At 67.6% G+C, this 112,746-nt stretch carries 99 protein-coding genes and 1 tRNA gene (2 of these 100 cut by a window edge); 45 read left to right on the plus strand and 55 right to left on the minus strand.

Features of this window, described 5'->3' with window-relative positions; all coding sequences use genetic code 11:
- Window positions 1–171 carry the 5' end (the start) of a phosphatase PAP2 family protein gene (locus V5F26_RS08635; RefSeq protein WP_394054777.1) on the minus strand. 600 nt of this gene lie to the left of the window's left edge, so only the first 171 of its 771 coding nucleotides appear in the window; its start codon is at window positions 169–171; the stop codon falls past the left edge of the window.
- Between the two features lie 184 nt (window positions 172–355).
- Here V5F26_RS08635 and V5F26_RS08640 point away from each other — a divergent pair, with 184 nt between their 5' ends.
- The 3 genes from V5F26_RS08640 to V5F26_RS08650 all read left to right on the plus strand — a co-directional run bounded on the left by V5F26_RS08640 (window position 356) and on the right by V5F26_RS08650 (window position 2,943).
- Window positions 356–970, plus strand: coding sequence for a 2-hydroxychromene-2-carboxylate isomerase (locus tag V5F26_RS08640; RefSeq protein WP_234051358.1), 615 nt, complete (start codon window positions 356–358; stop codon window positions 968–970).
- Between the two features lie 186 nt (window positions 971–1,156).
- Window positions 1,157–1,855 carry an orotate phosphoribosyltransferase gene (locus V5F26_RS08645; protein WP_394054775.1) on the plus strand — a complete coding sequence of 233 codons (699 nt, stop codon included), beginning with the start codon at window positions 1,157–1,159 and terminating at the stop codon, window positions 1,853–1,855.
- 5 nt (window positions 1,856–1,860) lie between these two features.
- Window positions 1,861–2,943 (plus strand): quinone-dependent dihydroorotate dehydrogenase, encoded by a 1,083-nt coding sequence (locus tag V5F26_RS08650; protein WP_394947483.1) that lies wholly within the window; start codon window positions 1,861–1,863, stop codon window positions 2,941–2,943.
- Window positions 2,944–2,999: 56 nt separating this feature from the next.
- Here V5F26_RS08650 and mscL read toward each other — a convergent pair whose 3' ends face one another.
- Window positions 3,000–3,443: a large conductance mechanosensitive channel protein MscL gene (gene mscL / locus V5F26_RS08655; RefSeq protein WP_234051674.1), complete on the minus strand. Its 444-nt coding sequence runs from the start codon at window positions 3,441–3,443 to the stop codon at window positions 3,000–3,002.
- A gap of 332 nt (window positions 3,444–3,775) precedes the next feature.
- Between mscL and fabA the strand changes: the two genes are divergently transcribed.
- The 5 genes from fabA to V5F26_RS08680 all read left to right on the plus strand — a co-directional run bounded on the left by fabA (window position 3,776) and on the right by V5F26_RS08680 (window position 8,830).
- Entirely contained in the window at window positions 3,776–4,306 is a 531-nt protein-coding gene (gene fabA, locus V5F26_RS08660) for a 3-hydroxyacyl-[acyl-carrier-protein] dehydratase FabA (RefSeq protein ID WP_394054772.1), read from the plus strand.
- A gap of 179 nt (window positions 4,307–4,485) precedes the next feature.
- Entirely contained in the window at window positions 4,486–5,703 is a 1,218-nt protein-coding gene (gene fabB / locus V5F26_RS08665; RefSeq protein ID WP_234051353.1) for a beta-ketoacyl-ACP synthase I, read from the plus strand.
- Between the two features lie 217 nt (window positions 5,704–5,920).
- Entirely contained in the window at window positions 5,921–6,796 is an 876-nt protein-coding gene (gene fabI / locus V5F26_RS08670; RefSeq protein WP_394947482.1) for an enoyl-ACP reductase FabI, read from the plus strand.
- Between the two features lie 238 nt (window positions 6,797–7,034).
- Window positions 7,035–7,796 (plus strand): bestrophin-like domain, encoded by a 762-nt coding sequence (locus V5F26_RS08675; RefSeq protein WP_394947481.1) that lies wholly within the window; start codon window positions 7,035–7,037, stop codon window positions 7,794–7,796.
- Window positions 7,797–7,939: 143 nt separating this feature from the next.
- Entirely contained in the window at window positions 7,940–8,830 is an 891-nt protein-coding gene (locus V5F26_RS08680; RefSeq protein ID WP_234051350.1) for a cation diffusion facilitator family transporter, read from the plus strand.
- A gap of 33 nt (window positions 8,831–8,863) precedes the next feature.
- On the opposite strand, the gene mog is transcribed toward V5F26_RS08680, so the two are convergent.
- Window positions 8,864–9,391, minus strand: coding sequence for a molybdopterin adenylyltransferase (mog, locus tag V5F26_RS08685; RefSeq protein WP_394054768.1), 528 nt, complete (start codon window positions 9,389–9,391; stop codon window positions 8,864–8,866).
- A gap of 210 nt (window positions 9,392–9,601) precedes the next feature.
- On the opposite strand from mog, the gene V5F26_RS08690 reads away from it, so the two are divergent.
- Window positions 9,602–10,492: a substrate-binding domain-containing protein gene (locus tag V5F26_RS08690; RefSeq protein ID WP_394947480.1), complete on the plus strand. Its 891-nt coding sequence runs from the start codon at window positions 9,602–9,604 to the stop codon at window positions 10,490–10,492.
- A 65-nt stretch (window positions 10,493–10,557) separates the two neighbouring features.
- Here the strand turns inward: V5F26_RS08690 and V5F26_RS08695 are convergent, their stop codons facing one another.
- From V5F26_RS08695 to V5F26_RS08710, 4 genes are all read right to left on the minus strand, one after another.
- Window positions 10,558–10,764 (minus strand): TOBE domain-containing protein, encoded by a 207-nt coding sequence (locus tag V5F26_RS08695; protein ID WP_394947479.1) that lies wholly within the window; start codon window positions 10,762–10,764, stop codon window positions 10,558–10,560.
- A 93-nt stretch (window positions 10,765–10,857) separates the two neighbouring features.
- A complete protein-coding gene (locus V5F26_RS08700; RefSeq protein ID WP_234051346.1) occupies window positions 10,858–11,064 on the minus strand; it encodes a TOBE domain-containing protein in 207 nt (68 codons plus the stop codon).
- Window positions 11,065–11,244: 180 nt separating this feature from the next.
- On the minus strand, window positions 11,245–11,451 hold the full coding sequence (locus V5F26_RS08705; protein WP_234051345.1) for a TOBE domain-containing protein: 207 nt from the start codon (window positions 11,449–11,451) through the stop codon (window positions 11,245–11,247).
- Window positions 11,452–11,758: 307 nt separating this feature from the next.
- Window positions 11,759–13,474 carry an AAA family ATPase gene (locus V5F26_RS08710; RefSeq protein ID WP_394947478.1) on the minus strand — a complete coding sequence of 572 codons (1,716 nt, stop codon included), beginning with the start codon at window positions 13,472–13,474 and terminating at the stop codon, window positions 11,759–11,761.
- Window positions 13,475–14,122: 648 nt separating this feature from the next.
- Here V5F26_RS08710 and V5F26_RS08715 point away from each other — a divergent pair.
- Window positions 14,123–16,960, plus strand: coding sequence for an EAL domain-containing protein (locus V5F26_RS08715; protein WP_394947594.1), 2,838 nt, complete (start codon window positions 14,123–14,125; stop codon window positions 16,958–16,960).
- A gap of 568 nt (window positions 16,961–17,528) precedes the next feature.
- Here V5F26_RS08715 and V5F26_RS08720 read toward each other — a convergent pair.
- Complete coding sequence (locus tag V5F26_RS08720) at window positions 17,529–18,146, minus strand: YqgE/AlgH family protein (RefSeq protein ID WP_234051342.1); 618 nt, start codon at window positions 18,144–18,146, stop codon at window positions 17,529–17,531.
- Window positions 18,147–18,361: 215 nt separating this feature from the next.
- Here V5F26_RS08720 and V5F26_RS08725 point away from each other — a divergent pair, with 215 nt between their 5' ends.
- On the plus strand, window positions 18,362–19,210 hold the full coding sequence (locus V5F26_RS08725) for a protein-disulfide reductase DsbD domain-containing protein (RefSeq protein WP_394947477.1): 849 nt from the start codon (window positions 18,362–18,364) through the stop codon (window positions 19,208–19,210).
- A 79-nt stretch (window positions 19,211–19,289) separates the two neighbouring features.
- Complete coding sequence (locus V5F26_RS08730) at window positions 19,290–19,775, plus strand: peroxiredoxin (protein ID WP_234051340.1); 486 nt, start codon at window positions 19,290–19,292, stop codon at window positions 19,773–19,775.
- A gap of 66 nt (window positions 19,776–19,841) precedes the next feature.
- Here the strand turns inward: V5F26_RS08730 and V5F26_RS08735 are convergent, their stop codons facing one another.
- Window positions 19,842–20,048: a YdcH family protein gene (locus V5F26_RS08735; RefSeq protein WP_234051339.1), complete on the minus strand. Its 207-nt coding sequence runs from the start codon at window positions 20,046–20,048 to the stop codon at window positions 19,842–19,844.
- Between the two features lie 402 nt (window positions 20,049–20,450).
- On the opposite strand from V5F26_RS08735, the gene V5F26_RS08740 reads away from it, so the two are divergent.
- Both V5F26_RS08740 and V5F26_RS08745 read left to right on the plus strand, forming a co-directional pair.
- Complete coding sequence (locus tag V5F26_RS08740) at window positions 20,451–20,630, plus strand: YdcH family protein (protein ID WP_234051337.1); 180 nt, start codon at window positions 20,451–20,453, stop codon at window positions 20,628–20,630.
- 214 nt (window positions 20,631–20,844) lie between these two features.
- Complete coding sequence (locus V5F26_RS08745) at window positions 20,845–22,674, plus strand: ABC-F family ATP-binding cassette domain-containing protein (RefSeq protein ID WP_394947476.1); 1,830 nt, start codon at window positions 20,845–20,847, stop codon at window positions 22,672–22,674.
- 616 nt (window positions 22,675–23,290) lie between these two features.
- On the opposite strand, the gene V5F26_RS08750 is transcribed toward V5F26_RS08745, so the two are convergent.
- The gene (locus V5F26_RS08750; protein ID WP_394054759.1) at window positions 23,291–24,298 is read right to left on the minus strand and encodes an NAD(P)H-quinone oxidoreductase; all 1,008 of its coding nucleotides are present in this window, start codon (window positions 24,296–24,298) and stop codon (window positions 23,291–23,293) included.
- Window positions 24,299–24,462: 164 nt separating this feature from the next.
- Here V5F26_RS08750 and V5F26_RS08755 point away from each other — a divergent pair, with 164 nt between their 5' ends.
- Both V5F26_RS08755 and V5F26_RS08760 read left to right on the plus strand, forming a co-directional pair.
- Window positions 24,463–24,645, plus strand: a complete 183-nt coding sequence (locus V5F26_RS08755; protein ID WP_234051334.1) for a DUF1192 domain-containing protein — start codon at window positions 24,463–24,465, stop codon at window positions 24,643–24,645.
- Between the two features lie 327 nt (window positions 24,646–24,972).
- Complete coding sequence (locus V5F26_RS08760; protein ID WP_394947475.1) at window positions 24,973–25,482, plus strand: hypothetical protein; 510 nt, start codon at window positions 24,973–24,975, stop codon at window positions 25,480–25,482.
- Between the two features lie 798 nt (window positions 25,483–26,280).
- Here the strand turns inward: V5F26_RS08760 and rpmE are convergent.
- On the minus strand, window positions 26,281–26,505 hold the full coding sequence (gene rpmE, locus V5F26_RS08765; protein ID WP_234051330.1) for a 50S ribosomal protein L31: 225 nt from the start codon (window positions 26,503–26,505) through the stop codon (window positions 26,281–26,283).
- A 110-nt stretch (window positions 26,506–26,615) separates the two neighbouring features.
- On the opposite strand from rpmE, the gene V5F26_RS08770 reads away from it, so the two are divergent.
- Window positions 26,616–28,430, plus strand: coding sequence for an ABC transporter transmembrane domain-containing protein (locus V5F26_RS08770; RefSeq protein ID WP_394947474.1), 1,815 nt, complete (start codon window positions 26,616–26,618; stop codon window positions 28,428–28,430).
- An 811-nt stretch (window positions 28,431–29,241) separates the two neighbouring features.
- Here V5F26_RS08770 and V5F26_RS08775 read toward each other — a convergent pair.
- The 8 genes from V5F26_RS08775 to V5F26_RS08810 form a co-directional block, all read right to left on the minus strand.
- Complete coding sequence (locus tag V5F26_RS08775; RefSeq protein ID WP_394947473.1) at window positions 29,242–29,697, minus strand: GNAT family N-acetyltransferase; 456 nt, start codon at window positions 29,695–29,697, stop codon at window positions 29,242–29,244.
- A gap of 876 nt (window positions 29,698–30,573) precedes the next feature.
- Window positions 30,574–31,047 carry an arsenate-mycothiol transferase ArsC gene (locus V5F26_RS08780; RefSeq protein WP_394054753.1) on the minus strand — a complete coding sequence of 158 codons (474 nt, stop codon included), beginning with the start codon at window positions 31,045–31,047 and terminating at the stop codon, window positions 30,574–30,576.
- Window positions 31,048–31,052: 5 nt separating this feature from the next.
- The gene (locus V5F26_RS08785) at window positions 31,053–31,535 is read right to left on the minus strand and encodes a UPF0262 family protein (RefSeq protein ID WP_234054252.1); all 483 of its coding nucleotides are present in this window, start codon (window positions 31,533–31,535) and stop codon (window positions 31,053–31,055) included.
- A gap of 4 nt (window positions 31,536–31,539) precedes the next feature.
- Window positions 31,540–32,844 (minus strand): histidinol dehydrogenase, encoded by a 1,305-nt coding sequence (gene hisD / locus V5F26_RS08790; protein ID WP_394054751.1) that lies wholly within the window; start codon window positions 32,842–32,844, stop codon window positions 31,540–31,542.
- A gap of 103 nt (window positions 32,845–32,947) precedes the next feature.
- A complete protein-coding gene (locus V5F26_RS08795; protein ID WP_394054750.1) occupies window positions 32,948–33,409 on the minus strand; it encodes a DUF2948 family protein in 462 nt (153 codons plus the stop codon).
- Between the two features lie 178 nt (window positions 33,410–33,587).
- Window positions 33,588–35,150, minus strand: a complete 1,563-nt coding sequence (locus tag V5F26_RS08800) for a putative bifunctional diguanylate cyclase/phosphodiesterase (protein WP_394947472.1) — start codon at window positions 35,148–35,150, stop codon at window positions 33,588–33,590.
- Window positions 35,151–35,335: 185 nt separating this feature from the next.
- Window positions 35,336–36,625, minus strand: a complete 1,290-nt coding sequence (murA, locus tag V5F26_RS08805) for a UDP-N-acetylglucosamine 1-carboxyvinyltransferase (RefSeq protein WP_394947471.1) — start codon at window positions 36,623–36,625, stop codon at window positions 35,336–35,338.
- A gap of 71 nt (window positions 36,626–36,696) precedes the next feature.
- Window positions 36,697–37,008, minus strand: a complete 312-nt coding sequence (locus tag V5F26_RS08810; RefSeq protein ID WP_394059697.1) for a hypothetical protein — start codon at window positions 37,006–37,008, stop codon at window positions 36,697–36,699.
- 67 nt (window positions 37,009–37,075) lie between these two features.
- On the opposite strand from V5F26_RS08810, the gene V5F26_RS08815 reads away from it, so the two are divergent.
- The 3 genes from V5F26_RS08815 (at window position 37,076) to V5F26_RS08825 (ending at window position 40,246) form a co-directional block, all read left to right on the plus strand.
- On the plus strand, window positions 37,076–38,104 hold the full coding sequence (locus V5F26_RS08815; RefSeq protein WP_394054744.1) for a flagellar motor protein MotA: 1,029 nt from the start codon (window positions 37,076–37,078) through the stop codon (window positions 38,102–38,104).
- A 3-nt stretch (window positions 38,105–38,107) separates the two neighbouring features.
- Window positions 38,108–39,127: a peptidoglycan -binding protein gene (locus V5F26_RS08820; protein WP_394054742.1), complete on the plus strand. Its 1,020-nt coding sequence runs from the start codon at window positions 38,108–38,110 to the stop codon at window positions 39,125–39,127.
- An 87-nt stretch (window positions 39,128–39,214) separates the two neighbouring features.
- Complete coding sequence (locus V5F26_RS08825) at window positions 39,215–40,246, plus strand: NUDIX domain-containing protein (protein WP_394947470.1); 1,032 nt, start codon at window positions 39,215–39,217, stop codon at window positions 40,244–40,246.
- 120 nt (window positions 40,247–40,366) lie between these two features.
- Here V5F26_RS08825 and rpoD read toward each other — a convergent pair whose 3' ends face one another.
- A complete protein-coding gene (gene rpoD / locus V5F26_RS08830) occupies window positions 40,367–42,367 on the minus strand; it encodes an RNA polymerase sigma factor RpoD (RefSeq protein WP_234054261.1) in 2,001 nt (666 codons plus the stop codon).
- 231 nt (window positions 42,368–42,598) lie between these two features.
- A complete protein-coding gene (dnaG, locus tag V5F26_RS08835) occupies window positions 42,599–44,584 on the minus strand; it encodes a DNA primase (protein WP_394054738.1) in 1,986 nt (661 codons plus the stop codon).
- 299 nt (window positions 44,585–44,883) lie between these two features.
- Here dnaG and V5F26_RS08840 point away from each other — a divergent pair, with 299 nt between their 5' ends.
- Complete coding sequence (locus V5F26_RS08840; RefSeq protein WP_394054736.1) at window positions 44,884–46,302, plus strand: alanine/glycine:cation symporter family protein; 1,419 nt, start codon at window positions 44,884–44,886, stop codon at window positions 46,300–46,302.
- Window positions 46,303–46,558: 256 nt separating this feature from the next.
- Here the strand turns inward: V5F26_RS08840 and V5F26_RS08845 are convergent, their stop codons facing one another.
- Entirely contained in the window at window positions 46,559–47,020 is a 462-nt protein-coding gene (locus tag V5F26_RS08845) for a GatB/YqeY domain-containing protein (RefSeq protein ID WP_234052641.1), read from the minus strand.
- Between the two features lie 375 nt (window positions 47,021–47,395).
- Here V5F26_RS08845 and carA point away from each other — a divergent pair, with 375 nt between their 5' ends.
- Window positions 47,396–48,634 (plus strand): glutamine-hydrolyzing carbamoyl-phosphate synthase small subunit, encoded by a 1,239-nt coding sequence (gene carA, locus V5F26_RS08850; RefSeq protein ID WP_394054734.1) that lies wholly within the window; start codon window positions 47,396–47,398, stop codon window positions 48,632–48,634.
- 391 nt (window positions 48,635–49,025) lie between these two features.
- Window positions 49,026–49,496, plus strand: coding sequence for a CBS domain-containing protein (locus V5F26_RS08855; protein ID WP_234052639.1), 471 nt, complete (start codon window positions 49,026–49,028; stop codon window positions 49,494–49,496).
- Window positions 49,497–49,510: 14 nt separating this feature from the next.
- Here the strand turns inward: V5F26_RS08855 and pgi are convergent, their stop codons facing one another.
- From pgi to ypfJ, 15 genes are all read right to left on the minus strand, one after another.
- Complete coding sequence (pgi, locus tag V5F26_RS08860; protein ID WP_394947469.1) at window positions 49,511–51,139, minus strand: glucose-6-phosphate isomerase; 1,629 nt, start codon at window positions 51,137–51,139, stop codon at window positions 49,511–49,513.
- Between the two features lie 865 nt (window positions 51,140–52,004).
- On the minus strand, window positions 52,005–52,232 hold the full coding sequence (gene rpsU, locus V5F26_RS08865) for a 30S ribosomal protein S21 (RefSeq protein ID WP_234052638.1): 228 nt from the start codon (window positions 52,230–52,232) through the stop codon (window positions 52,005–52,007).
- Window positions 52,233–52,421: 189 nt separating this feature from the next.
- Window positions 52,422–52,763 carry a hypothetical protein gene (locus tag V5F26_RS08870; protein WP_394947468.1) on the minus strand — a complete coding sequence of 114 codons (342 nt, stop codon included), beginning with the start codon at window positions 52,761–52,763 and terminating at the stop codon, window positions 52,422–52,424.
- A gap of 76 nt (window positions 52,764–52,839) precedes the next feature.
- Window positions 52,840–53,949: a 5-(carboxyamino)imidazole ribonucleotide synthase gene (locus tag V5F26_RS08875; RefSeq protein ID WP_394947467.1), complete on the minus strand. Its 1,110-nt coding sequence runs from the start codon at window positions 53,947–53,949 to the stop codon at window positions 52,840–52,842.
- 4 nt (window positions 53,950–53,953) lie between these two features.
- Window positions 53,954–54,436: a 5-(carboxyamino)imidazole ribonucleotide mutase gene (gene purE / locus V5F26_RS08880; protein ID WP_394947466.1), complete on the minus strand. Its 483-nt coding sequence runs from the start codon at window positions 54,434–54,436 to the stop codon at window positions 53,954–53,956.
- Window positions 54,437–54,540: 104 nt separating this feature from the next.
- The gene (locus V5F26_RS08885; RefSeq protein ID WP_234052634.1) at window positions 54,541–55,485 is read right to left on the minus strand and encodes a diguanylate cyclase; all 945 of its coding nucleotides are present in this window, start codon (window positions 55,483–55,485) and stop codon (window positions 54,541–54,543) included.
- Window positions 55,486–55,673: 188 nt separating this feature from the next.
- Window positions 55,674–56,597 (minus strand): lipid A biosynthesis lauroyl acyltransferase, encoded by a 924-nt coding sequence (locus tag V5F26_RS08890; protein WP_394947465.1) that lies wholly within the window; start codon window positions 56,595–56,597, stop codon window positions 55,674–55,676.
- Between the two features lie 78 nt (window positions 56,598–56,675).
- Complete coding sequence (locus tag V5F26_RS08895) at window positions 56,676–57,698, minus strand: zinc-binding dehydrogenase (RefSeq protein WP_394947464.1); 1,023 nt, start codon at window positions 57,696–57,698, stop codon at window positions 56,676–56,678.
- A gap of 21 nt (window positions 57,699–57,719) precedes the next feature.
- Window positions 57,720–58,469, minus strand: a complete 750-nt coding sequence (locus V5F26_RS08900; protein ID WP_394054724.1) for an SDR family oxidoreductase — start codon at window positions 58,467–58,469, stop codon at window positions 57,720–57,722.
- A 313-nt stretch (window positions 58,470–58,782) separates the two neighbouring features.
- Entirely contained in the window at window positions 58,783–60,066 is a 1,284-nt protein-coding gene (locus tag V5F26_RS08905) for a beta-ketoacyl-ACP synthase (RefSeq protein ID WP_394947463.1), read from the minus strand.
- 312 nt (window positions 60,067–60,378) lie between these two features.
- Window positions 60,379–61,566 carry a beta-ketoacyl-ACP synthase gene (locus V5F26_RS08910; protein WP_394947462.1) on the minus strand — a complete coding sequence of 396 codons (1,188 nt, stop codon included), beginning with the start codon at window positions 61,564–61,566 and terminating at the stop codon, window positions 60,379–60,381.
- Window positions 61,559–62,032 (minus strand): 3-hydroxyacyl-ACP dehydratase FabZ family protein, encoded by a 474-nt coding sequence (locus V5F26_RS08915; protein ID WP_394054721.1) that lies wholly within the window; start codon window positions 62,030–62,032, stop codon window positions 61,559–61,561. Before V5F26_RS08915 ends, V5F26_RS08910 begins: the two co-directional genes overlap by 8 nt.
- A gap of 41 nt (window positions 62,033–62,073) precedes the next feature.
- Window positions 62,074–62,355 (minus strand): acyl carrier protein, encoded by a 282-nt coding sequence (locus V5F26_RS08920; RefSeq protein ID WP_012113283.1) that lies wholly within the window; start codon window positions 62,353–62,355, stop codon window positions 62,074–62,076.
- A 239-nt stretch (window positions 62,356–62,594) separates the two neighbouring features.
- Window positions 62,595–64,232, minus strand: coding sequence for an acyl-CoA dehydrogenase family protein (locus tag V5F26_RS08925; protein ID WP_394947461.1), 1,638 nt, complete (start codon window positions 64,230–64,232; stop codon window positions 62,595–62,597).
- A gap of 102 nt (window positions 64,233–64,334) precedes the next feature.
- The gene (gene ypfJ, locus V5F26_RS08930) at window positions 64,335–65,240 is read right to left on the minus strand and encodes a KPN_02809 family neutral zinc metallopeptidase (RefSeq protein ID WP_394054720.1); all 906 of its coding nucleotides are present in this window, start codon (window positions 65,238–65,240) and stop codon (window positions 64,335–64,337) included.
- 228 nt (window positions 65,241–65,468) lie between these two features.
- Between ypfJ and rnhB the strand changes: the two genes are divergently transcribed.
- Both rnhB and V5F26_RS08940 read left to right on the plus strand, forming a co-directional pair.
- The gene (gene rnhB, locus V5F26_RS08935) at window positions 65,469–66,164 is read left to right on the plus strand and encodes a ribonuclease HII (protein ID WP_394947460.1); all 696 of its coding nucleotides are present in this window, start codon (window positions 65,469–65,471) and stop codon (window positions 66,162–66,164) included.
- A gap of 188 nt (window positions 66,165–66,352) precedes the next feature.
- Complete coding sequence (locus V5F26_RS08940) at window positions 66,353–67,117, plus strand: aldolase/citrate lyase family protein (protein WP_234052625.1); 765 nt, start codon at window positions 66,353–66,355, stop codon at window positions 67,115–67,117.
- Window positions 67,118–67,177: 60 nt separating this feature from the next.
- Here V5F26_RS08940 and V5F26_RS08945 read toward each other — a convergent pair whose 3' ends face one another.
- The 3 genes from V5F26_RS08945 to V5F26_RS08955 form a co-directional block, all read right to left on the minus strand.
- The gene (locus V5F26_RS08945) at window positions 67,178–68,791 is read right to left on the minus strand and encodes an AMP-binding protein (protein WP_394947459.1); all 1,614 of its coding nucleotides are present in this window, start codon (window positions 68,789–68,791) and stop codon (window positions 67,178–67,180) included.
- A gap of 260 nt (window positions 68,792–69,051) precedes the next feature.
- Entirely contained in the window at window positions 69,052–69,597 is a 546-nt protein-coding gene (locus V5F26_RS08950; protein ID WP_394947458.1) for a CAP domain-containing protein, read from the minus strand.
- Between the two features lie 88 nt (window positions 69,598–69,685).
- Window positions 69,686–72,307 carry a DUF3772 domain-containing protein gene (locus tag V5F26_RS08955; protein WP_394947457.1) on the minus strand — a complete coding sequence of 874 codons (2,622 nt, stop codon included), beginning with the start codon at window positions 72,305–72,307 and terminating at the stop codon, window positions 69,686–69,688.
- A 211-nt stretch (window positions 72,308–72,518) separates the two neighbouring features.
- Here V5F26_RS08955 and dapE point away from each other — a divergent pair, with 211 nt between their 5' ends.
- Window positions 72,519–73,706 carry a succinyl-diaminopimelate desuccinylase gene (gene dapE / locus V5F26_RS08960; RefSeq protein ID WP_394054714.1) on the plus strand — a complete coding sequence of 396 codons (1,188 nt, stop codon included), beginning with the start codon at window positions 72,519–72,521 and terminating at the stop codon, window positions 73,704–73,706.
- A gap of 96 nt (window positions 73,707–73,802) precedes the next feature.
- Complete coding sequence (locus tag V5F26_RS08965) at window positions 73,803–74,564, plus strand: alpha/beta hydrolase (protein ID WP_234052621.1); 762 nt, start codon at window positions 73,803–73,805, stop codon at window positions 74,562–74,564.
- Window positions 74,565–74,873: 309 nt separating this feature from the next.
- Here V5F26_RS08965 and V5F26_RS08970 read toward each other — a convergent pair whose 3' ends face one another.
- From V5F26_RS08970 to V5F26_RS08980, 3 genes are all read right to left on the minus strand, one after another.
- Entirely contained in the window at window positions 74,874–75,404 is a 531-nt protein-coding gene (locus tag V5F26_RS08970; RefSeq protein ID WP_234052620.1) for a queuosine precursor transporter, read from the minus strand.
- Window positions 75,405–75,466: 62 nt separating this feature from the next.
- Window positions 75,467–75,769: a 50S ribosomal protein L28 gene (gene rpmB, locus V5F26_RS08975; RefSeq protein ID WP_234052619.1), complete on the minus strand. Its 303-nt coding sequence runs from the start codon at window positions 75,767–75,769 to the stop codon at window positions 75,467–75,469.
- 351 nt (window positions 75,770–76,120) lie between these two features.
- Complete coding sequence (locus V5F26_RS08980) at window positions 76,121–78,529, minus strand: transglycosylase domain-containing protein (RefSeq protein ID WP_394054712.1); 2,409 nt, start codon at window positions 78,527–78,529, stop codon at window positions 76,121–76,123.
- Between the two features lie 266 nt (window positions 78,530–78,795).
- On the opposite strand from V5F26_RS08980, the gene V5F26_RS08985 reads away from it, so the two are divergent.
- From V5F26_RS08985 to V5F26_RS09010, 6 genes are all read left to right on the plus strand, one after another.
- On the plus strand, window positions 78,796–81,600 hold the full coding sequence (locus V5F26_RS08985; RefSeq protein WP_394947456.1) for a [protein-PII] uridylyltransferase: 2,805 nt from the start codon (window positions 78,796–78,798) through the stop codon (window positions 81,598–81,600).
- Between the two features lie 289 nt (window positions 81,601–81,889).
- Entirely contained in the window at window positions 81,890–83,062 is a 1,173-nt protein-coding gene (gene mnmA, locus V5F26_RS08990) for a tRNA 2-thiouridine(34) synthase MnmA (RefSeq protein ID WP_234052616.1), read from the plus strand.
- Between the two features lie 90 nt (window positions 83,063–83,152).
- A complete protein-coding gene (locus V5F26_RS08995; protein ID WP_394947455.1) occupies window positions 83,153–83,800 on the plus strand; it encodes a class I SAM-dependent methyltransferase in 648 nt (215 codons plus the stop codon).
- A 112-nt stretch (window positions 83,801–83,912) separates the two neighbouring features.
- A tRNA-Met gene (locus tag V5F26_RS09000) sits at window positions 83,913–83,989 on the plus strand.
- A gap of 172 nt (window positions 83,990–84,161) precedes the next feature.
- On the plus strand, window positions 84,162–85,103 hold the full coding sequence (locus V5F26_RS09005; RefSeq protein ID WP_394947454.1) for a hypothetical protein: 942 nt from the start codon (window positions 84,162–84,164) through the stop codon (window positions 85,101–85,103).
- Between the two features lie 130 nt (window positions 85,104–85,233).
- Window positions 85,234–85,683, plus strand: coding sequence for a DUF805 domain-containing protein (locus tag V5F26_RS09010; RefSeq protein WP_394054707.1), 450 nt, complete (start codon window positions 85,234–85,236; stop codon window positions 85,681–85,683).
- 84 nt (window positions 85,684–85,767) lie between these two features.
- Here V5F26_RS09010 and mmsB read toward each other — a convergent pair whose 3' ends face one another.
- The 3 genes from mmsB to V5F26_RS09025 form a co-directional block, all read right to left on the minus strand.
- Window positions 85,768–86,664, minus strand: coding sequence for a 3-hydroxyisobutyrate dehydrogenase (gene mmsB, locus V5F26_RS09015; RefSeq protein WP_394947453.1), 897 nt, complete (start codon window positions 86,662–86,664; stop codon window positions 85,768–85,770).
- Window positions 86,665–86,819: 155 nt separating this feature from the next.
- Window positions 86,820–87,953 carry an isobutyryl-CoA dehydrogenase gene (locus tag V5F26_RS09020; protein ID WP_394947452.1) on the minus strand — a complete coding sequence of 378 codons (1,134 nt, stop codon included), beginning with the start codon at window positions 87,951–87,953 and terminating at the stop codon, window positions 86,820–86,822.
- Window positions 87,954–88,068: 115 nt separating this feature from the next.
- On the minus strand, window positions 88,069–89,565 hold the full coding sequence (locus V5F26_RS09025; RefSeq protein ID WP_394947451.1) for a CoA-acylating methylmalonate-semialdehyde dehydrogenase: 1,497 nt from the start codon (window positions 89,563–89,565) through the stop codon (window positions 88,069–88,071).
- 157 nt (window positions 89,566–89,722) lie between these two features.
- On the opposite strand from V5F26_RS09025, the gene V5F26_RS09030 reads away from it, so the two are divergent.
- The 3 genes from V5F26_RS09030 (at window position 89,723) to yihA (ending at window position 93,014) form a co-directional block, all read left to right on the plus strand.
- Window positions 89,723–90,637, plus strand: a complete 915-nt coding sequence (locus V5F26_RS09030) for a LysR family transcriptional regulator (RefSeq protein WP_394947450.1) — start codon at window positions 89,723–89,725, stop codon at window positions 90,635–90,637.
- A 295-nt stretch (window positions 90,638–90,932) separates the two neighbouring features.
- Entirely contained in the window at window positions 90,933–92,219 is a 1,287-nt protein-coding gene (locus tag V5F26_RS09035) for a methyl-accepting chemotaxis protein (protein WP_234052590.1), read from the plus strand.
- 135 nt (window positions 92,220–92,354) lie between these two features.
- Entirely contained in the window at window positions 92,355–93,014 is a 660-nt protein-coding gene (gene yihA / locus V5F26_RS09040) for a ribosome biogenesis GTP-binding protein YihA/YsxC (RefSeq protein WP_234052589.1), read from the plus strand.
- A 309-nt stretch (window positions 93,015–93,323) separates the two neighbouring features.
- Here yihA and V5F26_RS09045 read toward each other — a convergent pair whose 3' ends face one another.
- Window positions 93,324–93,515 carry a hypothetical protein gene (locus tag V5F26_RS09045; RefSeq protein WP_234052588.1) on the minus strand — a complete coding sequence of 64 codons (192 nt, stop codon included), beginning with the start codon at window positions 93,513–93,515 and terminating at the stop codon, window positions 93,324–93,326.
- 408 nt (window positions 93,516–93,923) lie between these two features.
- On the minus strand, window positions 93,924–94,427 hold the full coding sequence (locus tag V5F26_RS09050) for a cold-shock protein (protein ID WP_394947449.1): 504 nt from the start codon (window positions 94,425–94,427) through the stop codon (window positions 93,924–93,926).
- Between the two features lie 1,014 nt (window positions 94,428–95,441).
- Here V5F26_RS09050 and V5F26_RS09055 point away from each other — a divergent pair.
- Window positions 95,442–95,954, plus strand: coding sequence for a nitroreductase family protein (locus tag V5F26_RS09055; RefSeq protein ID WP_394947593.1), 513 nt, complete (start codon window positions 95,442–95,444; stop codon window positions 95,952–95,954).
- A 15-nt stretch (window positions 95,955–95,969) separates the two neighbouring features.
- Here the strand turns inward: V5F26_RS09055 and V5F26_RS09060 are convergent, their stop codons facing one another.
- Window positions 95,970–96,215 carry a hypothetical protein gene (locus V5F26_RS09060; protein WP_234052586.1) on the minus strand — a complete coding sequence of 82 codons (246 nt, stop codon included), beginning with the start codon at window positions 96,213–96,215 and terminating at the stop codon, window positions 95,970–95,972.
- Between the two features lie 207 nt (window positions 96,216–96,422).
- On the opposite strand from V5F26_RS09060, the gene V5F26_RS09065 reads away from it, so the two are divergent.
- A complete protein-coding gene (locus V5F26_RS09065; protein WP_394947448.1) occupies window positions 96,423–98,030 on the plus strand; it encodes a gamma-glutamyltransferase family protein in 1,608 nt (535 codons plus the stop codon).
- A 205-nt stretch (window positions 98,031–98,235) separates the two neighbouring features.
- On the opposite strand, the gene V5F26_RS09070 is transcribed toward V5F26_RS09065, so the two are convergent.
- A complete protein-coding gene (locus V5F26_RS09070) occupies window positions 98,236–98,430 on the minus strand; it encodes a hypothetical protein (protein WP_234052584.1) in 195 nt (64 codons plus the stop codon).
- A 150-nt stretch (window positions 98,431–98,580) separates the two neighbouring features.
- The gene (locus tag V5F26_RS09075; RefSeq protein ID WP_234052583.1) at window positions 98,581–99,168 is read right to left on the minus strand and encodes a CarD family transcriptional regulator; all 588 of its coding nucleotides are present in this window, start codon (window positions 99,166–99,168) and stop codon (window positions 98,581–98,583) included.
- 573 nt (window positions 99,169–99,741) lie between these two features.
- Between V5F26_RS09075 and ahcY the strand changes: the two genes are divergently transcribed.
- Window positions 99,742–101,139, plus strand: coding sequence for an adenosylhomocysteinase (ahcY, locus tag V5F26_RS09080; RefSeq protein ID WP_234052582.1), 1,398 nt, complete (start codon window positions 99,742–99,744; stop codon window positions 101,137–101,139).
- Between the two features lie 107 nt (window positions 101,140–101,246).
- Here the strand turns inward: ahcY and rimM are convergent, their stop codons facing one another.
- A complete protein-coding gene (gene rimM / locus V5F26_RS09085) occupies window positions 101,247–101,801 on the minus strand; it encodes a ribosome maturation factor RimM (RefSeq protein ID WP_394054689.1) in 555 nt (184 codons plus the stop codon).
- Between the two features lie 197 nt (window positions 101,802–101,998).
- Here rimM and V5F26_RS09090 point away from each other — a divergent pair, with 197 nt between their 5' ends.
- Complete coding sequence (locus V5F26_RS09090; RefSeq protein ID WP_234052580.1) at window positions 101,999–103,450, plus strand: FAD-binding oxidoreductase; 1,452 nt, start codon at window positions 101,999–102,001, stop codon at window positions 103,448–103,450.
- Between the two features lie 444 nt (window positions 103,451–103,894).
- On the opposite strand, the gene V5F26_RS09095 is transcribed toward V5F26_RS09090, so the two are convergent.
- From V5F26_RS09095 to V5F26_RS09105, 3 genes are read right to left on the minus strand one after another with little or no spacing between them, the layout of a single operon-like run.
- Window positions 103,895–105,949, minus strand: a complete 2,055-nt coding sequence (locus tag V5F26_RS09095; protein ID WP_394947447.1) for a SpoIIE family protein phosphatase — start codon at window positions 105,947–105,949, stop codon at window positions 103,895–103,897.
- Window positions 105,949–106,785: a hypothetical protein gene (locus V5F26_RS09100; RefSeq protein ID WP_394054683.1), complete on the minus strand. Its 837-nt coding sequence runs from the start codon at window positions 106,783–106,785 to the stop codon at window positions 105,949–105,951. Before V5F26_RS09100 ends, V5F26_RS09095 begins: the two co-directional genes overlap by 1 nt.
- Complete coding sequence (locus tag V5F26_RS09105; protein ID WP_234052577.1) at window positions 106,775–107,521, minus strand: hypothetical protein; 747 nt, start codon at window positions 107,519–107,521, stop codon at window positions 106,775–106,777. Before V5F26_RS09105 ends, V5F26_RS09100 begins: the two co-directional genes overlap by 11 nt.
- Window positions 107,522–107,685: 164 nt before the next feature.
- On the opposite strand from V5F26_RS09105, the gene V5F26_RS09110 reads away from it, so the two are divergent.
- From V5F26_RS09110 to V5F26_RS09130, 5 genes are all read left to right on the plus strand, one after another.
- Window positions 107,686–108,450 carry a hypothetical protein gene (locus V5F26_RS09110; RefSeq protein WP_394947446.1) on the plus strand — a complete coding sequence of 255 codons (765 nt, stop codon included), beginning with the start codon at window positions 107,686–107,688 and terminating at the stop codon, window positions 108,448–108,450.
- Entirely contained in the window at window positions 108,447–110,432 is a 1,986-nt protein-coding gene (locus V5F26_RS09115; protein WP_394947445.1) for an MFS transporter, read from the plus strand. Before V5F26_RS09110 ends, V5F26_RS09115 begins: the two co-directional genes overlap by 4 nt.
- Window positions 110,432–111,442 carry an ABC transporter substrate-binding protein gene (locus V5F26_RS09120; RefSeq protein ID WP_394054677.1) on the plus strand — a complete coding sequence of 337 codons (1,011 nt, stop codon included), beginning with the start codon at window positions 110,432–110,434 and terminating at the stop codon, window positions 111,440–111,442. Before V5F26_RS09115 ends, V5F26_RS09120 begins: the two co-directional genes overlap by 1 nt.
- On the plus strand, window positions 111,439–112,125 hold the full coding sequence (locus V5F26_RS09125) for a GNAT family protein (RefSeq protein WP_394054675.1): 687 nt from the start codon (window positions 111,439–111,441) through the stop codon (window positions 112,123–112,125). The genes V5F26_RS09120 and V5F26_RS09125 overlap by 4 nt, the downstream gene beginning before the upstream one ends.
- A 276-nt stretch (window positions 112,126–112,401) precedes the next feature.
- Window positions 112,402–112,746: the 5' portion of an ATP-binding protein gene (locus tag V5F26_RS09130; protein ID WP_234052572.1), read on the plus strand. Its footprint extends 111 nt past the window's final position; the window shows 345 of its 456 coding nt (coding positions 1–345); its start codon is at window positions 112,402–112,404; its stop codon lies off the right edge, out of view.

Consider the following 112,746-nt stretch of genomic DNA (forward strand, 5'->3'; position numbering starts at 1 on the left):
ATTGCCCAACGCGCGCGCCAGCTGCGCCCAGCGCTCGCCAGCCACCGGGAAATAGCGGTGGGAGGCATCCCAGAACAGGCCGGTGATGGCCAGGTCCCATTGCGGGAACACGGTGAAGAGAATCGCCACCGCGGCGCCGATCACCAGCGCGAAGAACAGTACCCACCTCAAGGCGTCACCTTAGCTCCCATGGGCCGGCCGCCCCGCGCCGGGGCAGCTCGCAAAGGCCCGCACGGTGTTCGCTGCTTGCGCACGGCTCCGGCGGTTCGGCAATGCGGAAGTTACCGCCCTTGCGGAACTCCAAAGAGCGGTTACACACTCCCACCGCCTGCGCATCTACAGGGAGGAGGGACCGATGACCAGCGCCACGCTCGATTTCTATTATGAGTTCGCCTCTCCCTATTCCTACCTCACCGCCATGCGGATCACGGCGGCGGCGGAGAAGGCGGGCGTCCATGTGAACTGGAAGCCCTTCCTGCTCGGCCCCATCTTCGCCGACCAGGGCCTCACCACGTCGCCCTTCAACGCCTTTCCCATCAAGGGCGCGCATATGTGGGTGGACATGGACCGCCTCGCCGCCCAGCAGGGGCTGCCGCCGGTGACCCGGCCCGATCCGTTCCCGGCCCACAGCCTGCTGGCGGCGCGGGTGGCGATCTATCTCAACGACGCCGGCCGTCCCTCCTACAGCCGCGCGGTGTTCCAGGCCGAGTTCGCCGGCGGGCGGGACATTGCGGACCGCGAGACGGTGCGCCAGGTGCTGGCCGGGCTCGGCCATTTCTGCAGCGACATCATCGCCGAGGCCGAAGCCCCCGCCAACAAGGACAGGCTGCGCGCCCAGACCGAGGAGGCCAAGGCCCGCGGCGTGTTCGGCGCGCCGAGCTTCGTGACCTCCGACGGCGAGCTGTTCTGGGGCAATGACCGGCTGGAAATGGCCCTGGAGCACGCCGCAAGCCTCGCCAAGGCCGCCTGAGCGCGCCCGCGGGGGGATGCGGAGGCCGCCGCGCCATGCTGTTCCTGTGACTTTGCCGGCTCCAGTTGTCGCAGGCGGGGTGGCGTTGTGGCCGCGCTCTGATATATGGCCGCCTTTGGGCCGGCCTTCGCGCGGCCTCCGGGTTCCGGACCCGACATTCTTCCCCGACCGAAAGGCGCGCCGACCATGGCCAATGTCACAGCTTTTGCGGATCAGGCAACCATCGCCGAGCAGACGGCGCGGATGCTCCTGGAAGTGGAGGCGGTGCGCTTCTCGTCTGGCGAGCCCTTCATCTTCACCTCCGGCTGGGCGAGCCCCGTCTATATCGACTGCCGCCGGCTGATCTCCTTCCCCCGCGTGCGCCAGACGCTGGTGGATTTCGGCATTTCCACCATCTATCGCGAAGTGGGCTACGAGCAGATCGACACCGTGGCTGGCGGCGAGACGGCGGGCATTCCGTTTGCCGCCTGGGTGGCCGACCGGATGATGCTGCCCATGCAGTATGTGCGTAAGAAGCCCAAGGGTTTCGGCCGCAATGCGCAGATCGAGGGCCATCTGGCGCCCGGCCAGCGGGTGCTGCTGGTGGAGGACCTGACCACCGACGGGCGCAGCAAGGTGAATTTCGTGAACGCCCTGCGCACCGCCGGCGCCCAGTGCGACCACTGCTTCGTCTTCTTCTATTACGACATCTTCTCCGAGGCTTCTGGCATCCTGAAGGATGCGGGCCTGACCCTGCACCGCCTCGCCACCTGGTGGGACATCCTGGCGGAAGTGAAGAAGTCCAACCGGTTCGAGAGCGAGCAGGTCGCCCAGATCGAATCGTTCCTGCACGACCCCCACAGCTGGTCCAAGGCCCACGGAGGCACCGCCGTCACCGGCGAGTGATCGCCATGGATCTCTATGTCCTCGCGCGGCCGCTGCTGCGCTTCGTCTCGCCCGAGCGCGCGCACACCTGGGCCATCAAGGCCCTGCGCAAGGGGCTGGTGCCGAACTTCTCCGGGCCGGACGATCCGGTGCTGGCGACGAAGGTGTGGGGCATCGATTTCCCCAACCCCATCGGCCTCGCCGCCGGCTTCGACAAGGATGCCGAAGTGGTGGATGCGGTGCTGAAGCTGGGCTTCGGCTTCGTGGAGGCGGGCACTGTCACGCCGCGCCCGCAGCCCGGCAACCCCAAGCCGCGCCTGTTCCGGCTGGATGAGGACGAGGGTGTCATCAACCGCTTCGGCTTCAACAGCCAGGGGCTGGCGCCGTTCGTCTTCCAGCTCGGCCGGCGCCGCTCCGCCCGCGCGGAGGGCCGCGCAAGTGGCATCGTCGGCGCCAATGTGGGGAAGAACAAGGAGAGCGAGGACGCCATCGAGGATTATGCCGCGGGCGTCTCGGCCACCTGCCGGCTGGCGGACTATATCGTCTGCAACATCTCCTCGCCCAACACGCCGGGCCTGCGCTCGCTGCAGGCGCGCTCGGAAATGTCGGCCCTGCTCACCCAGGTGCTGGCCGTGCGCAACGCCTCCATTCCGGACCCGGCGGGCCGTCCGCCGCTGCTGGTGAAGGTGGCGCCCGACCTCGACGACGCCGCCCTCGCGGACGTGGCGGAGGTGGCGCTCGAAACCGGGGTGGATGGCATCATCATGGGCAACACCACCCTGTCGCGCCCCGCCTCCCTGCGCTCCGGCCACAAGGGGGAGACCGGCGGCCTTTCGGGCAAGCCGCTGATGAGCCTGTCCACGGAGCGTCTCGCGGCCCTGTCGCGGCTGGTGGAGGGGCGCCTGCCCTTGATCGGCGCCGGCGGCGTCGCCTCGGGCGCGGACGCCTATGCGAAGATCCGCGCCGGGGCGAGCCTGGTGCAGCTCTATTCCGCGCTGGTGTTCCACGGCCCGGGCCTGGTGAATCGCGTGAAGGCGGATCTGGCGGCGCGACTCAAGGCGGATGGATTTCGCAGCGTGAGCGATGCGGTGGGCGCAGACGTGCGTTGACGCCTGCGCCGTGCTGCGCCGCGCTCCGATTCGGGCGCGGCGCTCGCATGCGGCCGTCAGGCGCCCGGCGTCCGGCCGGCGCCCTCCTTCGCAGCATCCTTGGCGAGAAGATCGCGAATCTCCTGCAGCAGCAACTCGGAGCGGGTGGGGGCCACCGGTAGCTTTTCCTGCTTGCGGCGCAGGACATTGATGCCGCGCACCAGCAGGAACAGCACCGCGGCCACGATCAGGAAGTTGATGGCGATGGTGATGAAGGCGCCGTAGGCGAGCACCGCGCCCTGCTTCTTGGCATCGACCAGATTCTCGGCGGTGACCGATTTCGCCAGCGGCACGAAGTAGTTCGAGAAATCCAGGCCGCCCGTGACGGCGCCGATGACCGGCATGAAGATATCGCCCACCAGCGAGGTGACGATATTGCCGAAGGCCGCGCCGATGATCACGCCGACGGCGAGATCAACCACGTTGCCCTTCACGGCAAATTCCTGGAACTCCTTCAAGATTGCCATGCTGTGGCTCCATGGTCTGGCAATGGGAAAAGGGGACGCTGCGCGCCGCGCGCCATCTCACCCGATCGTGTTCGCAGCGGCAAGGTGCCTCAATATACCCCGCCACCTTCCGGCGTGTCGGCGTGCCTCACGCGGGGTCTTTCGACGCCGTGACGCTTTCATGACTTTGAGCGCGCCCTTGCCTATGTTAGGGAGTGCCCGCCGCCGATCTCGAAGGCTCGATTTCGGGGGCGGGCCGCAGGGCCCGGTGGAAACGACCCTCTTGAGGAAAAAGACCCTTCTCAGGGACAACACCCTCTTGGGCAGCAAGGCGATTTATCTCAGAAATGGCGGAACGGCAGACCAGCTTCGGGTATGAGGACCTCCTCGCATGTGGACGTGGCGAGCTGTTCGGGCCGGGCAATGCGCAATTGCCGCTGCCGCCCATGCTCATGTTCGACCGCATTTCTGAGATCTCCGAGACCGGTGGCGAATTCGGCAAGGGCATGGTGCGCGCCGAGCTCGATGTGAACCCGGACCTCTGGTTCTTCGGCTGCCACTTCAAGGGTGACCCGGTGATGCCGGGCTGCCTGGGCCTGGATGCCATGTGGCAGATGGTGGGCTTCTTCCTCGGCTGGCTGGGTTCGCCCGGCCGCGGGCGGGCGCTGGGCCTGGGCGAGCTGAAGTTTTCCGGCCAGGTGCTGCCTTCGGTGAAGAAGGTGGTGTATGGCGTGGACTTCAAGCGCGTGATGCGGTCCAAGCTGGTGCTCGGCATCGCCGACGGCTGGCTGGCCGCCGACGGCAACGTGATCTACCGCGCCCATGATCTCAAGGTCGGCCTGTTCCAGGCCGAACCGGCGGCCACGGCCGGCGCCTGACAAGGCGCCGCCACGATCCGCCGCCATCATGCCTTCCGCCGACGGGACCTGTGAACGGACCCCGGCGGCAGGGCGAAACCGGAGCATCGGCGAGCCCGCCTGGCCCTTGAGCTCTTCCGCTCGAGGCCGGCCAGGACAGGGGCCGAGGCCCGAACCGTGCGTTCCAATGGGGATTTGACATGCGCCGCGTCGTCGTCACCGGGATGGGCATCGTCTCGTCCATCGGCAACAACACGCAGGAGGTCCTCGCGAGCCTGCGAGAGGCCAAGAGCGGCATCACCTTTGCCGAGGATTATGCCAAGCTCGGCTTTCGCTCCCAGGTGCAGGGCGCGCCGACCCTGAACGCCGAGGAGGTCGTGGACCGCCGGGCCATGCGCTTCCACGGCGGCGGCACCGCCTGGAACCATGTGGCCATGGATCAGGCCATCCGCGATGCGGGGCTGGAGGCCAATGAGGTTTCCAACATCCGCACCGGCATTGTCATGGGCTCGGGCGGCTCGTCCACCAAGACCATCGTCGAGGCGGCCGACATCGCCCGCGAGAAGGGGCCCAAGCGCGTGGGCCCGTTCGCGGTGCCCAAGGCCATGGCTTCCACCGCCTCCGCGACGCTCTCCACCTGGTTCAAGATCAAGGGGCTGAGCTATTCCATCTCGGCCGCCTGCGCGACCACGAACATCTGCATCGGCAATGCCTACGAGCTGATCCAGTACGGCAAGCAGGACATCATTTTTGCCGGCGGCTGCGAGGATCTGCACTGGACCCTGTCCGTGCTGTTCGACGGCATGGGCGCCATGTCGTCCGCCTATAATGACCGCCCAGCCGTGGCCTCCCGTGCCTATGACAAGAATCGCGATGGCTTCGTGATTTCCGGCGGCGCCGGCGTGCTGGTGCTGGAAGAGCTGGAACATGCCAAGGCGCGCGGCGCCCGTATCTATGCGGAAATCGTCGGCTATGGCGCCACCTCCGACGGCGCCGACATGGTCGCGCCCTCCGGCGAGGGCGCCGAGCGCGCCATGAAGCTCGCCATGAGCACGGTGAAGGCGCCCATCGACTATATCAACCCGCACGCCACCTCGACCCCCATCGGTGATCTCAAGGAGATCGAGGCCATTCGCGCGGTGTTTGGGGACAAGTGCCCGCCCATCTCGGCCACCAAGTCGCTGACGGGCCATTCCCAGGGCGCCACCGGCGTGCACGAGGCCATCTATTCCATCCTGATGATGCAGAACGGCTTCATCTGCGAAAGCGCCAATATCGAGGAAATCGATCCGGCCTTCGCTGACATGCCCATCGTGCGCAAGCGTGTGGACAATGCGAAGCTCGGCCATGTGCTCTCCAACGGCTTCGGCTTCGGCGGTACCAATGCCAGCCTCGTCATCAAGCATCTGGATGCGTGAGGCGGCTCGTCCGCGTACACGCATTGTAAAGATCGGTCGGAAGAGGTGACGGCGAAGGCGTGGCGCGGCGGGGCCGCGTCTGCTATCGCCGGGTGATGTGCGATTTCGCTGCCGCTTTGCGGTGGTGCCGGGCGCGGGGGCGGACCTGAATAAGGGCCTCCGGACCGGTTTCGCGGACAGGTGCGGTCCCCTCGGGACAATGCTCTAAGGGTGGGTGATGCAGGACCTGATGAAAGGCAAGCGCGGGCTCGTGATGGGCGTCGCCAACGACCACTCCATCGCCTGGGGCATCGCCAAGGCGCTGGCGGGGCAGGGGGCGGAGCTCGCCTTCAGCTACCAGGGCGAAGGCATGGCCAAGCGCGTGCGGCCCCTGGCCGAGAGCGTCGCCTCCTCCATCCTGTTGCCGTGCGACGTTGAGGATGTGAAGAGCGTCGATGCGGTGTTCGAGACGCTGAAGGAAAAGTGGGGCACCCTGGATTTCCTGGTGCATGCGGTGGCGTTCTCCGACAAATCGGAGCTGAAGGGGCGCTATGCGGATACCAGCCGCGAGAATTTCTCGCGCACCATGGTCATTTCCTGCTTCTCCTTCACCGAGATCGCCAAGCGCGCTGCAGCGCTGATGCCCCATGGCGGTTCGCTCATCACCCTGACCTATGGCGGGTCCACCCGGGTGATGCCGAACTATAATGTGATGGGCGTGGCCAAGGCGGCCCTTGAAGCCTCCGTGCGCTATCTGGCAGCGGACTATGGTCCGGCTGGCATCCGCGTGAACGCCATCTCCGCAGGCCCGGTGCGCACCCTGGCGGGCGCCGGCATCGCCGATGCGCGGCTGATGTTCAACTATCAGAAGCGCCATGCCCCCCTGCGCCGCACCGTGACCATCGAGGAAGTGGGTGGCTCTGCGCTGTACCTGCTCTCGGACCTGTCCACGGGTGTGACAGGCGAGGTGCACTTCGTCGATTCGGGCTACAACATCATGTCCATGCCCCATCCGGACGTGCTGAAGACCCAGGAGGACGCCGAGGCCAAGCTGGCGGCCGAGGTGCCCGGCAAGGACGCCCCCTCCGACGCCTCCTCCAAAGCCGCGGAATAAGTTCAGCGGACCGCCCGGCGCGGCTGCGGCCGCGCGGGGCCTTGGCCTGCCTCCCCGAGGGGCGAATCTCGGGCGCCCGCCGGTGCCGGGTTCGCACCCGCCCGTTGTATCTTCCCGAAAATCATGATTTGAGACGCCGCTTCCTTCGGACGGGCGGCGCCCCTGTGCGCCATGCCTTCCACCTGGGGCGCGGGGAGAGGTGCAACGGCCTGGCAGGCCGGCGCCCGGGGGGAAGCGGATGCAGGCACTGCTGGTGGCGATCGTCGTCTTCGTCGGCCTCTTCGGCGGCGTGGGCCTGGGCATGTGGGGCGCCCGGCGGCTCCGGGAAGAGCACTTGTCCAAGGGAACCGAGGATGCGGTGAAGCTGGGCGTGGGCATGGTCGCGGCCATGGCCTCCCTCATTCTCGGCCTGATGACCGCATCCGTGAAAGGCAATTTCGACACCACCGAACGCGACGTTCAGCGCTTCGCCACCGATCTCATTACCCTGGACGTGGCCCTGCGGACCTATGGCCCCGGGGCCGACGGCGCCCGCGCGGCGCTCATCGCCTATACCCGGCACGCCCTTGCGGAGACCTGGCCGGAGGACGGCGGCGCGAACGCCCTGGTGCAGAGCGAGGCGTCCGAACGGTTGCTGGAGCGGGTGGGGCTGCAGATCCGGGCCCTTGAGCCGGAGACGGAGCGCGCGCGAGAGCTGCGCACGGAATCCCTGGAGGCCTACAAGACGCTCGCCGCCCTGCGCTGGACCGTCGTGGGGGAGGCGGTCGCCTCCGTGCCGCCGGTGTTCATCGGCGTCATCATCGTGTGGCTCACCCTTATTTTCATCAGCTTCGGCCTGTTCGCGCCCGTCAATGCGGTGTCGCTGGCGGCCTTCTTCCTTTGTGCCCTCTCCCTTGCGGGCGCGCTGTTCCTGATCCTGGAAATGAGCAGCCCCTTCGACGGCGTCATTCATGTGGCGAGCCAGCCCATGCGAAACGCGCTGGCGCAGATGGCGCATTGAGGCGCTGCGCCGCGCTCCGCCATGTTGCAGGGCAAGATTAGAATCGCTAAAAACTGGCCGCTCCGCACGAGCCGCCTTGCGTCCCGTGGCCCGATGCGGTTCGGATGTCCCTACACGGCGAAGGCGAGGACAGGAGGTCCCGGATGACCCGCAGAGCCCTCTGGGTGGCGGCGGCGAGCGTGCTCGTCGGCATCATTGTTCTCGGCTTGAAGACGATCGCGTGGTGGGTCACCGGCTCGGTGGCGCTGCTTTCGGATGCGCTGGAAAGCATCATCAACGTCGCGGCCTCACTTGGGGCCTTGGTGGCGCTGCACATTTCCTCGCGCCCGGCGGACGCCAACCACCAGTTCGGCCACTACAAGGCGGAATATCTCTCCGCGGTCGTGGAGGGGGTTCTGGTGACCCTGGCGGCGGTCACCATCCTGCGGGAGGCCTATAACGGCCTGCTGGATCCGCATTTGCCGGACCAGCCCTTCACCGGCATGCTCTTCAACGGTGCGGCGACGGTGCTGAACGCCGTGTGGTGCTGGGTGCTGATGCGGGTGGGCAAGGCCCATCGCTCGCCGGCCTTGATCGCCGATGCCAAGCACCTGCTTTCAGATGTGGTGACCTCCGTCGGGGTGCTGGTGGCCTTCGTCCTGGTGCCCATCACCGGCTGGCCGCAGCTCGATCCGCTCATCGCCGGCCTGGTGGCGCTCAACGTGCTGTGGATGGGCTGGGGCCTGATGCGCGAATCCGTGGCGGGCCTGATGGACGAGGCGGCGCCGCCGGACGTGGTCGCGCGCATTCGCGAGCTGGTCTCCACCCACGCCGAAGGGGCGCTGGAGGTGCATGATCTGCGCACCCGCCATGCCGGGCGCATGACCTTCGTGCAGTTCCACATGGTGGTGCCCGACCGCATGACGGTGGCCGATGCGCATGCCATCTGCGACCGCATCGAGACCGCCTTCGCGGAGGACATGAAGGACGCCATCCTCACCATCCATGTGGAGCCGGAGGCCGAGGCCAAGCACCACGGCGTGGTGGTGGTCTAAGACTGCGCCCGGGCGGCTTCCGGGCGCCCCCGCTCAGGCCCCCTTGGGGCGGAACGCGACCACCACGGCGGGGTCGGTCTCGATCCGCGCCGCGCCGATCAGGTCGAGGCAGTAGGGAATGGCGGGGAACACCGCGCCGAGGCATACGGCGATGGAGGCGGGCTTTCCCGGCAAGTTCACGATCAGCGTCTTGCCCCGCACCCCGGCTTCCTGGCGCGAGAGAATGGCGGTGGGCACCTCGTTGAGGGAAATGCGCCGCATCTGCTCGCCGAACCCGGGCAGCGGCTTGTGGATCACCGCGGCCATGGCCTCCGGGGTCAGGTCGCGTGGGGCCGGGCCGGTGCCGCCGGTGGTGCAGATGAGATCGAGCTGTTCCTGGTCGCACATCTCGATCAGCGTATCACGCACGCTCTCGAAGCCATCGGGAATGACGCGATAGTCGACCGTCCAGGACGTGGCGATGGCGTGCCGCAGCCAGGCCTCGATGGCGGGGCCGCTCTTGTCCTCATAGGCGCCCTGGCTGGCGCGGTCCGAAATGGTGACGATGCCGATGCGAGCCATGCGGTTTCCTCGATCAGGGACATGAGGGGGCAGCGCCAGCGGGCGCCCGCCGTTTCGACCATGGCTCTAGGCCGCCCGCCGGAACTGGGCAAGGCATTGCCGGCACGGCGCGGGTTTCGCTTGCGTCCCTTCCGTGACGGCGTATCTATGCGGATATAGCCTTATTCTGTTGTTCCTTCCGGGCATCTTGCGTTTTTTTCGGACTTCGCCATGTCGGAATTTCTCACCACGCGTGAGCTCGCGACCCTTTTGAGGGTGAAGGAGCGCAAGGTCTACGACCTGGTGGCGGCGGGCTCTCTTCCGTTTCGGAAGGTGACGGGCAAGCTTTTGTTTCCCCGAAAGGAAATCGAGACCTGGCTGGGCGCCGAAACCGAAGGGCGCGAGGCGGAGGAGCCCAGCGGGGCGAGCGCCGCGACGCCGCGTCCCCTGGTGTTTGCCGGCGGGCATGACCCGCTGTTGGAATGGGCGCTTCGCGAATCGCGTTCCGGCATCGCCGCCTTCTTCGATGGCACCCTCGATGGCATGGACCGGGCGGCGGCGGGCGGGTGCATCGCCGCCGGACTGCATGTGCCCGATGGGGAGGGCTGGAACGTCTCGGTGGTGGAGGAGCGCTTCGGCCAGGAACCCTGGGTGCTGCTGGAGTGGGGGCGCCGCAGCCGGGGCCTCATCTCGCGCCCGGACCTGCCGCGCGCGCCGGCGAGCCTGAAGGATGCCCGCGGCCTGCGCTTTCAGCAACGCCAGCCGGAGGCCGGAAGCGAGCTGGTGCTCGATCGCCTGCTGAAAGACGCGAAGATGCGGCGCGCGGACCTGATGATGGTGGACACCGTCGAGCGCTCGGAAACCGATCTCGCCATGGCCATTGCCAGTGGGCGGGCGGACGCGGGGCTGGGCATTGAGGCGGCGGCGCGCCAGTTCAACCTGGATTTCGTGCCGCTGGTGGAAGAGCGGTTCGACCTTCTGGTCTGGCGCAAGGCCTATTTTGATCCGCCGTTCCAGAAGTTCGTGGCCTTCTGCCACACGCCGACTTTGCAGGCGCGGGCGCAGGCCCTTGGCGGATATGATCTTTCCGGATTAGGGACCGTCCATTTCAACGGCCGCTGATCTCCTTCCGCTGTGCCGCCGAAGTGGGGCCGCCCGGCCGAGGGCAAGGCGGCCCGGATCCGTGCTCAGTCCACCGCCACGATGACTTCGGACGACTTCACGATGGCCGTGGCTTCGCCGCCCACCACCAGGCCCAGATCATCCACGGCGTCGTTGGTGATGGAGGCGGTGATCTTGAGGCCGTTCACGTCCAGCACGACGTGGGCGGTGGTGGCGCCCTTCTTGATGTCGACGATCTTGCCGGGGAAAGCGTTGCGGGCGGAAACCTTCATGATGCTCTCCTGAACCTCGAATGAGAAAGAAGCGGAAGGCCCGCCGCCGACGCGGCCCGCAATGCGGCCTGCGGCGCGGGCCCTAGGGTGGCCTCAGGCCACCGCGATGATGACGTCAGAGGATTTCACGATGGCGGTGGCGTCGCCGCCCACCTTGAGGGCGAGCTCGTCCACGGACTCGTTGGTGATGGAAGCGGTGACCTTCAGGCCGTTCACGTCAATCACCACATGGGCGGTGGTGGCGCCCTTCTTGATGTCGACGATCTTGCCGGGAAGGGCGTTGCGCGCGGAAACCTTCATTGTGTCTTCTCCCGATGCTCGCTGGAGCCAAGCGCAGCCAGACGAGAGCGCCTCCCAGTGAAGTGGAACCCCACTCGCGCCAGGGAAACGCATAAAGCCCAAGGGACCGGCGGCTTTAGTGCTGCGATGAAAATGGAAAGAGCCGAGGCGCCGGCCGTGAAATCAGATCGACCCGCCGCCTCAGGCCACGGCGATGATGACATCCGAAGACTTGATGATGGCCGTGGCTTCGCCACCCACCTTCAGGCCCAGGTCTTCCACAGCCTCATTGGTGATGGAGGCGGTGACCTTCATGCCGTTCACATCGATCACCACGTGAGAGGTGGTGGTGCCTTTCTTCAGATCGACGATCTTGCCGGAAAGAGCATTGCGCGCAGAGACCTTCATCTTCGTTCTCCTGTCTTATGCGGAGCAAGATCGCAGGCCCGTAGGGAGAGACCTTGGCGCAGACGATGGATGTCGTCCCTGGAAGGGTTAGCTAGGCGCCCGTCCGCCAAGAAACAAGTTGCGGAAAATACGCTCCTCCCCCCGCCGCGCCGCGAAACCACGGAAGGGTGGGGGAGAATGGCCTCGCGCTGCGAAGCTATGTCGCATGGGGTATAGCTTTGGTCGGTGCCCGTTGGGACGTCGGCGGGGCGGAAATGAAAAGCCCGCGCTCTGGGCGCGGGCTTTCCGGTCTTCGCGCGGGGCGAGCCTATTCGGCCGCCTCCATGGGCGGGACGTCCAGGGCGCGGAAGATGGCGCAGCGGCGGAAGATCTCGATGGACGGAGGCACCTGCTTCTGCGAGCAGAACTTGGATACCAGCTTGGCCAGGCCCTTGATGTCGCGGCCGGAGGTCTCCGGAAACTGCTGCACGAGCTGGTCGATGAGCGGGTCCGAGAGGCCGAGGCCGAACTGTTCCGCCATCACCTTCCAGATCTTGCGCCGGTCGTCAGGGCCCGGGGCGTGATACTTGATGAGGGCGATGCAGCGCGAGACGATGGCCTCGTCGATATCGTCCACCCGGTTGGTGGTGAGGAACAGAAGGCCGTTGAAATATTCGAGCACGCGCAGGAACACGCCCACCACCGCATTCATGGTGAGATTGTCCTGCCGGCGCTTGATATAGACGTCGGCCTCGTCGATCAGCATCACCGCGCCCCAGCGCTGGGCGCGGGTGAGGGCGTCCTTGAGCTGGCTCTCCATGGTGGCCACATCGAGCCCGAGCTGGCCCGAATGCACCCGGTAAAGGGGGCGCTGGATGATCTCCGAATAGACCTCGGCCGTCAGCGTCTTGCCGACGCCGGGCGGACCCGCGCACAGCACCGTGGTGCCGCCGGATTTGCCCACGACGATGTCGTCCATCAGCGTGTTCATCTCGGCGGTGAGGATGTCGATGAGGTCGGTCTGTTCCGGGGGCAGAACCAGCTTCTGCTTGAGCTCGGGGTGGTATTGGTAAGGCTTGATGTCGTCCACATGCACCCAGACATGGTGGTGCAGTTCCAGGTGGAACATCAAGATCAAGGGGTGCACGGGCATGTCCGTGAAGGCGCCCTTGGGAATGCTGTCCTTGGCCTTTTTCAGGGCCTCGTCCACGGCCATGTCGAAGCAGTTCTGCTTCTCAGCCTTCTTCACCAGCTTGTCGAGGAAGAAGCCGGAGGTTTCCAGGCCCAGCGTGCGCTCGCCCAGCAGCTCCTCGTCGTTCACCAGCCGGGTCTCGGAGCCGGAGGAGGACAGCACGATGGTGGACTTGCGGGCCCAGTCGGTGTCGCGGCGGTTGGCGGTGGGGTCCTCGGCGAAGATGCCGGTGCCGGTGGCGGAGAATTGCTGGCCATAGCGGCCGCGCCAGTCGAAATAGCGCACCATTTCGCCGTCGAAGGAGGCGAGCAGGGCCGCGTCCTCCAGCAGCCAGCCCTTGGCGGCCAGCGTGCCGGGAATGGTGAGGCCGCGCAGGTCCTTGGAGCGGATCAGCACGTTTTCCATGCTGGTGCGGCCGCGGCTGTTGGCCTTCAGCTCGATGATCACGCGCCCGGCCTCTTCCTCGCCAGCGGGGGTGTAATCGAGCCGGGTGATGAGGTAGGGCTCGGGCTTGCCGCCCGGATTCATGCGGAACAGCCAGCCGCGAATGCAATTGTCCACCAGGAACAGCGCCAGCGCGCCGGCCAGGTCCTCCAGGTCGTCGGGGCCGAATTTCGGGCCGTCATACTGGAAGACGCGCACCATGTTGGCGAGCTGCTCGTCCTGGCCGCGAATGGGGGTGCCGCCATTCTGCCGTACCAGATCGTGCAGATGGGCGATTTCGTCGGCCTTCAGCGTGTCGAGGCCGACTTCAACCCGATTGGAGAAGCGCGGCTGGGCGAGCAGGTGGGCCTGATCGGGAAAGGCGTTCACCAGGGATTCGACGACCAGACGTTCGACGACGAGCTTCATCGATCACCTCTTAGTCCCAAGTTCGTCCCAAGCCGCCTGGCGACCCGCGGACGGGAAGCCGCGGGCTGGCGGGTGGGTCCACGGACAGACACGGCGCGACGCCCTGTTGGGTTTGCGACAAACCCGACATGCGCCCGCCATTCCGGCTGGATGGGTGCATCGCAGCAAGAAGCAGGCCGGTTTTTTGATCTGGCTCAAATTGGATGCCGGGCCCTCTGCCCCTGCCTGCCGAACGCGCGAAGCTGTGAGGGGCGGGGGCGCCTGCCGTGGCGCGAGGGGATTCCCACCGGGCCGCGAGGCGGCTATAGGGATTCCTCACAGCGGGTTCGGCACCTCGTCTGGTGCCGCAAATGAGAGTTGAAAGCACTTTCCCGATTCATTGAACGGCGAAATGCTTTAGAATGGCTGCGGTCCCAAGCTGTCGATCCGGCTGCGGGAGGCTGCGGTACCGCGTTTGACCGTATAATGGTACGGTTGGGGTCGCCTTGCTCCGGCCGTATGCCGTCGTTAGTGAACAAATCGCCGCCCGACCTTAGCGGGTGCGGAGACCTGACGTTGCGTTCATTCATCGCCGCGACCATCGCCTTTGTCCTGACTGTCGCCCTGGCCGTCGCCCTCGTCTCCGTCGGCAGTGGGCCGGCGCGCGCGATGGAGCCCGTTGCGCTGCGGCTCGACGCCAAGGTGACGGACCTTGCCCCCGCCGTGACGCGGGAAACCACGGACAATGGACGCATCCAGATTTCCACCGCCCCGGATTCCGAGGGCGTGGTACGGCGGATCGAGGTGCAGAGCGCCGATGGACGCCAGCACGCGGAGTGGATCGCCTTCGCGCTCACCAACAATACCGATGAGCAGGTGGACCGCCTGCTGGTGGCGCCCCATTACCGCATGGTGGGCTCGGGCCTGTTCTGGCCGGATCTGGGCAATCGACGCATCGTCTCGCTCACGCCCAGCCAGGGCTTCAAGCCAGAGCGGCAGAACTCGCCTGACGCGGACGTTTATCTCATCACGCTCGATCCCGGCTCCACCGTCACCTTCGTGGCGGAGCTCGGCTCGTCCACCCTGCCGCAGCTCTATCTGTGGGAGCCGGATGCCTACAAGGAGCGGGTGAACGCCTTCACCCTCTACCATGGCATCGTCATTGGCATTGCCGGCCTGCTGGCGCTGTTCCTCACCATCCTGTTCGTGGTGAAGGGCTCGGTGATGTTCCCGGCGGCGGCGGCGCTGGCGTGGGCGGTGCTGGGCTATATCGGCCTCGATTTCGCTTTCTGGTCCAAGGTGTTCGGGCTGTCGCCCCTGGCTGAGCAGTTCTGGCGGGCGGCGGGCGAGGCCTTCCTCACCGCCACCTTGCTGGTGTTCCTGTTCGCCTATCTCAACCTCAATCGCTGGCACGTGCGCTATGTGCACGTGGCCGCCGGCTGGCTCACCTTCCTGGCCGCCCTGGTGGTGGTGGCGCTGCTTGACGCGCCGGTGGCGGCCGGCATCGCGCGCCTGTCGTTGCTGGCGGTGGCGGTGGCCGGGTTCGGCATCGTGCTGTGGCTGTCTCAGCACGGCTATGACCGGGCGGTGCTCATCATCCCCACCTGGTCGCTGCTGCTGGTGTGGGTGCTTATGGCGGGGCTCACGGTGGCCGGCGTCATCAGCAACGATCTCGCCTCGGCGGCCCTGTCGGGCGGCCTGGTGCTGATCGTGATGCTCATCGGCTTTACCGTGATGCAGCACGCCTTCGCCGGCATCGGCGGCATCCAGGGCTCCACCTCCGAACTGGAGCGACGCGCGCTGGCGCTGGCCGGCTCCGGTCTCATCGTGTGGGACTGGGACGTGGACACCGACCGGATCTACACCTCGCCAGAGGCGGAGGAAGCCCTGGGCCTGAAGCGCCATTCGCTGGAAACCGAGGCCGCCGGTTGGCTCGAGGTGCTACACCCCGCCGACCGCGACCGCTTCCGCGCCACCCTCGACGGCATCATCGACCAGCGCCGCGGCCGCATCGACCAGGACTTCCGCCTGAAGGCCATTGACGGCCACTACCTCACCTTCAACCTGAAGGCCCGCCCCGTGGTGGGCGCCGATGGCGAGGTGGTGCGCTGCGTGGGCACCCTGTTCGACGTGACCGGCGAGCGCATCGCCGCCGAGCGCCTGCTGCACGACGCGGTGCGCGACAACCTCACCGGCCTGCCCAATCGCGAGCTGTTCCTCGACCGGCTGGAGCAGGCCCTCGTCCTCGCTCGGCTGGATCCGAAGGTGAAGCCGACGGTGATGGTGATCGACCTGGACCGTTTCAAGCAGGTGAACGTGCAGGTGGGGATGGCGGTGGCCGATTCCATCCTGCTCACGGTCTCCCGCCGCCTGATGCGCCTGCTGCGCCCCCAGGACACGCTGGCCCGCATCTCGGGCGACCAGTTCGGCCTGATCCTAATGTCGGAGCGCGACCCCGAGCGCATCACCACCTTCGCCGACACCCTGCGCCGCTCTTTGCGCGCGCCCATCACCTTCGCCGAGAGGGAGATGTTCGTCACCGCCTCCATCGGCCTCGTGCTGTCCGGCCCGGAAGTGGGTAAGCGCGATGAGGTGATGAAGGATGCCGAGCTCGCCATGTATTACGGCAAGCGCATCGGCGGCGACCGAATCGAGGTGTTCCGCCCCGCCATGCGCCAGCAGAAGATTGATCGCGTGGTGCTGGAGGCCGAGCTGGCCGAGGCGCTGAACAATGGCGAGATCTTCGTGCGCTATCAGCCCATCGTGCGGCTTGGTGACCGCGCCATCGGCGGCTTCGAGGCCTATATGCGCTGGAACCATCCGCGCCTGGGCGAGCTCTCCGCCTCTGAATTCCTGCCGCTGGCGGAGGAAACCGGGCTCATCCTCGATCTCGGCCTCTATGTGCTGGAAAAGGCGGCGGGGCAGCTGGCCATCTGGCAGCGCATGCTGCGGGTGGACCCGCCGCTGTTCGTGCATGTGAACGTCTCCTCGCGCCAGCTGCTGCGGCACGATCTGGTGCAGGACCTGAAGTCGGTCCTCACCCGCAACCATGTGGCGCCGGGCTCGCTGAAGCTGGAAATCACCGAGACGCTGGTGATGGAAAATCCGGAATATGCCGCGGTCCTGCTGGGCCGCATGCGGGAGCTGGGCGCCGGCCTGGTGCTGGATGATTTCGGCACCGGCTATTCCTCGCTCTCCTATCTCCAGCGCTTCCCGTTCGACACCATCAAGATCGACCAGCATTTCGTGCGCGACACCGCCAAGGGCCCGGCCCGGGCGGCGCGGCCCATCATCGTCAACTCGCTGGTGGAGCTGGCGCACGAGCTGGGCATGGACGTGATCGCGGAAGGCCTGGAGCGCGAGAACGAAGCGGTCCAGATGTCCCAATATGGCTGCGAATATGCTCAGGGCGTCGTGTTCGGTGAGCCGCTGACCGCCGAGGACTGCCGCACCCTCATCGAGCCCGCCCCGGCGGATACGAAGAAGAAGCGCGCCGCCGCCGAGTGACGCGCCGGTCAGGTCCACGCGGCGCTTCCTCTATTCAGTCACGCTTTGAAGGGCTGGCGGCATAGAAGGCGTGCCCGGATGGGGTGGGCCGCGGCAGGCGCTGTGCGCGTGGACCTCGGCGCGGTCTTCGCTGACGCCATTCGCAGCCTGATCTGGTCCGGAAGCGCTGGCCATTCGCACCGCCGGCACAGGCCCCCGCCAGCACCGGCCGTCCGCCGGTATGGGCGCCGGTGCTCCAGTCTGTGCTCCAGTCGGTGCTCGATGCGCGCGGCGGCCAGCTGCCGGGCGCGTGGAGTTCTCGTGCGGGCAGTTCGCGCAAGACTGCTGCCCCGCGCGACTTTCCGAATTTGAGAGCGGTGGGGCCGCAGCTGAAAACGTCGGCTGCGCGCTGGCACGCGCGTAATCCCCTCCGGGTTACCTGCCGGGGCAGGATCAGCGGCTTCGGAGCCCATAGACGCGGGCCGAATAGGCGAGCACCGCAACAGCCGAGACCCCCAGGACCCAGTCTCAGGCGCGATCTCGACGGAGCGAGAACAAACGTCGTGGCCTTACGCTGCTGCTCGCTGCCTCAGGCGTGGCCGGCGTCGCTGGAGAGCATGCCGGGGTCGATGCCCAGCTTCTTCAGGGCAGCGTCGTAGCGGGTTTCCAGGCTGCGTCTGAAGATCAGGTCCGGGTCGGCGGGGCAGTTCAGCCAGCCATTGGCCTGGATCTCCGCTTCCAGCTGACCGGGCGCCCAGCCGGCATAGCCCAGCGCCAGCACCGCATTATGCGGACCGGTGCCGCCGGCAATGGCCTTCAGAATGTCCAGCGTCGCCGTCAGGCAGATGCCGTCATCGATGGGCAGCGTGGAATTCTCAATGAAATAATCGGCCGAATGCAGCACGAAGCCGCGGCCGGTCTCCACCGGCCCGCCTTTCAGCACCTTGATGGCGCCGGCGCTTTCGGGCAGCAGGATGCGCTGGGTTGCGGGCACCACGTCCAGCTGCACCAGCAGCTCACCGAAATCGATGTGGTTCGCGGGCTGGTTCACCACGATGCCCATGGCCCCTTCCGAGGAGTGGGCGCAGACATAGACAAGGGTGCGCGCGAACTGCTCGTCGCGCATGGTGGGCATGGCGATCAGCATCTGCCCGTCGAGGAAGCGCGCGCCGCCTTCCCGGGCGTTCGGGGTATCAGTCGCGTTCATGCTGCAAGCGTACCGCGCATCGGGTGTTTTGGGAATGAGCGGATGTGGACAGGGCATCACGTGCTCTTGTCCCCCGGCCGCAGGCGATGGTGCGCCGCGCCTGCTCACAGCCTTGTGCATGCGGGGGGCTTTGCCCCGGGGGCGCGAGAGGCTACCGCCAGCATATGACAAGCATCGCATCTGGCCGCGCGGCGCACGCCGGCTCCGATCCCGCCATGTCCACCGACCATAAGATCGCCGTGTGGGCGGGGAGGCTGGCTGTGCTCGCGGCCGTGTTGGCGTTCTGGACCAGCGCGCGGGCGGCGGAAACCGATGCGGTGAGCCTGCCTGGTGCGGAGGTGCGCCTGCTCTCGGCCGGCGGCAGCGGGGCGACGCGCGAGGCGGGCATCGAAATCCGCCTGCAGCCCCACTACAAGACCTATTGGCGCTATCCCGGCGACAGCGGCGTGCCGCCCCTGATCTCCTTCGAGGGCTCGCAGAACGTGGCTGATGTGAAGGTCGGCTGGCCGGCGCCGCGCCGCTTTTCCGATGGCAGCGATGGCTTTTCCATCGGCTACAAATCGAGCGTTCTGTTTCCGCTCACGGTGACGCTGAAGGACCCGGCGCAGCCGGCGCGGCTCGACATGGTGATGGACTTCGCCGTGTGTGAGAAGCTGTGCATGCCGGCCAATGCCCGCCTTGCCCTGGAGCTGGAGACGACGCCCGACCCGGCGGTGGCGAAGCGCATCGCCAGCGCCCGCGCCAAGGTGCCCGAGCCGGCGGAACTGGGGGCGCCGGGCGCCCCCTCCATCCTCTCCGTGCGATTGGATGAGGGTGCGACGCCGCCCCAGCTGGTGGTGGAAGCGCGGGTGGGCACGCCGATGGCCGACCTGTTCGTGGAAGGCCCCGATGCCCATTGGGCCCTGCCGCTGCCGCAAAAGACGGCCCTGCCCGATGGCCTGGCCCGCTTCACCCTGCCGCTGGAAGGCGTGCCAGCCGGAGCGGATCCCCGCGCGGCCCGGCTCACCTTCACGCTGTCCGACACGCCGCGTTCCATCACCACCCAGGCGGTGGCGCAGCCGTAATCGGGGCCCTTTCCTCCTCCGGAAAACTACGTATTGTCCGCGAGCGGCCGTTCCCGGCCGTTTTCTCGTGGAGAGTGCCATGTCCATCTCGGTTGGCGAAAGCCTGCCCTCCGCCACCTTCCGTGTGATGACCGCCGATGGTCCGGTGCAGAAGAGCACGGACGAGGTGTTCAAGGGCAAGCGGGTGGTGCTGTTCGCGGTGCCGGGCGCCTTCACGCCCACCTGCCACCGCAACCATCTTCCGGGCTTCGTGGCCAATGCCGATGCCATCAAGGCCAAGGGCATCGACACCATCGCCGTGGTGGCGGTGAATGATCCGTTCGTCATGGGGGCTTGGGAGAATGCCTCCGGCGCCGCCGGCAAGATCCTGTTCCTGGCGGATGCCGACGCGAGCTTCTCCAAGGCCCTGGGTCTCACCTTCGATGGTTCGGCCGCCGGCCTCGGCGTTCGGTCCCAGCGCTATTCCATGGTGGTGGAAGACGGCGTGGTGAAGGTGCTCAATGTCGAGGATTCGCCCGGCAAGGCCGACGTTTCCGGCGCCACTGCCCTGCTCGGCCAGCTCTGAGCCGGCGGGCGAGCCCCCGCGTCTGCGCGCGAGCGGACGCCGCCCTGGCGGCGTCCGGCCTTCGCCTCAGGCGATGATGTCGGGGAAGAGCTGATCCTCGATATGGGTGATGCGGTCCTTGAGCTGGAGCTTGCGCTTCTTCAGCCGCTGCACCTGGAGCACGTCGGAGCCCGAAACCACGGTCAGGGCTTCTATGGCGACATCGAGATCCCGATGCTCCTGCCTCAGACGCTCCAGAAGGATCTTCAGATCCCGTTCCTCGTCAATGGTCATGCACCCATCCGTCGCAACCCGCGCCCGGCCCGGTCACCCGCGGGCGACACCCCCGAAAGGGTGATGCCGTCAGGCAGGGCGGCCGATCCGCATCCCCCAAAGGACGGGTCGGTGCCCATTGGCGGCGATTGCCCGCCGCGCCGGCCGGGGCTTCCCCCGCCGCGCCCCCGAAAGGACGTTCCCCACATGGCGGCGGAGCGCCGCCATGCCCTCGATCACATCTTCGACAGAACGGGTCCCGCACCCGGTGCCCGCCGCGCGCCGCGAGCGCGCCAAACGACTATGGCATGGGCTTTTCGCACTGCAAGACATCTTCCGAGGCAAAGAGCAAGAAAGGTGGTCGACTTCACGTCAGCTCCATGACACACTCAAAAGCGTGATGCAGACAGGGAGTGGCTCAGTATGTCCATCCAGTCGCACCTTCAGGAGTTGAAGCGTCGCCACGCGGCTCTCGATCAGGAGATCGCCCGCGAGCTTGCCTCCCCCGCCAAGGACTCGGTCCGGGTTGCGGAACTCAAGCGCAGAAAGCTTGTCCTCAAGGACGAAATGAATCGCCTCGGCGAATCGTCCACAATCCATTGATGATCAACCGGTGATGTCACCGACGTGGGGCCTTGCTCTGCGGCGGCGGACGGACCGCGGTTAAGGCCGAAGGCACGCGCCTGCGGGCGGGCCCCGGGCGATGTCGTGTGCGCGGTGCCGGAAGCGGCGTCGCTCGGACGGCACCGGGCCCTCTCGGGCGCAGGCGGAGCGCATCCCCTTTGCGTTCCGCCGCCGGTGGCTTAAATCGGGCGTCATGGCCCCACCGCTGATCCTGCTCCAAGACATCCATCTGCGCTTCGGCGCCACCCCTCTCCTCGACGGGGCGGACTTGTCCGTCTCCGCCGGTGATCGAGTCTGCTTGGTCGGCCGCAACGGCTCGGGCAAGTCGACGCTGCTCAAGGTGGCGGCGGGATTGATCGCGCCCGATGACGGGACGCGCTTCTTCCAGCCCGGCGCAACCGTGCGCTATCTGCCGCAGGAGCCGGACTTCACCGGCTATGCGACCACGCTTGCCTATGTCGAGGCCGGCCTCGGCCCCGGCGACGACGCCTACCGTGCCCAATATCTCCTGGAACAGCTGGGTTTGACCGGCCAGGAGGACCCCGCCCATCTCTCTGGCGGGGAGGCGCGGCGGGCGGCGCTCGCGCGCGTCATCGCCCCCGAGCCGGACGTGCTGCTGCTGGACGAACCCACCAACCATCTCGATCTGCCCGCCATCGAGTGGCTGGAAAGCGAGCTTAGGTCGCTGAAATCCGCCATCGTGCTCATCAGCCATGACCGGCGTTTCCTGGAAAACCTGTCCCGCGTCACGGTCTGGCTCGATCGCGGCGAGACGCGGCGGCTGGAGCAGGGCTTTTCCGGCTTCGAGGCCTGGCGCGACGGCGTGCTGGAGCAGGAAGAGACGGAGCGCCACAAGCTCGACCGCAAGATTGTCGCGGAGCTGGACTGGCTGCGCTACGGCGTCACCGCGCGGCGCAAGCGGAACGTGCGGCGCCTGGGCCTCCTGCATTCCATGCGCAAGGAGCGGCGTGAGGAGCGCCGCGCCCAGGGCAATGTGAAGCTCCAGGTCAGCGAGGGCGAGACCTCCGGCAAGCTGGTCATCGAGGCCAAGGCCATCTCCAAGGCCTATGGCGAGCAGGAGGTGGTGAAGGAGTTTTCCACCCGCATCCAGCGCGGCGACCGCATCGGCATCGTCGGGCCGAACGGGGCGGGCAAGACCACGCTCATCAAGCTGCTGACAGGCGAGATCGCGCCTGATTCGGGCACGGTGAAGCTGGGCACCAACCTGGAAATCGCCTCCCTCGACCAGAAGCGTTCGGCGCTCGCCCCCACCACGACCCTGCGCGACGCCCTCACCGGCGGCGGCTCCGACACGGTGATGGTGGGCGGTACGCCCAAGCACGTCATGGGCTATCTGAAGGACTTCCTCTTCACGCCCGAGCAGGCCAATACGCCGCTTTCCGTGCTTTCGGGCGGCGAGCGGGGGCGGCTGATGCTGGCGCGGGCCCTGGCCTTGCCCTCCAACCTGCTGGTGCTGGACGAGCCCACCAACGACCTCGACCTGGAAACCCTCGATCTGCTTCAGGAAATGGTGGCCGACTATCCCGGCACCGTGATCCTGGTGAGCCATGATCGTGACTTTCTGGACCGCACCGTGACCAGCGTCATCATGGCCGAGGGCCACGGCCTGTTCCGCGAATATGCGGGCGGCTATTCGGACATGCTCACCCAGCGCGGGCGGGGCGTGGAGGCCAAGGCGAAGGCACCCGCCGGCACCGCCGCGAGCGCGCCGAAGGAGGCGGCAAAGGAGGCGGCAAAGGAGGCTGCCACGAAGGAAAAAGCGAAAAAGCGCCTCTCCTTCCACGAGCAGCACGCCTTGAAGACGCTGCCTGACACCATGGACAAGCTGCGCGCGCAGATCGCCAAGCTCGCCACGACCATGGCCGATCCCGGTCTTTACGCCCGCGACCCGGCTACCTTCGAGAAAACCTCCGCCGCCCTCGCCAGGGCCCAGGCCGAGCTGGATGCGGCGGAAGAGGAATGGCTGCGGCTGGAGATCCTCAAGGAGGAACTGGAAGGCTGAGGCGGCCCCCTTCGGTCCGCAAGGCCCCGCCGCGCGTCCCCAATTCGTGTGCCTTCTCCCGCTTGCGGGGGAGGGCGGGAAGCGGAGAGAGGCGTGGTGGCCAGATTCGTCGGCGCCTTCAGGCCTGTCGCCATTCAATGCGCGTAGCGCGGCTTCCTCTCCGGTTTTCGGGGAGGGTTGGGGGGAAAACGGCGGGAAAGTGCCCCCGGCGGCGAGGCGAATGGCACCGCCTCGAAAGTCCCAAAAGTCTCGAATCTCAAATCTTTGCACCGCTGAGGCGGTCACGGTCCAAGCGGTCCTGCGCCCTCCATCCCTCTTCCTCGCAAGCGGGAGAGGGAACGCGCCGTCGGCAAACCGCTGTTCTTGAACGTTGATCGGACCTGGAGGGCCGTCATCCGCTCAAAAGCGGCATTTCGGGCTTCAACGCGCCGGCCCTCACCCGCGTGGGAGAGGGGGCGAGGGATGCCGTGCCTGGTCGCGCGCACCGCGGGGGCGCCTCTCGTCCCCCCCGCGCTTTGACCGCCTCTCACGTTTTTTGGAAACGCTGAAGCGGTCTATCCTTTCGTTCGCATGCGTCTCCTTCGTGCGAACCGGTGCCCACTTCCCTCGGCAACGCTCAGCCGACGGTGAGCACGATCTTGCCGATATGCGCGCTGGAATCCATGCGGGCGTGGGCGGCTGCGGCGTCCTTCAGGGGGAAGGCCTGGTCCATCACCGGGCGCACGGTTCCCGCCGTCACCAGTGGCCACACCTTCTCCACCACGGCCGCGGACAGCGCCGCCTTTTCCGAGAGCGGGCGCGAGCGCAGGGTGGAGCCGGTGTGGGTGAGGCGCTTCAGCATCACGCGCATGAAGTCTACCTCGGCCTTGGACCCCTTCTGGAAGGCGATCTGCACGATGCGCCCGTCGACGGCGGCGGCCTCGTAATTCTTCTGGATGTAGGGGCCGCCGATGATATCGAGAATCACGTTGGCGCCCTTGCCGGCGGTGGCGCTCTTCACCTCGGGCACGAAGTCCTTGGTGTTGTAGTTCACCGCCACGTCGGCGCCCAGCTTCAGGCAGGCGTCGCATTTCTCGTCGGAGCCCGCGGTCACGATCACCCGCGCGCCGAAGGCCTTGGCGAGCTGGATGGCGGTGGTGCCGATGCCGCTGCTGCCGCCATGCACAAGCAGCCACTCGCCGGCCTTCAGCCCGCCGCGCTCGAACACATTGCTCCACACGGTGAAGACCGTTTCGGGCAGGGCCGCGGCCTCGGGGGCGGAAAGGCCGGTGGGGATGGGCAGGCAGGTGGCTTCCGGCGCCGTGCAATATTCCGCATAGCCGCCGCCCGAGACGAGGGCGCACAGGCGATCGCCGATCTTGAAGCGGCTCGCGCCTTCGCCCAGCGCCACCACCGTGCCGGCAATCTCCAGCCCGGGAATGTCGGAGGCGCCGGCCGGCGGCGGATAAAGGCCGCGGCGCTGCATCACGTCGGGCCGGTTCACGCCGGCCGCCTCCACCTTCAGCAGCACCTCGCCGGGGGACGGCCGGGGAACCGGGCGCTGCTCCGGCACCAGAACTTCGGGGCCGCCGGGCTTGGAAATGGCGATGGCGGTCATGGTGGCGGGCACGGCCGGCTCTGTCATGGCAAGGCTCCCAAAGGCTCAGGTGGCGCTTTGTAGCCCCGCCGCCGACGGACGCAAAGCACTGCCCCTTCAGCAGCCCCCTTCAGCAGCCCCCTTCAGCAGCCCCCTTCATGGCGGAAGGAGAGCCCGCTAGCATGCGGCGGAGCAGCGAGAGGAGGATGAGCATGGACGAGGAACGGCCGGCGCCACCGTCCGATCCCTTGGTGGGTGTGGATGTGTCGCGCCTCTCGGTGGATGAGATCAGGGAGCGCATCGAGGCGCTCAAAGGCGAGATTGTGCGCCTGGAAGCCGCCCTCGCGAAGAAGGAGGCCTCCCGTGCCGCCGCGGACGCCGCCTTCAAGTTCTAGCGCGGGAGGCGTGGCGAATCGTTTGCCGCCCGTAGATTGAGGCGACTGGACGTGGGCCGCGCCTGCCATGGGGATCGTTAACTTCGCGTTAACCCTGCGGTGTGAAACTGCGTCTGTCCGGTGCATGGAGCTTTAGCCCCGGACTTCTGGCAACTCTCCCTGTCAGACTCACGAGCCGCCGCAAGGCGGCTCCTCTTTCGAAGGGCTCCTTTCGCCCCTCTCGTGCCCGGTTTCCCCAAGGGGCGCGCCTTTCGCGGCCTTTACCTTTTGCGCGCGGCGGCGTCATGTGGCGCCGCGCGAAGGCGGATGGCGGAGAGGTGGCGGCGCGTGGGACAAAACGCGGGAACGGTGTCGGCGGCTCTGGAGCCGGTGTTCGCGGGCGGCATGGCGCTGCTGGCCGAGGCGCGCGCGCGTCTTGCCGATGACCGCGTCACCGTTGGGCTCGATGGGGCCGGACGTGGCGGCCTCTCCGTTCTCCTGCTGGATCTGTCCACCGCATTGATGCTGCTGCGCGCCGTGGCCGAAGGTGACATGGCGCCGACGCCTGCGTGCGATGAAGCCGAGCGGCTGCATCTGCCGGAGCAGGTGGCGCAGGTGCTGACGCCGGCCTTGCGCGGTGCACGGGCTCCCGCCCTTCAAGTGGTGCTGCTTCAGGTTTCCGGCCTCGCCGCCCAGGTGCTGGCGCTTTTGGAGACGCTGGCCTTCGAGACCACCGAGCTGCCCGCAGGGCTGGACGCGGTGGGGCCATGGTCCCTCAATGGAGAGGCGGACCTTGAGGAGCCATCGGCTCCAGCGCGTCCCCGGCTGCGCCTGGTGACCCCTGAGAACGACGCCTAGGGCGCTTTCAAGCAAAGCAGACGCCGGATTTCCGAAGGACCGTGCGTAAATCCGCGAAGATCGACCTTCAGCATCCGCGATGGCCTCCTGGCCGGGCACCGGGAGGCATCTTGCGCGGGGGCCGCCTCTCTCGCCCGCAGGGGAGGGCGCAGGCGTTCGGAATGCGGGCGCAGGGCGTTTCCGAGCGAAGGGGAAAGCGGTTCGCGTGAAAGAGCTGCGCAAAAACAAAAGGATAGGTTGCTTTGGCGCTTCCATGAGAAGCTGAAGCGATACGGCGGCGATGTGGGGCAACGCCTCGGAAATCTGCGGCGGCCTGCCTTTCGAACTCCGCAGCCATCGAGGCGGTCATAGCCCCTGGTCAGCTGTGGGGAGTGAGGCTCCAGCCTCCGCTTGCCTCCTGAATATCGGTTGATTCCAGAGCCTTTCCGCTTTCCCGCGACACGGCGGAAGGTGCAAAAGCCCGTGGGAGCCGCGCTCCGGCCCGTCCCGGAGCCCCCTTGGGGGCGGAAAAGCTACGCCATCAGCTGTTGCCCCACAGCACCTGGCATCCTCGCGGCGACTGGCTAAGATCGCGCGCACCGCAGGGGCGCTCAAAAGCAAAAAGCCGCGTGGGCATCCGTGGGATGCACGCGGCTTGTCGTCGGTTCCGAAAGCGCCCCTTGCGGAGGCAAGGCCCGCGAGAGCGGGCCTTTGGCCGGATCGTTGCGCTTCCTGGCGCCCTTTGGTGTTTCACACCTGCGTGAGGGAAGCTGCGGCGCGGGCGCGCAGCTCTCCCAAAGGCACGGGCGCGGTCGGGGCTCAGCCCTTGAGCAGCGCGCCGAACTTGTTCTTGAAGCGGGACACGCGGCCGCCGCGGTCCATCAGCTGCTGGGTGCCGCCGGTCCAGGCCGGATGGGTGCGCGGATCGATGTCGAGCTGGAGGGTGTCACCGTCCTTGCCGTAGGTCGACCGGGTCGTGTACTCGCTGCCGTCCGTCATCACCACCTTGATGAAGTGGTAGTCGGGATGGATATCGCTCTTCATTGTCTCAATCCTTTTGGCCTCGCCGGGCTCACGGGACGATCCCGTAAATTCCCGACGCGCTCAAATTCGTTTCCTGCCGGAAGTGGCGGGTCTATAGCTGAGAGCCACCTTTGACACAAGCCGACCTTGCCCCCGAACCCGCCGCCCAACCTGCATTTGAAGAGAATGCGCGGCCCAAGCGACGCTCCCTCGGCCCCCTGAAGGGATTGTGGCCCCATCTCGTGCGCTATCGCGGGCGATTGCTCGCGGCGCTCGGCGCCATCCTGATTGCCGCCCTCGCGACCCTGGCGCTGCCGCTCGCCGTGCGGCGGATGATCGATTTCGGCTTTGCCGCCGACCAGGCGGGGCTGGTGGATCGCTATTTCGAGGTGCTGGTGGCGGTGGTGGCCGTGCTCGCCGCTGCGTCCGCCGCCCGCTACTACCTCGTCACCACCTTGGGCGAGCGGGTGGTGTCGGACTTGCGCACGGCGGTGTTCGCCCGCCTCGTGACCCTGGACGGCGCTTTTTATGATACCGCCCGTTCCGGCGAGCTGACCTCGCGGCTGACGGCCGACACCACGCAGATCAAGGCGGCGGTGGGCGCCTCGGCCTCCACCGCTTTGCGCAATCTCGTGCTGTGCCTCGGCTCCATCATCATGATGGTGGTGACGAGCGCCCATCTCTCCGGCCTCGTGCTCATCGCGATTCCCATCATCGTGCTGCCGCTGGTGGCGGCGGGCCGTAAGGTGCGCAGCCGCTCGCGTGCCGCCCAGGACACCCTGGCGGATGCTTCCGCCTATGCGGCCGAGGCTTTGGGCGCCATGCGCTCGCTCCAGGCTTCCACCGCCGAGGGCGCGGCCCTGGCGCGCTTCGGCGGGGCGGTGGAACGGGCCTTCGGCGCGGCGCAGGAGGCAAGCCGGGCGCGGGCCATTCTCACTGCCATCGGCATCTTCCTGGTGTTCGCCTCCATCGTGGTGGTGCTGTGGGTGGGCGCCCAGTCGGTGCTCAGCGGCACCATGAGCGCCGGCGCCCTCAGCCAATTCGTCCTTTATGCGGTGCTGGCGGCGTCGTCTTTGGGCGATCTCTCCCAGACCTGGGGCGAGGCGTCCGCCGCCGCCGGCGCCGCCGAGCGCATCGCCGAGCTCCTGAAGGTGCAGCCGCAGGTGAAGGCGCCGGCGAGGCCCGCGGCGCTGCCGGCGCGCATCGCGGGGGCCATCCGGTTCGAGGAGGTGAGCTTCGCCTATCCCAGCCGGCCTGATGCCAATGCGCTGCACAATATCGCGTTCGAGATCCGCCCCGGCGAGCGGGTGGCGCTGGTGGGCCCCTCGGGGGCCGGCAAGAGCACGGTATTCCAGCTGCTGGAGCGCTTCTACGATCCGCAGGCGGGCCGCATCACCTTCGACGGTATCGACATTCATGCCTGCGATCCGGTGGCGGTGCGCCACCAGATGGCGCTGGTGCCGCAGGAGGTGGCCATTTTCGCGGACACGGTGCGCGGCAATATCCGCCTCGGCCGACCCGATGCCACCGACGCGGAGGTGGAAGCCGCCGGCCGCGCGGCCCTGGTGGACGAGTTCGTGGCGCGCCTGCCGCAGGGCTGGGACACACAGGTGGGCGAGCGGGGCGTCACCCTTTCGGGCGGCCAGCGCCAGCGCATCGTGATCGCCCGCGCCATCCTGCGCGCGGCGCCCATATTGCTGCTGGACGAGGCCACCAGCGCTCTTGATGCGGAGAGCGAGACCCTGGTGCAGACCGCCCTGGAGCGCTCCATGGAGGGGCGCACCACTCTGGTAATCGCCCACCGCCTCGCCACCGTCCTGTCCGCCGACCGCATCTTGGTGATGGAGGCAGGCCGCGTCGTGGACGAGGGCAGCCATGCCGAGCTGGTGGCCAAAGGCGGGCTTTATGCGCGCCTCGCCGCTCTGCAGTTCAACGCGGCAGGGTAGGGCGGGCCGCCGGGGTGTGCTCCTGAAGCCTGCGGCACGCGAGTGGAAGTCGTCGGCATTCATGGGCTGTTGCTCAAGCCCGCGCCGCGCTGTGGTGAACCCAGCGGGCGCCGGCCTGCAACGGGGCCGCAGGCAGCATGCGCCCCGTTATCGCCGAGGCCGGCGGCCGTTCGTCATTCAGCGTCCCTGTCGCCGCGCCCTTTCCCGCCGGCCGTGAAGGGGCTGGGGCAAAACGTTGGGCGTGGGGACCCGGCGGCGAGGCGAAGGCCCTGGGAACAGCCTCCACGCCTTGGATGCCTGTCGTTCCCCGCCGGGACTGCCCCCATACTCCGGGCGGAAGAGGGCTGGGGATCGGGCGGGCCGGCCCTGCGGTGGAAGGGATTGATGTTCGAGACCTTTCGGCTCGTCGCCGCGCGGCCCCCGCGCCGCTCGGTCCCGCTCCCCACATTTTGCCCCCCTGCCAGCGGGAGAGGGAGCGTCATGAACAACACGTTGCTGGCTGGGCAGAAGTGCATGCCGCGTGGGCTGAATGTTGGTGGGGCGTAGGGTGTATTGACATTCAGTGCCTGTGGCGCGGGTCGTGCCTCACCACCACCGTGTCGTTCATGACGCTCCCTCTCCCGCTTGGGGGACTGCGGTGGGGGCAAGACCTGGGAACTTGGCTCGGCGGCGAAAAAGTCTTGAATCCTGAGTCTCTGCGTTACGGAAGGCGGTTCTAGCCCAGGCGGTCCTGGCCCCCCTCACTCTCCCTCGCAAGAGGGAGAGGGAACGAGCTCCCGGCAAACCGTTCTTCTCAAATGTCGGTCGGACCCTAGGGCCGCCATTCCATTCGGAAGGTGCGGCGGCCGGACATGGGGTTTTCCCCCTCGCCGGTGATGGCAAGGCCCATCTTTTCGTAGAAGCGCACGGCACGCGGGTTCTCCTGGTTCACATCCAGGGCCACCAGAGTGGGGGAGATGCGCTTGGCCTCGGCCATCAGCGCTTCCGCCGCGCCCTGGCCCCAGAAAGTGGGGCCGACCGCGATCTGGTCGAGATAGCCGGTGCCGGGATGGATCACCACGAAGCCCGCCACCGCGTCCGCGCTTTCCGCCACCCGTGTGAGGGCGCCGCCGGTCGTCAGCTCATCCAGGTGCTGCTTGAGCCAGGGGCGGCGCGCCTCGAAATCGATCTCCGGCAAGGTCTTCACCCAGCTCGCAACCCATAGATCGGCCATGGCCGGCCGGTCGGCGGCGATGGCGGGGCGCAGGGTGTAGAGGGGAGCAGCCATGGCGATTTCCGGAGTGAAGGCGCGCGGCCGATCCCGGGCGAATCAGCCACTCCCGATGAAACGCCAGCACGCTGGCTGCCGGCAAGGGCGGACGAGGAGCCGCGCGTTGGCGCCCACGCCTGTTGGCTGGTCGCTCGGGATCGGCATCTCGGGATCGGTACCTCGGGATCGGTACCTCGGGATCGGCATCTCGGGATTGGCACCTCGGGATCGGTACCTGGGCATCGGTACCTGAGCATCGGTACCTGAGGCGGTATCTGGGGATTGGGCCTTTTGGGCGCCGGAACGCCCGCTGGCATTGTACGGCGGGCAAGGCCGACGGGGCGCCTCCCATCCCGCTCGTCCGGGGCGGGGCTGGCGATGGCCAGAGGGCTTAGGGTGGAGGCGCCATGGCGGTGGGAGCGGCAAGCCTCCGCCACATCTCGCGCGCCGAGCGGGGGCTATGGTGTGCGCAGACTCCGCCGGCTTCGGCCGCTCGCCTCCGGCACTTGCCCCGGTCCTCGCCGCGGGTTTTGGCCCCGGTCCTCACTCCCCCGTCGTTTCCGCATGAGCGAGCGGGAAGTGTGGGGCGGCGTGGGCGCGGCAATCTTCGTGCGGCGCGGGCGGCGGGAGGGCGCACGGTCGGGGCAGCCGCGTTTCGGGCACCGGCCGCTCGCCTCCGGCACTTGCCCCTGTCCTCGCCTCGGGTTTTGGCCTCGGTCCTCACTCCCGCGTCGTTTCCGCATGAGCGAGCGGAAGTGTGGGGCGGCGCGGGCGCTGCAATTCCCTTGCGGCGCGGGTGGCAGGAGGGAGCATGGCCGGGGCGGCCGCGTTTCGGGCGCCGGCGGCTCAGCCGGAGATGCGTCGGCCGGACCCCCTGTCCACCTCAGCGCACACTCAGGTATGCCGAAAGCGCTGGCGGATTTTCTCCTCCAGCTCGTCCCGCACGGCGCGGTAGGCGTTGAGGCGCTGTTCGCGGTTGCCGCCTTCGCGAGTGGGGTCCGGCGTCGGCCAGTATTCGACGTCGAGGGCGTTTGTGCGGGTCAGCTCCAGGGCGCGGTGATGGGCGCTGGGGCAGAGCGAGATGGCGAGGTCGAAGCCCAGCCCCTCATATTCCTCCAGCTCCTCCACGGTCTTGGGCCGGTGCTTGTGCACGTCGAGGCCGATTTCCTCCATCACCGCGATGACGAAGGGATCGGGTTCCCCGGCGATGACGCCGGCCGAGCCCACATAGATGGACTTGCCGTAGAGATGGTGCAGCAGGGCCGCCGCCATCACGGAACGCACCACGTTCTGCCCGCAGATGAACAGAACCGATTGCGGCCGCGTCGACCGCGAGCGAGGTACGTCAGGGTCCGCCACAGAGGGCATCGCCGTCAACCCTTCCAGTGCAGCGCGCAAATGAGGGTGAACAGGCGCCGGGCGGTATCGAAATCCACGTCGATCTTGCCTTTCAGCCGCTCCTGGAGCAGCTCGGAGCCCTCGTTGTGGGCGCCGCGACGGCCCATGTCGATGGCCTCGATCTGGCTCGGCGAGGCCGTGCGGATGGCCGCGTAATAGCTCTCGCAGATGAGGAAATAGTCCTTCACCACCTTGCGGAAGGGGGTGAGGGAGAGATGGTGCTGCACCACCTGCTCACCGCTCTCGCGCTTGATGTCGAGCACCAGGCGATTGTCCATCAGCGAGATGTCGAGGGTGTAGGGCCCATCCCCGGGATCACCACAGGGATGGAACGAATTGTCCTCGATGAGGTCCCATATCGCAGTGGCGCGCTCGTGCTCCACCTCCGCGCCGGCATGCCCGAGGGAGGACGTGTCGACGTTGACGGCCGCGAGCCGGGAGAGGGATTTCTCGCTCATGAGCTCATTGCCCCCCTCCGGCATTTGTGCGGATGGACACGGACCGGCCGTGGGCCTGCAGGCGCTCCACCTCGGCCAGCCGCACGGCGGCGGTGCCCACCTTTTCCAGGGCGCTGGCGTCCAGCTTCAGGATGGAGGTGCGCTTCATGAAATCGAGCACGCTGAGGCCCGAGGAGAAGCGGGCCGAGCGGGCCGTGGGCAGAACGTGGTTGGTGCCGCCCACATAATCGCCGATGGCTTCCGGCGTGTAGGCGCCGATGAAGATGGCCCCCGCATGGCGGATGCGCGCCGCCAGCCGGTCGGCGTCGGCGGCCTGGATCTCCAGGTGCTCGGGCGCGATCCGGTCGGACAAAGGCAGGGCCTCGTCCAGGCTGCGCACCTTGATGACGGCGCCGTGGTCGCGCCAGGAGGCACGGGCGATCTCGGCCCGGGGCAGGGTCTCGATCATGCCCTCGACGGCGGCCACCACGCGGGTGGCGAGGTCGTCCGAATCAGTGATGAGGATGGACTGGGCGGCGGTGTCGTGCTCCGCCTGGGCCAGAAGGTCGGCGGCGATCCAGTCCGCATTGGCGTCGGCATCGGCGATGATCAGCACCTCGGAGGGGCCGGCCACCATGTCGATGCCCACCTTGCCGAACACCTGCCGCTTGGCCTGGGCCACATAGGCGTTGCCGGGGCCCACGATCTTGTCCACCGGGGCGATGGTGTCGGTCCCGAAGGCCAGCGCCGCCACCGCCTGGGCGCCGCCCACGCGATACACCTCGTGCACGCCGGCAAGGCGCGCGGCGGCCAGCACCAGCGGGGCGATCTGCCCATCGGGTGCGGGCACCACCATGACGATGCGCGGCACGCCCGCCACCTGGGCCGGCACCGCGTTCATGAGCACGGAGGAGGGATAGGCGGCGGTGCCGCCTGGCACATAGAGGCCCACCGCATCCACGCTGGTCCAGCGATGGCCCAGAGTGACGCCGGCGGCGTCCACATAGGTCTCGTCGGTGGGGCGCTGGCGGGCATGGTGCCGCTCAATGCGGGCCTTGGCGAATTCCAGCGCCTCGCGCGTCTCGGCCGGGATGGAGGCGAGGGCGGCGTCGATCTCCGCGTCGGTCACGCGGATACCCAGGGCTTCCAGGTCCACCCGGTCGAAGGTGCGGGAGAGGTCGATCAGGGCCTTGTCGCCGCGCGCGCGCACGTCGGCGATGATGGCGGCCACCTGGTCCTGCACATCGACGGAGGCCTCCCGCTTGGAGCCGAGGAACTCGGCAAAGCGCGCGGCGAAATCGGAATCTTCGGTATCGAGACGGATAGGCATGGGGTCTTGCTAGATCAGGACGGGGGCGGAGGGAAGCCCCGCCGTCACGCTTGGCGCATTCGCGGCGCGGAAGGAGGGGCCCGCTTGCCTTGGGGCAGGGCGGTCAGGCGGCGTCGGTGCCGGATTGCCGGGCGGCCGGGCCTTCGTGGTGGGGAGTATGGGCGCAGCCCCAGGCCGGGCCCAGATCGCGCAGGCTTGCCTCGATGCATTCCACCTCGAGCCGCACCTCGGCGCCGCCGGAAAAGGTGAGCAGCACATAGCCCGAGGGCGTATCGGTGGGAATGAAGGTGACGGCCAGGAGATTGAGCACGCCGTTGCGCCGGGCGAGGTCCATGCCCCGGCATTTGGCGTCGCGCACGCGCTCGAAGTGCAGGCCCGCGCGCCGGCGCACCTTTTCATGGGTGAGCACCGCGCGGTCCCAGTCGAACCGGTTGAGCAGCAGGGCGAAGCGCTGGACCGTCGGCAGGAAACCCATGTCCGTCACCTTCACCACCGCATCCTGCAGATGGGCGGAGACGACGGCGAGGTCCTCTTCATCGAGGGCGAGCAGCTTGAGATCGGTCATGGCGGGCGCCTTCTGGCATTTTTGCGCCGTTTCCCCGGCTTTCCTGGACATAGAGAGCGCAGCGGCAGGTTTCAATGTCGCCACCCGCGCATGGCTAGGATGCTGTGGGCGCGGCCGCCCCACCCTTGCGCTTTCGCTTGCCTGTCCATGTCGTGGTGGGGGCCCCTGGGCGGGGCTGTCAGCCAGCCTGGTCGCGCACGGTGCCGAAGGCGTCGGTGGGCGGAAGCGGGCGGGCGAACAGATAGCCCTGCCCCAGGGTGCAGCCGTGGGTGCGCAGCCATTCCGCCTGCTGCGGCAGCTCCACGCCCTCGGCCACCGTGGTCAGGCCCAGGGCCTCGCTCAGGCTCAGCATGGAGGCGACGATCTTGCGGCATTGGGCGTCGCTGGAGAGGCGACTGGTGAAGGAACGGTCGATCTTGATCTTGTCGATGGGCAGCTCGTGCAGGTGGCGCAGGCTGGAATAGCCGGTGCCGAAATCGTCCAGCGACATGTGCACGCCCGCCTCGCGCAGCACCGACATGGCGCGCCGCGCGGCCTCGAAGTCCTGCAACAGGGCGGTTTCGGTGATCTCAAGCTCGATCCGGCACGGCTCCACCCCCATCTGCCGCAGCAGGTCGAGAATGGAGTCGGGCAGCTCGGGGTCCAGCAATTGCGGAGGCGAGAGATTGACCGCCACGCGCACGCCGGCCGGCCAGTGGCGGGAATCGTCGCAGACCCGGCGCAGCATGGCCTGCAGCAGGGGCCCGGCAAGGCCGGCATCCTCGATGATGGGGATGAAATCGGGCGCGCCCAGCAGCCCGCGGACCGGGTGACGCCACCGCGCCAGGGCCTCGAAGCCCACGGTGCGCTGGGTGTCGAGGTCCACCAGTGGCTGGTAGAGGGCGATGATCTCGCCCCGTTCCAGGCCCGCGCGCAGCTCCGCTTCCGTTTCCAGGCGCTCGCGCCGGCGCGCATCCAGGCTGCTGTCATAGAGCGAATAGCGGTCCTTGCCGGTCGCCTTGGCCTGGACCAGCGCCGCCTCGGCGCAGCGCAGCAGCCCGGCTTCCGCGTCCCCATCACGCGGGAATTTGGCGATGCCGATGGAGGCGGAAACCCGGAGGTTCCGGTTCGGGGCCTCGATGTCATCATGCGCCGCCTGCAGGATCCGCTCCGCGAGGCGGAACAGGGCCTCCGTGCTCTCATTGCGCATGGGGAAGAGAATGGCGAACTCGTCCGCGCCGAGGCGGGCGAGGACGTCCTCCTTGCGGACGATGCCGCGCAGGCGCCCGGCCAGGGTGGTCAGCACCGCGTCGCCCACATCATGCCCGTGCGCGTCATTCACCTGCTGGAACTCGTCGATGTCGATCACCAGCACCGCAAGGCGCGTTTCATTGGATCGGGCCTGGCTCAAGGCCCGCGAAAACTCTTCCTGGAACAGCACGCGATTGGAAATGCCGGTCAGGCTGTCATAGCGAAACGCGGTCTGCGCCAGGTCCTCGGCCTGGCGGCGCTGCGCCACCTCCCGCTGGAGCTGGCGTTCGTGCACCGCCAGCACCGCGATCGAGGCGAATGCGGCGGTCAGCAGCAGCGCGAAGAGACCATCCACAGGCCAAGACGAATACTCCTGCGCGATGGTGCTGCTATATTCCAGAACGTTAAGGTTGTATAATACCGCGAACAGCAATAGCGCAGCGACGGCGATCGTAAGGTAGACTTTCCAATACCGCCGCCGGGATTCCGCTATGATGCGCTGCGAGGACATTTTATTGCTTCGCTTCTGATCGGGGAGCGTTTCTTCCGCTGCCAGCTCAATAATAGTCCGCAGGCCGGTGCTTGAATAGCCAAGGCGGTGCACCGGGGCATTGCCATTTGGTGGCAAAATGAAACAGCCCCGCGCCAGAGGCCGGGGCTGTGATCACGGGCAATGATGGACGTTGGGCGAGTAGCTCAGCCGCTGATGCGCTCGATCTCGGCGCCACAGCGCGACAGCTTCGCCTCCAGCCTCTCGAAGCCGCGATCCAGGTGATACACGCGCTGCACCAGCGTTTCGCCTTCCGCCGCAAGGCCGGCGATCACCAGCGAGACGGAGGCGCGAAGGTCGGTGGCCATCACCGGCGCGCCGGTCAGGCGCTCCGCCCCCTCGATGGTGGCGGTGTCGCCGTCGAGATGGATCTTGGCGCCGAGCCGGGCCAGCTCCTGCACATGCATGAAGCGGTTCTCGAAGATGGTTTCGGTGATGCGCGAGCGGCCCTTCGCCTTGGTCATCAAGGCCATGAGCTGGGCCTGCAGGTCGGTGGGGAAGCCCGGATAGGGCGCCGTGCTCACTTCCACGGGCAGGATGCCCGCCCCGTTGCGACGCACGCGGATGCCTTCATTGGTGGCTTCCACCTCCACGCCCGCGGCGCGCAGGATGTCGAGCGCGCTTTCCAGAAGATCGGGCCGGGCGCCGGCCAGCAGCACGTCGCCGCCCGCCATGGCGGTGGCCATGGCATAGGTGCCCGTTTCGATGCGGTCCGGCAGCACGGAATGGCGGGCCCCGCGCAGATGCGGAACGCCCTGGACGTGAATGGTGGCGTTGCCGGCTCCGGAGATGCGCGCGCCCATCTTCACCAGGCAATCCGCCAGATCGGCCACTTCCGGTTCGCGGGCGGCATTCTCGATCACGCTCTCGCCGTCGGCGAGGGCGGCGGCCATCAGAGCGGTATGGGTGGCGCCCACCGAGACCTTGGGGAACACGATGCGCGCGCCCTTCAGCCCCTTGGGCGCCTTGGCCAGCACATAGCCGCCGTCAATGTCGATATCGGCGCCCAGCGCCCGCAGCGCATCCAGGTGGAAGTCCACCGGCCGGGTGCCGATGGCGCAGCCACCGGGCAGCGAGACCCGGGCCACGCCCATGCGCGCCACCAGCGGCGCCAGCACCCAGAACGAGGCACGCATGCGCGACACCAGATCATAAGGCGCGGTGGTGTCGACGATCACGCGGGCGTCGATCTCCAGCGTCTGGCCGGCATTGGGATCGTCCCCGGTGCGCTTGCCATTGGTGGTGATGTCCACGCCATGATTGCCCAGGATGCGCTGAAGCAGGGCCACGTCCGCGAGGCGCGGCACGTTCTCCAGCACCAGCTTCTCCTCGGTGAGGAGGCTCGCGATCATCAAGGGCAGGGCTGCGTTCTTGGCGCCGGAGATGGGGATGGTGCCGTGAAGCGCGTTGCCGCCGACGATGCGAATCTTGTCCATGCTGGTCCTGTGTCCCCGGAGGCCAAGCGGCCGGCGCCCGGTCCACCCGGGGCGCTGTTAAAAGTCAAGGTCTAGCGTGCCTTTCCGTCCGGCACAATCGCGGCCTCGCCCGGCCCATTCCCATTGCCACCATTGCGTGCGGTGTCCCGTTCCGCGCCGCCGTCCGGCGGGGAGGCTTCATCGGGGGAGCCGGCCTCGTTGCGGGCGCGGGTCTGGGCCTTGCGGCGCGCCAGATTCGCCTTGAGGGCGGCGGCCAGCCGGGCGGTCTTGTCCTGTGGCTGCGACATGCGGTCCACGTAGCCGTCCCATGTGGCCGATGCAAGGCCGCCCGCCGGCTTCGATTCATTCCAGATCGTCCGCAACGGCACGTGGCGCGGTGTCATTTGCCGCGCGCTGTGCCATAGTCCCCGCCCGAACCTGCATGCGGGAGCCAACCCCTCGGGAGCAAGCATGACGCGCGCCGTCGATCCTTTCCTGAAACTCTCGTCGCCGCGCATCTTCCTGGTGCGCATGCTGGTATTCCTGGCCCTGTGCGCGGCCCTGGCGGCGGTGCTGCATCGTCAGATCTTCGCCGCCTTCCTCAATAATCCGGGGCTCAACGGCGTCATTTTCGGCGTCCTGGCCATCGGCATCATTCTCGCCATCCGCCAGGTGGCGCGGCTTTTCCCCGAGGTGGACTGGGTGAATTCCTTCCGCCTCGCCGATCCCGGCCTTGCGGTGGCGCGCACGCCCACGCTGCTGGCCCCCATGGCGGCGCTGCTGGGCGATCGCATCGGCCGCATGGCCATTTCCCAGACCACCATGCGCTCGATCCTCGATTCCATCGGCACCCGCCTGGATGAGAGCCGCGACATGGCGCGCTATCTCACCGGCCTTCTGGTGTTCCTGGGCCTGCTCGGCACCTTCTGGGGCCTTCTGGAAACGGTGTCCTCCATCGGCCAGGTCATCAGCGCGCTGCAGGTGGGGCCGGATTCCGGTTCCGTGTTCGAGGACCTCAAGAGCGGCCTTGCCGCGCCCCTCGGCGGCATGGGGCTGGCTTTCTCGTCCTCCCTCTTCGGCCTTGCGGGCTCGCTGGTGCTGGGCTTTCTCGACCTTCAGGCCGGCCAGGCGCAGAACCGCTTTTATACGGACCTTGAGGACTGGCTCTCCACCACCGTGCGCGATCTCGATCGCCTGCCCGGCGCCGAGCGGCCGGCGGAGGGGAGCGCGCTACTGGCGCTGCCGGCCCCTTCGGCGGACATGGAGCCGCTGATCGGCGCCATCAACCGGCTGGAAAAAACCATGGCCGAGGCCGGTTCCCAGCGGGTGATCTCCGCCATGTCGCATCTGGCCGAGAGCCTCCAGGGGCTGGTGACGCATCTGCGCTCCGAGCAGGTGCTCATCAAGCAGCTCATCGACACCCATGGCCGCCAGCAGGAAGACTTGCGCCATCTGGTGGAGCGGCTCGAAAAGATCTCCGCCGACGCCGAGCAGAGGTGAGCCATGGCCCTGGGCCGACGCGGGCGCGACCGCCACATCGATTACTGGCCGGGCTTCGTCGATGCACTGTCGACGCTGCTGCTCGTCTTCATCTTCCTGCTGTCCGTGTTCATGCTCACCCAATTCTTCCTCACCCAGGAGATGACGGGCAAGGACAACGTGCTGCAGCGCCTTCAGGCGCAGATTCGCCAGCTGACTGAGCTGCTCTCGCTGGAGCGGGCGAGCGGACAGAATAACGAGACCGAGCTTGCCGCCGTGCGCGCCTCCCTGGAGGCGGCGGAGGCCGAGCGCGACAGCCTGCGCGGTCGCCTCGCCGCCACCCCTGCCGCCCCTGACACCGGTCGCGAGCAGGCGCTGGCCCGCGACCTCGACGCCCAGAAGGATGTGGCCAGCCGCGCCCTCTCGCAGATCGACCTGCTCAACCAGCAGATCGCCGCCTTGCGCCGCCAGATGGCGGCCCTTGAAGAGGCGCTGAACGCCTCCGAGCAGAAGGACAAGGAGAGCCAGGCCAAGCTTGCCGATCTCGGCCGGCGGCTGAACGTGGCCCTGGCCCAAAGGGTGCAGGAGCTGACGCGATTCCGTTCCGAATTCTTCGGCCGGCTCAGCCAGATCCTGGGCAACCGGCCCGAGATCCGCGTGGTGGGCGACCGCTTCGTGTTCCAATCCGAAATTTTCTTCGATCCCGGCTCCGCCACCCTGAAGCCCGAGGCCCAGGCGGAGCTGGACAAGCTGGCCTCCGCCATTTTGGACCTGGAGAAGGAGATTCCGGCGGACATCAGCTGGGCCCTGCGCATTGACGGCCACACCGACAACCGGCCCATCGCCACCGCGCAATTTCCCTCCAACTGGGAGCTTTCGGCGGCCCGCGCCATCGCGGTGGTGCAATATCTCATCAGCAAGGGCGTGAGCCCGCAACACCTGATCGCCGCCGGCTTCGGCGAGTTCCAGCCCCTAGACACCGGCACCTCGGACGAGGCCCACGCCCATAACCGCCGCATCGAGTTGAAGCTGACGGAACGGTAGCAGAAGGCCTGTGAGAAGGCCTATGCTGCGGTGAGGCCCCTGCATAAGCATGCGGCTGATCGGGGGGGTGCTATGAGCGCGGGTGACATGTCGACGTGGCTCGGTAATGCCGCAAATATAGTAACGATCTTGGAAAAGATCGTCCCGTATTTGTTTGTGATTATCGTTGGATGGCCTGTCTTCAGGCGAGTGCGCGAATGGTGGCGAGGCAGAAAGTGGGCCAGATCTGTTCGGGGACTCAGCGTCGGTGAAATCACTGAGCTGAACACTATCAGCAAAGATCGCTCGCATCTCTATCATGTCCGCACGAGTGGGATGCCCACTATACGCTTGGAGGGCAGCGTTTTAAGTAAGGCTGACTATCCTAAAGTTGGTTGGGATGCGGAGAATATTTCACGCGCGCTCAGTCAGTTGAGGGTCGAAAAAGATGGGTCGCATGCCCTTGCTGTGCGTAAGGAGTGGCAATCGGAGCATGCAGAGGCCGTGTCTGCCTATTCCACCGTCTATTCCCGCATCGTTGCCGCCCGCCGATGCGGTGAGAAGCCGCCTATTATCTCCTGTGGCGCGATTGTATTTGACCCTAGGCGCAGTCGTGTGCTGCTGATGCGGCGATCAGGCCTCGTTGCAACCTATAAAAACTGCTTCCATATCCTGGGCGGAAATTATGAGCCCGCAGATAATATCCATCGCCATGATGATATCAGCAAGCATCCCTTGTTGCATGCGGCGTTGCGCGAAGTGCGGGAGGAAACTTCCCTCCAATTTCAAGAAAACAATAATATGTACAAAAATGTAATCGTATCACAGGAAGTGACGACCGGGTTCATTCAATACATCATCGCGGGCATCGCCGTGAGTGAAGACGATGTCGACGATGTGCAGAGGTCGGGCGAGGGGGAGGTGGATTGGTATTCCCTGTCCGAGCTCGCCACGTTGATCACGGGTGAAAACGTGCGGTCGGCCAATGCGCGCTGGGTGCCATCCGGACTCATGATCCTGGCAGCCTGGCTTGCCATGGGGGCGCCCAATCAATACGGGCGGCGGCCCATTGCGACGGAAGCGCGGGAAACCTACAGGAAGATCAAGCCTCTTCTCTCGCAAGGCTTTGCGGAACACTGAGGCCGCAACCACTTCGCTGAAGCGTGTCCGAGGAAGTTGGATGCCGGTTCGCGTGAAGGACGCGCGTAAAACGAAAGGCTAGATTGAAGGCCCGTGAGCGGTGCGCACGGGCCTTCGGTATCAATTGTCCAGGAACGAGCGCAGCTTGCGCGAGCGGCTCGGGTGCTTGAGCTTGCGCAGGGCCTTGGCCTCGATCTGGCGGATACGCTCGCGCGTCACCGAGAATTGCTGGCCCACTTCCTCCAGCGTGTGATCGGTGTTCATGCCGATGCCGAAGCGCATGCGCAGCACGCGCTCCTCGCGGGGGGTGAGGGAGGCCAGAACCCGCGTGGTGGTTTCGCGCAGGTTGGACTGGATGGCCGCATCGATGGGCAGGATGGCGTTCTTGTCCTCGATGAAGTCGCCCAGGTGCGAATCTTCCTCATCGCCGATGGGCGTTTCGAGGGAGATCGGCTCCTTGGCGATCTTCAGCACCTTGCGCACCTTTTCCAGCGGCATGCCGAGCTTCTCGGCCAGCTCTTCCGGGGTCGGCTCGCGGCCGATCTCGTGGAGCATCTGGCGCGAGGTGCGCACGATCTTGTTGATCGTCTCGATCATGTGCACCGGAATGCGGATGGTGCGGGCCTGGTCCGCGATGGAGCGGGTGATGGCCTGCCGGATCCACCAGGTGGCATAGGTGGAGAACTTGTAGCCGCGCCGGTACTCAAACTTGTCGACCGCCTTCATGAGGCCGATATTGCCTTCCTGGATCAGATCCAGGAACTGAAGGCCGCGGTTCGTGTACTTCTTGGCGATGGAGATGACGAGGCGAAGGTTTGCCTCCACCATTTCCTTCTTGGCCTGGCGGGCTTCCTTCTCGCCCTTCTGCACCATCTGCACGATCTTGCGGAATTCCGCGATCTCCAGCCCCGTTTCGGTGGCCAGAGCGTGGATGTCGCCGCGCAGGTCCTTGATGCCGTCCTTCTCGTGGGCCACAAAGCCCTTCCAGCCCCGCGAGCCCAGCTTGGACACGCGCAGCACCCACTTGGGGTCGAGCTCGGAACCCAGATAGTTTTTCAGGAAGTCGTCACGGGTGACGCCATAGCTTTCCGCAAGGCGCAGCAGGCGGCCCTCAAGGGAAACGAGCCGCTTGTTGATCTCGTAGAGATGCTCCACCAGCGCGTCGATGCGGGCCTGGTTGAGCGACAGGCTCTTCACGTCGAGAACGAGATCTTCCTTGAGCTTCTTCGCCTTGCGCTCCTGCGCCGGCGACAGGGTCTCGTTCTTGAGCTTGGATTCGACGTTCTGATCCTGCAGGCGGCGCAGCTTCACATAGGAGCCGGCGATGCGGTCGAAGGTTTCCAGCACCTTCGGCTTGATCTCCGCTTCCATGGCCGCGAGCGACATGGAGTTTTCCATGTCGTCCTCGTCGCCCTCCGGAATGGGGGGCTCGCCCAGAATGCCGTCCTCGCCCGCCTCGGGCGCAAGGGCGGCTTCCTCGCCCAGCGCCGCCGGCGGGTTCTTGCCCTCGGGGCCGGCATAGGTGGCCTCGAGGTCAATGATGTCGCGCAGCAGAACCTTGCCTTCCACCAGCTCATCACGCCAGATGATGATGGCCTGGAAGGTGAGCGGGCTTTCGCACAAGCCGGCGATCATGGCCTCGCGGCCGGCCTCGATGCGCTTGGCGATGGCGATTTCGCCCTCGCGCGAAAGCAGTTCCACCGAGCCCATCTCGCGCAGGTACATGCGGACCGGGTCGTCGGTGCGCTCGGCCGGCTCGGACTTGGTCTCGGAACGCGCCAGCGCCCGCGGAGCGGCTTCGGTCAGCTCGCCGCCTTCGGCCTCCTCGGGCTCCTCGGGGGTTTCGCCTTCCTCGCCATTCTCCTCGGCCTCGGCCTCTTCGGCCTCGATCACGTTGATGCCCATGTCATTGAGCATGGCAAGGGTGTCCTCGATCTGCTCGGAGGTGACCTCGTCGGAGGGCATCACCTCATTGAGCTGCTCGTAGGTCACATAGCCCCGGCGCTTGGCGTTCTTGATCATCTTCCGGACGGCCGCGTCCGAGAGGTCGAGCAACGGCCCGTCGGGGGCGTCGGTCTCCTTCTCGGGCGCTTCGGTCGTCTCGGCAGATTGCTTCGCCATGGACATCTCCTGATGATCTCGCCGATCTTCAACGGCGAAATGGCGACGCAGCCCCCGGGGCTCCGCCGCCTGTCGTATTCGGCTCCGGTCGCGCTCTTTTGAACACGTTACCGTTAAGCCCGCCTGAACGGCCGCCCATCCAACTGGATGGGTCACCCAAACCGTGCGATCCCCGCCCGCCCGAAACGGGCCTTCACCCGAGACCGCCTTTCCCGGCTTCGCGCACCGCGCCTAGACCGACCGCGCGGATCTGCGGCCGGACAGCGCGCCAAAACCCTCCACCAGCGCGTCCATCCCTTCAACGGTGGACAGGCGCTCGTGGACGTCGCGCAGCCAGGCAAAATTCGCCTCGCTGGGGTCCTCCCCCAGGGATCTCTCAGCTTCCTTCAGTTCCCTAGATAGCGCGTAAGCCTTGCGATGCAAGGCCGTCCGCTGCTGCCACCAGAGTCTTGCATCCTCTTTTGCGGTATCAGGATAAGCTGGCCAGTCCATTTTCGGGTTGGAGAGGCTCTTGACCCTACGTGAGAGGTCCTCGAGGTCGGCCCGGTCGAGGCGCTCGGCCAGGGTATCCCCTTGATCCTCCGCAGCGGTCGGCCCTTCCAGGTGCGCCGCGACCAGCGCGTGCCGCAGCCGGTCCGCTTCCGGGTTGGCAAATGGCAGCTCCGACACATCCTCCGCCGCCTCGTCCAGCAGAAAGGGGTGGTTGATGAGGCAGAACAGCAACAGGGCCTCATTGCGGGGCAGTGCCGCCAGCGGCCCGCGCACCAATGCCGTTTGGGCGATCTCGCCGCCCACGGAGGCGAAGCCGATCTCGCGCGCCCCGCCGCGTCCGGCATTGCGCCCGCGGTCCCCGCCGCGCCCGCCGGAGCGGCCCGCGCTCCACCCACCGCCTGACCCGCCAGCGCCTTGCCAGCCGCCGGCCTCACGCCGGCCGCCGCGCCCGCCTGCGGGGGCCAGCAGGGCGCGCAGGCGCTCATTCATGTCCTGCCGGTAGTGCTTGCGCACGGTCTCGTCGGCGATGGTGTTCACAACCTCGTTAAGGCGTGCTTCCAGGGCGGCGCGGCGCTCCGGCGTGTCGAGTGCGGCGGCGCCGCTCTCCCGTTCCCAGAGCGCGGTGGCCAGCGGCCGGGCGCCGGCAAGAACCTGCTCCATGGCCTCGCGGCCGGAACGGCGGATGAGGTCGTCGGGGTCCTGGCCGTCGGGCAGGGTGGCGAAGGTGAGGGAGCGGCCCGCCTTGATATGGGGCAGGGCGATATCCATGGCGCGGGCGGCGGCGCGCTGGCCGGCCTTGTCGCCGTCGAACAGCAGCAGCGGCTCCTCGGACATGCGCCACAAAAGCTGCAGCTGGTCCTCGGTGAGGGCGGTGCCCAGTGGCGCCACGGCCCCGCCGAAGCCGGCCTCCACCATGGCGATCACGTCCACATAGCCTTCCACCACGATCACCCGCGCGCCCTTGTGGGCGGCGGCGCGCGCGTCGAAGCCGTTATAGAGCAGGCTGCCTTTGTGGAAGAGCGGAGTTTCCGGCGAATTCAGGTACTTGGCCGGAACATCCTTCTCCAGCGCGCGGCCGCCGAAGGCCACCACGCGGCCCTTCAGGTCGGTGATGGGGAACATCACGCGGTCGCGGAACCGGTCATAGGGAACCGGGATGTCCTCGCCGGAAATGAGAAGGCCGGCTTCCACCATGGCTTCCACCGGCACCCCCTGCTTGCCGAGCGCCTCCTTCAAGTGGAAGCGCTCGCCGGCGGCGTAGCCCAGATGGAAGCGCTGCTGGGTGGTGGGGCCCAGCTCGCGGTCGGCCAGATAGCCGCGGGCCTTGGCGCCGAGCCGGGATTGCAGGGTTTCCTCGAAATGGCGGGCGGCCAGCGCCATCACCTCATAGAGGGAGCGGCGGCGCTCCTCCCGGGCGGCGGCCTCGGGCGTCTCTTCCGGCAAAGGCAGGCCGGCCATGGAGGCCAGCCGCTCCACCGCCTCGCCAAAGGGCAGGCCCTCCGTCTCCATCAGGAAATCGAACACGTCGCCGTGCTTGCCGGACGAGAAGCAGTGATAGAAGCCCTTCTGATCGTTCACGAAAAAGGAGGGTGTCTTTTCCGCGTTGAAGGGCGAGAGGCCGGCGAACTCGCGCCCCTGCTTCTTCAGCTTGACGCGACGGCCCACCACCTCCGACACCGGCAGGCGGGCGCGGATCTCGTCAAGGAACGCGGGCGAAAAGCGCATTCGCGAATCAGTTCAGCACAGGGGACGGTGAATGGGCGGAGCGGAGGCGAAACCGCATCCTAGCTCCCATGTGTAAATGCACACCACTTGGGCTTTCTGATGATCCGCGCGGCGATTGCCCGCCCGCACCACATGCGCCCGCTATCCTCATTATCCACATGGCCGGCTCGCGGAGCGGAAAGCGCGCGGCGGGGGCGCAAAACGCGAGCTTTGCCATGGACGCTCGCCGTGGCCGAAGATAGCCTCGACCCCACAACCGCAGAGAGCGGGACCAGAGGCGTGCAGCGGGGCGCGGGGCCATGGACGCGATCATCGATTTTCTGAACACGATCTTCTGGGGCTATGTGCTCATCTACGGCCTTTTGGCGGTGGGCGTTTATTTCACGCTCCGGCTGCGTTTCATCCAGGTCGTCCATTTTCCGGAGATGCTGCGCTCCGTCTTCCGGGCCAATGCCACGGACAAATCCGGCATCACGCCGTTCCAGGCCCTGTGCACCTCGCTCGCCTCGCGGGTGGGCACCGGCAATATCGCGGGCGTGGCGGTCGCGCTCTATCTCGGCGGGCCGGGCTCCATTTTCTGGATGTGGGTGGTGGCCACCCTGGGCATGGCCACGGCCTTCGCCGAGAACACCCTGGCCCAGCTCTACAAGGTGAAGGACGATGAGGGCCGCTATCGCGGCGGCCCGGCCTTCTATATCGCCAAGGGATTGAAGGCGCCGTGGGCCGGGGCGGTCTTCTCGGTCTGCCTCATCATCTCGTTCGGCCTGGTGTTCAATGCGGTGCAGGCCAATTCCATCGCCGATGCCATGGAAGGTGCCTTCGGCCTGCCCAAGCTCGGCACCGGCGTGGTCATCGCGGCGCTCGCCGGCATCATCATCTTCGGCGGCATCGCGGCCATTGCCCGCACGGCGGAACTGGTGGTGCCGTTCATGGCGGGCGCCTACGTGCTGTTTGCCTTCTACGCGCTCATCACCAACATCACTGAAGTGCCGGCCATGCTCTATCACATCGTGGCCAGCGCCTTCGGCCTGGAGCCCGCGGCCGGCGGCGTGATGGGGGCCGTGACCGTGGCCATGATGAATGGCGTGAAGCGCGGCCTGTTCTCAAATGAAGCGGGCATGGGCAGCGCACCCAACATCGCCGCTGTGGCGACGCCCGATCCGCACCACCCGGTGAGCCAGGGCTTCGTGCAGTCGCTGGGTGTCTTCATTGACACCATCGTCATCTGCACCGCCACCGCGCTGCTGATCTTGCTGGCCGACGTGCTGGTGCCGGGCAATGGCGTCAACGGCACCCAGCTGACCCAGGCGGCGATGGAGACCTATGTCGGTTCGGCCGGGCGCTATTTCGTGGCCATCGCCATCTTCTTCTTCGCCTTCACCTCCATCATCGGCAACTATTCCTATGCTGAGAATGCGCTGGTGTTCCTGGGCCACGGCCATGTGGCGGGGGTGGCGATCCTGCGGATGGCGCTGCTTGGCATGGTGATCTGGGGCTCGCTGCAGAGTGTGGCCACCGTGTTCAACACGGCGGACGCGGCCATGGGGCTGATGGCTTCCATCAACCTCGTGGCCATCGTGCTGCTCTCCGGCCTCGTGACCAAGCTGACCAAGGATTATCTCGACAAGCGCCGGGCCGGCCTGGAACCCATGTTCCTGGCGAGCGAGATGCCCGAGCTGAAGGATCAGATCGACGCCGAGATCTGGAGCCGCCGCTAGGGTGCTTCCAGGCGAGGTGAGAGCCGGTGCGGGGGGAGCAAGCCGGGGATGGCCGAAGGACAGGCCGTCTCAGGCTTCCCTGAAGAGCCGAGGCCGCATGGCGGCTGGTCATGCGGACACACGCGGGGCTTGGGCCTGCGGCGTGGATCCGAGCAATGGCCGGGAGGCTGGGCCTTGCGGCCAGTGGACGTTGAGGCACGGGTGAGCTCCGCGAATCGCGATGCTCACCCGGTTGCTTCCGCTGCTCCGCGAAGGGTCAGCCGGCGGCGGTCAGGGCGTCCTTCACCCATTGGGAGGCCTTGCCGAAATCGATGGCGCCGGCATAGCGCTCCTTCAGGGCGGCCATGGTGCGACCCATGTCCTTGATACCCTTGGCCTCGATCTCGCCGATCACCGTCTGGATGGCGGCGCGGGTGTCGGCCTCGCACAGCTGCTGCGGGAGGAAAGGCTGGATGTAGCCGATTTCCTCGCGCTCCTGCTCGGCGAGCTCGGGGCGGCCGCCCTCCTCGTAGATCTTGGCGCTTTCCTCGCGCTGCTTCACCATCTTGGCGAGCAGCGCGCGCAATTCGTCGTCGGTGAGGGGGTCCTTGCCGTGGCCGCGCTGCTCGATGTCGCGGTCCTTCAGGGCGGCGTTGACGAGGCGCAGCGTGGACAGGCGGCGCTTGTCCTGGGCCTTCATCGCCTCTTTGAGGGCGGCGTTGATGTCGTCACGAAGCACGGATCGATTTCCTTGCAAGAAGAGCGGGGCGGGACAATCGGGCGGAAGGGCCGGGTGGGCGCGCAGGGCTTGGTGCCGACCTCGAAGCGAGATCTGATGGACCTGAGGTTGCGGCCCCCGTATTCACTTCACGGCTCACCCGTCGCGGTTCACCCATGGCTTTGGCCCGCTTGGGCTCAAATGGTCCAGTGTCGTTTGGCCGGGCCTGCAGGCGAAAGGGCCGGTTTGCGGGGGGCTTCGCGAACGCTCCCTTGGGGAACGGGGCGAGGCCATCCTGGCTGCCGGACCGGATCTTGATCGCCGGGCGACGGCGCACACGTTTTTTCGCGCGCGGACGCTGGAAACGCGGCGCGTGACGCTCTATCTAGGCGATCCATGACGAACGAACAAGACCAGACCCCCACCGAGCCGCTCTCTACCGGTTCCGGGCGCTCTGCTGCGGCCGACAGCTGGAGCGAGCCTGTCCCCACCGCCGTTCTCGTCCTTGCCGACGGTACGGTGCTCGAGGGTTTCGGCATCGGTGCCGAAACCACGCTGGCTGGCGAGGTGTGCTTCAACACCGCCATGACCGGCTATGAGGAAATCCTCACTGATCCGTCCTATTCGGGGCAGATCATCACCTTCACCTTCCCGCATATCGGCAATGTCGGCACCAATGAAGAGGACATCGAAACGGTGTCCATGGCGGCCGCGTCGGGCGTGCGGGGGGTGGTGCTGCGCACGGACATCACCGCGCCGTCCAACTACCGCGCGACGCGCGGGCTGGATGCGTGGCTGAAGGCGCGCGGCATTCCCGGCATCACCGGCATCGACACCCGGGCGCTGACGGCGCTGATCCGCGAAGCGGGCATGCCCAATGCGGTGATCGCCCATTCGCCCACCGGCATCTTCGACATTCCCGCCCTGAAGGCCGAGGCCCGCGCCTGGCCGGGCCTGGTGGGCATGGACCTGGTGCCCTCGGTCACCACCGCCCAGCGCTTCGACTGGAGCGAGACCCCGTGGCAGTGGCCCGAGGGCTATGGCCGCGAGGAGGCGCCCAGCCACCACGTGGTGGCCGTGGACTATGGCGTGAAGCGCAACATCCTGCGCCTGCTCGCCGCCGCAGGCTGCAAGGTGACCGTGGTGCCGGCCACCACCTCCGCCGAGGACATCCTGGCGCTGAAGCCCGATGGCGTGTTCCTCTCCAACGGCCCCGGTGATCCGGCGGCGACGGGGGAATATGCGGTGCCGGTCATCCGCTCGGTGATCGAGGCGGGAGTGCCCACCTTCGGCATCTGCCTTGGCCATCAGATGATCGGCCTCGCCGTGGGCGCGACCACCGTGAAGATGCACCAGGGCCACCACGGCGCGAACCACCCCGTGAAGGACCTCACCACCGGCAAGGTGGAGATCACGTCCATGAATCACGGCTTTGCCGTGGACCGGGAGAGCCTGCCGAAGAATGCGGTGGAGACCCATGTCTCCCTGTTCGACGGCTCCAATGCCGGCATTGCACTGTCGGACAAGCCGGTGTTTTCCGTGCAGTATCACCCCGAAGCGAGCCCCGGCCCGCAGGACAGCCACTATCTGTTCGACCGGTTCGTGGAACTGATCGCGAAGAACAAGGCGGCCTGAGCCGCCTTGGCGCCCCGCCGCCTGGCGGGGCGCCCCCCTTTGCCGTTGGGGGGAGGCCATAAGGCCTTGAGGTGACACGTTCTCCTGAAGCAGGCGGGGCCCCGCTCCGCGCGAGGACGCCCTCGCACCCCTCTGTCAGCCGCCCCTTTTACCTTTGATCGTAGAGGCCACGCGCCCGGGGCTTTCGCCCGGCGGAGCGTGGTTGCGCGCCTGCGCAGCTGCCCCAACGGTATTCCGCGGCTCGGAAGCGGTATCCTGAGCTAAAGTGTCGCAGTTTGTGTTGACATGGCGATTTGTCGCACCCCACCATGAGGGTGGCTGGAGGCGTCAAGCAAGCGTGTCCGGAGATCCGCCGCCGCAATCGTCGCCAGCCGGGCGAGGAGGGAACGCAGTGATCACCGTGGACGACATCCTGCGCGAGAAGCGCGACACCCGCATCATCGCCATCCGTGTCTCGGACACCGTGGCGAAGGCCGCTTTGCTGATGAAGCGGGAGAACGTGTCATCCGTCCTGGTGATGGATGAATGCCCGTCCGAGCACGGCACCGTCATCGGCGTGTTCTCGGAACGTGACGTGACCCGCGCCTTGCTGGAGAACGGCTCCGCCACGCCGAACATGGTGCTCGCCTCGTTCCTGGAACGGGAGCTGATCTGCTGCGAGCCCTCCGATTCCATCGTCACGGCCCTGCGGCTCATGAACGAGAATCAGGTGCGTCATCTGCCGGTGATGGAGGATTTTGCGCTGCTTGGCGTTATCAGCGCCACCGACCTGCTGCGCCACTTCCTGCGGGAGGCGGAGGCGCGGGGCATTGCCGATGCCTTTCTCGGCAGCACCACGCCGGAACTCGCGGTACTGCGCTGAGAAAAGGCGATCGCTCAGCGGGCGCGTGGTGAGAGGTGAGCCAGCAGGCCGAGCGTGGAGGCGGAGGCGCCGGCGGGCGCGCTTTCGCCCCGCACGGCCGGTAGCAGAGCCGTCGCCATTTCCTTGCCCAGCTCCACGCCCCACTGGTCGAAGGCGTTGATGTTCCACACCGCCGCCTCGACGAACACGCGGTGTTCATAGAGGGCGATGAGACGGCCCAGCGTGTAGGGGTCGAGCTGGCGATAGGCCAGGGTGACGGAGGGGCGGTCGCCGGGGAACACGCGATGGGGCGCGAGGGCCGCCACCTCCGCTTCGGGCAGTCCCTTGGCGCGCAGCTGCGCGGTTGCTTCCTCCAGGGTGCGGCCCCGCATCAGCGCCTCGGACTGCGCGAGGCAGCTTGCCACCAGCAGCTCATGGTGCGCGCGCAGCTGCGGCTCGTGCCCCTCGGCGGCAATGAGGAATTCCACGGGCACGATTTCGGTGCCCTGGTGCAGCAGCTGAAAAAAGGCGTGCTGGGCATTGGTGCCCGGCTCGCCCCAGACGATGGGGCCGGTGGGCTGGCCCACAGGCTGCCCATCCCGGGTCACGCTCTTGCCGTTGCTCTCCATGTCGAGCTGCTGGAGATAGGCGGGCAGGCGCGCCAAGCGCTGGTCATAGGGGATTACGGCGCGGCTGACATAGCCGCACACATCGCGGTGCCACAGGCCGATCAGGGCCAGCAGAACCGGCAGGTTGTCCTCGAACGGCGCGGTGCGGAAGTGGTGGTCCATGGCCTCCGCGCCGGCGAGCAGCTCGCGGAAGCGCTCGGGCCCGATGGCCAGCATCACCGGCAGGCCGATGGCCGACCACAGGGAATAGCGACCACCCACCCAGTCCCAAAAGGCGAAGGTGCGGGCGGCGGAGATGCCGAAGGCCTGCACCTTGTCCGTGGCGGTGGAGACAGCCGCGAAATGGGCACCGACGGCATCCTCGCCCAGCGCGCCCGCGATCCACCCGCGCGCCGTGCGGGCATTGCACATGGTCTCCACAGTGGTGAAGGTCTTGGACGCCACGATGAAGAGGGTGCGCGCGGGATCCAGCCCCTTGAGCGTGTCGGCGATGTGGGCGCCATCCACATTGGAGACGAAATGGCAGCGCGGACCATCATGATAAGGCGCGAGCGCGAGCGTGGTCATGGCCGGGCCAAGATCGGACCCTCCAATGCCGATATTGACCACATCCGTAAAGGTGTTTCCGGTGGCGCCCCTGAGGCTCCCGTCCCGGACCGCGCGGGCGAAGGCGGCAAGATGCTCCAGGCTGGCGCGAACCTCGGCCTTCACATCCACGCCGTCGAGCATGAGCGGCGCGGGCGTGCTGTCGCGCAGGGCCACATGCAGAACCGCGCGGTGCTCGGTGGCATTGATCCGCTCGCCGGCGAACATGGCATCGCGCTGGCGCGCCACGCCGGCCACCTCCGCCACCCGCAGCAGCAGCGCCAGGGCATCGGCATCCAGCTCGGTCTTGGAGAAGTCGAGCAGCAAATCTCCCAGGCTGCGCGAGAAGGACTCGAAGCGGCGCGGTTCCGCATTGAGCTCGCGCAGCGGGCGGCGGGTGGCCGCCCGGGTGGAGGAAAGCATGCGCCAGAGGGGTTGAGTCGCGGTCATGGACGAAGCGGTCCTTGGACCATCCGCCGGCCGCAGGGCAGAACCCTGCGGATCCTCGGAAGCCGGTCTCACGGGGGTTGAGGTACCGAGGCTCTTCATGCCCCCGGACGTTGACCGCAGTACGTCGCTCATGTGCCGTGACTGCCCGATTGAAGGCGATTGCGTGGTGGAGTGATGACCCAAGGGCGTCTTCGAGCGCAGTGGATCCCAGCTCGTATCAAGAAAACGCGTCAACTCAACAGGCTAAAGCATCTCTCCGATTCCGCGAAACGGGGACATGCCTGGGCGGCAGCGCAGCGTCCTGCCTGCCGTGCCCGCGCGCCGACCATGCGCCCGTGCCCCCGAAATCGCGCGGAAAGCGCATTCCCGATCCGGCTCCTATAGCACGCCCTGGTTGGGCCGCATCCGGGGGGACGAGAGAATTCACCGCAAGCGGATCTTGAGGCTTCTGGATCTTGAGGCTGCCGGCGAGAGTCGGGTGGCGAGGAGGGCAGCGATCCTTGGTGACCGAGTCCCCCCGGTGGCGCCTTGCAGCAAGGGCGGGCGCAGCTGTGCCTTGCGAGGGATGCGTCCGAAGCACACGGAGCGATGGGGCGGGAGCTTTGGGGTGAGTCGCGGCGCGAGGCCCTCGGCCCGCGGGCGGACGGTGCCGGTCCATCGCCTTAACGCCACGTCCGGCGCGGAGTCGCGGCCAGGAAAATGCGGACAGGCGGCGAGGACATCGTCGCTTTGCGGCGGGTCTGAAACTGAGGTCACGCGAAAATCCGCGCAGGTCAGCCGCGCGGATTGCAAACGTCACGAGATCGGTCCCGAATCGGAAATGTCGCCCCGCTTTGAAACGAGACGGCAGGGCCGGTCCGAAGACTCAGCGGCTGCGCGGCTTGGAGGGCAGCAGGCCCTCGCGCTGGGCGCGCTTGCGAGCCAGCTTGCGGGCGCGGCGGATGGCCTCGGCCTGCTCGCGGGCGCGCTTCTCGGACGGCTTCTCGTAATGACCACGCAGCTTCATCTCGCGGAAGATCCCTTCGCGCTGCATCTTCTTCTTGAGCGCCTTCAGGGCCTGATCAACATTGTTGTCGCGGACGAGAACTTGCACGTGTTTGCCTCTTCGAGCTGTTGCGCCGATCCGGTGCGGAAATGATCTGGAACTCCGAACCTTGGGGCAGAGCGCCATGCGGCGACCATGCGGCATGTCCGAAGGAGCCGCTCTATTATCAGACAAGCGGAAGGTTGTCCACTCGCCTGCGCGAGGGGCCTTTCACCCGCGAAGCCTTGCGCCGGCTTATTATCCCGCGCTCGCGAGCGCCTCACCGAAGGGCGGGGGGCTCTCCGGGGCGGTATCCCAGAGAAAGCGGATCACCGGCGGGCGGGGCAGGGTGGCACCGTGGAAGCGATACTTCGGGACCGGGGGTAATCCCGCCTGGGGGCGGCGGTGGCGCTGGGCGGCACGGCAGAGCGCGTCCAGTTCATCCCGCAGCTCCACATCATGGAAGAAGGCCTGCGCGATCTTCAGCCCGCGGATGAAGCGAAGCTCGATCTCGATGAGCCGCCAGCCACAGAAGCGACCCGACCGCGCCATCTGGAGGGCTGTCTGGCGGATGTCGAGCAAAGCTTCGCCGTTGGCCATTCGGGTTCCCCCGCTGCCGAAAAGAAACGCAGTGACTGATTCGCTAACGGTTGTATCACACCGTGAGTCGGGGGTGTCAGCAGCTTTTGTCGGGAATGTGGGAACAGCCGGAATCATCGGGCCAGATGCGGTTCACATGACCCATCTTGCGACCCGGCCGGGCCTCGGCCTTGCCATACAGATGCAGGTGCGCGCCGGGCTCGGCGAGCAGCTCATGCCAGGTGGAGACGTCATCCCCGATCAGGTTGGTCATCTCCACGCGGCCGATGCGACCGGTTTCACCCAGGGGCCAGCCGGCGATGGCGCGCACATGCTGTTCGAACTGGGAGGTGATGGCGCCGTCCTGGGTCCAGTGCCCGGAATTATGCACGCGGGGGGCGATCTCATTGACGATCACCCGCTCCTGGGCGCCACGGCCGACCACGAACAGCTCGACCGCGAATACGCCCACATAATCCAGGGCGCCGGCGATGGCGCAGGCGCAGGCGCGGGCCTGCCGCGCCGCGGCCGGGCTCACTTCCGCGGGCACCGTCGAGGTGTGCAGGATGTGGTTGCGATGGACGTTCTGGGTCACTTCATAAGCCGCGAAGGCGTCGTCGGAGCGCCGGGCGGCGATGATGGAGACCTCGCGCTCGAACGGCACGAACCCTTCCAGGATGGCGCTTTGCCGGCCGATGGCGTCCCAGGCGGAGGCGAGGTCGTCGCCGGGGCGCAGCGTCACCTGGCCCTTGCCGTCATAGCCGAAGCGGCGGGTCTTCAGCACTGCGGGCAGGCCGAGGGCGGCCACCGCCCGGTTCAACCCCTCCAGGTCGTCCACGGCGGCGAACGGCGCGGTCTCTATGCCAAGGCCGTTGACGAAGGTTTTTTCCTGCAGCCGGTCCTGGCTCACCGCCAGCGCGCGGGGGCCGGGCCGCAGCGGCACGCGGGCCGCGAGGAATTCGGCCGTGTCCAGGGGCACGTTCTCGAATTCATAGGTCACCGCCTGCACCATGCCGGCGAAGCGGGCGAGAGCCTCCCAATTGTCATAGGCGGCGCACACATGGGCGTCGCTGACCTGGAAGGCGGGGCTGCCCGCCTCCGGGCAGAAGATGATGCTTTTGAGGCCGAGCTGAGCGGCTGCGAGCGCGGTCATGCGACCGAGCTGGCCTCCGCCGAGGATGCCGATGGTGTCGCCGGGCTGAAGCATGGTCTCAGACGGGCTGTTCCGCGACGGCGGCCGTGCGTTCGGCCCGCCACGCCTCCAGCCGCTCGGCCAGGGCATCGTCGGACCCGGCCAGCACGGCGGCGGCGAGCAGCGCCGCATTGACGGCGCCGGCCTTGCCGATGGCGAGCGTGCCCACGGGCACGCCGGCTGGCATCTGGACGATGGAATAGAGGCTGTCGAGCCCCGACATGGCTTTTGATTCCACCGGCACGCCGAACACCGGCAGGGTGGTGAGGGCGGCCACCATTCCCGGCAGGTGCGCGGCACCGCCGGCTCCGGCGATGATCACCTTGAAGCCCTCCGCCCTGGCGCTCTTGGCGAAGGCGTACATGCGATCTGGCGTGCGATGGGCCGAGACGATCCGCGCGTCGCAGGGAACGTCGAGCGCCTGCAGCGTCTCGACGGCGTGGCGCATGGTTTCCCAATCGGACTGGCTGCCCATGATGACGGCCACCGGCCGCGATCCCATTTCGATCATCCTCAGCAAACGCAAAGCGCGCCTTTATCGGATCGTCGCGGCTCGGGCAAGGCCCGTTCGCGGATCCGAACGCATCACGATGGAATTTCCGGGCGTCAGGCGGGATGGTTCAACGGGCCGGGAGGCTCGTAGCCGGCGCCGTCGGGCAGGTGCAGCACGCTGCTGGCGTGGGCGACGGCGGTGCGGTTGCGCCCCTCGGTCTTCGCGGCATAAAGCGCGACGTCCGCAGCCTTGAGGAACTGGTCCACGGTCTCGCCGGTCCGGTATTGGGCGAGGCCGAGGGAGATGGTGACGCTGACGGGCCCGCCCGAGGGCACGGGCACCTGCATGCCCGCCACCTTTGTGCGCAGGACCTCGGCCATGGCCCAGGCCTGGGGCGCCGCGGTCGCGGGCAGGATGACGACGAACTCCTCCCCGCCGAGCCGCGCGGCCTGCCCGGGACCCTGGCGGACGAGGGCGGACACCGCGCGCAAAACACAGTCGCCGGCATCGTGGCCGCGCGAATCGTTGATTCGCTTGAAGTGGTCGATGTCGAACATCACCAGCGACACCGGTTTTTCGGCGGTTGCGGCCGAGCAGATGTTCTGGGCGCGCTCGAAAAAGGCGCGGCGGTTCAGCAGCTCGGTGAGGGGGTCCACGGTGGCGAGGCGAATCAGCTCGCGGCGGGCCTGGTTCAGGCGTTCGGCGGCGCGTAGGCGGGCGAACAGCTCGGCCGGCACGGGCGGCTTCGCCACGAAGTCGTCGGCGCCCGAATCGAGGGCCTCGATCAGCTGGTGCCCATCGGCATTGGACGACATGGCGATGACGTAGAGCGGCCGGCCTTCATTGGCGATCAGCCGCGCTTCCCAGCACAGTTCCAGCCCGGAGATATGGGGCAGCTCGAAGCTGGTCAGCAGCACGTCGAGGGGATAGCCCGAGCGCAGGTATTCTAGGGCGGTGGCGCCGTCGGAGAAGGTCACAACCTCGTGTCCAGCCTGCGCCAGCGTCTGGCTGATGAGCTTCAGCGAAACGCGACTGGAATCCACCAGAACGATTTGCATCTCAGTCGCCGTGTCTCGCCGTGTGACGCGCGGGCCGTGGCTCCCGCAGCGCGGGGGCGGCCGCCTGGGGAGCTGCAGAAGGATGAGCCGGAAGCGTGCCTGCGTACCGGCCAACCTGCAAGCCTATTTCCCGCAATACTTGCGCGCGTCAAGCGGGTCTTGAGCACAAGACCCGGCATATTTAGCCCTCATCGCCAGCGGCGATGCAGCCAGAGCCACTGTTCGGGGTGTTCGCGCACCCAGCCCTCGACGATGGAGGTGACCGCCTGCATGGCCCCGACCACGTCGATCTTGCCCTCGACATCGCGGGGCAGAGCCACTTCCTCGGTGATCTCGATGCGGAACCGGGCGCCCGGCAGACGGACGACGCGCATGCCATGCACCGGGCAGTCAAACTGGCGGGCGAGGCGTGCCAGGGTGGGATTGGTGGCGCAGGGGCGGCCGAAGAACATGACTTCCGGGCCACCGGTCCAGTACTGGTCCACCAGCATGCCGATATGCTGGCCGTCGGCGAGCATGCGCGCCATGAGGCGTCCGGCATCGCGGCCGGCGCGGATGAGGCCCGGCATGGTGCCCGAGCGCATCTCCTCGATCAGCTCGGCGGCTTTCCTGTTGTTGGGCGCCCGATAGAGCACCCCGCCGGGCACATGGAACGCAGCCCCGGCGATAGCGCACAGCTCCCAGTCGCCCGTGTGAGCGGTGAAGAACAAGGCAGGGCGGCCATCGTCGCGCAGGCGTTCGAAGATCTCGGCCCCCTTCACCTCGATGCGGCCGGTATTGGGATGCGCCGGATCATAGTCCCACAGGCGATCCTGCTGGGCGAAGTCCGCGGTGAGTCGGCCCAGATTGGCCCAGATGCCGCCCACCAGGCGCTCGATCTCCTGCTCGTTCTTCTCCGGAAAGGCGGCCTTGAGGTTGCGCCGCGCGGTGTTGCTCACCGGGAAGAAAGGGCCCACCAGCCACGCCCAGAACGCCATGCCGCCGGACGAGAGCCAGTGCGGCCAAAGGCGCAGCCACCAGATGGAGAAGCGCACATAGCCGCCCACGATCGCTTCCGCCACGGGCGTGAGGCGGGACTTGAGGCGGCGAATGAGGGTCTCAGGGCGAGGCAAGGCGCGGCACCGGCTGGCAAGAAGAAAGGCGCGGGCGCGCAGGAGCCGAGCCCCGGCCGCGCCCGTCGCGATGAGCGTTCAGAACTTCACGACAATCTTGCCGAAGACGCGGCGGCTTTCGAGCCGCTCCAGGCCTTCGTTGAAGTTCTCGAGGGGCACGACCGTGTCGATCACCGGCTTCACGCCGCGCCCCATCTTTTCCAGGCCATCGGAGACATTCTTGATGGTGGCGCCGAACGAGCCGAAAATCTTGTACTGGCGCTGGAAGAGCTGCATCAGATTCATCTGCACGCTCACACCCGAGGTGGAACCGCAGGTCACGAGCCGCGCGCCGGGCTTCATGGAGAGCAGGGAGGCGTTCCAGGTGTCCGCGCCCACATGCTCGAACACCACGTCCACGCCCACCTTCTTGGTGATCTTGCGCACCTCGTGCTCGAACCGGTCCTTGCGGTAATTGATGACGTGATCGGCACCCAGCGCCTTGGCCTTCTCGGCCTTCTCGTCGTCGCCCACGGTGGTGATGACCATGGCGCCCACATCCTTGGCGAGGCGGATGGCCGCCGAGCCGATGCCCGAGCCGCCGGCGTGCACGAGCACGGTTTCGCCCTCCACCAGCTTGGCATTGTCGAACAGCATGTGCTCGACGGTGGAGAAGGTGATGCCCGCGCAGGCGGCATCCTCGAAGGAGATGCCGTCGGGAGCGGGGATCACCAGGCGCTCGGGCATGTTGATGATGTCGCGGGCGAAGCCGTCAATGTGAAAGCCCAGCACGCCGCCCACGTTTTCACACAGGTTGTCGCGCCCGGCGAGGCAGTTCTTGCAGTGGCCGCAGGTCATGGCGCCGTACATGGCTACCGTCTGGCCCACCTTCAGGCCGCGCACATCGGCGCCCAGGGCCACGATCTCGCCGGCGGCCTCGGCGCCGACCACGAGCGGCATCTTGCGCTTGGCGAAGGCCATGCCGCGCCAGCCCCACACGTCGATATGGTTGAGCGCCAGCGCCTTCACGCGGATCTGCACCTCACCGGCGCCGGGCGCCTCGGGTTCGGGCAGGGTCACGATTTCGAGCTTGCGGTCGGAGACGAGCTGGAGGCCACGCATGTTGTTCTCTGTTGTTTCGGGTCAGCGGTGGGCGGGCAGGGCGGCGGAAAGCCCTCCATCCACCGGCAGGACGGCACCGGTCATATAGCCCGCGCCGGGGGAGAAGAGGAAGGCCGCCACCTGCGCCACGTCGTCGGGGGTGGCGAAGCGGCCGGCCGGAATCTGCGCCTCCATCCTGGCACGATAGTCCGCATACTTTTCCAGCATGGCGGTATCGATGAAGCCGGGGGCGATATAGTTCGCCGTCACCCCGCGCCGCGCGGTCTCGATAGCAAGGCCGCGCACATGGGCGAGCAGGGCGGCCTTGGAGGCCGCATAGGCCACATTGCCCGGATTGGCCTGCAGCGCCGCCACCGAGCCGATGGCCACGATGCGCCCTTCGCGCGCCCGCGTCATCGGCCGCACCAAGGCGCGGGCGATGCGCGCGAAGGCGAAGTGGTTCACCTGCATCACGCCTTCCGCCTTGTCCTGGTCCATCATGGCGGCCAGCGTGTCATAGGAGGCGCCGGCATTGTGGCAGAAGCCATACCAGGTCTCGCCTTCCTCCAGCGCCTGGGCGAAGGCGTCCACCGCCGCACGGTCCGCGAGATCGAGGGCGATCGCGGAGAGCTGCGCCTCAGGGTGCGCGGCGCGGATCTCCGCCATGAGGGCTTCCGCCTCCGAGATGGCCGAGCGGTAGGTGAAGGTGACGGCATAGCCCGCGGCCACCAGCTGGCGCACGATAGCGGCGCCGAGGCCCCGGCCGCCGCCGGTGACGAGGATGGGTTTCATCTGGGGCACCATGCGTTCACCGCCCACGCCGGGACGGGGGCGTCAGGGAAGGGGCGGATGGGGTATCGCACGGCGCGGGACCGCAGGGCAGGGAATTGCCGCTGTCCGCGCAGGCCGGCCTGGCATTGTGCTGGCACAAGCACAGTTCCGCGAGCCGGCACGGTCGGGCGGATGTGGCGCTTCCCCGCCATCGTCCGCCCCCGCAAATGGGAGAGGGGGCGGGTTGCCCCTGAATGGCCGCTGCACGAATGCATGGCGCGCGGGCAGGAGGCGTTCAGGCCGGATGCGTCGCGGGCGCGCGGTCGCGGTCGGCTCACGCCGGCTCGCCCGCCAGCACCAGACACACATTTTGGCCGCCGAAGCCGAACGAGTTGGAAATTACCCGCTTCACCACGGCATCGCGCGCCACGTTGGGCACCACGTCCAGCGGAATGGCCGGATCGGGGATGTTGTAATTGATGGTGGGCGGAATGCGGCCATTGGCGATGGTGAGCAGCGACACCGCCGCCTCGATGGCCCCCGCCGCAGTCAACGTATGGCCGATCATGGACTTGTTGGAGGAGATGGGGGTCTTGGCCAGCTTCTCCTCGCTGAACACGCCCTTCAGGCCCACATATTCCATGCGGTCGTTCTCGGGGGTCGAGGTGCCGTGGGCGTTGATATAGTCCACGTCGTCGGCGGTGATGCCCGCATCGGCGAAGGCATTGCGCATGCAGCCGATGATGGGGCGCCCATCGGGATTGGAGCGGGTGCGGTGGAAATTGTCCGCCATCTCGCCGCAGCCTTCCAGCACGCCGAGAATCTTGGCGCCACGCGCCACGGCATGCTCATAGCTCTCCAGCACCAAAGCGGCGGCGCCTTCCGCCATCACGAAGCCGTCGCGGCTCTTGGCGAAGGGGCGGGAGGCCTCCCCGGGCTTGTCGTTGGCGGTGGTCAGGGCCGAAAGCAGTGAGAAGCGGATCAGCGCTTCCGGGTGCACGGAGCCGTCGGTGCCGAGGGAGAGCGCCACGTCCGTGTCGCCCCGGCGGATGGCTTCCACGCCCAGCTGGATCGCGGTGGCTCCCGACGCGCAGGCGGTGGACAGGGAAATGGGCTGGCCGCGGGTGCCGAAGCGGTCGGCCAGGCGGTCAGCCACGGAGCCGAACAGGAAGCGCTCGTGCCAGGGGCGGAACTTGCCCGAATCGGCGGCGGCGAGAAGGTCATGATAGACAATGGGGTAACGGCCCACCGCATCGGCGATCTGCCGGCGCTCGGGCCATTCCAGCTCCACCGGCGGAACAGCGGCGAAGAGGGGGCCGGGGAAGTCACCCGCCGTGCCGATGGCGGCTTCCGCAATGGCTTCCTCCACCGCCAGGGTGGCGAGCTTCTCGGAAAGATCAGGCGCGGGCACGCGGCCTTCGAACAGGAAGTCGACGGTGCCGGCGATGGTGGTGCGCATGCCCTCGATGGGGAAGCGGGTGATGGTGTGAATGCCCGATTCGCCCGCCGTCAGGCGCCGCCAATTGTCTTCCTTGCCCTGGCCGAGCGAGGTGACGAGCCCGATGCCGGTGACCACCACGATGGGCCGACCGAATTTGTCCAGATGCGCCTGCGTCATGTCGCGGCTCCCCCAATTCGAGCTGCGCCCGCCCGAGGCGCCCGTGAATGGCTGGATCGGCCCGGCGCGCATCCGCATCGCGCGCGGCCGGTGGCCGATCTCGCCGGAAAATAAGCTGAAGCCGCCCACAAGGTAAATGAGCGGTTTACCAACCGTCCGCCTTTCGCGAAGCCGCATCTTCGCAAAAGGTACTGAAATGGCGAAACGCCCGGATCGGCCGAGGTGCTCGGCCGATCCGGGCGCGTGTCGCTCACTCTTCCGCGCGGAAGGGCATGCCCCGGGCCACGCGGAACATGAAGGCGCCGCGCGCCCTCAGATCTTTTCCACCACGCCGGCGCCTTCGCCGCGCCAATGACCGACCGAGGTGACCACCACGCGGTCCACCCCATCTGCCGCCTTCTCCAAAGGGTCCCCCGGGAGGGCCGGATAGAGCGCGCCCTTGGACACGCACAGGGCGGCGAGGGCGAGGCCGGCGATAAACTGGGCCTCAAAGCCATGGCCCATGCGATTGGCCACGGCTCGCACCGGCAGGCCGGTGGTGGCGATGGCTTCCGCCTCGGGCGCCGTGGCGGCCCGTGCGCCGGTGGCGCAGGAGATGATGGCGCTGGCGCCGTCGGTCCCCGCAGTGGTGAGCAGCGCGCGCACCTTGTCGCGCACCGCGCCGTCCAGCTGCCGCCGCGCCCGCTCGGACCAGACGCCGGAGAGCTTGGCGATGGGCGTGGCGCCGCGCGCGGTTGCATGCTCCGGCGATTCGAGCACCAGGAAGGCGCCCATGGAGCCTGCCGCGATGCCCGGTTCCGGGCTGGAGAAGACCGGACGGAACTCGCCCTTCAGGCAGAAATCGTCCAGGTCGTTGAGGAGCATGGTGTCCTCGCGCTCGGCATTGTAGGCGCCGCCCACGAGGCCGATCTCGCTCTGGCCCGCGGCGATGCGGGCATAGGCGATGCGCACCGCGTCCACACCCGCGCTCTCCTCGCCCATGAAGGTGCGGGACGAGCCCGTGACCCCGTGCACGATGGAGATGTTGCCGGCGAGCAGGTTGGAGAGCTGCGCCAGCGACAGGGTTGGCCGCAGGTCCGAGAGCAGTCGCTCATTGAGCAGCCGGCCGGGATCGTTGGAGGTGGACAGGTCGTTGAGGATGGCGGCATCCACGGCGAAGTCACGCTCGCCGCCGCCCGCCGCCACGATCATGTCGGTCTTGGACAGGATCTCGGTGTTCTTGGCGATGCCGGCCGCGTCCAGCGCGAGGCCGGCCGCATAGGTGCCGATGCGCTGCCACGGCTCCATCTGCCGCTGATCACCCCTTTTGGGGATCTGCGTGTCGAAGTTCACCTTGACCAGGGGGTGCACCACATACGGCGCGAACGTGGTCGCGTCGGTGACGGGTGCCTGGCCGTTGGTCAGAGCGTCCCAGTGGGCCTCGAGGCCCTCACCCAGTGAGGAGACGAGCCCGACGCCCGTAATCCACACCTCACGCCGCGTGGCGCGCGCATCAGGCATCAGCAAAGTCCGTCAGGGGAAAGTTAACGTGCTCGGCCACCTTCATGACCACCGCCTTCATCTTGCCTTCCGGCCAGGGCAGCACGCGGAAGGTGAGCTCGGCGGAGCACACCAGCTTGCCTTCGAGCAGGCCCTGGGTGCGGGCCACCACAAAGCCGGAGCCCTCGTGCAGGATCTCGGAATGAAGGTCGAGATTCTGCCCGGGCACCACGAAGGTGCGCAGCTTGCCTTCCTTCACCGTGGCGAGGAAAGGCATCTTCTCAAAGCGGTTGCGCGCCAGGATGAGCCATCCGGTGGTCTGCGCCATGGCTTCGATGAGGAGCACACCGGGCATGATCGGGTGACCGGGGAAATGCCCCTCGAAGATGGAGCTTTCCTGCGGCACCAGGCCCTGGCAATGGATTTTATTGAGCGACGGGTCGATGGAAACGACCCGGTCGATCATCTTGAAGACTTCAGGACGCATGGGCTCCGTCCGGTCTCGCGCGGTTTAGATTCAAGTCGAACTCAAGCCGCCTTGGCGGCCACCAGCTCGTCGATGCGCGCGCACAGGTTCTTGAGCACGAAATACTGCTCGGTGGTGGCCTTGCCGTCGTTCACTTCCTGGGTCCACTGCTCCAGCGGCAGCTTGATGCCGAACGCCTTGTCGATGGCGAAGGCGATGTCCAGGAAGTCGAGGCTGTCGATGCCCAGATCGTCGATGGCGTGGCTGTCCGGCGTGATGGTGTCCCGCGGGATATCGCACGTTTCCGCGATGATGTTGGCCACCGTGTCGAACGTGGAAGACATGGACTGACGCCTCTCGTGTACTGGCCGTTCCCCGCCGCACCCGCGTCTTGCGGGCGGCGCGCTGCCGACGGCCACGGCCGAAGGTGCGGCCGGATGGCCCTAGGATGAGTTGACGGCCCCTATAGCGAACGCTTGCCGAGGTTTCAATGGCCCCGCCTTGCAGGTGCCCGCGCGACCTTACGTCAACTGATCCCGCCGCGTGGACTTGTCATCGCACGTCGCACCGCGCCCCGCAAGCGTCAGGCGGCGAACGCGCGCTCGATCAGAAGGTCGCAGATGCTGGAAATTTCGTTGGTACCGAACAATCCGCGCGGCTGGGCGAGACGGGTGGCGGCGAAGTGCTCCGCAACCTCAGCCGGGGCGGTGCGGGCGAGCGCGGCCGTAGCGGAAAGATTGGCGAGGGTCTGGGCCGCGCGCCGGGCATGGGCCTCGGAAGGGGTGTAGGGGCCGATGAGTCGGGTCAGCTCCTCGGCGGCGGCGTGCACGCCCGGCAGGCCGGCGGCCTCGCTCTTCAGCTCGGTGAGGAGGGTCTGGAGGGCGTCGGGCTCGCGCGTGGCCGCGCGCAACAGGTCGAGGGCCACCACGTTACCGGAGCCCTCCCAGATGGCGTTCACGGGCGCTTCCCGGTAGAGGCGGGGCATCAGGCCCTCCTCGACGTAGCCATTGCCGCCCAGCGCCTCCATGGTCTCGAAAATGAAGCCGGGCGCGGCCTTGCAGATGGCGAACTTCACCGCCGGAGTCAGCAGCCGCGCGCGTGCCGCCTCCATGCTGTTCAGGCCGCCATTGCCGGCGCCGGCCTCGAAGCTCTCGGCCAGGCGCATGGCCAGGGCGGTGCTCGCCTCCGCCTCCAGGGCGAGGTCGGCGAGCACCATGCCCATGGCGGGCTGATCCACCAGGCTGCGCCCAAAGGCGCGGCGGTGGTGCGCATGGTGTAGGGCGAGGGTGAGCGCCAGCCGCATCAGGCCGGCGGAGGACACCGCGCAATCCAGCCGCGTCAGCTGCACCATCTGGAGGATGGTGCGCACGCCGCGTCCTTCCTCCCCCACCCGCCAGGCGAAGGCCCGGTCGAACTCCACCTCGGACGAGGCATTGGAGCAGTTGCCAAGCTTGCGCTTCAGCCGCATCAGCCGCAGCCCATTGATGGCGCCATCGGGCCGGAAGCGGGGAATGAGGAAGCAGGTGAGGCCCGCCGGCGCCTGGGCGAGCACCAGGAAGGCGTCGCTCATGGGGGCGGAGAAGAACCATTTATGGCCGGTGATCTCATATTCGTCGGCGGTCACCGGCACGGCGCGGCTGACATTGGCGCGCACGTCGCTGCCGCCCTGCTTTTCCGTCATGCCCATGCCGATGGTGACGCCGGCCTTCTCCCAGAAGGGCAGGAAGCGGCTATCGTAGCAGCGAGAGCGGATGCGCGGCAGCCAGGCGCGCAGTAGATGCGGCGCCGCAGCCAGGGCCGCTGGGGCGGCATGGGTCATGGTGAGCGGGCAGACGTGGCCCGCCTCCACTTGGCTGACCACATAGAGCAGGGCCGCGCGGCGGCGGTGCAGGGGGCGCCCGGCCACATCCCAGCTGGAACAATGCAGGCCGGCGGACATGCTGGCCGCCATCAGCGTGTGGTAGGCGGGGTGGAACTCCACCATGTCGCAGCGCCGGCCTTGGGGGTCGTGGCTGTGCAGCAGTGGCGGGTTCTCGTTGGCGAGGCGCCCCAGCGCCAGCCGGTCGATGCTGCCCCACTCGGCCCCGAAGGCGCACAGCGCCTCCGCGTGGCCGGCCGCCTCGACGCTGTCCATCAGTGGCGTGTCGAGGGTGGCGAGATTCAGGTCGCCGAAGGGCGGCGCCTGATTGAACACCTCATCGGTGAAGCGCGGCTGATCCATGGCATTCCCCCACTTGGTCGCTTGTGCCGCGCCCTTGCGGAAAGGATGCGGGCAGCAGGGGGAGAGTGCAAGGAGTTATTATGGTCCTCTTCCGGTTGTACCTCAGATCGGTCCGTTGAAGGTATTGCACTGCTGCATGGAGCCGCTCTTGAGGCCGCGCGTGAACCAGGAGACCCGCTGGCGGGAGGTGCCGTGGGTAAAACTGTCCGGCACGGCATAGCCCTGGGAGCGCTTTTGCAGCTTGTCGTCACCGATGGCGCTGGCGGCGTTGAGCGCCTCTTCCACGTCGCCTTCCTCCAGGATCCGGTAACGGGCATTGGCGTGGTAGGCCCACACCCCGGCGAGGCAGTCGGCCATCAGCTCCACGCGCACGGAAAGGGCGTTGGCCTCGGCGCGGGAGCCGGCGCGGGCCTGGGCCTGCTGCACCTTGGGCAGGATGCCGACGAGGTTCTCCACATGGTGGCCGACCTCGTGGGCGATCACATAGGCGGCGGCGAAGTCACCGGGCGCGTTGAAGCGGCTCTTCATCTCCTGGAAGAAGGAGAGATCGAGATAAACCTTCTGGTCCAGCGGGCAGTAGAACGGCCCCATGGCCGCCTGCGCGCCGCCGCAGGCCGAGCGGGTGGAGCCGGAGAACAGCACCAGCTTGGGGTCCTGATAGGCCTTGCCGTCGGCGCGGAAGATCTCGGTCCACACATCCTCGGTCTGGGCGAGAACGGCCGCGGCGAAGCGGCCCAGCTGGTCCTTGGGTGCGCCTTGGCTGGCGCTCTGCTGGCCCTGTTGGCGCTGCGGCAGGGTTTGCTGCTGCTGGCCGCCCATGCCGTTGATGGCCTCGAGCCCGCCGATGAGCACCGCCGGGTTGATGCCCAGCGCCCAGCCGATCAGGCCGACGATGATGATGGTGCCGATGCCGAGGCCGCCGCGCCCGCCCGGCATCTGGAAGCCGCCGCCGCCCTGGCCGCGCCGGTCCTCCACATTGTCGCTGGAGCGATAGTCCTCCCAACGCATCGGCTGTTCTCCTGCACGCGTCGCGCTGGCCGCACCGCGACGTCTCGTCCGTCCGGGGGCGGCTATCCGGCGCCGTGGAGGCTCCGGGCGCCACCGGGCTCCACGCTGCGTTCTGTGTTACACCGCGCGCCGCGCGCTCACCACCCTTGCGACATCGCTCAAGGGGCAGGGCCTGTTCCCGGCGGGGCGATCGGGCGCGCGATGGCGCAGGCGAGAAGGGGGCGAGGGATGCCCAGGGGACGGGGGACCACGGGTGGGCAGACGAGGCTCGGCCCGCTGATCGATGGCTTCACGCCGCTCGATTTCAGCCGCGAGCGGGCGCACATGGCCGCCGGCCTGCTGCCGGTGGCGGGCGCCGACGAGGTGGGGCGCGGGCCGCTGGCCGGTCCGGTGGTGGCTGCGGCGGTGATCCTCGATCCCGAACGCGTGCCGCAGGGCCTCAACGATTCGAAGAAGCTTTCCGCGGCACGGCGGGAGAAGCTCTATGCGGAGATCTGCGCCACGGCCGAAGTGGCGGTGAGCCTGGCCCCGCCCGCGCGCATCGATCGCGACAATATCCGCCAGGCCACCTTGTGGGCGCTGGCCCAGGCGGCGGCGGGGCTGCCCCGCCATCCTGCGCTGCTGCTGGTGGACGGCAATGATCCGCCGCCGGCGGCCTGCGCGGTGGAAGCCATCGTGGGCGGGGATGCCTGCGTCGCCTCCATCGCCGCCGCCTCCATCGTCGCCAAGGTGGTGCGCGACCGGCTGATGGTGCAGCTCGGCATGGCCTTTCCGGCCTATCATTTCGAGAGCCACAAGGGCTACGGCAGCAAAGCCCATTTGCAGGCACTGAAGGCGCATGGCCCCTGCCCGCACCATCGCTTTTCGTTCGCCCCCGTCCGCGAGCAGCAACTGCGGCTGTTCGGGGCCGACGGGGAGGAGTAAGGCGGCTTCCAGCGGGGTGGACACCGGTTCGCCTCAGGGCCGGGCGCCGTCCGAACAGCCTTGAGCCTGCCCCGGTTCCGCGCGACGGGGAGCGGCCCTGGCGGCGCGGCCTGCGCACGGCGCCGCGATGGTGATATGACGAGCCGGAACCGGTGGACGAGCCCCGGCCGCCGGCGATGGAGAAGCCCATGCACCGCCCTGACAACCACTTCAAGCGCGCGCTCCATGCCGGGCGCCAGCAGCTCGGCCTGTGGTGCTCCATTCCCAGTCCCATCACGGCGGAGGCGGTGGGCGCCTCCGGTTTCGACTGGCTGCTGATCGATGCCGAGCACGCGCCCAACGACGTGCCGAGCATCCTTGCGCTGCTGCAGGCCACGTCGCGTGGCACCGCCCACCCGGTGGTGCGGGTGCCGTGGAATGATCCGGTGATGATCAAGCGGGTGCTGGACCTGGGCGCCGACACCATCCTCGTGCCCATGGTGCAGAATGCCGAGGAGGCGCGCGCGGCGGTGGCCGCCACGCGCTATCCGCCCAATGGCGTTCGCGGCTTTGCCAGCAATGTGCGGGCCACCGCTTTCGGGCGCATGGGCGACTACTTCACCCGCCACGAGCAGGAAATGTGCGTGCTGGTGCAGGTGGAGACCATGGAGGCGCTGGAGCAGGTGGAGGAGATCGCCGCCGTCGAGGGCGTGGACGGCGTCTTCATCGGGCCCGGGGACCTCTCCGCGTCCATGGGCTACCTGAACCAGACCAGCCACCCGAAGGTGGTGGCGGAGATCGAATCCGCCATGCTGCGCATTCTCAGCGCCGGCAATCGGCCGGGCATCCTCACCAGCACGCCCGATCTCGCCCGCCGCTACATGGCCGCTGGCGCTGTGTTCACGGCGGTGGGCATCGACGTGATGTTGCTGGTGCGCGCCGCCGATGAGCTGGTGCGCAGCTATCGGGAATAGCGGCGGCCGCGTCCCCACGGCAGAGTGTCCCGCCGGTCCGATCCTGGCGGGGGCCTGTCCTCAGCCCCGCAGGGCGCGGCGGATGACCTTGCCGGTGGTGGTGAGCGGCAGCTCGTCCGCGAACACGATCTCACGCGGATATTCATAGGCGGCGAGGCGCGTGCGGACGAAATCCTGGATCTCCGCCACCAGGCTGTCGGAGGCGCTGTAGCCCGGTGTCAGCACCAGCACCGCCTTCACGATCTCGGTGCGCAGCGGGTCCGGCTTGCCCACCGCCGCCGCCAGCGCCACCGCCGGATGGCGCAGCAGGGTGTCCTCGATCTCCGCCGGGCCGATGCGGTAGCCGGCGGAGGTGATGATGTCGTCATCACGGCCCAGGAAGTGGAAATAGCCGTCCTCGTCCCGGCGGGCGAGATCGCCAGTGAGGAACCAGCCGTCCCGGTCGTCGGCCTCGGTGTATTTCGCGGCGGTGGCCTCGGGCCGGTTCCAGTAGGAGAGGAACATCACCGGGTCGCCGGCGCGCACCGCGATCTGCCCCATCTCGCCCGCCGCGGCGGGCTGGCCGTCCTCCTTCAGCACCGCCACCTCGTGGCCGGGGAGGGCCTTGCCGGTGGCCCCGGCGCGCGAGACGCCCAGCGCCGCGTTCGAGCCGATGACGTAGTTGCACTCCGTCTGGCCGTAGAACTCGTTCACCTGCACCCCCAGCGCCTCCCGGCTCCAGGAGAAGGTTTCCGCCCCCAGCGCCTCGCCGGCCGAGCCCACCGTGCGCAGGTCGAAGCCGAAGCGGGCCTGGGGCGAGGGCACGGCGCGCATCATCTTGAGCGCGGTGGGGGGAATGAAGGCGTTGCGCACGCCCGCCGCCGCAATGAGGGCGAAGGCCGCTTCCGGATCAAACTTGCCCTTGGGCTGCACCACCACCGGAACGCCCAGCGCCAGCGCCGGCAGCACCGTGTTGAGCAGTCCGCCGGCCCAGGCCCAGTCCGAGGGGGTCCACATGCGGTCGCCGGGATGGGGCAGGAAATCGTGGGTGAAGCGCACCCCGCTCACATGGGGCAGCAGTACGCGGTGGCCATGCAGGGCCCCCTTGGGCTGGCCCGTGGTGCCGGAGGTGTAGATCATCAGCGCCGGCGTGTCGGGCGTGGTGACGAGGCCCATGGGGCGGTCGGCTCCCGCCGCCACCAGATCCGCGAACGACAGCACGCCGTCGCGCGCGCCGTCCACGTTCACGATGAGGTCGAGCGCTTCGGGGCGGTTGGCGATCTTGGCGAGGCCGGCATCGTCGGTGACGAGGGCGCGCGCCCCGGAATCCTCGAGCCTGTAGGCGAGGGCCTCCACCCCAAAGGCGCCCGCCAGCGGCACGGCGATGGCGCCCAGCTTGTAGACGGCGAAATGGGTGGCCAGAACCTCCACCGATTGCGGCAGCAGGATGCCCACCCGATCCCCGGCCGCAACGCCCTTGGCGCGCAGCGCCTGGGCGAGGCGATTGGAGAGGGAGGAAAGGGCGCCATAGGAGAAAGGCGCGAAGCCGCCATCGGCGGGAAGGTACAAAGCGGGCCGGCCCGGCTCCTGGGCGGCCCACTGGTCGCAGGCGTGGGCGGCCATGTTGTAGGTGGCGGGCAGCGCCCAGCGGAAGGCGCGGATCAGCCCGTCATAATCGCAGATATCCGGCAACATCCGTGGAAGTCCCTGCCTCGCCGTTCAAAACGGGCGGGGACGCTAACGGCTCAAAGGCCGCGGGTCCACGAAGATTTGCCGCGACGCAAAATGCGCCTTCGCGATGCACACGCGGTGGTAGCGGCCTTCCGGAACGTGGGGTCTTGCGCAGGGCATGGGGCCAGCGGCCTTCCGGGAGCGCACCCGGCAGAAGGCGCGACAGCCGATCGGCCCCAGCGCGCCTGACCGGCGAACCGGCTCCCGCTACGCTCGGAGACCGCCTAGTCCGGCTGGGCGAGGACGAGGGCCCAGTAGACCTTGTACTTGGAATTGGGCGCGTTGGCGGTGGCGATGCCCATGCGGGTCACGCCCGGCGTCAGCATGTTCTTGTTGTGTGGGGGAGAATCCCGCCAGCCGGAAAAGGCCTCGGCCAGGGTGTGGTAGCCGGCACCCACATTCTCCACCGCCATCCTGGAAGGGTAGCCGGAGGCCTTCATGCGCTGGATGAAGGTGCGCCCGCCCACCTCGTGGGAGAGGCTGTCGGCCTTGGCCATGGCGTTGGCCTGGTTCTGGGCGATCTGGTTCAACGCCGGGTCGATGGTGACGGGCGAGAGACCGCGCGCGGTGCGGTAGTCGGAGATCATGGAGGCGGCGGCCTCCGCGTCCACCGGCTTCCCGGTCTTGGCGAGGTTGGTATAGAAGGCCGGCTGCTCGGTCACAGTCTCGGTGGTGCCGCAGCCCGCGAGCATCAGGGCCAGCACGAGGCCGACCCCGGCGCGGCGGTTGCTCCAGCGGGAATGCGAGGGAGCGGTGAGAAGGGCGCGCATGGCGGCTCCAGCAGACAAGGCGAAAGGGGCGCCCCATCGGGCGCCGGTACGGCCCGGACCTTGTGCGCCCGGGCCGGTATAGGGGGCGTTAATCCCCCTGGGTGAGATCGGCGGGCCCGCTGCTGCCGGGCGCCGGGCGCGGCACCAGATCGGCCGGCGCGCGCGCCAGCGAGGCCCACGGCTGCGACACCATGCCGACCCCCGCCACGCGGAAGCGCGACAGGATCTGGAAGTGCAGATCGCTCTTCACGGTCAGCGAATAGTCGACATTGGCCACCACGCACCGCAGCTCGAACACCATGCCCATCTCGGTGAACTTGGTGAGGAACACGCGCGGCGGCGGCGATTGCAGCACCTGCGGATGGGCGCAGGCGCAGCCCACCAGAATGTCGCGCACCTCCTCCGCGTCCGCGTCATAGGGGGTGTTGACGGTGATGATGATGCGGCCGGTGGTGTTGGCGTGGGTCCAGTTCTTCACCATGCCGGTGATGAGGTCCGAATTGGGCACGATCACCGAGGCGCGGTCGAAGGTTTCGATCTCCGTGGAGCGCACCGAGATGCGTCGCACATAGCCTTCCTCGCCCTTCACATTGATGGTGTCGCCCACCCGGATCGGCCGTTCCGCCAGCAGGATCAGGCCCGACACGAAGTTCGACACGATGGACTGCAGGCCGAAACCGATACCCACCGAGAGGGCGCCGGCCACCAATGCGAGGTTTTCCAGGTTCAGCCCCAGCTCGCTCATGGCGCCCATCAGGACGACGATGAACCCCACATAGCCGACGATGGTGGCGATGGAGGATTGCAGCGAGGGTTCGAGCCCCGTGCGTGGCAGCAGGGCGGTGGCGATCCACCGTTGCAGGCCGCGCGCCACCACGATGCCCACCACCAGGAAGATGGCGGCATAGAGCACGCTCGACAGCGTGATGTTGATGTTGCCGATATGGATGCCGAAGGAGATGCGCTCCACCGTATCCATCACGTCGGCGGAGGACGCCCCCCAGCTGCCCACGATGAGCACCGCCGCCACAACGAACAGCAGCACCTTCAGCAGGCCGGACACGACCACCCCGATCAGCTCCAGGCTGGTGGGCTTCAGGCCCAGCGCCTTGGAAAGGTGCCGCGAGCGCGGCGTGTCGGCCGCAAGGCCGGTGCCGAAGAAGGAGTCGATGAGGCCGTACAGAACGTAGAGCACGCCGAGGATGGCGCTGGCCACCACCACGCGGCTGGCGATGAAGGCGGCGAAGCTCACATAGCCCACCACCAGCGCTCCGATCACCAGAGCCACCACCAGCCACACCAAAAGGCGCACCCAGTGGCGCCCCTCGATGGGGTGGGAGCCGCTCTTCTCGCCGCCGTCCTGGGCGGCGGAATCCTCGTCATCCTCCTCGGAGCGCGCGAGGTGGAGCAGGAAGCGGGCGATGAAGACGGCGATGAGCAAGGCCATCACCGCGCTGGTCACCACCGTGAGGCCCAGGGGAGCGAACAGCACCCGGTGCAGGGCGTTCAGCACCGCCGCCACCGCCAGAGTCCACACCGCCCATGAGAAGTAGCGGAAGGTGATCATGGCGGCGCGGTCGGAGATCGGCGGCATCCGCCGCCAGGGTTCTCCCGGTGCCAGCATGGCGCGCGCTGCGGCCGTGCCGATGGCCTTGATGATGATCGCGACAGCGATGCCGTGCACCAGCTCATCCGCGCGCGGCGGGATAATCTCGAACGTATCGATGAGGGAGACGCCGAGGATGGTGGCCACCGGCGCCACCGTGGCTTCCAGCAGCAACACCTTCAGCGCCTCGCGCGCGGCGCGCAGGCGGGTGAAGCTCTCGCCCTCCGGCGGCGGCGGGGTGCGCAGGCGCCGGCGCAGCCAGCGGCCGGCGAACACCACCAGCGCCACCACGGCGAACGTGCCCGCCAGGATGCCCGTCAGCGCCAGCGGCCCCTGCCGGTGGCTGGCATAGGCGCTCCAGTCGGTGATGAGGAGCTGGGTGGAGTGCAGCTCGGCGCCGGTCGCCGTCAGGGCGGCGGCCCACAGGCCGGGGTCGAGGATGGAATCGCTGCGCTCGAACAGCTGGTTCGTGAACAGGGCGCGGCGGCGGGCGCTGATGCGGTCTGTGGCTTGGGCGGCGCGGTCCGAAAGGGTGCGCACGGGCCCCAGTACCGCGTCGAGGTCGGCGGTGGTCTTCTGCAGCCGCTCGCGGTCGGCGGTCACGCCGGGGTCCTCGGCGGGCGCTCCCTCGCCGGGCTTGGCGGGAATGGATTTGAGGCGCGCCCTCGCGTCGGCCAGGCGGGGGCCGATCTCATCAGCCAGCTGCTGCAGCTCGCGGCGTACGGGGTCGAGGCGCGCGCGCAGGTCGTCGAGGTCGCTGGCGCGCAGCCCATCCACGGAAAGGCCGGCCTCCAGCGCGTCGAGGGCGGTCCGGTTGGACTCGATCTTCTCGCGCGCGGCGGTCACCACCGGGTCGGGGGGAAGGGGGGCCTTCGGGGCCGGCGCGGCTTCCGTCGCGGGGGCTGCCGCAGGCGCGTCAGCGGCCGGCGCGCCCGCTGCGGGGGCTTCGGGCTTCGCGGTCTCAGCCGCCTTGGTCGCGTTGCCGCTGGCGGGCTCGGCCGCGCTGGCCGGTGCCGGTGCGACGACGCCCCCGACGCTCGCGCCCAGCACGCCCGCCCACAGTGCGAGCGCCGCGATCAGCTCCTTCGACTTCGGAAAACGCATTCCTCACCTCCGAGCCGGCGTTCCTGTCGCGTGAACGCGGCGGACTCATGGCAATGGCTTCTGGCAGCAGATTCACGCGGCGGATCTGCCCGGCCCCGCCTGCCGCAGGGGAGGCTCCGCGACGAAATCTCTGGCGTGGTTATGGCAGTTCCCGCTAATTCGGGGTGCACCGGGCCCGCCCCCACGCCCGGCGCGTCAGAAGGTTTCCTTGATGACCTCCATCGATCCCGTCAAGCCCGCCGTTTCTTCGTCCGCCAATGTTCACGATCCGGTGGCCCTGGCCACAGCCCTCATCCGGGCGCCCTCCGTGACGCCGGAGGCGAAGGCCGCCCTCGACCTGGTGGCCGAGCTGCTGGCTGGCGCGGGCTACAAGGTGGAGCGGCTGACCTTCGACACCTCGGGCGTGCCCATCGTCAATCTCTACGCCCGCATCGGTGAGGATGGCCCGAACCTGTGCTTCGCCGGCCATGTGGACGTGGTGCCGGTGGGCGATGCGGCGCGCTGGAGCCATGGCCCCTTCTCGGGCGAGATCGCGGACGGCCGCCTGTTCGGGCGCGGCGCGGTGGACATGAAGGGGGCGGTGGCCGCCTTCCTCGCCGCGGCCCTGCATTATGGGCGGCCGGAAAAGGGCTCGCTCTCCTTCCTCATCACCGGCGACGAGGAGGGGCCCGCCCTCGACGGCACCGTGAAGGTGGTGGAATGGCTGAAGGCCAAGGGCGAGACCATCGACCATTGCGTGGTGGGCGAGCCCACCAATCCCGCGACATTGGGCGACGCCTTCAAGATTGGCCGGCGCGGCAGCCTCTCGGGCGTGGTCACCGTGCGTGGCGTGCAGGGGCACGTGGCCTATCCCCATCTGGCGGACAATCCGGTGCCGCGCCTGGTGCGGCTGCTCTCCGGCCTGATCGCGGCGCCGCTCGACGCCGGCTCGGACTTCTTCCCGCCGTCCAACCTGGAAGTGGTCTCGGTGGATGTGGGCAATACGGCCTTCAACGTCATTCCGGCCGAGGCGACCGCGCGTTTCAATGTGCGCTTCAACGACCATTTCTCGCTCGCCACCCTGAAGGACGAGATTCGCCGCCGGCTCGATGCGGCCGGCGAGCCGTACGACATCGCCTTCCCGCCGGGTGCCAGCGAGAGCTTCATCACCGCGCCCGGGCCGTTCGTGGACATCGTCGCCGGAGCGGTGGAGGCGGTGACCGGCCGCCGGCCGGAGGCCTCCACCTCCGGCGGCACGTCCGATGCGCGCTTTATCAAGGATTTGTGCCCGGTGGTGGAATTCGGCCTGGTGGGCCAGACCATGCACAAGGTGGACGAGGCGACCAGCGTGCGCGATCTTGAGGACCTCACCGCCATTTATTCGCAGATCATCACGCGATATTTCGCGCATTTCGCGTAGAGTCTTTCGCAATTGGCGCGCTGTCCTGGCGCGCTGTCCTGGCGCGATCCGGATTCACCTCTGGCGCGATGCCCCAACACCCTGGAGACCTGACGCATGAGTCATGACGAAACCGCCTATCGCCTCGACGTGGCCGGCCGCGACATCGCGGTCCGTGCAATCCCCGGTGACGCGCCGGGGGTGTTCTGGCTGGGCGGCTTCAAGTCGGACATGACCGGCACCAAGGCCGAGCGCCTCGCCGCCCTCGCCGCGGAGCGGAGCCACGCTTATGTGCGGTTCGACTATTCGGGCCACGGCGCTTCCGGCGGCGCGTTCGAGGAGGGCACCATCTCGCGCTGGCTCGAAGAGGCGCTGGCGGTGTTCGATGGGGCCACCGCGGGCGAGCAGGTGGTGGTGGGCTCGTCCATGGGCGGCTGGCTGGCGCTGCTGCTGGCGCGCGCGCTGGCCGCAAGGGGCGAGACGCGCCTGAAGGCGCTGGTCCTGGTGGCGCCCGCGCCGGACTTCACGGAAACGCTGATGTGGTCGCGGTTCCCGGCCGAGGTGCAGAGCGAGATCACCGTCAACGGCCGCTTTCTCAAGCCCACGCCTTATGGCGACGAGCCGTATGTCATCACCCGTACCCTGATCGAGGACGGGCGCAGCCACCTTATTTTGGGCGCGCCCTTCGCGGTGGGCTGCCCGGTGCGCATCCTCCAGGGCGCGAAGGACGAGGACGTGCCGTGGGAGCACGCCATGCGGCTCGTGACCTGTCTGGCCGAGGACGATGTGGTGTTCTCGCTCATCAAGGACGGCGACCACCGCCTGTCGCGGCCCGAGGATCTGGAGCGGTTGGCCCAGGTGGTGTCCGAATTCCTGTGATGGCTGATGCCGGCGCCCCAATGGGTGCCGGCGCGAGCCCGTGGGCCTCGTGCGGTCTTTGGACCCGGCCGCGCGCGGAGCCGCTCAGAGATTGGAGCGTTTTCGAGCGCAGGGGTAGGCGTGCAGGAACGCGCTAAGGCAAAAGCATGGACTGCTTGGATGTTGCCATGACATCGCGACCCGACCGGGCACGTGGCCCTCACACATCCGGGAGCGATTTCGACCGAAAGGGCCGGGCGGCTCGCTTATGGGGCTGAGGTTGCGGAAATGCCGAAGGCCCATGAGCCGGGCTCACGGGCCTCCGGGAAATCAGGCTTCCGCGGGCGCTGCGTCTTCGGGCTGCTGGGTCCAGCTGGACATGCGGCCGATGAGGTAGCGGTAGGGCGCCAGGAACAGCGCCACCATGGCCAGCTTCACCAGATAATCCGCCACCGCCCAATTGGTCCACGGCAGGTCCGTGCCGGAGAAGGCCAGGGTGAAGAACACGGCGGTGTCGATGGCGGAGGAGATGCCGCCCGACAGCGCCGGCGGCAGCCACCAGGCCTTCTGCCGCAGGGCATTGAACACTGTGGCATCAAGCAGCTGCGCGACGATGAAGGCGGTGCCCGAGGCCAGCGCGATGCGCGGCGTGGCCAGCAGCGCGGAGAGCGCCAGGGCCAGCGCGAAGCCCGCATAGATCACCTGCCGCGTGCGCACGATCCCCAGCCGGCGATTGGTGAGGTCGTTCACGAGAAAGGTGAGCGGATAGGTGAAGGCGCCGTAGGTCAGGTAGTCCTGAAGGCCGAACGGCGTGAAGGGGAACTGCACCAGCACGTTGGCGGCCAGAACCGCCCCGCACATGGCAAAAACCGCGAGCGTAAACGCCCGCGGTTCAGACCCACCAACAAATGTGGCAGAGGCCATCAGGCGGCGGCAGCAGCCGCTGCGTTCGCAGCCTTCACGATGAGGCGCTTCAGCTCCAGCGCGCGCGGAGACAGCTCCTCGTCGCGGGCCTTCTTGAGGAAGGCGTCGAGGCCACCGCGGTGGTCCACGCTCTTCAGCGCATTCGCGGAAACGCGCAGGCGCACGGAGCGGTTGAGAGACTCGCTCTCAAGGGTCACATTGCACAGGTTCGGCAGGAACCGGCGCTTGGTCTTGCGGTTCGAGTGGCTCACAAGGTTGCCGGTCAGCACCGCCTTACCGGTCAGATCACACCGCCGGGACATGGCAGAAGTCCTTCTTCGTCTTTTCAGGTGCGGGGAGCGCCAGATGGAGCGGCTTGCCTCTTCTCAGAGTCGCGCCCCGCGGCACTCACCCGCTGGAACGGGAAGTGGCTCCTATAAGGGGGAGGCGCTCCGCCGTCAAGATCGGCGCCGGCAAACGATGGCCCGACATCGCCTCGCGGGCCTTGCGCCAGCAAAAAAAAACGTGGACTCCCACGGTCCTTCGCGCGCGGCGGTGGGAGCGGCCTCGCCAGCCGCAGTCCCGCGCCGCGGGGGCATGGCGGGGGAATCGGGCGGGAATCGCAGGGGTTGGGGCGCGCCCTGGCGACTCGGAGGGCGCGCAGGGGCGTGGCGTCAGCGCCGGCCCTGTCCGAGGAAGGTTTCCGCGAACCAGCGTTCCAGCGTCATGGGCGGCTCGCCTTGGGCGCCCTGGGGCCCGCCCACATTGGCGGGGGGCAAGCCGGCCTGGCCCATCATGGCCGCCGGACGGTCGTCGGGCACGGATTCGGGGGGCGCGAGGGTGCCGCCGGGCGCGCCGTAGCCATAGCCGCCGAAGCCCGCGGTGCGCGTGCCGCCGGGCAGCTCGGCCACGGGGATGCCCTGGTGCGCCACCTTCATGTAGCGGCTCCAGATCTCCACTGGCAGATTGGCGCCCGAAGCCTTCTTGGTGGGCGAGGAATCGTCATTGCCCAGCCACACGGCGGTGACGAACTTGGCCGTGTAGCCCACGAACCACGCATCGCGATAATCCTGCGAGGTGCCGGTCTTGCCGGCCGCCTCCCAGCCCGGCAGATCGGCCCGCCGGGCGGTGCCGATGACCAGGGTCTGGGTGAGCATCTGGTTCATTTCAGCCGCATAAGCGGGGTCCATCACCCGCCCCGGGCCCCGGTCGGTGCGCTCGAAGATCACCTGTCCGCCGGCGTCCCTCACCGATTCGATGACATAGGGCGTGACGCCGATGCCGCCACTGGCGAACGGCACATAGGCGCTCGCCAGCTCCAGCACCGAGACTTCCGAGGTGCCCAGCGCGATGGAGGGGTTGGGATCGAGCGGCGAGGTGATGCCGAGCCGGTGGGCGGTCGCCACCACTGCCTTCGGTCCCATCTCCAGAGCGAGCCGCACGGACACGGTGTTGAGCGATAAAGCGAGGGCCTCGGTGAGGGTCACCGGCCCGCGATACTGGTGGCTGGCATTTTCCGGCTTCCAGCCCTTGAGCTGGATGGGGCCATCCTCGCGCACGGTCTCCGGCGTCAGGCCCGCTTCCAGCGCGGTGAGGTAGACGAACGGCTTGAAGGCCGAGCCCGGCTGCCGCTTGGCTGTGACGGCGCGGTTATACTGGCTCTCCTGGTAGGAGCGCCCACCGACAAGGGCCCGCACGGCGCCGTCCGTATCCAGGGAGACCACGGCGCCCTGGCCCACGCCATATTTGGCGCCGGACTTGGCCAGCGTCTCGTCCAGCGCCTTTTCCGCCGCCTGCTGCAGGTTCGGCTCGATGGTGGTGCGCACGGTCACGTCGCCGGTGATGAAGCTGGAATAGGCGTCGAGCTGGTCCATCACCCAGTCGGCCACATAGCCGGCGGAATCGGGGGTCTTGGGCCGGGCGAGCTGGGCCGGGTGGGCAATGGCCGTCTGCGCCATCTCCGGCGAGATCATGCCCTGCTGCTTCATGGCCGTGAGAACCAGCGTCGCGCGGGCCTGCGCGCCCTTCAGGTTGCGTGTGGGCGCAAGGCGGGAGGGCGAGTTCACAAGCCCCGCCAGCATGGCCGCCTCCGCCAGCGTCACCTGCCGCGCGGACTTGCCGAAATAGCGCTGAGCGGCGGCTTCCACGCCATAGGCGCCGGCGCCGAAATAGACGCGGTTGAGATAGAGGTCGAGAATCTGGTCCTTGGTGAACTTGGTTTCCAGCCACAGGGCCAGCACCAGCTCCTGAATCTTGCGCGAAGCGGTGCGCTCCTGGGTGAGGAACAGGTTCTTGGCGAGCTGCTGAGTCAGCGTCGAACCGCCCTGCCGGAGGCGCCGGGAGGTGAGATTGGTCACGAGCGCGCGCGCCAGGCCCTCGGGATCAAGGCCGAAATGGCTGTAGAAGCGCTGGTCTTCGATGGCCACGAAAGCCTTGGGCAGATAAGGCGGCAATTCCTGAATGGGCACCGCCACCCCGCCCATGTCGCCGCGCACCGCCAGCGTCTTGCCGTCAGCGCCAAGGATGGTGACGGTGGGCGGACGCTTGGGGATCATCAGCGTCTGCATGGGCGGCAGCTTGGAGGCCTCATAGGCAATGACGCCGATGATGCCGATGACGCCCCAGATGGCGAGGATGAAGCTCCACTTCACCAGGGACCAGACGAGCGAGCGCCGCCGGCGGCGCGGGCGCGCCGGCTTTTCAGTCTTGGCCTTGCCCCGTTTCTTGTCGCGTCCGCCCAGCTCCGCCTCTCCTCTGTCGCGGCGCGCCGCAGGCTCAGGCGCGAGGATTTCGGGGGCCGCACCGGCGCTCGCGCGCATTCGTGCGGTTGGTTGGTCGGTGGCTTCCGGCTCGCTCTCCGCGCCGGGTCGCGAGGAGCCCAGGGGTGGCACGCGGTCGAAGCGGTCGAGGGCCGGCGGCTCGGCCCGCCCCTTTGCAGCCCCCTTCGTCGGACCCTTGGCCCGCGGCGCCTTCAGGCTGCCCGTGGGCCGGTCCTCTGGGGAAAGGCGGATGTCGAAACCCGTGTCCGAGCGCTCCACGGCCGGCTCGCGCCGTGTTCCTTCGCCGTAACCTCGAGTCGCCATCGGCTGTCCCGTCGCTCCCCTTGTGTGCTTCGACTCCCCTTCCACCACCCAAATGGGGCGAAAACGGCAGCGGCTGGGCTGTTGCCCGCTTCTTTCCGCATCGCACACCGCGAACTCTGCCGGCCACCCCCTGAAGGGAGGGTTAAGGCCGCAGCGGGCGAGGGGCCGGGTTGCTCGCCGCACGCCGCGGGGGGCCCTCGCCGGGAGCGACCATTTGCGCTATTGGTAGGGGCTGCGTTTCCGCACCTCAGCACCAGATCGATTCAATGGCTGTCATCCGAAATTCCAAAGCCCAGCGCACCATCGGAGAACCGTTTGAGGGGCAGAAGCTCCGGGCGGACGTTCTTGAGATCGCCAAGGCGCACCAGGGCAAGGATCTGGAGCTGCGCAACGCCATCGTCGGCTACCTGAAGACCGCCATGCAGGAGGCTCGCGCCGAGGCCGAGCGCCTTTTGAAGGAAGACGGCTGCGGGCGCTGCTGCGCCATGCGCCTGTCCGCCTTCCAGGATGCCATGATCTCCAGCGCCTATGAGGTGGCCACCACCATCCTCTATCCGGCCGACAACCCCTCCCGCTCCGAGCGCATGGCCATCGCGGCGGTGGGCGGCTACGGCCGCGGCATGCTGGCGCCGGGCTCGGACACCGACATTCTGTTCGTGCTGCCCTACAAGCAGACCGCCTGGGGTGAGAGCGTCGCCGAGGCCATACTCTATATATTGTGGGACCTGGGCCTGAAGGTGGGCCACGCCACCCGCTCGGTGGACGAGTGCCTGCGCCAGGCGCGGGCCGACTTCACCATCCGCACGTCCATCCTGGAGGCGCGCTACCTGGCTGGCGACAAGGCCCTGTTCCACGATCTGGAGCAGCGCTTCGACAAGGAGGTGGTGGAGGGCACCGGCGCCGAATTCGTGGCCGCCAAGATGGCCGAGCGCGAGGAGCGCCTGCGCCGCGCCGGCCAGTCACGCTACCTGGTCGAGCCCAATGTGAAGGACAGCAAGGGCGGCCTGCGCGACCTGCACACCCTGTTCTGGATCGCCAAATACGTCTACCGGGTGCAGACCACCAGCCAGCTCGTGGCCAAGGAAGTGTTCACCCGCGAGGAAGCCCGGCTGTTCACCCGCTGCGAGGACTTCCTGTGGTCGGTGCGCTGCCACCTCCACTTCCTCACCGGGCGGGCCGAGGATCGCCTCTCCTTCGACGTGCAGCGGGAGATGGCCCAGCGCCTGGGCTATACGGAGCATCCCGGCCAGCGCGACGTGGAACGCTTCATGAAGCACTACTTCCTGGTGGCGAAGGATGTGGGGGATCTCACCGCCATTCTCTCCGCCGCCTTGGAGGAGCACCAGGCCAAGCCCGTGCCCGGCCTGCGCGGCATGGTGGAGCGCTTCCGCTCCGGTCACCGCCGGGCGGCGCTGAAGGACAGCCCCGATTTCATCCTCGACCACGATCGCCTCAACGTGGCGGACGCGGAGGCGTTCAAGCGGGACCCGGTCAATCTCATCCGCATCTTCCATGTGGCGGACAAGCGCAACCTCGCGCTGCATCCCGACGCCATGCGGCTGATGGCGCGCTCGCTCCCGCTCATCGACGCCAAGGTGCGCGACAATCCGGAAGCCAACCGCCTGTTTCTGGAAATCCTCGCCTCCAAGACCGCGCCGGAAACCGTGCTGCGGCGGATGAACGAGGCCGGGGTGCTGGGCCGCTTCCTTCCCGAATTCGGGAAGATCGTGGCCATGATGCAGTTCAACATGTACCACCACTATACGGTGGACGAGCATCTCCTGCGCTGCATTGGCATCATCTCGGAGATCGAGCACAAGAACAATCCGGAGAACGGGCTGGCCAACGAGCTGATGGCGACGGTGAAGAATCGCAATCTGCTCTATGTGGCGATGCTGCTGCACGACATCGCCAAGGGTCGTCCGGAGGATCATTCCACCGCCGGCGCGCGCATTGCCCGGCGCCTGTGCCCCCGCCTCGGCATGACGCCCATGGAGACGGACACGGTGGCCTGGCTGGTGGAACAGCATCTGGTGATGTCCACCGTCGCCCAGTCACGTGATCTGTCGGATCGCAAGACCATCGAGAATTTCGCCGCGGTGGTGCAGAATCTGGAGCGGCTGAAGCTGCTCACCATCCTCACCACGGCGGACATCCGCGCGGTGGGGCCGGGCACCTGGAACAGCTGGAAGGCCCAGCTGCTGCGCACCCTCTATTACGAGACCGAGCCAGTGCTCACCGGCGGCTTCTCGGAGGTGGATCGCGGCAAGCGCGTCACCGCCGCCCAGTCGCAGCTGCGTCATGCCCTTTCCGATTGGTCGCCGGAGAAGGTGGAAGCCTATCTGGCGCGACACTATCCGTCCTATTGGCTGCGCATGGACCTGGACGCCAAGCTGCGCCACGCCCGCTTTATCGATGCCACCGAGGCGGCGGGCGAGAGCATCGCCACCCAGATCACCATGGAGCCGGGCCGGGGCGTGACGACGCTGACCGTGCTGGCGCCGGACCATCCCAAGCTGCTGTCCATCGTCGCCGGGGCCTGCGCGGCCGCGGGCGCCAACATTATGGACGCCCACATTTCCACCACCACCGACGGGCTGGCGCTGGACACCATCGCCATTCGCCGTGCCTTCGAGCGCGACGATGACGAGGAGCGTCGGGCCGGCCGCGTCCGCGAGGCGGTGGAACAGGCCTTGAAGGGCGAGGTGCGCCTGCCGGAAGTGATGGCCCGGAAGCTGCCCAAGGGCCGCCGCACCTTCTCGATCGAGCCCGAGGTGATGGTGAACAATTCCTGGTCCAACCGCCACACGGTGGTGGAGGTTTCCGGCCTTGACCGGCCGGGCCTGCTGTTCGCGCTCACCAACACCCTGTCGCGGCTCAACCTCAACATCGCGTCCGCCCACGTCGCCACTTTTGGCGAGCGGGCGGTGGACGTGTTCTACGTGACCGACCTCATGGGCGCGAAGATCACGGCGGCGGCCCGCCAGTCGGCCATCCGCCGCGCGCTGATGGCGGTGTTCGAGGGCGCCATCGACGACGAGGAGGCCCCGCGCCGGGCGGCGCGGGCGTGATCGGGCGGGTCGCCGCCGGATCACGAAGCATCTCGTCATTTTAGCGGCGATCACGGTTCATCCCGCGCTGGCTTCCTCGCGCGGGATCTATCCCTTTGGCGCTGCTTTCGTTTTCTGGTGGGGAATGGTCGCGCGGGGCAGGGGCGCGATCCGGCCCCCGCGCGCATTGGCCTATTTTCGCCTTGCTCCCATGGCCTGAAAGGTGCGAGCAAGTTGCAGCTTGGTTCGGGCCGGCCCATTGGGGGCGCCCGAAAGCCCTTGGCATTTTCTTGCGGCATCAAGATCCGGCATGAACAGCAGTCCGAACCTTCTCGACATTCCGGGCGACCCGGCTTCCATCCGCGTGGTGGTGGCCATGTCGGGCGGCGTTGATTCGTCGGTGACGGCGGCGCTTCTCGCCCATGCCGGCTATGATGTGGTGGGTGTCACCCTTCAGCTTTACGATCATGGGGAAGCGGCCCATCGTCGCGGCGCCTGCTGCGCGGGGCAGGACATCTATGATGCGAGCGAGGTGGCCCGTACCCTGGGCATCCCCCATTATGTGCTCGACTATGAAAGCCGCTTTCGTGAAGAAGTGATCGACCGCTTCGCGGCGAGCTACGCTTCCGGCGTCACGCCCATTCCGTGTGTGGACTGCAACCGCACCGTCAAGTTCCGCGACCTGCTCGCCACCGCCGAGGAACTGGGCGCCCAGGTGCTCGCCACCGGCCATTATGTGTCCAGCCGCGGGCTGCCCGACGGCCGCCGCGCCCTTTACCGGGCTGCGGAGGAAGGGCGGGACCAGAGCTATTTCCTCTATGCGACCACGGCCGCGCAGCTGCAGCGCCTGCGCTTCCCCCTGGGCGACATGATGAAGAGCGAGGTGCGGGCCCTGGCCAACCGCTTCGGCCTTCAGGTGGCCGACAAGCCGGACAGCCAGGACATCTGCTTCGTGCCCGGCGGCAATTATGCCGAGGTGGTGGAGCGCCTGCGCCCCGAGGCCGCCGAGCCCGGCGACATCGTGCATTTGGATGGCCGCATTCTCGGGCGCCATCGCGGGGTGATGCATTACACCATCGGCCAGCGCAAGGGGCTGGGCATTGCCAGCCCGGAGCCCCTCTATGTGGTGGGCATCGACGCCGCGCGCCGGGAGGTGAAGGTTGGCCCGCGCGAGGCGCTGATGGTGCGCACCGTGGAGATGGCCGATGTGAACTGGCTGGGCGAGGGATCGTTCGAGGATGCCTGCGCCCGCCGCGCCGAGGTGCAGGTGAAGGTGCGCTCCACGCGCGCGCCCGCTCCCGGCCATCTGGATACCGCCGCGGACGGAACGCCGCTGGTTCATCTCGCTCTCGGCGAGGAAGGCGTTGCACCGGGGCAGGCTTGCGTGCTCTACGATAGCGCGGACAGCCGGGCGCGCCTGCTCGGCGGGGGCACCATCGTGAAGGCGCAGAGCGACGTGCGCAGCATGGCGCAGGTGGCGTGAGCCGATGGTGGCTTGAGGCGAAGGGTTTGTCGCCGCCCCGCCGGGATGCCCGGCGGCGCGGCCGAGGGACGAGGCTGGGAGAAGGCCAGGATGGCGGTTCAATACGATCTCGAGGGTCAGAAGCGCGCCTATGCCAAGTGGGCGCCGATCTACGACAAGGTCTATGTGAAGCTGCTGGCCGATGCGCAGCGCAAGGCGGCCACCACCGCCGCCGCCTGCGGCCCGCGCATTCTGGAAGTGGGCGTGGGCACAGGACTGGTGCTGCCCTATTACCCCAAGACGGTGAATGTCACCGGCATCGACCTTTCGCCCGAAATGCTGGGCAAGGCGGTGGAAAAGAAGGTGGGGCGCGGCCTTACCCAGGTGGGCCTGCTCGCGGCCATGGATGCCTGCAACCTCGGCTTTGCCGACCACACCTTCGATGCCGTCACGGTGCCCTTCGTCATCACCCTGGTGCCGGACCCGGAAGGGGCACTCGACGAGATGTATCGGGTGCTGAAGCCCGGCGGCGAGATCGTGGTGGCCTCCAAGCTGGGCGCCGACGAGGGCCCGGTGATGCACATCGAGCAGGCGCTGGCCCCATTGGTGAAAAAGGTGGGCTGGTCCATCGCCTTCAAGGCCTCGCGCCTGCGCAACTGGGCCGCCCGCTATCCCGACATGGAAGTGGTGGAAATTTCGCCGGTGTTCCCAGTGGGCTTCTTCAAGCTGGTGCGCATCAAGAAGCGCGCGTGCGCCTGAGGGCTGTGCGAAGGGGGCGCACGGGGATGTGCAAGACTCCTTCGGCTTTCTTGACAGGGGCGTATCGGCGCCCCTATATCCCCGCCTCTAGCCGATGCGTTGAATCGGCCGTGGCAGCGTAGCTCAGTTGGTGAGAGCGCCGGATTCATAACCCGGAGGTCGGCGGTTCAAGTCCGCCCGCTGCTACCATTTCCCCGAACCCTGAACTTTGTCAGAGTGATCTGGCCCGCCTGCGCGGTGCCTTCCGGGTCCCGCACGTCGTGCGCGCGCCACGCTATCGCTAGGGCTACGCAGTGTGTTGAGGCATCGTGCCACTGTGGATGCTTCGCGCGAGTGGTGCCTTGAGCGTTAGGGAGCCCGCATGACGGTCTGGCGTCTCCACCTGCGTCCCACTGTCCTCGATCCGGGGGAGGTGGTGGCGCATTGTCTTGAGCATAAAGTGCTCGGCCTGGGCTGGCCTGGCAGTAATTTGCTTAAAATTGAGAATGAGCCGGCGGAGCAATACCTCGAGCGACATTGCGACAACATCGGGTATCGAGAGCGCGCTGTTCGCGCCATCATGCTGAACGTGGCGCCAGGAGACTTCATCTGGTCCAGGGATCAGCTTGGCCGTTACCTGCTGGGGAAGGTGACGGGGCGCGGCTATCGCCGATATGGCACGGGCGCGACGGACGAGGAACGCTGGATCGAGTTGCAGGACCTGTTTCATGTGGTGCCGGCCCACATCATCGGCGGTGACAGCGGAGTTGATATCGCGGACGTGGATGTGCCGGGCGCCGTAAAGGCCAGCTTTGCAGGGCGTGGTGGCGCGATCCAAAGGATTCCGGATCCGTTCGTGGGTGCCTATACGCCGTGGCTGTTCAAGACGAAATGCGGTGAGGCCGCCGAATTGCCGCCGCTGGGGTGCTTCATCTCGGCTTTGAGCTCGTATGAGCTTGAGGATCTGGTGGCGCTTTTTCTGCAGGAGCAGGGATGGCGCGTGGTGCTGAGCAGCCACGCTCGCAGCACGCCCCGCTATGAATGCACGCTGGTGCGGGCGGACGGACGCACCGCTGGAGTTCAAGTCAAGCAGATCGGATGGCGCGTCCTGGATGCGGCCCTCTATGCGGGCGACGGACAGGTGGACACTGTGTTTCTCTTCGCGGCGAGCGGAAATTATGGCGAGGCGCGCCCCGGTAACGTGACCATCATCGAGAAGGATGCCCTGATCGCCTTCGCGCGAGAAAACCACGCCCTTCTGCCGAGGCCTATCTCCCGGTGGCTCGATCTCGAGGTCGAGCGCCAAGTGGAGCGCCAGGACTAAGGCGAGAGCATCGGCCGGCTCGGCGCCTGCATTGTCGCGTTCGGGCGCATGACGGCACTCGCAGCCGAGAAAGGCCCTTTCCGCCTGCGCTTGGAACCTTTACCGTCGCAGCGGAAATGGAGATGGGGCAATGAATTTCTCGACTGCGGTCAAAACCTGCCTGTCGAAATATGTGGTGTTCGACGGCCGCGCCACGCGGAGCGAGTTCTGGTGGTTTGAGCTGTTCGTCCTGCTGCTGCCCATTGCGGTCTCCATCATTGTCGCCCTGTTCATGGGGCCGATGGTGGGGGGCATGCAGACCGAAACGTTCGGGCCCATGGGCCATGGCTGGGGCATGGCCATGTGGGGCAGCTATGGCTTCGGCTTCCTGCCGCACCTCGTGTCCCTCGCTCTGTTCCTGCCGAATCTGGCTGTGGGCGTGCGGCGGTTGCATGATGTGGGGCGCAGCGGCTGGTGGCTGCTCATCATGTTCATTCCACTGATTGGCTTCCTCGTGCTGCTGTTCTGGTGGGTGCAGCCGTCCGAGCCGCGTGACAATGCCTTTGGCTCCGCGCCTTACCCGCTGCTGCCGCCGGTCTGAGATCGGCAGGCCGAGGGAATAGAAAAGGGGCGGATGACCGTGGTCGTCCGCCCCTTTTTTATGGGTCAGCGAAGGTCCGCACCCTCAGGTGTCGTCGCGCTCGCGGATCCATTCCACGATGCCGGAGAAGTCCTTGCCTTCGTTCCCCGCTTCCGCGAACGCCGTATAGAGGGCGGTGGCGGCGGCGCCCAGGGCGGTGGCCGCGCCGGCCGTGCCGGCGGCTTCCTGCGACAGGCGCAGATCCTTCAGCATCAGAGCGGCGGCGAAGCCCGGCTGGTAGCCGCGATTGGCGGGGCTGGTGGGCACCGGGCCCGGCACCGGGCAATAAGTGTTGAGTGACCAGCACTGGCCGGAGGAGGTGGAGGCCACCTCGTAGAGCGCTTCATGGGAGAGGCCCAGCTTCTCGCCCAGCACGAAGGCTTCCGAAACGGCGATCATGGAGATGCCGAGGATCATGTTGTTGCAGATCTTCGCCGCCTGTCCCGCGCCGGCGCCACCGCAATGGACGATCTTCTTGCCCATGGCCTCCAGATAGGTCCGGGCATGGGCGAAGGCGCCGTCGGTGCCGCCCACCATGAAGGTGAGGGTCGCGCCTTCCGCGCCACCCACGCCGCCGGAGACGGGCGCATCCACGCTCTCGTGGCCCGCCGCCTTGGCTGCCTCATGGAAGGCGCGGGCGGAGGCGACATCGATGGTGGACGAATCGATGAAGAGCGTGCCGGGCTTGGCCGCCGCGAACAGCCCTTCGGCGCCCGTGGTGGCCCCCACCACATGCTTGCCGGACGGCAGCATGGTCACCACCACCTCGGCGCCGGCCACGGCGGCCTTGGCGCTGTCGGCCACGGCGATGCCTCGCGCTTTGGCGGCTTCGAGCGCAGCCGGCACCAGGTCGAAGCCGGTGACGGTGTGGCCCGCCTTGACGAGATTGGCGGCCATGGGCACGCCCATATTGCCGAGGCCGATGAATGCAATGCTGGCCATGTGGTTCCTCCCTGCTGAACGCTCGTTGCGGCGTTCCCGATTTCGGTGGTGCGCGCGTCCTGTTGATCGGAGCGCGTTCATGCGCCAGCGGTCGCACGCCTGCGCCGCTGCGGAGCGTTTCGAGGCGGGGGGCGGTCGCGCCCCGCGCCCCGGCCTCAGCCGATCAGCGTGCGGGCCACGATGAGCCGCATGATCTCGTTGGTGCCTTCCAGGATCTGGTGCACCCGCAGGTCGCGCACGATCTTCTCGATGCCGTAATCAGCCAGATAGCCGTAGCCGCCATGGAGCTGCAGGGCTTCATTGGCCACGTTGAAGCCGCCATCGGTGGCGAAGCGCTTGGCCATGGCGCACAGCTTGGTAGCGTCCGGCGTCTTGGCGTCGAGCGCCGCCGCCGCGCGCCACAGGAAGGTGCGCGCCACCTCCAGCTCGGTGGCCATGTCGGCGAGGCGGAATTGCAGCGCCTGGAATTCGTCCAGCCGTTTGCCGAAGGCCTTGCGCTCGCGCATGTAGGCCAGGGTTTTGTCGAGCGCCGCCTGGGCGCCGCCCAGGGAGCAGGCGCCGATATTCAGCCGCCCGCCATCGAGCCCGGCCATGGCGATCTTGAAGCCCTCGCCCTCCGCTCCCAGGCGATTGGCCACGGGCACGCGCGCGCCCTCGAAGATGACGGCGCGGGTGGGCTGCACGTTCCACCCCATCTTCTTCTCATTGGCGCCGAAGGAGAGGCCGGCGGTGTCGGCGGGCACCACCAGGGTCGAGATGCCCTTGGGCCCGTCGCCGCCGGTGCGCACCATCACCACATAGATGTCGGAGGCGCCGGCGCCGGAGATGAACTGCTTCTGCCCGTCGAGCACATAATAATCGCCGTCGCGCACCGCGCGCGTCTTCAGCGCCGCGGCGTCGGAGCCGGCACCGGGCTCGGTGAGGCAGTAGGAGGCGAAATGCTCCATGCTGGCGAGCCTGGGCACCCATTTGGCGCGCTGATCATCATCGCCGAAGCGGTCGATCATCCAGGTGGCCATGTTGTGAATGGAGAGATAGGCGGCGGTGCCGGGGCAGCCCGTGGCCAGCGCCTCGAAGATGAGCGCGGCGTCGAGCCGCGAGAGGCCGGAGCCGCCCACATCCTCCCGCACATAGATGCCGCCCATGCCCAGCGCCGCGGCGGCCCGCAGGGTCTCCATGGGGAAGAACTTCTTCTCGTCCCACTCCACCGCATGGGGGGCGATCTCGGCTTCCGCGAAGTCGCGGGCCATGTCGCGAATGGCGATCTGGTCGTCGGAAAGGGTGAACATGTCGCTCGCGCCCGGGGTCGTGGGGTAAGCGGGGGCGGCCGCCCCCGTCGCGTTGGCGGAAGAGCCGGCGATGCCGGCCGCGCGCGGCGGCCGGCTCGATGGGCGGGTGACCGCCTCAGCCCATGGTGGGGATGACGAAGTCGGCGCCGTCCTTGATGCCCGAGGGCCAGCGGGAGGTGACCGTCTTGGTCTTGGTGTAGAAGCGGATGGAATCCGGCCCGTGCTGGTTGAGATCGCCGAAGCCCGAACGCTTCCAGCCGCCGAAGGTGTGGTAGGCGAGCGGCACCGGGATCGGCACGTTGATGCCCACCATGCCCACATTCACCTTGGAGGCGAAGTCGCGGGCCGCGTCGCCGTCGCGGGTATAGATGGCGACGCCATTGCCATATTCGTGCTCGGTCGGCAGGCGCAGGGCCTCGTGATAATCCGGCGCGCGCACCACACAGAGGACGGGCCCGAAGATCTCTTCCTTATAGATGCGCATGTCGGGCGTCACATTGTCGAACAGGCAGCCGCCCATATAGAAGCCGTTCTCATAGCCCTGGAGGGAAAAGTCGCGCCCGTCCACCAGCAGCTTGGCGCCTTCCTGCACGCCGATGTCCACATAGCCCTTCACCCGCTCCACGGCCTCGCGGGTGACGAGGGGGCCGAAATCGGCGGTGGGGTCGGTGGAGGGGCCGATCTTCAGGCTCTCCACGCGCGGCACCAGCTTCTCGATGAGCCGGTCAGCGGTGGCTTCGCCCACCGGCACCGCCACGGAAATCGCCATGCAGCGCTCGCCGGCCGAGCCGTAGCCGGCACCGATCAGCGCGTCCACCGCCTGGTCGAGATCGGCGTCGGGCATGATGATCATGTGGTTCTTGGCGCCGCCGAAGCCCTGCACGCGCTTCCCGTTGGCCGCACCGCGCGAATAGATGTACTGGGCGATGGAGGATGAGCCCACGAAGCCGATGGCGTGGATGTCCGGATCATCCAGAATGGCGTCCACGGCTTCCTTGTCGCCGTTCACCACATTGAGGATGCCGGCCGGCAGGCCCGCTTCCAGCATCAGCTCGGCCAGGTGCATGGGCACGCCGGGGTCGCGCTCAGACGGCTTCAGGATGAAGGCGTTGCCGCAGGCGATGGCGGGGCCGAACTTCCACATGGGGATCATGGCCGGGAAGTTGAACGGGGTGATGCCCGCCACCACGCCCAGAGCCTGGCGCATGGAATAAAGGTCGATGCCCGGGCCGGCGCCGTCCGTATACTCGCCCTTCATGAGGTGAGGAACGCCGCAGGAAAACTCGATCACCTCAAGGCCGCGCTGGATGTCGCCGCGGGCGTCGGGAATGGTCTTTCCATGCTCGCGGGCGAGCAGCTCGGCCAGGGAATCGTAATCGCGCTGCACCAGTTCCAGGAACTTCATCATCACGCGGGCGCGGCGCTGCGGATTGGTGGCGGCCCAGGCCGGCTGCGCCGCCTTGGCATTCTCCACCGCCGCGCGCATCTCGGCCTTGCTGGCGAGGGCGACGGAGGCGATGACCTCGCCGGTCATGGGCTGGAACACGTCAGCCTTGCGGCCCGAAGTGCCCGGCACGTGCTTGCCGCCGATGAAATGGCCAATATCGCGCATGGTGCGTGTCCTTCCCGGGTGGATGCGTTTCCAAAAAATCTTGCGGCCGGCGTATCCAGCCTTTGTTGGCCGGCACAATGCCCTATCCTTTTGTGCACATAAAGGGCAATCTTCGCACGCTCCATGTGCGAAAATCGATAAGAAAGCAAAGCGGCCGATGGCGGATTTCGAGTGGTCGGACCTGCGCTTTTTCCTGGCCGTGGCCCGGGCGGGGCGGCTCACGGCGGCGGCGGCGCGGCTGGGGGTGGAGCATTCCACGGTCAGTCGCCGGCTCGGCGCGCTGGAGGCGACGCTCGGGGCCAAGCTGTTCGATCGGCAGCCCCAGGGCTATGCGCTCACGGCCGCCGGCGAGCGGCTGATGGCGGCGGCGGAGGGCATGGAGAGCCTCGCCCTCTCGGCCCAGGGCACCATTGCGGGGGCGGACCTGGGCGTGGCCGGCACGGTGCGCATCGGCGCGCCCGACGGGTTCGGCACCTTTTTCCTCGCCCCGCGCATCGCCGCGCTGGCGCAGATGCACCCGGATCTCGACATTCAGCTTCTGGCCATGCCGCGTGTGTTCTCGCTCTCAAAGCGGGAGGCGGATATTGCCATCTCCCTCAGCCGGCCGAAGGAGGGGCGGCTGGCCGCCCGCAAGCTCACGGACTACCGCCTTCGCCTTTACGCCGCGCGCGCCTATCTCGATCGGCACGGGCCCATCGAGAGCCGCTCGGCCCTCTCCCGGCACGCTTTCGTGGGCTATGTCGACGATCTGATCTACACGCCGGAGCTGGACTATGCGCCGCTGGTGGGGAAGGACCTGCGCGTGAAGGTGAAAAGTTCCAGCCTGGTGGCCCAGCTCACGGCCACCCGGGGCGGGGCGGGCGTGTGCGTGCTGCCGTGCTTCATGGGTGACCTTTTCGCGGGGGAGGGCGCGGATGCACTGATGCCGGTGCTGCAGCACGAGGTGAGCATCACCCGCACCTTTTGGCTCATCAGCCACACCGACATGCGCGACCTTGCGCGCATCCGCGTTGCGGCGGACTTCATCGCCGCCGAGGTGCACAAGGCGCGCGCGATGTTCCTGGCCACATAGAACGGCGGCGGGAGGGCCGCGGGCATGGGGGCTGTCGATGACGCTCCGTCAGATTTCGCAGCGGCGCCGGCCCTGTGGACAGCTGTGGATACAGCCCCTCCGCGCCGGTTCTGTCGCCGAAAATTCGCTTCGCGTTCAAATGCCCCATGAATATGCTACCCACCGGTGGCGGGATTGAAGCGGTGATTTCCAGGGATGAGGCGGCGCATCCGATGAGCCCGCACGAGACCCGGCATTCGGCCTTTTCCAGACAACTCCCCCTGTCGCGTAGCTTTCCATATCTGGGAAACACACCATGTTCGGGCAGAAGACGAAGAGCGATGAACTGATTTCGGTCCTGGGCAATCACTGCGGTGTTGGCCTGTGGGATGCCGTCCTCGTCAATGAGGACGCCATGAACCCGCAGAGCAAGTGGACCTGGACCAACGAGTTTCGTCGTCTCCTGGGCTACAATGGGGAATACGACTTTCCAAACGTGGTCGGTTCCTGGGCCGACAAGCTGCACCCCGAGGATGCCGGACCGACCTTTGCCGCCTTTGGCGCCGCGCTGAAGAAGTCGGGCAAGGGCTCCGCCTACAACATCACCTACCGCCTCAAGATGAAGGATGGCGCCTATCGCTGGTTCCGCGCCACCGGCGGCGTGGTGCATGATGCGAGCGGCAAGGCCGTGCGCGCCTGCGGCTCGCTGGTGGATATCCATGAGAGCGTTCTCGCCGAGCAGGCGGCCACCAAGCGCGTGCAGATGATCGAGCAGCTCACCGCCCGCTTCGAGACTGAGGTTTTCTCGCTCATCAACACCTTCCAGACCACCTCGCAGGATCTGCAGGCCGCCGCCAAGCAGCTCGCCGGCGCGGCCAAGAAGACGTCCGACGAATCGGTGGTCGTGGTGTCCACCGTGGAGGAGTCGGCGGCCAACATCTCCGCCGTCGCCTCGTCGTCCGAGGAGCTGGGCGCCTCGGTGGACGAGATCGGCCGCCAGGTAGAGCTTTCCGCGGAACTGTCCAAGGGATCGGTGACCGAGGCGAAGGCCACCGCCAGCATCATGGCGGAGCTGAGCACCGTTGCCGCCGGCATCGGCAACGTGGTCGAGCTGATCTCCGGCCTTGCCGGGCAGACCAATCTCCTCGCCCTTAACGCGACCATTGAGGCGGCCCGGGCCGGGGAAAGCGGCAAGGGCTTCGCCGTGGTGGCGAGCGAGGTGAAGCAGCTCGCCTCCCAGACTGCCTCGGCCACCTCCGAGATTTCCACCAAGGTCACGGCCATCCAGAATTCCACCACCCGCGCGGCCGCCGCCATCGAGGGGATTCTGAAGACCATTGGCCAAGTCAACGACGCCATCACCTCCATCGCCTCGGCGGTGGAAGAGCAGGGCACCGCGACCCGCGAGATCGTGCGCTCCATCAGCCAGGTGTCCGATGGCACCCATGTGGTGACCGAGAACATCTCGAATGTGTCCCAGGCTGCCGGCGAAACGGAGAGCGTGGCGCGCAGCCTGCTGACGTCTTCCACCACCATCGGCTCTGAATCGGCCACCCTGCAGGACAAGGTGCGCCGCTTCATCGCCGATCTGAAGGTGGCTTGAGCGGAGCGCTCACCCTGTCACGGAGCTGCGGCGGTTTGGGTTCAGACCGCCGCGCTCAGACGCGAAGAGCGGAACGTTTTGCTCCGTCCGTCGGCGAGCGCTTGCGCCGAAGGGCCGCCTTGGAGATAAGGCTGCATGACCGAACGCGCTTCCAATACGCCCGCAGCCGACCCCTTCCTGGAAACGGGGCGACTCATGTTCGCCGCCGACTGGCAGTTCATTGCTGCCGCGCCCACCATCGAGGTTCTGCCGCCCATGCTGGGGGTGGAGGTGGCGCTGGCGGGGCGCTCCAATGTCGGCAAATCCTCTCTGGTGAATGCCTTGACCGGGCGCAAGGCTTTGGCGCGCACCTCAGTCACCCCGGGCCGCACGCAGGAGCTGATCTTCTTTCGCGCGGAGCCCGAGCTGACGCTGGTGGACATGCCCGGCTATGGTTTCGCCAAGGCGCCGAAGGACAAGGTGGATGCCTGGACGCGCACCATCCGTGCGTATCTGCGGGGGCGGGTCAATCTCGGCCGTGTGTTCGTGCTCATCGACTCGCGCCACGGTATCAAGCCGGTGGACGAGGAGATTCTGGACCTGCTGGACAAGGCCGCGGTGTCCTACGCCCTGGTGCTCACCAAGATTGACCAGGTGAAGCCCACCGCGCGTCCCCATGTGATCGCAGCGGTTCAGGAGCAGATCCGCAAACGGCCGGCGGCGTATCCGGAGGTTTTTCCCACGTCCAGCAATACGGGTGAGGGCTTCGCCGAACTGCGCGCTGCAATTGCGAGGCTTGTGGCTGAACGCAGCTGAGGCGCTGGGGTGAAGACTCAACCGGTTCTGCGCAGGCCTAAGCCGAGCGCAGCCTCGCAAGGGGGCGGGCCTTTGAGCCCGCATCCACTCCCTGGAGGGCGCGTGACGGTGTCGCTGTCAGATGAGGCCGGGTGCGCTTCGGTTCCGGGGAATGGGTGTCGCCCGGCATCGCGGCCATGGCGCGAACGCTGTCGCGTGAAACTGAGCAGCCTGCAGAAATCGGAACGGGCGAGCACGTCGGCTGCGGACTTCTAATCGGGAAAGCTGGGATTGCGGATCATACTGCCGCATGCCCAGCCGTCTCCCGGCTCAGTGCCCGTCGCGCTCCTCTTGAATGAGCGCTTCGGTGGCGGCGATGGCGCCTTCCAGCTCCGAGATCTTGCGCAGCATTCCATCCGACGGAAGGGTCGTGCCCTTGGCGGCGGTCAGCAGGAGGTCACGCTGGGCCGTTTTGAGACGTTCGAGGAGGCTCGAGAGGTCGGCCTCTACCGTTTGCGTCATTTTATTCTGGTACTCCAAAGAACTGAATAAGGCGCCCGTTTCAGCCGCCCGCTGTCGGTGTCGCCAGGAAATCTGTCACTCTAACGCGTCGATCCACGTCGCGAGTCTGGCTCACGGGCCACACGAGCCGGGCAGGGAGAGAACGCCCGTGCGCACCGTGCTCAGAAATCGTCGGTTCTCTCGCGAAACGCCGCGACCGACCAAGTCGGGCATGGGGCATCTCGGTTCAGCACCTGGATCCGCCGCATGGCGCATAACCCGATCTGATGGGGCTCATGGCGGGGCAAACGCGCGCTGCCCACTTGGGGGAAGCAGGGTTTCACCCGCGTAGCGCCCGGCGCTGACGAGGCCTGAAAACGCTTGCGCGCACCACCGTTTCCGATGGTGCGCGCAAAACTTGATCCAGGATCAGTCGGCCAGCTCGATGCCGCGAGCCTCGGGGCCCTTCGGACCCTGGCCCACCTGCACCACGACCCGCTGCCCTTCGGCAAGGTCGGTGAGGCCCGAGCGGGAGATCACGGTGACGTGCACGAACACGTCCTTGCCGCCACCTTCCACCGCGATGAAGCCAAACCCCTTGTCGGGGTTGTACCACTTCACGGTGCCCACGCGCTCCTCGGTGGGGCCGGACGCAGCGCGCGGCCCGCCAGCGCCACCGCCCATGCGCGGGGCAGCGCCGCCGAAGCTGGTGCGACGCGGGGGAGCGGCCTCAGCGGTCGAGGTGTCGACGTCGAGCACCTCGGTCACCTGGCGGCCCTTCTGGCCCTGGCCCACGCGGACGGAGAGCTTGGAGCCGGGAGGCACGCTCTCCTGGCCGGCGGCCTCAAGGGCGCGGGCGTGCAGGAAGACGTCGCCCGAACCGTCGGACAGCTCCACGAAGCCGAAACCCTTTTCAGGGTTGAACCACTTCACGGTCGCGTCGATGGGCGGGCCGGAGGGAGCGGGGGCGCTAAAGCTGCTCGGCGATGAAAACGGACGGTCCCCTCCGAAGCCGCGATCACGCGGCGGCGCAAAGTCGTCGTCAAAGCCACGGCGGCGCGGCTCTCGGAAGTCTCGGTTACGGCTCATGTGTATTTCCGTTGAGGTCAGTCGCCAATTTGGGCTTAGGGCCATCCACCACTGCTGAATTCAAACGCGTCTCATGTGCAGATTAACTTGCACGTCCCGGGCGATTTGACCTCCGCCTTCGCACGACGTTCAACCCAGCCACCCGCTTCTTGCCTCGTAGCCTAATGGACAAGGCCGAAAAATCGCGTCCAAACAATTCTGCGGAGCACGCGCTTGCCGGCCAAGAAGGACACTAACACACATTTGGTTCCATTTGGTACATGAATGTTGAAGTCTTGCACGCCCGTGGGAAACGCGCCGCGCGCTGCCGCGTCAGGATTTCTGCACCGGCGAAGGATATCGCGCGAACGCCCCGCAGTGCGGGAGCGCGCGCGGTCGTTTCGCCGCATGCCGGATGGGCTTTACGCCGGGCACGCTCCTGCAAGACGATGATCCGGCAGAAAAATACGGTGCGGGGTCGCTTCGTTTCGCGCTCTGGTCGCACTCCCGCGTGGGCGGCGCGGTGGTGGGGGCGCTGCGGCAAGGCAGGCGTCCGCGTCGGGGCAGGGGGCATAGCCCGGACTGCTGGCGGTAATCATGTCGGGCCACAGCGTAGCGAAGGATAGGCTGGGAGATACTCGTGTTCATCTGATCACAAAAAGTTGAACACGGGTGAGGCGCGCCGGAGGGCGGTCCGCTCGGCGGCGCCCGGTCCGGGGTGCGGGACGCTTGAGAGGTATCGTTATGAATACACAGCAACAGCCGAAGGGCCATCACGGTTCGGCGCCCAGCCATGATGGCACGCCGCTGCCGACGGAGCCCCTCCCGGAGGCCCTTGGACTCCTGGAGCATCGGCGCTCATTACCGTTGCGGTCTCTGGTGGGGCCGGGGCCCGATGGGGCGACGCTGGACCGCATGCTGACCATTGCTGCGCGGGTGCCGGACCATGGCCGCCTCGTGCCGTGGCGGTTCATCGTGCTCGAGGGCGAGGCGCGGGCCGTCGCCGGTGATCGGCTGGATGCGCTTTATGCGCGGCAGATGGGAGAGCTTCCGGCGGAGAAGGCGCACATGTGGCGGGACTATCTCCTGCGGGCGCCGGTGACGGTGGTGCTGGTGAGCCGGCCTGATCCGCAGGCGAAAATTCCGGTGTTCAACCAGCTGCTGTCCGTCGGCGCGGCCGGCATGAATCTCATGCTGGCGGCGGAGGCGCTGGGATTCTCGGCGCTGTGGCTGCTGAAGTGGCCGGGGCGGGATGCCGATGCCGCCGCGCTGCTGGGCGTGGGCGCCGGTGAACAGGTGGCCGGCTTCTTCCACATCGGGCGTCCGGCGGAGTGCGTGGCGGATCGTCCGCGCCCGGCCCTCGACCAAATCGTGACGCGTTTTGCGCCCTAGCCGACGGCGGAACGCTCAGTGGCGCAGGGGTTCCGCCTTGGCGGCCCGGCGGAAATAGAGCACCGAGACATAGATGCCCAAAAGGGCGAACAGGCCCATGAGGGCGTATTCGCCGACATCACCCAAAGAGAACAGGCCGGCGACCGCCCAGCCGGCCGCGATGGCGGTGGCGATGGCCTGGGTGGCGATGAGAATCGCCGCGCTGCCCACGGTGAGCACGTTGGTCCAATTCACCGAGCCAGGAACCGCCGGCTGCGTCATCACTCTCTCCTCGTCATCCCTGGCGAATGCTTGCGCGCCATGGATCCGCCTTTCGCTGTGGGGCGGCGCGATCAGGCGCCTTCGCGCGAGCGCTACCCAAACCCTGCGAAAACGCTTTATGGGGGGCGGACCTTGGCCCGACCGGGGGGCGGGGTCAAGGCTTGCGCCCGGCGTTTCCCGGTCCTTCCCTTCCGTGGAGTGTGTTCCATGCTGCCCGCCGCCGCCCATGAGAGTGTCCACGCCCGCAGCGGCATCGTCGCCGCGCCCCATCGCTTGGCGGTGGAAGCGGGACGCCAGGTGCTGGCGGAGGGGGGGAATGCCATCGAGGCGGCGGTGGCCGCGGCTGCCACCATCGCGGTGGTCTACCCCCATATGAACCATGTTGGGGGCGATGGATTCTGGCTGGTGCGGGAGCCTTCCGGCCGTGTGCGTTACCTGGAAGCCTGCGGCTTTGCGGGCCGTGAGGCCACCATTGCCCATTACCGCGATCTGGGCCTGGAGAGCATTCCACCGCGCGGCCCGCTGGCGGCGCTGACGGTTCCCGGCGCCGTTGGGGGCTGGCGCCTGGCGCTTGAGGCGGCGCGCGCCCATGGCGGTCGCATGCCGCTCTCGCGCCTGATGGAAGAGGCGATCCGTTATGCGCGCCAGGGAATGCCCGTCACCGCCTCCCAGGCGCGGCTGACGCAGGAGAAGCTGGATGAGCTGAAGGGCCTGCCGGGCTTTGCGGCGGTGTTCCTGCCGGGCGGCCAAGCGCCGCAGGCGGGGGAAACGCTGCGCCAGGAGCGCCTGGCCGACACGCTGGAGCACCTCTCGCGCGCCGGGCTCGGCGACTTCTATCAGGGCGACGTGGCGCGGGAGATGGCCGCCGATCTGGAGCACATGGGCAGCCCCGTGCGGCGGGAGGATCTGGCCGCCTTCTCCGCCCGGGAGCGTGAGCCCCTGCGGGTGAAGCTGCCCCAGGGCGATGTGTTCAACGCCCCGCCCCCCACCCAGGGTGTGGCGTCGCTGATGATCCTTGGCCTGTTCTCGCGTCTGCAGAGCGAGGGGGCGGAAACATTCAGCCATGTGCACGGACTGGTGGAAGCCACCAAGCAGGCCTTTCTGGTGCGCGACAAGGTGGTGTGCGACCCGGAGCGGGTCACCATGGACCTGGGGCGGCTGCTCTCGGACGCGGATCTGGAGGCGCGCGCCGCGCGGATCGACCCCCGGCGCGCCCTGCGCTGGCCGCATCCCTCTCAGGCCGGCGACACGATCTGGCTGGGCGCGGCGGATGCCTCGGGGCTGGTGGTGTCCTACATCCAATCCATCTTCTTCGAGTTCGGCTCGGGCTGCGTGCTGCCCTCCATCGGGGTGCTGATGCAGAATCGCGGAGCCAGCTTCTCTCTGGATTCCCGGGCACTCAACGCGCTGGCGCCGGGGCGGCGCCCGTTCCACACTCTCAATCCGGCGCTGGCGGTGCTGAAGGACGGGCGTGTCATCGGCTACGGCACCATGGGCGGGGAGGGGCAGCCGCAGACCCAGGCCGCGGTGTTCACGCGCCATGTCCAATTCGGGGTTCCGCTGGGAGAAGCCATCGCTCGGCCACGCTGGCTGCTGGGGCGCACCTGGGGCGCGCCCGAAACGCGGCTGCGCCTCGAATCGCGGTTCGAAGAGGGACTCGTGGAACGCCTGGAGGCGGCGGGGCACGATCTGGTGGTGCTGCCGGAGGCCTATTCGGACACCATGGGCCATGCGGGCGCCGTGGTGCTGCATGCTCGCGGTGGACTTGAGGGCGCGCACGACCCGCGTGCCGATGGTGGCGCTGCGGGCATCTGATGTTGGCTCCGTTCGGCGCTTCCGCTCCGAAACGACGCCGGTTGCCGCGCTGCGGGTCTTCCCACGTTGGCGGCGGCGCCGGGTCTCCGGCGCCGCCGCCGCGGTCTTTCACGCAAGGCGCACGCTGAACTCAAGGTGCGCGGGCGATGCGCATGTAGCGGCACTTTACGGTCCCGCGCGCGCTTTGCCCGTCAAGAGCGGTGCGTCAGCGCTGGCCGCGGTGTTCCTCATTCTTGCGCTGGGGGGTCTGTTGCCCGCCCTGCTGAGGTTGCCCGCCCTTCTGGCCAGGCATCTGCGCCTGCTGCTGCTGGCGCTCGGCACCCCGTTGTCCGCCCTGCGGCTGGGACTTCTGGTTGGGGTTGGACTGCGACGCGCGCTGGTCCTGATCGCGGCTGGTCATCTTCACTTCTCCCGCTCGAGCCCCACGCCACAACGCCGGTGGGGCGGGCGGGTTCCCCTTCCGGTCAGATCCGGCGCCGGAAGGGGGTAGAACGCCAAAAGGCCCGGCATTGCCGGGCCTTGCAGCACACGTGAAGCAACCGGGCCGAGATCAGGCCGCCTCTTCGGCGTCCATGTCGGTGTCGACTTCCGCTTCGTCGGCGGCCTTGGCGGCACCGCGGCGCGGACCCTTGAGCAGGTTCTGCTCGATGAGCTTCACCGATTCGGTCTCGGTGATGTTCTGCACCGCCGAGAGCTCACGGGCCATGCGGTCGAGAGCGGCCTCATAGAGCTGGCGCTCCGAATAGGACTGCTCGGGCTGGGTGTCGGAGCGGTAGAGGTCGCGGACCACCTCGGAGATGGCGACAAGATCACCGGAATTGATCTTGGCTTCGTATTCCTGGGCGCGGCGGCTCCACATGGTGCGCTTGATGCGGGCGCGGCCCTGCAGGGTCTCGAGCGACTTTTCGACGATATTGGTCTCGGAAAGCTTGCGCATGCCGACGCTGGCGATCTTGGGCACGGGCACCCGCAGCGTCATTTTATCCTTCTCGAACGAGATCACGAAAAGTTCGAGCTTGAAACCGGCGACTTCCTGTTCCTCAATGGCCATGATTCGGCCGACGCCATGCGACGGGTAGACAATGTGCTCACCCGTCTTGAAGCCGAGACGGGTCTGCGCGTTCTTCTTGGTCGACATGCTCTTGACCACTCCCGATCCGCCCCGGAGGCCGGATCTGTTGGCGCGTGTCACGTCCCGGTCCGGTCACCGGGGCGCGGAGCGCCGTGCGCTGTGGACATGGGTCGCGGCCGGACGCCCGACGACCCGCTCTGCCAGCCGATGGCCATAACAAGCTGCCGCGTCACGCCGCCGACGCCTACGATGCGGCGGTTGACACGCAAATCTCACCTCGGTGCTCCAGAGGCTCCTGTGATCTCGAAAAGCCTGTGTGCCGAAAGAGGGGTATTCCCAGACTGCGCGAAGGTGCACGCGCTTGCAGCATTGGTGGAAGCAATCGACTGTAAAGTGCCGTATATCACAATTTTTGTAAGAATCAAAGCGCGCTTGTCGGGCTTCCGACCAGCCTGCGTTGTGTGCGCTGCGGAACTCAGACCCCGAAAGGGCTTTTCATGTCGGCCATATAAACATTTCTTTATGTCTTGATTGCTGCCGTCCTCTCTCCGTGCTAATGGCCCGCGGGCCGAACCTGATGCCGCGACCGATCCTTGCCTCGCGCCCGTTCGGCCCGGCCGATTTCCAGCGGAGTAAGCCATGAGCAACGATTACGTCGTCAAAGACATCAACCTTGCCGACTGGGGCCGCAAGGAACTGGACATCGCCGAGATCGAGATGCCCGGCCTTATGTCCACCCGCGCCGAATACGGTCCCGCGCAGCCCCTGAAGGGCGCCCGCATCGCCGGCTCGCTGCACATGACCATCCAGACCGGCGTCCTCATCGAGACGCTGAAGGCGCTGGGCGCGGATGTCCGCTGGGCGTCCTGCAACATCTATTCCACCCAGGACCACGCCGCCGCGGCCATCGCCGCCGCCGGCACCCCGGTGTTCGCCGTGAAGGGCGAGAGCCTGGAAGACTACTGGGAATACACCCACCGCATCTTCGAGTGGGGCGACGGCGGCCTGCCCAACATGATCCTGGACGACGGCGGCGACGCCACTTTGCTCGTCCATCTGGGCAAGCGCGCGGAAGAGGGCGACACCGCCTTCCTCGACGGCGCCACCAATGAGGAAGAAGAAGTGCTGTTCGCGGCCATCAAGCGCCGCCTGAAGCACAAGCACGGCTGGTACAGCCAGCTCGCCGCCTCCATCCGCGGCGTGACGGAAGAGACCACCACGGGCGTGCATCGTCTTTATGAGATGCAGAAGAAGGGCACCCTTCTTTGGCCCGCCATCAACGTGAACGATAGCGTCACCAAGTCGAAGTTCGACAATCTCTACGGCTGCCGCGAGTCGCTGGTGGACGGCATCCGCCGCGGCACCGACGTGATGATGGCCGGCAAGGTCGCCATGGTCGCCGGCTTCGGCGACGTGGGCAAGGGCTCGGCCGCCTCGCTCCGCAATGCCGGCTGCCGGGTGATGGTGTCCGAAGTGGATCCCATCTGCGCCCTGCAGGCCGCTATGGAAGGCTATGAGGTCACCACCATGGAAGATGCCGCGCCCCGTGCCGACATCTTCGTGACCTGCACCGGCAATGTGGACGTGATCACCGTGGAGCACATGCGCGAGATGAAGGATCGCGCCATCGTGTGCAACATCGGCCACTTCGACAGCGAGATCCAGGTCGCAGGCCTCAAGAACTTCAAGTGGCACAATGTGAAGCCGCAGGTGGATGAGGTGGAGTTCCCCACCGGCCGCCGCATCATCCTGCTCTCCGAAGGCCGCCTGGTGAATCTCGGCAACGCCACCGGCCATCCGAGCTTCGTGATGAGCGCCTCCTTCACCAACCAGACGCTGGCGCAGATCGAGCTCTTCACCAAGCCCGGCGCCTACGACAAGAAGGTGTACACCCTGCCCAAGCACCTCGACGAGAAGGTGGCTTCGCTGCATCTGGAGAAGATCGGCGTGAAGCTGACCCAGCTCTCCGAGCAGCAGGCCAACTATATCGGCGTGCCGCAGGCCGGCCCCTTCAAGGGCGACCAGTATCGCTACTGATCGCACCCGATCCCAGACATGCGAACGCCGGCCTTGGGGCCGGCGTTTTCATTTGGGCCGCTCCTGGTCTGTCAGGGCGTGCCGGCCCGATGGGGCGGCATGCGCCGTCAGCCGTCGGCGGTATCTTCGCCGGGCTCGGGCTGCTCGTTGCCCTTGTCGATGAAGTCCGCCGCCAGCACCACCCGGCCGCCGGGCACGTCCACCACCGGCACGGCGAGGCGGGTGAAGGGCACCATCAGCGTGCGCCCGCGCCCGGTGCCGGCGGGTGCATATTCCAGCACGTCGCCCGCGCCGAAATCATGCAGGGCCATGACGGTGCCGATGGCCTCGCCGGCCTCGTTCTCCACCCGCAGGCCCAGAAGGTCGGCATGGTAGAAGGTGTCGTCGTCCTCGGCGGGGGGCAGGGCATCGCGCGGGACGTAGAGGTCCACATTGGTGAGGGCCTCGGCGGCGTTGCGATCATCCACGCCGGCCAGCCGCGCCACGAAGTGGTCCTTGGCCGGGCGTAGTGTGGTGATGGCGAATTTCCGCCGCCCTTCGGCATCGGTGAGCGGCTCGTAATCCAGCACCGCCCCGGGGTCCTCGGTGAAGATGAACAGCCGCACCTCGCCCCTCACGCCGTGGGGAGCGCCAATGCGGGCGACGAGGATGCGTTCGGTCACGGGGATCTCCGATGCAATGAAACAGGCGCTTGTTCTTCCCCAACACGCGGAAAAATGAAAGCCCGCAGGTGCGCGGGGCGGCTGCGGCGGTTCCCCCGCGCGTGCCGGGGCGGGGCCGGTTGCGCGGGTGGGAGAGATCTTGCGCCGCGGCATTGTCCGCCCTTGCGGAGGCGCGAGGGCTCGGGCACTTTGCCGCCATGTCTACCGCTGCTCCCGCACCCCTTCTCTTCGATGCCAGCCGCCTCGAGGCGCTGCTCGATCGTATCGCCGCCCGCATCGGCGCGCGCAATGTCGTGACCGACGCCGCCGAGCTCGCCCCCCATCTGGTGGAGGGGCGAGGCCTCTATCACGGCACCACGCCCGCCATGCTGAAGCCGGCGGATACGGCGGAGGTGGCCTTCATCGTCTCCGAATGCGCGGCGGCGGGGGTGGCCTTGGTGCCGCAGGGCGGCAATACCGGCCTCGTCGGTGGTCAGACCCCGTTCGGCGCGGTGCTGCTGTCTCTGGCGCGGCTTAACCGCATCCGCAGCCTGGATGCCACCGACCTCACCGTGGTGGCGGAGGCGGGCTGCACCCTGTTCCAGGTGCAGCAGGCGGCGGCCGAGAAGGGCTGCCTGTTCCCGCTTTCCATCGCCTCGGAGGGCACCTGCCAGATTGGCGGCAACCTCTCCAGCAATGCCGGCGGCACTGCCGTGCTGCGCTATGGCAACATGCGCGAATTGGCCTTCGGCCTGGAAGTGGTGCTGCCCGACGGGCGGATCTGGAACGGACTTTCCCGCCTGAGGAAGGACAATACGGGCTACGACCTGAAGGACGTCTTCATTGGCGCCGAGGGCACGCTGGGCATCATCACCGCCGCCTCGCTGCGCCTTTTCCCGGCGCCGCGCCAGCGCACCACCACCTTCGTGGGCCTGGCCGATGTCCATATGGCGCTGGCGCTGCTCAACCGGTTGCGGAACGTGGCCGGGGACGCGCTCACCGGCTTCGAGTTCCTCTCCGAGTTCGGGCTGGCCACGGTGCTGAAGCATGTGCCCGGCACCACGCGCCCGTTCGCCGGCGAGCACGCTTTCTATGTGCTGGCAGAGCTGACCTCCACCCGCCGTGACGACGACCTGGCGGCCTTGGCGGAAGGCGTGCTGGGCGAGGCGTTCGAGGCCGGCGAGATCGAGGATGCGGTGATCGCCTCCAGCGAGGCACAGTCCCAGGCCCTGTGGAAGCTGCGCGAGTCCCTTTCGGAGGCGCAGAAGTTCGAGGGCGGCTCCATCAAGCACGACGTCTCGGTGCCGGTGTCGCTGGTGCCGAAATTCGTGGAGGAGGCGAGCCGCCTGTGCGTGGACCACATGCCGGGCCTGCGCCCCTGTCCGTTCGGCCATATGGGCGACGGCAACATCCACTTCAACATCAGCCAGCCCGTGGGGATGGACAAGCAGGCCTATCTCGACACCTGGGAGGAGTTCAACCGCCTCGTCCACGATCTGGTGGCGAGCATGGGCGGTTCCATCTCGGCGGAGCATGGCATCGGCCTGTTGAAGCGCGAGGAACTGCGGCTCTACAAGGATCCGGTCGCCATTGAGCTGATGGCCGCCCTGAAGAAGGCGCTGGATCCGGCCGACCTCATGAACCCCGGCAAGGTGCTGCCTCCGGAGTGAGGGGCGCAGCGGTCGGCAGGATGAAAAGCGATAGCGGCGGGCCTCGGCTCGCCGTTTCGCATTTCCAGGCCTTGTGGGCGCCGGATGTGGCGTGGTGTTTTGAGTTGTTGCGAAGGGCGCCGCCCGGTCCGGCCCGGTTCCACGGCGACGGAGCAAGGCTCTTTCGGATTGAGTTGGGCTGCCGCGGTGCGTTTTGGAAACTGCGACGCACTCTATCCTTTGTTCCCATTCGTTTAGTTTAGGTCGGCCCGGTCCCGCCTTGCTCGGAGGCCTCCCTGTGTCTCTGTGTGCGTCATCGCCTCGCAGAGGTGGCCTTATTCATTGAATTGGCGCATCTTTTTTGCATAAGCGGGTGCCCGCGATGCGCGAAAAGACTTGCGTGGACTCTATCTCCGCGCGCTCTCCGCATGTTCGCCCGGGCGCCGGGCGTTCCGCGGCGCATGCTCAGGTGCTGTGGCGGGCGCTCTTGCTGCCAAAATAGCGCAGGGTCAGGCAGGTGATGTCGTCAGCCTGGGGGGCGCCGCGCTCGAAGATGTGGACCGAGGCCAGCACCCGTTCCGAAAGCTCCGGTACCGACCAGTCCGCCGCGCCGGTGGCCAGCAGCGTTTCCAGCCGGCGCTCGCCATAGGCGTTCTCGTCCACGTCGAAGGCCTCGGTCACGCCGTCCGTATAGAGGAAAAGCGTGTCGCCGGGTTCCAGCTTGAAGGTGCCTTCGGTGTAGATGAAGCCATCCATCACCGCCACCGCCATGCCCTTGGTGCTGGGCAGGGTGATGACTTCGCCGCCGCGGTGGACAATGTAAGGCAGGTTGTGGCCGGCATTCACATAGGTCACCTGGCCGGTATCCAGGTTGATCACGCCATAGACCAGGGTGACGAACAGCATCTGCTCGTTTTCCACGGCCAGAAGGTCGTTGAGACGCCGGATGCAGCCGGCGGGGGACCGCTCGAACAGCGCGGTGGAGCGCAGCAGGGTGCGCGAAATGGCCATGAAGAGGGCCGCCGGCACGCCCTTGCCCGACACGTCCGCCACCACGAAGCCGAGGGTACGCTCGTCGATCATGAAATAGTCGTAGAAGTCGCCGCCCACCTCGCGGGCCGGCGTCATCTGGCCGTGCACGGCCACGCGCGCGTCGGGCGGGAATTCCTTGGGCAGGATGGCGAGCTGCACCTGGCGGGCAATCTCCAGCTCCTGCTGCAGGCCGGCGAGCTTGGTCTTGGTGATGAGGGCCTCGCGCAGCTCCACCACCATGGAGCTCAGGCGCGTATGCTGCTCGATGATGCGGCGGGAGAGGTCGTGCAGCACCCGCGCCACGCGCTTCAGCTCGTCGTCCTTCTCCAGGCGGGAGCTGTTGGCGAGCAGCGCCAGCACCTCCTCGCGGTCGGTGGGATCGATGGAATCGGCCAGCGACTTGAGCTCGCCGGAAATCACGATGCCCTGCCGGCGGCGCACCCGCTCGCGCTGGCGGCGGGCCTCGGCCAGGGCCTGCACATTGCCGCGCAGGGCCAGCACCGCTGATGCGATGCGCCCGATCTCGTCGGAGCCGGTATGCTCCACGGTCACCGAGGTGTCACCCCGTGCCAGGGCCTGCAGCACGTCGATGGCCTCCTCCAGCGGGCGGAAGCTGTACCAGAGGAACATGTTGAGGCCGATCACGCCCAGCACAGCCATCAGGATGGCGCCGATGATGGCGGACCGGCGAATGAGGCTGGTGGCCTGGAGGGTCTCGGTATTGTCGATGAGGCTCACCAGCGCGGCAATGGTGCTGCCGTTGATGTCCTCCACGGGGATGGAGGTGACGCTGCAATCATGCCCGTCGAGCTCGATGCGCCGGGACAGGGCCTGGCGCGGGGCGATGTCGAGCTTGGCCCGCTCCCACAGGCGCATGTCGGTGGAGGCCACCACCCGCCCGCGCACGGTGACGAGGGTGGTGGAGGCGCCGATGCCGCGGGCGAAGCGGTCCATGCCGATGCTGGCGTCACGCCCGAGCACGATCACCACGGTGCCCTTGCCCGGCAGCTCGATGGTGCGGGTGGCGAGCACCAGGATGCGATTGCCCGCCACCTGCCGCAGGCCGAGGATGGCCTCTCCCTTCAGGGCCCGGTCGAGGCTGCCGGCGTCGAGCACGCTGCGGGCGGGGCTCGCGCCGCCGGCGCTGTAGATCAGCTCGCGGTCGGCGCCCACCACTTCAAGCGCGGTGTCCGGGTCGGAAACATCCACGCCCAGGTCACTCAATGCGGAGGCGATGCCGGGGCGGTCGGCGGCGGCGAGGGCGGTGCGGAAGGGGGCCGAGCGGTCCACCCGCTCCAGGATGCGCGAGAGGTTCGATGTCTGGAACGCCACGATCTCGCGCCACAGCACGCTCTGGCCGGCAATGGCGACTTCGCCTTCGCGCGCCTCCGCCACGCGGTCACGCAGCACGGTGGCACCCCAGATGCCGAGCATGAGAACGCTGAAGCCGAGGGCGACGATGAGGGTGATCCGGGTGCGCAGAAGCATCACTCGCCCCGCTCCTGATGGCGGGCCCCGTCCTTGTCGGCGGCCGGAGGTGTTTGAAGCACCTCGCGCCGCAGGCGTTCCACGTCGGGCCGGATGCTGCCGTCGAAATCCACCGCCAGCAGTTCCTCCGCATAGGCGTCAAACACGGCGCGGCGTTCGCGGATGTGCCGGTTGCCCTGGGCCAGGGCGCGGAAGGCGCGGCCGATGGCCCCGCGTGCGCGCTCAGGGCGGCCGGAGCTGCCCGGCTCGGGCTCAAAATCGCCCGCGGCGGCCCGCTCCAGCGCCGCCGTGAGGCGCGCCTCGCTACGGTCCAGGGTGAGGCCGGCGGTGACGCCAGCCGCCAGCGCCGCCAGCGCCGCGAAGATGAACACCGCCAGCGCCGCCTGAACGCCCACGCCGCCGAACTGGTCGGTGAGGGCCACCGGATTGGTCGCGACCTCCACGGTGGCGACCGTGTTGCCGCTCACCACCACCGGGGCGCTGGTGGAATCGACGCTGGGCTGGTCGCCCGTGGCGCTGCGGATCTCGCGGCCATCGGGCCCGCGCAGGATGATCTGCGTGATGGCGGGTGTGCCCGCCAGGGTCGCCTTCAGGTGGTCTTCCACCCCGGGCAGAAGCTTGAGCGGGACGCCGAACCGCTCGGCCTTCTCGAACTGCTGGGCCAGCGTGCGCGCCACCGAGGTGCCGATCACGAGCGCATCGCGCCGGGCACCGTCTTCCACCCGCGCCCGATAGCTGGTGGTGAGAATGGCCGCGGCGATGCCGCCCACGATCAGGGTGACGAGAAAGGCGGCGAGGCTGGTGATGAGGCGCGCCCGCCCGGGATCAGGCCGCATCGTCGAGTGCTCCGAGCTGGCTCAGGCCCCGGTCGACCCGGGCCGCCGCCTGGGTCCAGCTGTGCTGCGCGGCCGTGGCCAGGCGTGGCAGGCCCACATCACCGCTGGTGCTGACGGCCTCGCCGGACAGGATTCGCGCCACCCGCTCGAACGGGCGCGACATGACATGGTTGAAGATGCCGGCGGCGAGGGCGGCGGTCGCCCCGCCCACCGCCGCCAGCAGGACGACGAGGCTGGTGAGGCTGAGGCCGAGCGAGTCGGAGCGGGCGATGCGGCCACGATCGGAGGTGGTGACGGAAATGCCGCCGGCAACGCCGAGGTCGTTCTCGAAATGGGTGCCGAACACGGTGTCTCCCCGCTCCACCGTCTGCCAGATCCCGGCGTCGGCCAGCCGCCGCACCCAGTCGGTGGGTACGCTTTCGCCGATGACGCTGCGGTCGGTGGAATAGAAGGCGCGGCCCGCGGAATTGAAGATGTCGATGGCGAGCACGGAAGGGTCGCTCGCCTTCTCACGCTCGATGCGCTCCTGGAGCGGCGAGACCTGGTCGAGGGCGAGGCCGATGGACAGGTTGGCCTCGGTGGCCGTGCGCAGGTTGGTGAGCAGATTGGCGACCCGCGCGCGCTCGATCTGGAAATTGACACGCTCGCTGGCGGCGAAGCAGATCACGGCGACCGCCACCACCGTAGCGATCACCGCGAAGATCACGACAAATGCCAGCCGGCTTACGAACGTCATGGAATATGCTTTGCTGTGCGGACGGGCGGGACGTTAACCGCCCCGGCCGGACCAAACCAGAAAAAAACCGCGCAAGGTTTAAAAAAACCTGCAATCTCAGGATGCTTTTCATCATTCTGCGAGCCTGACATGGTGTCGTGTACTCCATTTGGAGGAATCCCCGGATGACGCGCACAGCGCTGTGGCTCATTGGCGTGTTTGCGCTGATCGCGGCCGCCTGCGTCGCCTTTGGCGCCTATTTCTCGTCCGTCACGCTGGTGAATGCCTACCGCTCCGCGGTGGAAGCGCGATTCGCGGTGACGGCATCGCGCCTTGCCGCGGTGGTGGAGCGGGCCTCCTCCCTCGGCATCGCGCTGCCGGCCCAGGCGACCCTTCCCGCATTGCTGGAACGCGAGGCGCGGATCGAGCCGGCGCTGCAGTCCATCGACCTGGTGGACGAGCGCGGCGTGGTGGTCTTCTCCAGCGTCGCTTCCCGCGTGGGCGCGGCGTCGGAGAAGAAGCCGCCCCATTCGGTGCGCCGCGTGGTCCTCAACGATTTTGACGCGCCCATCGGGCAGGTGGTGCTGCGCTATGACCCGCAGGTGCTGGCGGAGGGGGAGGGCGCGCTGCAACGGGACCTGTGGCGAATCGCCTGGCCGGCCCTGGCGGGGGCGTGCCTCGCCACCATCGCCATCGGCCTGCTCCTGGCGGTGGCTCTGCGCCGCGCGGCCCTGAAGGCGGCCGATCCCGCGCGCTGGCCACCGGCGGCGCGCGCGGCCCTGGCTGAGGCCCAGAGCGCTCATGCCAGGGTCGAGCAGGAACTGGCAGGGCAGGAACTGGCGGGGCAGGAACTGGTGGGGCAGGAGCTGGTGGGGCAGGCTGCCGCGCGCGGCGCGGGTGGGCACGGATCGCCGACCCTGGCCGGCGCATCAGGAAAGATCGGCCGATGATGGGGCTTCGGGCAGGGATCACGGTTGCCATCGCATTCATCTTGTGCGCGGCGCTGGCGCTCATCGCCTGGGGGGCCCACCGGGCGGCGGAGCACACCATTGTTCCCGCCATCCTGGTGAAGGCGGAAAGCGTCGGCCGCTCCGCCGCGGCTCTGGTGGAACGGGCCGACGCCACCGGCATTCCGCTGGACCAATTGGTGGGCGTGAGCGGCTATTTCGACGAGCTGCGGGCCGCCAACGGGGAGTTCGCGCAGATCCGGCTGCTGCTGCCCTCCGGCGCGGGCGCCTCCTCCGGCTCCGTGCAGGGGCTCGACGCTCCCACCGTGGTGCGGGTGCCGGTGATGCGCGAGGGCGCGACCGTGGGTGAGATCGCCATCACCATCGACCCCTCGGTGGTGTGGCAGCAGGTGGCGGCGGTGCTGGTGGACGTGGCCTTCATCGGCGTGGTGGCGCTGCTGGTGGCGCTGGAGCTGGTGGCCCTGGTGGTCGGCACCCGCGGCATCGAGGCGGTGGCCGCGGTGGAGCAGCGGGTGCGCGCCCTGGCGCGCGGGCGCCTTGCGCTGTACCGCAGCGGCGCCGGGACCGAGGCAGAGGGCCTTGTCGACCCCGTGGACGCGCAGGTGGCGCGCCTGAGCACACGGCACGAAGCCATGCGCGAACGTGCCCGCGCCAGCGGCGACGCCGCAGTGTTGGCGCGCCTCGACGCGCTCTCCCAGCGCACTGGAATTGGTGAGACCGAGGCGGGCGAGAGCGGGCTGGCGGCGGCCATCCGGCCGGCGTTGTTCCTGTTCATGCTCTCGGAAGAGCTGACGCGGCCGTTCCTGCCGCGCCTCGCCCAGTCGCTCGCCCCCTCCGATGGCGTCATCAGCCCGGATACGGCGGCGAGCCTTCCCATCGTCGCCTTCATGGCGGTGGTGGCCCTGTGCCAGATTCCGTTCGCCGGCCTGTCCGAGCGCCTGGGGCGGCGCTCGGGCTTCGTGCTCGGCGCGCTGGCGGCGGCCGCCGGCTATGGGCTGGCGGCGGTGAGCGAGCATTACCTGCTGTTCCTCGCCGCGCGCATCGTGTCCGGGGCGGGCTATGCGCTGGTGTTTGTCTCGGCCCAGGGGCATGTGGTGGATCATTCCCAGGGGGCGGGGCGTAGCGCGGCGCTGGCGGTGTTCGTGCGGGCCATCATGGTGGCGTGCCTGTGCGGGCCGCCCATTGGCGGCGTCATCGCCGACCGGCTGGGAACCTCCGCCGCCTTGGGGGCCTCGGGGGTGGTGGCGCTCATCGCCCTGGGCGTGGTGCTGATGGTGGTGCCGCGCGCGCCGCGCCGCGCCGCCCATGTGAGCATCGGGGTGGGCGATCTGGTGAAGGCCACCCGCGCGCCGCGCCTGATGGCGCTGCTGGTGGGCTGCGCCTTTCCCGCCAAGCTGCTGTTCGCGGCCCTCTGCCTGCTGCTGGTGCCGCTGGAATTGCAGCGGCAGGGTTATTCCTCCGCCGCCATCGGCCGTTTCCAGATGATCTATCCGCTGCTGATGGTGGTGGCGGTGCCCATCTTCGCGGCATTGGCCGACCGCTGGAACGCCCGCGCGACATTCGTGGTGGCGGGCGGGCTGGTTTCGGGGCTGGGGGCGCTGGCGGTGCCGCTCCACCCTTCTGTGATGCTGATCGTGTTCGCGCTGGCCATGCTGGGGCTGGGGCAGGCGCTCTCCATCGCCTCCCAGTCCGCCCTGGTGGCGGATACGGCCGCCAATTCCGGCTTTTCCTCCGCCGGGGTGCTGGGCCTGTTCCGTCTGGTGGAGCGTTCCGGCAATGCGGCGGGGCCGGCGGGGGCGGGCGCGCTGCTGGCGGCGGTGGGATTTTCGCTTACAACCGCCATGATGGGCGCGGTGGTTGTGGCGGGAGCAGTGGTATTTGCGCTATCGGGACGCAGCTTTTCCGCGCCGTCTGCTTCACGCCGCGCCACCCGCGCGGCCTCCTCGGAAGGGAGCCCTGTGTGATGGACCGACGTACGCTTCTTTCCCTGGGCCTGGGCGCTGGGGCTGCGAGCCTGCTCGGGCGGGCCGCTTCCGCCAACAGCCAGGCCCGCCCGTTCCGCATCCTGATGCTCACCTTCCGGGGCGAGACCGATGTGGAGCGCGGCTTCCGCGACTATTTCGCCGCCAATGAGATCGCGGTGGACTTCCTCACCCGCGATGTGGAGCGCGATGCGGCCAAGGTGAAACCCATCCTGGCCGAGGTGCTGCCCACCTTCAAACCGGACCTCATCTACACCTACGGCACGCCCAACACCCTGGCGGTGGTGGGGCCCTATGACGCGCCGCCTACCGCGCCGTTCGTGCACGACATTCCCGTGGTGTTCGCGCTGGTGGCGGCACCGGTGCAGGTGAAGATCGCGCCCTCGCTCTCCTCTTCCGGCCGCAACGTCACCGGCGCCGTGCATGTGGTGCCCACCGACGTGCAGATGCGCGCCATGCAGAGCTATCGCCCGTTCCAGAAAGTGGGCGTGATCTATTCGCCCAACGAGAAGAACTCACTGGTCATCATCGAGGAGATGCGCGCCTTCTGCGCCGGCATCGGGGTGGAGGTGCTGGCGCAGCCGCTCAAGATGGACGGCACCCGCGCCACCGGCGACGGGGTCGAGGGGTTCGTGCGCGACCTGAAGGAGAAGGGGGCCGACTGGCTGTATCTGCCGGCGGATACCTTCCTCGCCTCCATCTTCGACCGCGTCGGCCCGGCGGCCCTTCAGGCCAAGCTGCCCACCTTCGGCGCCACCGAGTTCTTCCTGCGGGAGGGGCTGGGCCTGGTGGGGCTGGTGAGCCGCTATTATTCCGTAGGCCAGCTGGCCGGCTCCAAGGCGGTCGAGATCCTGGTGGATCATGTGCCGCCGCAGAATATCCCGATTGAGACGCTGAAGCGCTTCGCGCTCATCATCAACATGTCGGTGGCCAAGCAGCTCGGCGTCTATCCGCCCATCGCCATGCTTAATTATGCTGAGGTGATCACGTGACCACGGCTCGCAGCGCCGCGCCCGCGGCAATGTCGGTTCACGCCCGCCCGCTGGGTGCGGACGATGTGGATGCCATCGAGGCGCTCCATCGTGTCGCCATCGGCCCGGTCACCCGCCCCGAGGTGGTGAAGCCGGAAAGCCGCAGCTATTTCCAGAGCGTCGTTGCCGAAGGGCGCGGCTCCGCCGTGGGGATCTTCGACGGGGAAGCCCTCGTTGCCTATGGCATCCTCCAGCACGAGCACACCCCCGCCGACGGGCCGCACCGGCTCTTGAACCTGCCGCCGGAAACCTCGATTGGCCGGCTCGCCGGGGCTTCCGTGCACCCTGACCATCGCGGTCGTGGCTTCCAGCGCGCGGTGATCGCCGAGCGTGTGGCTTCGGCCCCGGCCGGCATGGTGCTGTTCTCCACCGCCGCGCCCATCAATACGCCGAGCTGGTCGAACCTGCTGGCCGGCGGCTTTCCCATTGTCGGCATCGAATTCTTCTTCGGCGGCTATGCGCGCTACGTGATGCTGCGCGACGGCTCGTCCTACGATCCCGAGCAGGTGGTGGTGGTGGACCCGCGGGATTTCGACCGCCAGCGCGCCCTGTTCGCCGAAGGCTGGCGGGGCTACGAGCGCCGGCGCCTGCCTGGCGGCGAGCCGGGGGTGATGTTCGCCCGCCCACGTTTTAAGGACGCCTGAAGAAGGCCCGCCAAAGCAACGGCATAGAGCATTTTTGCGATTCAACGCGCCGGGGAAATGCTCTAGATTGGCGGCAGTCGAGCGCTGAGGGTGTCGCGATGCCCCTTGCGCGCGCGGGGTCCCTCTCCGAAAGTACGGCGGACATGAAGATCGAGATCCCATCCCGGGCGCCGCGCATCGCGGTCAGCGTCCATCAGCACCGCCGGCCGGCATCGGGCGCGGCCCGCTTGGGGCGCGGTGCAATCTTCTGCTGCGCGACCACCTAAGCCGCGGGCCATGACCATGCCGCCCGCCGCCGACACCCTGATTTCTGCGCTGCGGGTCGGCGCCGACATCGCCTCCATCGCGCAGGTGACATCCTGGCTCGGCGACCTGGCCGATGAACATGACTGGCCGCCGGCCATGCGTTTCGGCCTCGAGCTCAGTGTCGAGGAGGCGCTGACCAACGTCATCTCCTACGGCTTTGCCCAGTCCCCGCGCGAGCCGCTGATTCGCGTCGAGGTGCATGGCCTGGAGGGGGGGCGCATCGCGGTCCATCTCATCGACAACGGCGTCGCCTTCGACCCGACCACCCTGGCCGAGCCGGAGGCCGTCGATTCCATCGAGGATGCGCGGATCGGC

Source organism: Xanthobacter variabilis (genome assembly GCF_043831965.2).
Taxonomy (GTDB): domain Bacteria; phylum Pseudomonadota; class Alphaproteobacteria; order Rhizobiales; family Xanthobacteraceae; genus Xanthobacter.

What these genes read in the sequence shown, in the direction of transcription:
- V5F26_RS08645 (WP_394054775.1), top strand. Translation starts at nt 1,157, where the DNA reads ATGGCCAATGTCACAGCTTTTGCGGATCAGGCAACCATCGCCGAGCAG.
- V5F26_RS08650 (WP_394947483.1), top strand. Translation starts at nt 1,861, where the DNA reads ATGGATCTCTATGTCCTCGCGCGGCCGCTGCTGCGCTTCGTCTCGCCC.
- purE (WP_394947466.1), bottom strand. Translation starts at nt 54,436, where the DNA reads ATGGGATCGCGGCCGGTGGCCGTCATCATGGGCAGCCAGTCCGATTGG.
- fabB (WP_234051353.1), top strand. Translation starts at nt 4,486, where the DNA reads ATGCGCCGCGTCGTCGTCACCGGGATGGGCATCGTCTCGTCCATCGGC.
- V5F26_RS08815 (WP_394054744.1), top strand. Translation starts at nt 37,076, where the DNA reads ATGACGCGCGCCGTCGATCCTTTCCTGAAACTCTCGTCGCCGCGCATC.
- V5F26_RS08710 (WP_394947478.1), bottom strand. Translation starts at nt 13,474, where the DNA reads ATGAAGCTCGTCGTCGAACGTCTGGTCGTCGAATCCCTGGTGAACGCC.
- V5F26_RS09025 (WP_394947451.1), bottom strand. Translation starts at nt 89,565, where the DNA reads ATGCGCGATATTGGCCATTTCATCGGCGGCAAGCACGTGCCGGGCACT.
- V5F26_RS08735 (WP_234051339.1), bottom strand. Translation starts at nt 20,048, where the DNA reads ATGACCATTGACGAGGAACGGGATCTGAAGATCCTTCTGGAGCGTCTG.
- V5F26_RS08775 (WP_394947473.1), bottom strand. Translation starts at nt 29,697, where the DNA reads ATGGCTGCTCCCCTCTACACCCTGCGCCCCGCCATCGCCGCCGACCGG.
- V5F26_RS08640 (WP_234051358.1), top strand. Translation starts at nt 356, where the DNA reads ATGACCAGCGCCACGCTCGATTTCTATTATGAGTTCGCCTCTCCCTAT.
- V5F26_RS08795 (WP_394054750.1), bottom strand. Translation starts at nt 33,409, where the DNA reads ATGACCGATCTCAAGCTGCTCGCCCTCGATGAAGAGGACCTCGCCGTC.
- V5F26_RS09030 (WP_394947450.1), top strand. Translation starts at nt 89,723, where the DNA reads ATGGCGGATTTCGAGTGGTCGGACCTGCGCTTTTTCCTGGCCGTGGCC.
- V5F26_RS08725 (WP_394947477.1), top strand. Translation starts at nt 18,362, where the DNA reads ATGTCCACCGACCATAAGATCGCCGTGTGGGCGGGGAGGCTGGCTGTG.
- V5F26_RS08965 (WP_234052621.1), top strand. Translation starts at nt 73,803, where the DNA reads ATGAGTCATGACGAAACCGCCTATCGCCTCGACGTGGCCGGCCGCGAC.
- V5F26_RS09035 (WP_234052590.1), top strand. Translation starts at nt 90,933, where the DNA reads ATGTTCGGGCAGAAGACGAAGAGCGATGAACTGATTTCGGTCCTGGGC.
- V5F26_RS08780 (WP_394054753.1), bottom strand. Translation starts at nt 31,047, where the DNA reads ATGCCCTCTGTGGCGGACCCTGACGTACCTCGCTCGCGGTCGACGCGG.
- V5F26_RS08840 (WP_394054736.1), top strand. Translation starts at nt 44,884, where the DNA reads ATGGACGCGATCATCGATTTTCTGAACACGATCTTCTGGGGCTATGTG.
- V5F26_RS08800 (WP_394947472.1), bottom strand. Translation starts at nt 35,150, where the DNA reads ATGTCCTCGCAGCGCATCATAGCGGAATCCCGGCGGCGGTATTGGAAA.
- V5F26_RS08915 (WP_394054721.1), bottom strand. Translation starts at nt 62,032, where the DNA reads ATGCGTCCTGAAGTCTTCAAGATGATCGACCGGGTCGTTTCCATCGAC.
- fabA (WP_394054772.1), top strand. Translation starts at nt 3,776, where the DNA reads ATGGCGGAACGGCAGACCAGCTTCGGGTATGAGGACCTCCTCGCATGT.
- mog (WP_394054768.1), bottom strand. Translation starts at nt 9,391, where the DNA reads ATGGCTCGCATCGGCATCGTCACCATTTCGGACCGCGCCAGCCAGGGC.
- V5F26_RS08910 (WP_394947462.1), bottom strand. Translation starts at nt 61,566, where the DNA reads ATGCCTGATGCGCGCGCCACGCGGCGTGAGGTGTGGATTACGGGCGTC.
- V5F26_RS08705 (WP_234051345.1), bottom strand. Translation starts at nt 11,451, where the DNA reads ATGAAGGTCTCTGCGCGCAATGCTCTTTCCGGCAAGATCGTCGATCTG.
- V5F26_RS08690 (WP_394947480.1), top strand. Translation starts at nt 9,602, where the DNA reads ATGTCGGAATTTCTCACCACGCGTGAGCTCGCGACCCTTTTGAGGGTG.
- V5F26_RS08950 (WP_394947458.1), bottom strand. Translation starts at nt 69,597, where the DNA reads ATGCGCGCCCTTCTCACCGCTCCCTCGCATTCCCGCTGGAGCAACCGC.
- V5F26_RS09005 (WP_394947454.1), top strand. Translation starts at nt 84,162, where the DNA reads ATGACGGTCTGGCGTCTCCACCTGCGTCCCACTGTCCTCGATCCGGGG.
- mnmA (WP_234052616.1), top strand. Translation starts at nt 81,890, where the DNA reads ATGAACAGCAGTCCGAACCTTCTCGACATTCCGGGCGACCCGGCTTCC.
- mmsB (WP_394947453.1), bottom strand. Translation starts at nt 86,664, where the DNA reads ATGGCCAGCATTGCATTCATCGGCCTCGGCAATATGGGCGTGCCCATG.
- carA (WP_394054734.1), top strand. Translation starts at nt 47,396, where the DNA reads ATGACGAACGAACAAGACCAGACCCCCACCGAGCCGCTCTCTACCGGT.
- V5F26_RS09070 (WP_234052584.1), bottom strand. Translation starts at nt 98,430, where the DNA reads ATGACCAGCCGCGATCAGGACCAGCGCGCGTCGCAGTCCAACCCCAAC.
- V5F26_RS08985 (WP_394947456.1), top strand. Translation starts at nt 78,796, where the DNA reads ATGGCTGTCATCCGAAATTCCAAAGCCCAGCGCACCATCGGAGAACCG.
- fabI (WP_394947482.1), top strand. Translation starts at nt 5,921, where the DNA reads ATGCAGGACCTGATGAAAGGCAAGCGCGGGCTCGTGATGGGCGTCGCC.
- V5F26_RS09010 (WP_394054707.1), top strand. Translation starts at nt 85,234, where the DNA reads ATGAATTTCTCGACTGCGGTCAAAACCTGCCTGTCGAAATATGTGGTG.
- V5F26_RS09060 (WP_234052586.1), bottom strand. Translation starts at nt 96,215, where the DNA reads ATGACGCAGCCGGCGGTTCCTGGCTCGGTGAATTGGACCAACGTGCTC.
- V5F26_RS08740 (WP_234051337.1), top strand. Translation starts at nt 20,451, where the DNA reads ATGTCCATCCAGTCGCACCTTCAGGAGTTGAAGCGTCGCCACGCGGCT.
- V5F26_RS09090 (WP_234052580.1), top strand. Translation starts at nt 101,999, where the DNA reads ATGTCTACCGCTGCTCCCGCACCCCTTCTCTTCGATGCCAGCCGCCTC.
- hisD (WP_394054751.1), bottom strand. Translation starts at nt 32,844, where the DNA reads ATGCCTATCCGTCTCGATACCGAAGATTCCGATTTCGCCGCGCGCTTT.
- V5F26_RS08945 (WP_394947459.1), bottom strand. Translation starts at nt 68,791, where the DNA reads ATGTTGCCGGATATCTGCGATTATGACGGGCTGATCCGCGCCTTCCGC.
- V5F26_RS08785 (WP_234054252.1), bottom strand. Translation starts at nt 31,535, where the DNA reads ATGAGCGAGAAATCCCTCTCCCGGCTCGCGGCCGTCAACGTCGACACG.
- V5F26_RS09095 (WP_394947447.1), bottom strand. Translation starts at nt 105,949, where the DNA reads ATGCTTCTGCGCACCCGGATCACCCTCATCGTCGCCCTCGGCTTCAGC.
- V5F26_RS09065 (WP_394947448.1), top strand. Translation starts at nt 96,423, where the DNA reads ATGCTGCCCGCCGCCGCCCATGAGAGTGTCCACGCCCGCAGCGGCATC.
- yihA (WP_234052589.1), top strand. Translation starts at nt 92,355, where the DNA reads ATGACCGAACGCGCTTCCAATACGCCCGCAGCCGACCCCTTCCTGGAA.
- V5F26_RS08695 (WP_394947479.1), bottom strand. Translation starts at nt 10,764, where the DNA reads ATGAAGGTTTCCGCCCGCAACGCTTTCCCCGGCAAGATCGTCGACATC.
- V5F26_RS08995 (WP_394947455.1), top strand. Translation starts at nt 83,153, where the DNA reads ATGGCGGTTCAATACGATCTCGAGGGTCAGAAGCGCGCCTATGCCAAG.
- V5F26_RS08755 (WP_234051334.1), top strand. Translation starts at nt 24,463, where the DNA reads ATGGACGAGGAACGGCCGGCGCCACCGTCCGATCCCTTGGTGGGTGTG.
- V5F26_RS08680 (WP_234051350.1), top strand. Translation starts at nt 7,940, where the DNA reads ATGACCCGCAGAGCCCTCTGGGTGGCGGCGGCGAGCGTGCTCGTCGGC.
- V5F26_RS08970 (WP_234052620.1), bottom strand. Translation starts at nt 75,404, where the DNA reads ATGTGCGGGGCGGTTCTGGCCGCCAACGTGCTGGTGCAGTTCCCCTTC.
- rpoD (WP_234054261.1), bottom strand. Translation starts at nt 42,367, where the DNA reads ATGGCGAAGCAATCTGCCGAGACGACCGAAGCGCCCGAGAAGGAGACC.
- V5F26_RS08820 (WP_394054742.1), top strand. Translation starts at nt 38,108, where the DNA reads ATGGCCCTGGGCCGACGCGGGCGCGACCGCCACATCGATTACTGGCCG.
- V5F26_RS08955 (WP_394947457.1), bottom strand. Translation starts at nt 72,307, where the DNA reads ATGCGTTTTCCGAAGTCGAAGGAGCTGATCGCGGCGCTCGCACTGTGG.
- V5F26_RS09120 (WP_394054677.1), top strand. Translation starts at nt 110,432, where the DNA reads ATGGACCGACGTACGCTTCTTTCCCTGGGCCTGGGCGCTGGGGCTGCG.
- V5F26_RS09020 (WP_394947452.1), bottom strand. Translation starts at nt 87,953, where the DNA reads ATGTTCACCCTTTCCGACGACCAGATCGCCATTCGCGACATGGCCCGC.
- V5F26_RS08745 (WP_394947476.1), top strand. Translation starts at nt 20,845, where the DNA reads ATGGCCCCACCGCTGATCCTGCTCCAAGACATCCATCTGCGCTTCGGC.
- V5F26_RS09045 (WP_234052588.1), bottom strand. Translation starts at nt 93,515, where the DNA reads ATGACGCAAACGGTAGAGGCCGACCTCTCGAGCCTCCTCGAACGTCTC.
- V5F26_RS08925 (WP_394947461.1), bottom strand. Translation starts at nt 64,232, where the DNA reads ATGGATCAGCCGCGCTTCACCGATGAGGTGTTCAATCAGGCGCCGCCC.
- V5F26_RS08825 (WP_394947470.1), top strand. Translation starts at nt 39,215, where the DNA reads ATGTCGACGTGGCTCGGTAATGCCGCAAATATAGTAACGATCTTGGAA.
- V5F26_RS09100 (WP_394054683.1), bottom strand. Translation starts at nt 106,785, where the DNA reads ATGCGGCCTGATCCCGGGCGGGCGCGCCTCATCACCAGCCTCGCCGCC.
- V5F26_RS08750 (WP_394054759.1), bottom strand. Translation starts at nt 24,298, where the DNA reads ATGACAGAGCCGGCCGTGCCCGCCACCATGACCGCCATCGCCATTTCC.
- V5F26_RS08700 (WP_234051346.1), bottom strand. Translation starts at nt 11,064, where the DNA reads ATGAAGGTTTCCGCGCGCAACGCCCTTCCCGGCAAGATCGTCGACATC.
- V5F26_RS08905 (WP_394947463.1), bottom strand. Translation starts at nt 60,066, where the DNA reads ATGACGCAGGCGCATCTGGACAAATTCGGTCGGCCCATCGTGGTGGTC.
- V5F26_RS08720 (WP_234051342.1), bottom strand. Translation starts at nt 18,146, where the DNA reads ATGAACGCGACTGATACCCCGAACGCCCGGGAAGGCGGCGCGCGCTTC.
- V5F26_RS08810 (WP_394059697.1), bottom strand. Translation starts at nt 37,008, where the DNA reads ATGACACCGCGCCACGTGCCGTTGCGGACGATCTGGAATGAATCGAAG.
- V5F26_RS08895 (WP_394947464.1), bottom strand. Translation starts at nt 57,698, where the DNA reads ATGCGTGGCCTCCAGCTCGTCTCCGACCGCAAGCTCGAAATCGTGACC.
- dapE (WP_394054714.1), top strand. Translation starts at nt 72,519, where the DNA reads ATGACCTCCATCGATCCCGTCAAGCCCGCCGTTTCTTCGTCCGCCAAT.
- V5F26_RS08980 (WP_394054712.1), bottom strand. Translation starts at nt 78,529, where the DNA reads ATGGCGACTCGAGGTTACGGCGAAGGAACACGGCGCGAGCCGGCCGTG.
- V5F26_RS08730 (WP_234051340.1), top strand. Translation starts at nt 19,290, where the DNA reads ATGTCCATCTCGGTTGGCGAAAGCCTGCCCTCCGCCACCTTCCGTGTG.
- V5F26_RS08885 (WP_234052634.1), bottom strand. Translation starts at nt 55,485, where the DNA reads ATGCAAATCGTTCTGGTGGATTCCAGTCGCGTTTCGCTGAAGCTCATC.
- V5F26_RS08870 (WP_394947468.1), bottom strand. Translation starts at nt 52,763, where the DNA reads ATGGCCAACGGCGAAGCTTTGCTCGACATCCGCCAGACAGCCCTCCAG.
- V5F26_RS08715 (WP_394947594.1), top strand. Translation starts at nt 14,123, where the DNA reads ATGGAGCCCGTTGCGCTGCGGCTCGACGCCAAGGTGACGGACCTTGCC.
- V5F26_RS08900 (WP_394054724.1), bottom strand. Translation starts at nt 58,469, where the DNA reads ATGAAACCCATCCTCGTCACCGGCGGCGGCCGGGGCCTCGGCGCCGCT.
- V5F26_RS09115 (WP_394947445.1), top strand. Translation starts at nt 108,447, where the DNA reads ATGATGGGGCTTCGGGCAGGGATCACGGTTGCCATCGCATTCATCTTG.
- murA (WP_394947471.1), bottom strand. Translation starts at nt 36,625, where the DNA reads ATGGACAAGATTCGCATCGTCGGCGGCAACGCGCTTCACGGCACCATC.
- V5F26_RS09110 (WP_394947446.1), top strand. Translation starts at nt 107,686, where the DNA reads ATGACGCGCACAGCGCTGTGGCTCATTGGCGTGTTTGCGCTGATCGCG.
- rpmE (WP_234051330.1), bottom strand. Translation starts at nt 26,505, where the DNA reads ATGAAGAGCGATATCCATCCCGACTACCACTTCATCAAGGTGGTGATG.
- V5F26_RS08675 (WP_394947481.1), top strand. Translation starts at nt 7,035, where the DNA reads ATGCAGGCACTGCTGGTGGCGATCGTCGTCTTCGTCGGCCTCTTCGGC.
- rpmB (WP_234052619.1), bottom strand. Translation starts at nt 75,769, where the DNA reads ATGTCCCGGCGGTGTGATCTGACCGGTAAGGCGGTGCTGACCGGCAAC.
- dnaG (WP_394054738.1), bottom strand. Translation starts at nt 44,584, where the DNA reads ATGCGCTTTTCGCCCGCGTTCCTTGACGAGATCCGCGCCCGCCTGCCG.
- pgi (WP_394947469.1), bottom strand. Translation starts at nt 51,139, where the DNA reads ATGACCGCGACTCAACCCCTCTGGCGCATGCTTTCCTCCACCCGGGCG.
- V5F26_RS08940 (WP_234052625.1), top strand. Translation starts at nt 66,353, where the DNA reads ATGCACCGCCCTGACAACCACTTCAAGCGCGCGCTCCATGCCGGGCGC.
- ahcY (WP_234052582.1), top strand. Translation starts at nt 99,742, where the DNA reads ATGAGCAACGATTACGTCGTCAAAGACATCAACCTTGCCGACTGGGGC.
- ypfJ (WP_394054720.1), bottom strand. Translation starts at nt 65,240, where the DNA reads ATGCGTTGGGAGGACTATCGCTCCAGCGACAATGTGGAGGACCGGCGC.
- V5F26_RS09075 (WP_234052583.1), bottom strand. Translation starts at nt 99,168, where the DNA reads ATGTCGACCAAGAAGAACGCGCAGACCCGTCTCGGCTTCAAGACGGGT.
- V5F26_RS09105 (WP_234052577.1), bottom strand. Translation starts at nt 107,521, where the DNA reads ATGACGTTCGTAAGCCGGCTGGCATTTGTCGTGATCTTCGCGGTGATC.
- V5F26_RS08875 (WP_394947467.1), bottom strand. Translation starts at nt 53,949, where the DNA reads ATGCTTCAGCCCGGCGACACCATCGGCATCCTCGGCGGAGGCCAGCTC.
- V5F26_RS08920 (WP_012113283.1), bottom strand. Translation starts at nt 62,355, where the DNA reads ATGTCTTCCACGTTCGACACGGTGGCCAACATCATCGCGGAAACGTGC.
- rnhB (WP_394947460.1), top strand. Translation starts at nt 65,469, where the DNA reads ATGCCCAGGGGACGGGGGACCACGGGTGGGCAGACGAGGCTCGGCCCG.